General features: G+C 69.0%; 98 protein-coding genes and 1 riboswitch (2 of these 99 running past the window's edge). Of the genes, 46 read left to right on the top strand and 52 right to left on the bottom strand.

The annotated features are described in order from the left end of the window. The 20 genes from QTI51_RS02770 to QTI51_RS02675 form a co-directional block, all read right to left on the bottom strand. Positions 1–521, bottom strand: partial view of a pyridoxine 5'-phosphate synthase gene (locus tag QTI51_RS02770; protein ID WP_116908262.1) — the 5' portion only. 253 nt of this gene lie to the left of the window's left edge; only the first 521 of its 774 coding nucleotides appear in the window; it begins with the start codon at positions 519–521; its stop codon lies beyond the left edge, outside the window. Next, positions 518–1,291: a DNA repair protein RecO gene (recO, locus tag QTI51_RS02765; RefSeq protein WP_116908263.1), complete on the bottom strand. Its 774-nt coding sequence runs from the start codon at positions 1,289–1,291 to the stop codon at positions 518–520. Before recO ends, QTI51_RS02770 begins: the two co-directional genes overlap by 4 nt. Before the next feature lies 1 nt (position 1,292). Continuing rightward, a complete protein-coding gene (era, locus tag QTI51_RS02760; protein ID WP_116908264.1) occupies positions 1,293–2,258 on the bottom strand; it encodes a GTPase Era in 966 nt (321 codons plus the stop codon). Between the two features lie 7 nt (positions 2,259–2,265). Next, a complete protein-coding gene (gene rnc / locus QTI51_RS02755) occupies positions 2,266–2,952 on the bottom strand; it encodes a ribonuclease III (protein WP_116908265.1) in 687 nt (228 codons plus the stop codon). A 17-nt stretch (positions 2,953–2,969) separates the two neighbouring features. After that, complete coding sequence (locus QTI51_RS02750) at positions 2,970–3,338, bottom strand: DUF4845 domain-containing protein (RefSeq protein ID WP_116908266.1); 369 nt, start codon at positions 3,336–3,338, stop codon at positions 2,970–2,972. A 36-nt stretch (positions 3,339–3,374) separates the two neighbouring features. Next, positions 3,375–4,340, bottom strand: a complete 966-nt coding sequence (gene lepB / locus QTI51_RS02745; RefSeq protein WP_116908267.1) for a signal peptidase I — start codon at positions 4,338–4,340, stop codon at positions 3,375–3,377. 8 nt (positions 4,341–4,348) lie between these two features. Next, entirely contained in the window at positions 4,349–6,160 is a 1,812-nt protein-coding gene (gene lepA / locus QTI51_RS02740) for a translation elongation factor 4 (RefSeq protein ID WP_116908268.1), read from the bottom strand. 522 nt (positions 6,161–6,682) lie between these two features. Continuing rightward, positions 6,683–8,173 (bottom strand): DegQ family serine endoprotease, encoded by a 1,491-nt coding sequence (locus tag QTI51_RS02735; protein ID WP_116908269.1) that lies wholly within the window; start codon positions 8,171–8,173, stop codon positions 6,683–6,685. A gap of 115 nt (positions 8,174–8,288) precedes the next feature. Continuing rightward, the gene (locus tag QTI51_RS02730) at positions 8,289–9,389 is read right to left on the bottom strand and encodes a MucB/RseB C-terminal domain-containing protein (RefSeq protein ID WP_116908270.1); all 1,101 of its coding nucleotides are present in this window, start codon (positions 9,387–9,389) and stop codon (positions 8,289–8,291) included. Positions 9,390–9,414: 25 nt separating this feature from the next. After that, the gene (locus QTI51_RS02725; RefSeq protein ID WP_116908271.1) at positions 9,415–10,089 is read right to left on the bottom strand and encodes a sigma-E factor negative regulatory protein; all 675 of its coding nucleotides are present in this window, start codon (positions 10,087–10,089) and stop codon (positions 9,415–9,417) included. A 17-nt stretch (positions 10,090–10,106) separates the two neighbouring features. After that, positions 10,107–10,781: an RNA polymerase sigma factor RpoE gene (rpoE, locus tag QTI51_RS02720; protein WP_286512961.1), complete on the bottom strand. Its 675-nt coding sequence runs from the start codon at positions 10,779–10,781 to the stop codon at positions 10,107–10,109. Between the two features lie 10 nt (positions 10,782–10,791). After that, the gene (locus tag QTI51_RS02715) at positions 10,792–11,274 is read right to left on the bottom strand and encodes a hypothetical protein (RefSeq protein WP_116908272.1); all 483 of its coding nucleotides are present in this window, start codon (positions 11,272–11,274) and stop codon (positions 10,792–10,794) included. A gap of 13 nt (positions 11,275–11,287) precedes the next feature. Next, the gene (gene fabF, locus QTI51_RS02710) at positions 11,288–12,532 is read right to left on the bottom strand and encodes a beta-ketoacyl-ACP synthase II (RefSeq protein ID WP_116908273.1); all 1,245 of its coding nucleotides are present in this window, start codon (positions 12,530–12,532) and stop codon (positions 11,288–11,290) included. A 100-nt stretch (positions 12,533–12,632) separates the two neighbouring features. Continuing rightward, entirely contained in the window at positions 12,633–12,872 is a 240-nt protein-coding gene (acpP, locus tag QTI51_RS02705) for an acyl carrier protein (protein WP_007830471.1), read from the bottom strand. Positions 12,873–12,970: 98 nt separating this feature from the next. Beyond that, complete coding sequence (gene fabG, locus QTI51_RS02700; RefSeq protein WP_116908274.1) at positions 12,971–13,714, bottom strand: 3-oxoacyl-ACP reductase FabG; 744 nt, start codon at positions 13,712–13,714, stop codon at positions 12,971–12,973. 26 nt (positions 13,715–13,740) lie between these two features. Further along, positions 13,741–14,694, bottom strand: coding sequence for an ACP S-malonyltransferase (gene fabD / locus QTI51_RS02695; protein WP_116908275.1), 954 nt, complete (start codon positions 14,692–14,694; stop codon positions 13,741–13,743). Positions 14,695–14,747: 53 nt separating this feature from the next. After that, positions 14,748–15,725: a beta-ketoacyl-ACP synthase III gene (locus QTI51_RS02690; RefSeq protein ID WP_116908276.1), complete on the bottom strand. Its 978-nt coding sequence runs from the start codon at positions 15,723–15,725 to the stop codon at positions 14,748–14,750. Beyond that, positions 15,725–16,822, bottom strand: coding sequence for a phosphate acyltransferase PlsX (gene plsX, locus QTI51_RS02685; protein WP_116908277.1), 1,098 nt, complete (start codon positions 16,820–16,822; stop codon positions 15,725–15,727). The genes QTI51_RS02690 and plsX overlap by 1 nt, the downstream gene beginning before the upstream one ends. A gap of 61 nt (positions 16,823–16,883) precedes the next feature. After that, complete coding sequence (rpmF, locus tag QTI51_RS02680) at positions 16,884–17,066, bottom strand: 50S ribosomal protein L32 (RefSeq protein ID WP_007830466.1); 183 nt, start codon at positions 17,064–17,066, stop codon at positions 16,884–16,886. A gap of 146 nt (positions 17,067–17,212) precedes the next feature. Further along, positions 17,213–17,782 carry a YceD family protein gene (locus tag QTI51_RS02675; protein WP_116908278.1) on the bottom strand — a complete coding sequence of 190 codons (570 nt, stop codon included), beginning with the start codon at positions 17,780–17,782 and terminating at the stop codon, positions 17,213–17,215. 106 nt (positions 17,783–17,888) lie between these two features. Here QTI51_RS02675 and QTI51_RS02670 point away from each other — a divergent pair, with 106 nt between their 5' ends. Genes QTI51_RS02670 through QTI51_RS02660 form a run of 3 tightly spaced genes read left to right on the top strand, consistent with a single transcriptional unit; the run spans position 17,889 to position 20,387 of the window. After that, a complete protein-coding gene (locus QTI51_RS02670; RefSeq protein ID WP_116908279.1) occupies positions 17,889–18,470 on the top strand; it encodes a Maf family protein in 582 nt (193 codons plus the stop codon). Beyond that, the gene (locus QTI51_RS02665; protein ID WP_116908280.1) at positions 18,467–19,234 is read left to right on the top strand and encodes an SAM-dependent methyltransferase; all 768 of its coding nucleotides are present in this window, start codon (positions 18,467–18,469) and stop codon (positions 19,232–19,234) included. The genes QTI51_RS02670 and QTI51_RS02665 overlap by 4 nt, the downstream gene beginning before the upstream one ends. 1 nt (position 19,235) lies before the next feature. Further along, the gene (locus QTI51_RS02660; protein ID WP_116908281.1) at positions 19,236–20,387 is read left to right on the top strand and encodes an MFS transporter; all 1,152 of its coding nucleotides are present in this window, start codon (positions 19,236–19,238) and stop codon (positions 20,385–20,387) included. 4 nt (positions 20,388–20,391) lie between these two features. Here the strand turns inward: QTI51_RS02660 and QTI51_RS02655 are convergent, their stop codons facing one another. The 4 genes from QTI51_RS02655 to QTI51_RS02640 are packed head-to-tail and all read right to left on the bottom strand — an operon-like array spanning position 20,392 to position 23,600. Then, positions 20,392–21,408, bottom strand: coding sequence for a S49 family peptidase (locus QTI51_RS02655; protein ID WP_116908282.1), 1,017 nt, complete (start codon positions 21,406–21,408; stop codon positions 20,392–20,394). A 1-nt stretch (position 21,409) separates the two neighbouring features. Further along, positions 21,410–21,778, bottom strand: coding sequence for a Rieske (2Fe-2S) protein (locus tag QTI51_RS02650; RefSeq protein ID WP_116908283.1), 369 nt, complete (start codon positions 21,776–21,778; stop codon positions 21,410–21,412). Between the two features lie 60 nt (positions 21,779–21,838). Further along, complete coding sequence (locus QTI51_RS02645) at positions 21,839–22,510, bottom strand: HAD family hydrolase (protein WP_116908284.1); 672 nt, start codon at positions 22,508–22,510, stop codon at positions 21,839–21,841. Then, on the bottom strand, positions 22,503–23,600 hold the full coding sequence (locus QTI51_RS02640; RefSeq protein WP_116908563.1) for an RluA family pseudouridine synthase: 1,098 nt from the start codon (positions 23,598–23,600) through the stop codon (positions 22,503–22,505). The genes QTI51_RS02645 and QTI51_RS02640 overlap by 8 nt, the downstream gene beginning before the upstream one ends. A 562-nt stretch (positions 23,601–24,162) precedes the next feature. Between QTI51_RS02640 and QTI51_RS02635 the strand changes: the two genes are divergently transcribed. After that, positions 24,163–27,549: an Rne/Rng family ribonuclease gene (locus QTI51_RS02635; protein WP_286512975.1), complete on the top strand. Its 3,387-nt coding sequence runs from the start codon at positions 24,163–24,165 to the stop codon at positions 27,547–27,549. Positions 27,550–27,926: 377 nt separating this feature from the next. Here QTI51_RS02635 and QTI51_RS02625 read toward each other — a convergent pair whose 3' ends face one another. The 4 genes from QTI51_RS02625 to hemC all read right to left on the bottom strand — a co-directional run bounded on the left by QTI51_RS02625 (position 27,927) and on the right by hemC (position 32,125). Continuing rightward, entirely contained in the window at positions 27,927–29,210 is a 1,284-nt protein-coding gene (locus QTI51_RS02625) for a heme biosynthesis protein HemY (RefSeq protein WP_116908286.1), read from the bottom strand. Positions 29,211–29,314: 104 nt separating this feature from the next. Further along, entirely contained in the window at positions 29,315–30,412 is a 1,098-nt protein-coding gene (locus QTI51_RS02620; RefSeq protein WP_116908287.1) for a uroporphyrinogen-III C-methyltransferase, read from the bottom strand. Continuing rightward, positions 30,409–31,182 (bottom strand): uroporphyrinogen-III synthase, encoded by a 774-nt coding sequence (locus QTI51_RS02615; RefSeq protein WP_116908288.1) that lies wholly within the window; start codon positions 31,180–31,182, stop codon positions 30,409–30,411. The genes QTI51_RS02620 and QTI51_RS02615 overlap by 4 nt, the downstream gene beginning before the upstream one ends. A gap of 16 nt (positions 31,183–31,198) precedes the next feature. Then, positions 31,199–32,125: a hydroxymethylbilane synthase gene (gene hemC / locus QTI51_RS02610; protein WP_116908289.1), complete on the bottom strand. Its 927-nt coding sequence runs from the start codon at positions 32,123–32,125 to the stop codon at positions 31,199–31,201. Positions 32,126–32,210: 85 nt separating this feature from the next. Between hemC and ppc the strand changes: the two genes are divergently transcribed. From ppc to QTI51_RS02585, 5 genes are all read left to right on the top strand, one after another. Next, positions 32,211–35,063: a phosphoenolpyruvate carboxylase gene (ppc, locus tag QTI51_RS02605; RefSeq protein ID WP_116908290.1), complete on the top strand. Its 2,853-nt coding sequence runs from the start codon at positions 32,211–32,213 to the stop codon at positions 35,061–35,063. Between the two features lie 186 nt (positions 35,064–35,249). Next, positions 35,250–35,468 (top strand): hypothetical protein, encoded by a 219-nt coding sequence (locus tag QTI51_RS02600; RefSeq protein WP_116908291.1) that lies wholly within the window; start codon positions 35,250–35,252, stop codon positions 35,466–35,468. Continuing rightward, positions 35,465–43,669, top strand: a complete 8,205-nt coding sequence (locus QTI51_RS02595) for a glycoside hydrolase family 94 protein (protein WP_116908292.1) — start codon at positions 35,465–35,467, stop codon at positions 43,667–43,669. Before QTI51_RS02600 ends, QTI51_RS02595 begins: the two co-directional genes overlap by 4 nt. Positions 43,670–43,810: 141 nt before the next feature. Further along, the gene (locus QTI51_RS02590) at positions 43,811–44,350 is read left to right on the top strand and encodes a hypothetical protein (RefSeq protein WP_116908293.1); all 540 of its coding nucleotides are present in this window, start codon (positions 43,811–43,813) and stop codon (positions 44,348–44,350) included. A gap of 165 nt (positions 44,351–44,515) precedes the next feature. Continuing rightward, positions 44,516–45,778 carry an MFS transporter gene (locus tag QTI51_RS02585; RefSeq protein WP_116908294.1) on the top strand — a complete coding sequence of 421 codons (1,263 nt, stop codon included), beginning with the start codon at positions 44,516–44,518 and terminating at the stop codon, positions 45,776–45,778. Positions 45,779–45,839: 61 nt separating this feature from the next. Here QTI51_RS02585 and QTI51_RS02580 read toward each other — a convergent pair whose 3' ends face one another. Then, on the bottom strand, positions 45,840–46,763 hold the full coding sequence (locus QTI51_RS02580) for a LysR family transcriptional regulator (protein ID WP_116908564.1): 924 nt from the start codon (positions 46,761–46,763) through the stop codon (positions 45,840–45,842). 142 nt (positions 46,764–46,905) lie between these two features. On the opposite strand from QTI51_RS02580, the gene QTI51_RS02575 reads away from it, so the two are divergent. Continuing rightward, positions 46,906–47,370, top strand: a complete 465-nt coding sequence (locus QTI51_RS02575; RefSeq protein ID WP_286513732.1) for a GNAT family N-acetyltransferase — start codon at positions 46,906–46,908, stop codon at positions 47,368–47,370. Positions 47,371–47,373: 3 nt separating this feature from the next. Next, the gene (locus tag QTI51_RS02570; RefSeq protein ID WP_286512978.1) at positions 47,374–48,666 is read left to right on the top strand and encodes an MFS transporter; all 1,293 of its coding nucleotides are present in this window, start codon (positions 47,374–47,376) and stop codon (positions 48,664–48,666) included. A 5-nt stretch (positions 48,667–48,671) separates the two neighbouring features. On the opposite strand, the gene QTI51_RS02565 is transcribed toward QTI51_RS02570, so the two are convergent. Genes QTI51_RS02565 through QTI51_RS02555 form a run of 3 tightly spaced genes read right to left on the bottom strand, consistent with a single transcriptional unit; the run spans position 48,672 to position 51,368 of the window. Continuing rightward, the gene (locus QTI51_RS02565) at positions 48,672–49,064 is read right to left on the bottom strand and encodes a tautomerase (RefSeq protein ID WP_116908297.1); all 393 of its coding nucleotides are present in this window, start codon (positions 49,062–49,064) and stop codon (positions 48,672–48,674) included. Position 49,065: 1 nt separating this feature from the next. Beyond that, entirely contained in the window at positions 49,066–50,421 is a 1,356-nt protein-coding gene (locus tag QTI51_RS02560) for an amidase (protein WP_286512980.1), read from the bottom strand. Beyond that, on the bottom strand, positions 50,418–51,368 hold the full coding sequence (locus QTI51_RS02555; protein WP_116908299.1) for a nitrilase family protein: 951 nt from the start codon (positions 51,366–51,368) through the stop codon (positions 50,418–50,420). The genes QTI51_RS02560 and QTI51_RS02555 overlap by 4 nt, the downstream gene beginning before the upstream one ends. 113 nt (positions 51,369–51,481) lie before the next feature. Between QTI51_RS02555 and QTI51_RS02550 the strand changes: the two genes are divergently transcribed. Continuing rightward, positions 51,482–51,937 carry a winged helix-turn-helix transcriptional regulator gene (locus tag QTI51_RS02550; protein WP_116908300.1) on the top strand — a complete coding sequence of 152 codons (456 nt, stop codon included), beginning with the start codon at positions 51,482–51,484 and terminating at the stop codon, positions 51,935–51,937. Between the two features lie 96 nt (positions 51,938–52,033). Here QTI51_RS02550 and QTI51_RS02545 read toward each other — a convergent pair whose 3' ends face one another. Both QTI51_RS02545 and QTI51_RS02540 read right to left on the bottom strand, forming a co-directional pair. After that, complete coding sequence (locus tag QTI51_RS02545; protein ID WP_132748740.1) at positions 52,034–53,623, bottom strand: phospholipase D family protein; 1,590 nt, start codon at positions 53,621–53,623, stop codon at positions 52,034–52,036. Between the two features lie 62 nt (positions 53,624–53,685). Continuing rightward, positions 53,686–54,135: a tautomerase family protein gene (locus tag QTI51_RS02540; protein WP_116908302.1), complete on the bottom strand. Its 450-nt coding sequence runs from the start codon at positions 54,133–54,135 to the stop codon at positions 53,686–53,688. 181 nt (positions 54,136–54,316) lie between these two features. On the opposite strand from QTI51_RS02540, the gene QTI51_RS02535 reads away from it, so the two are divergent. Beyond that, complete coding sequence (locus QTI51_RS02535; protein ID WP_116908303.1) at positions 54,317–54,898, top strand: TetR/AcrR family transcriptional regulator; 582 nt, start codon at positions 54,317–54,319, stop codon at positions 54,896–54,898. Positions 54,899–54,940: 42 nt separating this feature from the next. Here QTI51_RS02535 and QTI51_RS02530 read toward each other — a convergent pair whose 3' ends face one another. From QTI51_RS02530 to QTI51_RS02520, 3 genes are read right to left on the bottom strand one after another with little or no spacing between them, the layout of a single operon-like run. After that, complete coding sequence (locus QTI51_RS02530) at positions 54,941–56,236, bottom strand: AI-2E family transporter (RefSeq protein WP_116908304.1); 1,296 nt, start codon at positions 56,234–56,236, stop codon at positions 54,941–54,943. Continuing rightward, positions 56,233–57,003 carry a LytR/AlgR family response regulator transcription factor gene (locus QTI51_RS02525; protein ID WP_116908305.1) on the bottom strand — a complete coding sequence of 257 codons (771 nt, stop codon included), beginning with the start codon at positions 57,001–57,003 and terminating at the stop codon, positions 56,233–56,235. The genes QTI51_RS02530 and QTI51_RS02525 overlap by 4 nt, the downstream gene beginning before the upstream one ends. Next, on the bottom strand, positions 57,000–58,091 hold the full coding sequence (locus QTI51_RS02520) for a sensor histidine kinase (protein ID WP_503011480.1): 1,092 nt from the start codon (positions 58,089–58,091) through the stop codon (positions 57,000–57,002). Before QTI51_RS02520 ends, QTI51_RS02525 begins: the two co-directional genes overlap by 4 nt. 56 nt (positions 58,092–58,147) lie before the next feature. On the opposite strand from QTI51_RS02520, the gene argH reads away from it, so the two are divergent. The 5 genes from argH (at position 58,148) to QTI51_RS02495 (ending at position 67,267) form a co-directional block, all read left to right on the top strand. After that, positions 58,148–59,545, top strand: coding sequence for an argininosuccinate lyase (gene argH / locus QTI51_RS02515; protein WP_116908306.1), 1,398 nt, complete (start codon positions 58,148–58,150; stop codon positions 59,543–59,545). Positions 59,546–59,600: 55 nt separating this feature from the next. Next, a complete protein-coding gene (locus QTI51_RS02510) occupies positions 59,601–61,070 on the top strand; it encodes a rhomboid family protein (protein ID WP_116908307.1) in 1,470 nt (489 codons plus the stop codon). A 246-nt stretch (positions 61,071–61,316) separates the two neighbouring features. Beyond that, a complete protein-coding gene (locus QTI51_RS02505) occupies positions 61,317–62,594 on the top strand; it encodes an efflux RND transporter periplasmic adaptor subunit (protein WP_116908308.1) in 1,278 nt (425 codons plus the stop codon). Between the two features lie 12 nt (positions 62,595–62,606). Then, positions 62,607–65,795, top strand: a complete 3,189-nt coding sequence (locus QTI51_RS02500; protein ID WP_116908309.1) for an efflux RND transporter permease subunit — start codon at positions 62,607–62,609, stop codon at positions 65,793–65,795. Beyond that, positions 65,795–67,267, top strand: coding sequence for an efflux transporter outer membrane subunit (locus tag QTI51_RS02495; RefSeq protein WP_286512988.1), 1,473 nt, complete (start codon positions 65,795–65,797; stop codon positions 67,265–67,267). Before QTI51_RS02500 ends, QTI51_RS02495 begins: the two co-directional genes overlap by 1 nt. Here QTI51_RS02495 and QTI51_RS02490 read toward each other — a convergent pair. Further along, the gene (locus QTI51_RS02490) at positions 67,264–68,640 is read right to left on the bottom strand and encodes a tetratricopeptide repeat protein (RefSeq protein WP_116908311.1); all 1,377 of its coding nucleotides are present in this window, start codon (positions 68,638–68,640) and stop codon (positions 67,264–67,266) included. The genes QTI51_RS02495 and QTI51_RS02490 overlap by 4 nt on opposite strands. A gap of 61 nt (positions 68,641–68,701) precedes the next feature. Further along, the gene (locus QTI51_RS02485) at positions 68,702–69,241 is read right to left on the bottom strand and encodes a hypothetical protein (RefSeq protein WP_116908312.1); all 540 of its coding nucleotides are present in this window, start codon (positions 69,239–69,241) and stop codon (positions 68,702–68,704) included. A gap of 161 nt (positions 69,242–69,402) precedes the next feature. Between QTI51_RS02485 and QTI51_RS02480 the strand changes: the two genes are divergently transcribed. From QTI51_RS02480 to QTI51_RS02470, 3 genes are all read left to right on the top strand, one after another. Then, positions 69,403–69,978: an RNA polymerase sigma factor gene (locus QTI51_RS02480; protein WP_286512992.1), complete on the top strand. Its 576-nt coding sequence runs from the start codon at positions 69,403–69,405 to the stop codon at positions 69,976–69,978. Between the two features lie 25 nt (positions 69,979–70,003). Then, positions 70,004–70,765 carry an anti-sigma factor gene (locus tag QTI51_RS02475; RefSeq protein ID WP_116908314.1) on the top strand — a complete coding sequence of 254 codons (762 nt, stop codon included), beginning with the start codon at positions 70,004–70,006 and terminating at the stop codon, positions 70,763–70,765. A 102-nt stretch (positions 70,766–70,867) separates the two neighbouring features. Beyond that, complete coding sequence (locus QTI51_RS02470) at positions 70,868–71,647, top strand: SGNH/GDSL hydrolase family protein (protein ID WP_116908315.1); 780 nt, start codon at positions 70,868–70,870, stop codon at positions 71,645–71,647. A 51-nt stretch (positions 71,648–71,698) separates the two neighbouring features. Here the strand turns inward: QTI51_RS02470 and opgC are convergent, their stop codons facing one another. Continuing rightward, positions 71,699–72,841, bottom strand: coding sequence for an OpgC domain-containing protein (gene opgC, locus QTI51_RS02465; protein ID WP_116908316.1), 1,143 nt, complete (start codon positions 72,839–72,841; stop codon positions 71,699–71,701). Positions 72,842–73,011: 170 nt separating this feature from the next. Here opgC and QTI51_RS02460 point away from each other — a divergent pair, with 170 nt between their 5' ends. From QTI51_RS02460 to QTI51_RS02385, 16 genes are all read left to right on the top strand, one after another. Continuing rightward, positions 73,012–79,044 (top strand): alpha-2-macroglobulin family protein, encoded by a 6,033-nt coding sequence (locus tag QTI51_RS02460; RefSeq protein ID WP_116908317.1) that lies wholly within the window; start codon positions 73,012–73,014, stop codon positions 79,042–79,044. Positions 79,045–79,096: 52 nt separating this feature from the next. Then, on the top strand, positions 79,097–79,747 hold the full coding sequence (locus QTI51_RS02455) for a putative DNA-mimic protein (RefSeq protein ID WP_116908318.1): 651 nt from the start codon (positions 79,097–79,099) through the stop codon (positions 79,745–79,747). A gap of 16 nt (positions 79,748–79,763) precedes the next feature. Next, positions 79,764–80,186, top strand: coding sequence for a VOC family protein (locus QTI51_RS02450; RefSeq protein WP_116908319.1), 423 nt, complete (start codon positions 79,764–79,766; stop codon positions 80,184–80,186). Between the two features lie 4 nt (positions 80,187–80,190). Next, on the top strand, positions 80,191–80,769 hold the full coding sequence (locus tag QTI51_RS02445; RefSeq protein WP_207786645.1) for a hypothetical protein: 579 nt from the start codon (positions 80,191–80,193) through the stop codon (positions 80,767–80,769). Positions 80,770–80,783: 14 nt separating this feature from the next. After that, a complete protein-coding gene (locus tag QTI51_RS02440) occupies positions 80,784–81,182 on the top strand; it encodes a 2OG-Fe(II) oxygenase family protein (RefSeq protein WP_116908565.1) in 399 nt (132 codons plus the stop codon). Between the two features lie 81 nt (positions 81,183–81,263). Then, positions 81,264–81,632 carry a nuclear transport factor 2 family protein gene (locus QTI51_RS02435; RefSeq protein WP_116908320.1) on the top strand — a complete coding sequence of 123 codons (369 nt, stop codon included), beginning with the start codon at positions 81,264–81,266 and terminating at the stop codon, positions 81,630–81,632. 97 nt (positions 81,633–81,729) lie between these two features. Further along, positions 81,730–82,647 carry a LysR family transcriptional regulator gene (locus QTI51_RS02430; RefSeq protein WP_116908321.1) on the top strand — a complete coding sequence of 306 codons (918 nt, stop codon included), beginning with the start codon at positions 81,730–81,732 and terminating at the stop codon, positions 82,645–82,647. A gap of 144 nt (positions 82,648–82,791) precedes the next feature. Beyond that, entirely contained in the window at positions 82,792–83,481 is a 690-nt protein-coding gene (locus tag QTI51_RS02425) for a DUF4286 family protein (RefSeq protein ID WP_116908322.1), read from the top strand. Positions 83,482–83,518: 37 nt separating this feature from the next. Beyond that, positions 83,519–84,868 (top strand): MFS transporter, encoded by a 1,350-nt coding sequence (locus QTI51_RS02420; RefSeq protein WP_207786646.1) that lies wholly within the window; start codon positions 83,519–83,521, stop codon positions 84,866–84,868. Between the two features lie 5 nt (positions 84,869–84,873). Continuing rightward, positions 84,874–85,596: a DUF2848 domain-containing protein gene (locus tag QTI51_RS02415; RefSeq protein ID WP_207786647.1), complete on the top strand. Its 723-nt coding sequence runs from the start codon at positions 84,874–84,876 to the stop codon at positions 85,594–85,596. Further along, a complete protein-coding gene (locus QTI51_RS02410) occupies positions 85,596–86,948 on the top strand; it encodes an amidase (RefSeq protein WP_116908323.1) in 1,353 nt (450 codons plus the stop codon). Before QTI51_RS02415 ends, QTI51_RS02410 begins: the two co-directional genes overlap by 1 nt. A 63-nt stretch (positions 86,949–87,011) precedes the next feature. After that, positions 87,012–87,620, top strand: a complete 609-nt coding sequence (locus tag QTI51_RS02405) for a GNAT family N-acetyltransferase (RefSeq protein ID WP_116908324.1) — start codon at positions 87,012–87,014, stop codon at positions 87,618–87,620. Further along, positions 87,617–88,108 carry a GNAT family N-acetyltransferase gene (locus QTI51_RS02400; RefSeq protein ID WP_116908325.1) on the top strand — a complete coding sequence of 164 codons (492 nt, stop codon included), beginning with the start codon at positions 87,617–87,619 and terminating at the stop codon, positions 88,106–88,108. Before QTI51_RS02405 ends, QTI51_RS02400 begins: the two co-directional genes overlap by 4 nt. A gap of 53 nt (positions 88,109–88,161) precedes the next feature. After that, positions 88,162–88,437 carry a DUF2277 domain-containing protein gene (locus QTI51_RS02395; RefSeq protein ID WP_116908326.1) on the top strand — a complete coding sequence of 92 codons (276 nt, stop codon included), beginning with the start codon at positions 88,162–88,164 and terminating at the stop codon, positions 88,435–88,437. A gap of 131 nt (positions 88,438–88,568) precedes the next feature. Then, positions 88,569–88,973: a GFA family protein gene (locus tag QTI51_RS02390; RefSeq protein ID WP_116908327.1), complete on the top strand. Its 405-nt coding sequence runs from the start codon at positions 88,569–88,571 to the stop codon at positions 88,971–88,973. A 25-nt stretch (positions 88,974–88,998) separates the two neighbouring features. After that, the gene (locus tag QTI51_RS02385) at positions 88,999–89,628 is read left to right on the top strand and encodes a LysE family translocator (protein WP_116908328.1); all 630 of its coding nucleotides are present in this window, start codon (positions 88,999–89,001) and stop codon (positions 89,626–89,628) included. A gap of 174 nt (positions 89,629–89,802) precedes the next feature. On the opposite strand, the gene QTI51_RS02380 is transcribed toward QTI51_RS02385, so the two are convergent. Next, a complete protein-coding gene (locus tag QTI51_RS02380) occupies positions 89,803–90,009 on the bottom strand; it encodes a hypothetical protein (RefSeq protein WP_116908329.1) in 207 nt (68 codons plus the stop codon). A 277-nt stretch (positions 90,010–90,286) separates the two neighbouring features. Here QTI51_RS02380 and pbpC point away from each other — a divergent pair, with 277 nt between their 5' ends. Continuing rightward, on the top strand, positions 90,287–92,626 hold the full coding sequence (gene pbpC, locus QTI51_RS02375; RefSeq protein WP_116908330.1) for a penicillin-binding protein 1C: 2,340 nt from the start codon (positions 90,287–90,289) through the stop codon (positions 92,624–92,626). 44 nt (positions 92,627–92,670) lie between these two features. Beyond that, positions 92,671–94,167, top strand: a complete 1,497-nt coding sequence (locus QTI51_RS02370) for a TPM domain-containing protein (RefSeq protein WP_116908331.1) — start codon at positions 92,671–92,673, stop codon at positions 94,165–94,167. 33 nt (positions 94,168–94,200) lie between these two features. Here QTI51_RS02370 and QTI51_RS02365 read toward each other — a convergent pair whose 3' ends face one another. Then, a complete protein-coding gene (locus QTI51_RS02365; RefSeq protein WP_116908332.1) occupies positions 94,201–95,094 on the bottom strand; it encodes a LysR family transcriptional regulator in 894 nt (297 codons plus the stop codon). 334 nt (positions 95,095–95,428) lie between these two features. On the opposite strand from QTI51_RS02365, the gene QTI51_RS02360 reads away from it, so the two are divergent. Together QTI51_RS02360 and QTI51_RS02355 are read left to right on the top strand one after the other, a co-directional pair. Further along, the gene (locus QTI51_RS02360) at positions 95,429–96,121 is read left to right on the top strand and encodes a FadR/GntR family transcriptional regulator (RefSeq protein WP_116908333.1); all 693 of its coding nucleotides are present in this window, start codon (positions 95,429–95,431) and stop codon (positions 96,119–96,121) included. Continuing rightward, positions 96,118–97,359 (top strand): CynX/NimT family MFS transporter, encoded by a 1,242-nt coding sequence (locus QTI51_RS02355; RefSeq protein WP_116908334.1) that lies wholly within the window; start codon positions 96,118–96,120, stop codon positions 97,357–97,359. Before QTI51_RS02360 ends, QTI51_RS02355 begins: the two co-directional genes overlap by 4 nt. A 50-nt stretch (positions 97,360–97,409) precedes the next feature. Here QTI51_RS02355 and QTI51_RS02350 read toward each other — a convergent pair whose 3' ends face one another. The 7 genes from QTI51_RS02350 to QTI51_RS02320 all read right to left on the bottom strand — a co-directional run bounded on the left by QTI51_RS02350 (position 97,410) and on the right by QTI51_RS02320 (position 106,685). Continuing rightward, complete coding sequence (locus QTI51_RS02350) at positions 97,410–98,561, bottom strand: M20 aminoacylase family protein (protein ID WP_286513002.1); 1,152 nt, start codon at positions 98,559–98,561, stop codon at positions 97,410–97,412. 109 nt (positions 98,562–98,670) lie between these two features. After that, complete coding sequence (locus tag QTI51_RS02345) at positions 98,671–100,173, bottom strand: M81 family metallopeptidase (RefSeq protein ID WP_116908336.1); 1,503 nt, start codon at positions 100,171–100,173, stop codon at positions 98,671–98,673. Positions 100,174–100,226: 53 nt separating this feature from the next. After that, on the bottom strand, positions 100,227–101,846 hold the full coding sequence (locus QTI51_RS02340) for a dipeptide ABC transporter ATP-binding protein (protein WP_116908337.1): 1,620 nt from the start codon (positions 101,844–101,846) through the stop codon (positions 100,227–100,229). Positions 101,847–101,849: 3 nt separating this feature from the next. After that, on the bottom strand, positions 101,850–102,809 hold the full coding sequence (locus QTI51_RS02335; RefSeq protein ID WP_116908338.1) for an ABC transporter permease: 960 nt from the start codon (positions 102,807–102,809) through the stop codon (positions 101,850–101,852). A 44-nt stretch (positions 102,810–102,853) separates the two neighbouring features. Continuing rightward, positions 102,854–103,795, bottom strand: a complete 942-nt coding sequence (locus tag QTI51_RS02330; RefSeq protein WP_116908339.1) for an ABC transporter permease — start codon at positions 103,793–103,795, stop codon at positions 102,854–102,856. A 28-nt stretch (positions 103,796–103,823) separates the two neighbouring features. Further along, the gene (locus tag QTI51_RS02325) at positions 103,824–105,407 is read right to left on the bottom strand and encodes an ABC transporter substrate-binding protein (RefSeq protein WP_286513007.1); all 1,584 of its coding nucleotides are present in this window, start codon (positions 105,405–105,407) and stop codon (positions 103,824–103,826) included. A 166-nt stretch (positions 105,408–105,573) separates the two neighbouring features. Next, positions 105,574–105,698, bottom strand: a riboswitch (glycine riboswitch). A gap of 153 nt (positions 105,699–105,851) precedes the next feature. Then, positions 105,852–106,685, bottom strand: coding sequence for a hypothetical protein (locus QTI51_RS02320; RefSeq protein ID WP_116908568.1), 834 nt, complete (start codon positions 106,683–106,685; stop codon positions 105,852–105,854). A gap of 88 nt (positions 106,686–106,773) precedes the next feature. Between QTI51_RS02320 and QTI51_RS02315 the strand changes: the two genes are divergently transcribed. From QTI51_RS02315 to QTI51_RS02305, 3 genes are all read left to right on the top strand, one after another. Continuing rightward, a complete protein-coding gene (locus QTI51_RS02315) occupies positions 106,774–107,424 on the top strand; it encodes an ABC transporter ATP-binding protein (RefSeq protein ID WP_116908341.1) in 651 nt (216 codons plus the stop codon). 195 nt (positions 107,425–107,619) lie between these two features. Next, a complete protein-coding gene (locus QTI51_RS02310; protein ID WP_116908342.1) occupies positions 107,620–109,851 on the top strand; it encodes an NADP-dependent isocitrate dehydrogenase in 2,232 nt (743 codons plus the stop codon). Positions 109,852–109,987: 136 nt separating this feature from the next. Then, positions 109,988–110,344, top strand: coding sequence for a DUF1161 domain-containing protein (locus tag QTI51_RS02305; protein ID WP_116908343.1), 357 nt, complete (start codon positions 109,988–109,990; stop codon positions 110,342–110,344). Positions 110,345–110,385: 41 nt separating this feature from the next. On the opposite strand, the gene QTI51_RS02300 is transcribed toward QTI51_RS02305, so the two are convergent. Then, positions 110,386–111,270, bottom strand: a complete 885-nt coding sequence (locus tag QTI51_RS02300) for a response regulator transcription factor (RefSeq protein WP_286513009.1) — start codon at positions 111,268–111,270, stop codon at positions 110,386–110,388. Positions 111,271–111,506: 236 nt separating this feature from the next. On the opposite strand from QTI51_RS02300, the gene QTI51_RS02295 reads away from it, so the two are divergent. Beyond that, complete coding sequence (locus QTI51_RS02295) at positions 111,507–112,520, top strand: AraC family transcriptional regulator (RefSeq protein WP_116908344.1); 1,014 nt, start codon at positions 111,507–111,509, stop codon at positions 112,518–112,520. A 43-nt stretch (positions 112,521–112,563) separates the two neighbouring features. On the opposite strand, the gene QTI51_RS02290 is transcribed toward QTI51_RS02295, so the two are convergent. Continuing rightward, the gene (locus tag QTI51_RS02290) at positions 112,564–113,439 is read right to left on the bottom strand and encodes an alpha/beta hydrolase (RefSeq protein ID WP_116908345.1); all 876 of its coding nucleotides are present in this window, start codon (positions 113,437–113,439) and stop codon (positions 112,564–112,566) included. 146 nt (positions 113,440–113,585) lie between these two features. Between QTI51_RS02290 and QTI51_RS02285 the strand changes: the two genes are divergently transcribed. After that, a complete protein-coding gene (locus QTI51_RS02285) occupies positions 113,586–113,996 on the top strand; it encodes an Imm70 family immunity protein (RefSeq protein ID WP_116908346.1) in 411 nt (136 codons plus the stop codon). Here QTI51_RS02285 and QTI51_RS02280 read toward each other — a convergent pair. Beyond that, on the bottom strand, positions 113,986–114,373 hold the 3' portion of the coding sequence (locus tag QTI51_RS02280) for a nucleoside 2-deoxyribosyltransferase (protein WP_116908347.1). It continues 173 nt past the right edge of the window; the window shows 388 of its 561 coding nt (coding positions 174–561); its start codon lies off the right edge, out of view — the gene reads right to left on this strand; the stop codon is at positions 113,986–113,988. The genes QTI51_RS02285 and QTI51_RS02280 overlap by 11 nt on opposite strands.

Raw genomic sequence — 114,373 nt, 5'->3', positions numbered from 1 at the left:
GCATAGCCCTCGGTGTAGAGCTCGACGCGGTCGGCGCCCACGGCCTTCACCGCGGCCATCATCTCGGGAATCGGGTCCATGAACAGGCTGACGCGCACGCCCAGCGCGCGGGCCTCGGCGATCAGCGGGCGCAGGCGCTCGGCGTCGTCGGGAAAGGTCCAGCCGTGGTCGCTGGTCGACTGGGTTTCGCTGTCGGGCACGAAGGTGGCCTGGTGCGGCTTGAGCGCGCGCACGAAGTCCATCAGGTTCTGGAAGGGGTTGCCTTCGATGTTGAATTCGACGGCCGGCCAGCCGCTGGCGAGCAGTTCGGACAGGTCACTCACGTCGTGCGCGCGGATGTGGCGCGCGTCGGGCCGCGGGTGCACGGTGATGCCGTGGGCGCCGGCGGCCAGGCAGGCCTGCGCGGCCTTCACGACGCTCGGAATGCCCAGGTGGCGCGTGTTGCGCACCAGCGCGACCTTGTTGAGGTTGACCGACAGCGCGGTGCCGGTGGACGTGGGGGCGTGGCCTGAAGTGCTCATAGTGCTTGCAGATCTCTCATCATTTGCCGCGTGCGCAGCGTGGACACGCCGCAATGGTAGTTGAGCAAGGCGCGCAGCTGGTTTCGCAGGGCGCTGTTGCTGCCGGTGTTCATGACGGCAATTTCGCGCAGCGTGGCGGAAAAAGGTGCGCGATCGTCCAGCACCTGTTGCAGCGCCCGCCAGTCGATACCGGCCAGCGCGGCCTCGCCAGCGGCGGCTTGGCGCAGGCCGGCCTCGGGCACGAGGCTGTAGCGCACGGCGTCGTCCAGCGGCTCCAGCGTGAGGGTCTGCACCTCGAGCGACGGCAGCAGGCCCACCTCGCGCAGCAGGATCAGCTCGAAGGCCCGCAGCGCCGCCGCCTGCGTGGCGGCCTGGGCGCCGGCGTGCTCGCTCGCCAGCACCTGCACCACGCCCGCGTAGGCGTCGAACAGCGCCTCGTGCGCATCGTCTCGCGCCAGCAGGCGCAACAGCAGTTCGTTGACGTAGTAGCCCGATAGCAGCGCCTCGCCGGTCGGCATGACGTGCCCGCCCATCCATTCGGCGCCCTTGAGCGTGCGGATCTCGGCATCGCCGCCGTAGTTGAGCTGCAGCGGCTGCAGCGGCAGCAGCACCGGGCGAAAGTTGGAGCTCGGCCGCTTCGCCCCCTTGGCCACCAGCGCGATGCGCCCGTGGTGCCTGGTGAAGACCTCGAGGATCAGGCTCGACTCGCTCCAGTCGTAGCGATGGAGCACATAGGCCGGTTCGTGCGAAACGCGGTGGGCGGCGGCCACTTCATTCGTAGCCGAAGGAGCGCACGCGGGCTTCGTCGTCCGCCCAGCCGGAGCGCACCTTCACCCACAGTTCGAGGAACACTTTGGCGTCGGCCAGCTTCTCGAGCTCGACGCGGGTTTCCATGCCGATGCGCTTGATGCGCTCGCCCTTGTCGCCGATCACCATGGCCTTGTGGCCGTCGCGCTCGACCACGATGGTGGCGGCAATGCGCAGCAGGCGCTTCTGGCCCTTTTTCTGCGGCGGCTCTTCCTCGAACTTGTCGATGATCACGGTCGAGGTGTAGGGCAGCTCGTCGCCGGTCAGGCGGAACAGCTTCTCGCGCACCAGCTCGCCGGCCAGGAACTTCTCGCTGCGGTCGGTGAGCTCGTCCTCGGCGTAGAACCAGGGTTGCTCGGGCAGGTATTTTTCGCAGATGCCGAACAGGCGCTCGACGTCCTTGGCGTTCTTGGCCGACATCGGCACGAACTCGGCGAAGGCGTGCTTGGCCTGCATGGTCTGCAGCCAGGGCGCGATGTCGCCGCGGCGGTGCACGTTGTCGAGCTTGTTGGCCAGCAGCACCGTCGGAATGCCCTTGCCCAGCAGCTTGAGCACGCGCTCGTCGGCGGGCGTGAAGCTGCCGGCCTCGACCACGAAAAGAATCAGGTCCACGTCGCCGACCGCGCCCTGCACGGTCTTGTTGAGCGACTTGTTCAGCGCGTTGGCATGCAGGGTCTGGAAACCCGGCGTGTCGACGAACACGTACTGCGTGGCACCCATCGTGCGCATGCCGGTGATGCGGTGGCGCGTGGTCTGCGCCTTGCGCGAGGTGATGCTGATCTTCTGGCCGACCAGCGCGTTCAGCAGCGTCGACTTGCCCACGTTGGGCTTGCCGACGATGGCGATAAGGCCGCAGTGCTGCGGCCCGGTGGCAGGCGCATCGCCTGCGGTGTCTTCGGGTCCCGCTACGGGATTGATAGCATCGTTCATTCTGATTTCACGCGGCGCCGCGTGCCTTGAGCCGGATCAACATGGCGGCGGCCGCCGCCTGCTCGCCAGCGCGGCGCGAGCCGCCGATGCCGCGTTCGCGAAGGCCCAACTCGGGCACCTCGCACTCGACATCGAAAGTCTGCTTGTGCGCGGCGCCCAGTGTGGCGGCCACGCGGTACACCGGCAGCTTCATTTTGTGACCCTGCAGCCATTCCTGCAATTCGGTCTTCGGATCCTTGGCCGCGGCTTCCATGCGCGGGTTGATTTCCACCGCCTCGTACAGCCTGTGCACCAGCGACTGGGCGGCGGCAAAGCCGGCGTCGAGGTAGACCGCACCGATCAGCGCCTCGAGCGCATCGGCCAGGATCGACGGCCGGTTCGGGCCGCCGGAGCGGGCCTCGCCCTCGCCCAGCTTGAGCAGCGGCGAGAGCGCCAGCCCCACCGCCAGGCGGTGCAGGGTGTCTTGCTTGACCAGGTTGGCCCGCACGCGCGACAGGTCGCCCTCGGGCAAGGCCGACAGGCGGATGTACAGCAGGTGAGAAACCGCCAGGTTCAGCACCGAGTCGCCGAGAAACTCCAGGCGCTCGTTGTGGTCGGACGAAAAGCTGCGGTGCGTGAGCGCGAGCTGGAGCAGCCGCGGGTCGGAGAAGGTGTGCTGGAGACGCGCTTGCAGCGCGACGAGGCTGCCGTCCACCTTTTTGAGCGCCGCGTTCAGCGGGACTCGCCCTTGTACTTGAGGGTCAGGTAGGCCGGGCCGAACAACGGGATCTCGCGCTCGTACGCGTACGAGACCACCACCTTGTCGCCGACCTTCTTGATGTCGAGGTCCTTGCCGCTGACCGACTTGAAGTCGTCGATGGCCTGGGCCCGATCGAAGATGGCGCGCACTTCCGGCACCGTGGAGCCTTCCTTGGCCTTGTTGGCGGCCTTGTCGATCGCCTGCCATTCGATCAGCGTCGGAATGACCTGCGCGACGACCACGCCCAGGCAGCCCAGCACCACCGCGACGAACACCAAGCCGACGAACGAAATGCCGCGCTGCTGCGCAGCCCTGCTGCGGACTGACCGATGTGTTCTCATGCCCTCTTACCCCTCGAACGATGCAGATAGCTCTGCTTATTGAAACGGACCGATGCGACCCAGATCGCCGAAGTTCATCCAGACAAAGAACGCCCTGCCCACGATGTTGTTGTCTGGCACGAAGCCCCAGAAACGCGAGTCGGCGGAATTATCGCGGTTGTCGCCCATCATGAAATAGCTGCCGGCAGGCACCTTGCAGACCACGCCTTCGACCGAATAGCGGCAGTTCTCGCGGCCCGGGAAGTCGCTGGCGCCGGGCACGAAGGACGGCGCGGCTTCGTCGTTCAGGATCTTGTGCTGCTTCTCGCCGAGCTTCTCGTCGTACTGCTTGAGCAGGCGCATCGACTCGTTGTCGAGGTAGTCGGCATCGGGCTGCTTGGACACCGGCTGGCCGTTGATCGTGAGCTTCTTGTTCAGGTAGGCCACTTCGTCGCCGGGAATGCCGACCACGCGCTTGATGTAGTCCATGCTCGGCTTGGGCGGGTAGCGGAACACCACCACGTCGCCGCGCGCCAGCGGCGTGCCGCTGGTGACCTTGGTGTTGATCACCGGCAGGCGCAGGCCGTAGGTGAACTTGTTGACCAGGATCAGGTCGCCGGTCAGCAGGGTGGGCATCATCGAGCCCGAAGGAATCTTGAAGGGCTCGTACAGGAACGAGCGCAGCAGGAACACCACCAGGATCACCGGGAACAGCCCGGCGGTCCAGTCCAGCCACCAGGGCTGCATCAGCAGACGCTCGCTCGACTTCGCGTCGGCGGTGTCGACCTGCTTGATGCCCTGCTCGGCCAGGCGCGCATTGCGCTCGGCCAGCGAGGCTTCCAGCTTGGCGGCCGCGCGCTCGCGCTTCGGCAGGAAGTAGAAGCGCTCGCCCAGCCAGTACAGGCCGGTGATCACCGTGGCCAGGAACAGCAGCAATGCGAAGTTGCCTTCGATCGCGCCGAAATACCACGAGCCGACATAGGCAGCGAAAGCCGCGAGGACCAGGGAGGTGATGAGTGCCATTTTTGTGATCAGTCTTCGACTTGCAGAATCGCGAGGAAGGCCTCTTGCGGGACTTCGACGGAGCCGATCTGCTTCATTCTTTTCTTGCCGGCCTTCTGCTTCTCGAGCAGCTTCTTCTTGCGGGAAATGTCGCCGCCGTAGCACTTGGCCAGCACGTTCTTGCGAAGGGCCTTGATTGTCTCACGCGCAATGATGGTGACCCCGATGGCCGCCTGGATCGCCACGTCGTACATCTGGCGAGAAATGATCTCGCGCATCTTCGAAACCACCGCCCGGCCGCGGTACTGCGACTGGCTGCGGTGCACGATGATGGACAGCGCGTCGACCTTGTCGCCGTTGAGCAGGATGTCGACCTTCACCACGTCGGAGGCGCGGTACTCCTTGAACTCGTAGTCCATGGACGCGTAGCCGCGGCTCACCGACTTCAGCTTGTCGAAGAAGTCGAGCACGATCTCGCCGAGCGGCATCTCGTAGGTCAGCATGACCTGGCGGCCGTGGTAGGCCATGTTCAGCTGCACGCCGCGCTTCTGGTTGGCCAGCGTCATGACCGAGCCCACGTATTCCTGCGGCATGTACAGGTGCACGGTGACGATGGGTTCTCGAATTTCGGACATGCGCCCGACGTCGGGCATCTTGGACGGGTTCTCGACCATGATGACTTCGCCGTCGTTCTTGACCACCTGGTACACCACGCTGGGCGCGGTCGTGATCAGGTCCTGGTCGAACTCGCGCTCCAGGCGCTCCTGCACGATCTCCATGTGCAGCAGCCCGAGAAAGCCGCAGCGAAAACCGAAGCCGAGCGCCTGGCTCACCTCGGGCTCGTAGCGAAGCGACGAATCGTTGAGCTTGAGCTTTTCCAGCGCGTCGCGCAGCGAGTCGTACTCGCTCGCCTCGGTGGGGTACAGGCCCGCGAACACCTGCGGCTGGATTTCCTTGAAGCCGGGCAGCGCCTCGGTGGCCGTGGCGGCGGCACCGCCGGTGCCGGGCCTGATGAGCGTGACCGTGTCGCCCACCTTGGCGGCCTGCAGCTCCTTGATGCCCGCGATGATGTAGCCCACCTCGCCCGCTTCGAGCGTGGCGCGCGCTTCGTTGGCCGGCGTGAACACGCCGATGCTGTCGGCGTTGTACATCGCGCCCGAGGCCATCATCTTGATGCGCTCGCCCTTCACCAGGCGACCGTCGACCACGCGCACCAGCATCACCACGCCGACGTAGGCGTCGAACCAGCTGTCGACGATCATCGCGCGCAGCGGACCATCGGGGTTGCCGCGCGGCGCGGGCATGCGCGCGATGATGGCTTCGAGGATCTCGTCGATGCCGACGCCGGTTTTCGCCGAGCACGGAATCGCGTCGGTCGCGTCGATGCCGATCACGTCTTCGATCTCGGTGCGCGCGTTGTCGAGGTCCGCGTTCGGCAGATCGATCTTGTTGAGCACCGGCACCACTTCGACACCGAGGTCGAGCGCGGTGTAGCAGTTGGCCACCGTCTGCGCTTCGACGCCTTGCGATGCGTCGACCACGAGCAGCGCGCCTTCGCATGCGGACAACGAGCGGCTCACTTCATAAGAGAAGTCGACATGGCCCGGTGTGTCGATCAGATTGAGGTTGTAGACCTGTCCATCGCGTGCCTTGTAGTGCAGCGCGGCGGTCTGTGCCTTGATGGTTATCCCACGCTCTTTTTCGATGTCCATCGAATCGAGCACCTGCGCTTCCATCTCGCGTTCCGCGAGGCCGCCGCAGCGTTGGATCAAACGGTCTGCGAGCGTCGACTTGCCGTGGTCGATGTGCGCAATGATCGAGAAATTTCTGATGTGATTCATCAACGGGAACGCTTAAGTACTTGAATTGGCTCGGCCGCAGAGTGCGACGGGCAAGAAAAAAGGGCGCGTCTTCTGGAGACGCGCCCTGAACCAACAAGCAATGGCAACTGCAGTAGTTGGAACTTCATTGTAGGCAAAAAGGGAGGCACGTACATCCGGGAACAGGGTCCAAAGGGGTCGTTGCAGGTCCACAACATCAAAGATATAAACAGGTTATCAACAGGATCGGTGGAGCACTTGCTGAACAACTTGTGGGCGATCTGTGGAGCACCGGTGGACTGCTGTCTAACATCTCGCATCGTGAAGGCCGAGGCACTCCTTATGCGCTGACCGACCACCGAGGGTGCTCTATTCTACCGAAATCCGTCCTTAGCCTTCTTTAAAGTTAGTTTTCACTAACAAAAAACGATGCTTTCGACGCCCAAGATTTTTTTGATGGGCAGCGCCGGAACGTCGTAAACACCTCAAAAAAACGACCCCAAACCCGACTGCCGGGTGGGGCCACTTGACGCCAGCGCCGTATCAGCGTGCGGGCCGGATCAGGGCGTACTGCGCCCAGTCGCCCCGGCGGAACAGCACGCTGAGCGCCTTGCTCTTGTCGGCCTTGCCGACGGCGGACTCGAATTCCTTCGTGTTGGCCACCTCTGCGTTGCCCACGGCCAAGATGATGTCGCCCTCTCGCAGGCCGGCACGGGCAGCGCCCTCGTTGGCGGCATCGACCTTCACGCCGCCCTTGATCTTCAGCTCTTTCTTCTGCGCGTCGGTCAGGTCGCTCACCGCGAGGCCCAGCGACTTCGCGGCGGCGGATGCCGGCGGCTTAGGTGCCGGTTCGTCGCGATCAGCCGCGCGCTTGGCGGGCTTGTCGGGCTCGATCTCGGCAATGGTCACGCTCAGGTCGCGCGACGCGCCGCGGCGGAACACCGTGAGCGTGCTCTTGGTGCCTGGCTTGGTGTTGCCCACGAGGCGCGGCAGGTCGCTCGGCTTCTCGATGGCCTTGCCGTCGAACTTGGTGATGACGTCGCCCGGCTCCACACCGGCCTTCTCGCCCGGCGAACCGGCCTCCACGCCGCGCACCAGCGCGCCCTGCGCCTTGCCCAGGCCGATGGCCTCGGCCACGTCCTTCGTCACCTGGTCGATCTGCACGCCGATGCGCCCGCGAGAAACGCGGCCGGAGGTGCGCAGCTGGTCGCTCACGCGGATCGCCTCGTCGATCGGGATCGAGAACGAGATGCCCATGAAGCCGCCCGAGCGCGAGTAGATCTGGCTGTTGATGCCCACCACTTCACCGCGCATGTTGATCAGCGGGCCGCCCGAGTTGCCAGGGTTGATGGCCACGTCGGTCTGGATGAACGGCAGGTACTCGCCGGTGTCGCGCTGCTTCGCGCTCACGATGCCGGCGGTCACGGTGTTCTCGAGGCCGAACGGCGAGCCGATGGCCATCACCCACTCGCCCACGCGCAGTTTCGAAATGTCGCCCACCTTCACCGCGGGCAGGCCCGAGGCCTCGATCTTCACCACGGCCACATCGGTGCGCTTGTCGGCGCCGACGATCTTGGCCTTGAACTCGCGCTTGTCGGGCAGCGTGACCAGCACCTCGGAGGCGTCTTCCACCACGTGCGCGTTGGTCATCACGTAGCCGTCGGCCGTCAGGATGAAGCCGGAGCCCACGCCGCGCGGACGCTCTTCTTCCTGCGGTTGCTGCGGGCGCTTCGGGGTGGGACCCTGGCGCGGCTGGCCCGGTTGCCCCGGAATGGGCTGGCCGAAGAAGCGGCGGAAGAACTCCTGCATCTCCTCGTCCATCTCGCCATTGCCGGCGCGCGGCGTGACCTTCTCGACGGTGCGGATGTTGACGACGGAGGGGCCGACCTGGTCGACCAGGTCGGTGAAATCGGGCAGCGTGCGCGTCTGCGCATGGGCCGATTGCACCGGCACGAAAGTGGCGCTCGCGGTCAGCGCGAGTGCGAAAGCCAGCAGACCGGAACGAAGCTTGTGTCCCTCGACTTTGAAGATCATCGGTTTTCTTTCAAAAGAACAGAGCGGCTAGAAACGATGGGTATGAGTCTGCGCTGCGTGCTTGGTTCAGCGCAATAGGCGCCGGGCGCGCCCGTGCCACAAATCAGCACGTGCATCAGCGCGTGCGCGCGAGACTCTGGGCGAATGCGTTGAGCGTTTGCTGCGGCACCTCGCCAACGGCCGTCAGCCACCAGTCGCTGTTCGGCTCGGGCAGGCGGCGGCGGATGGCATTGGTGGCGCCGATGGTCAGCACACCGTCTCGCGGCGCGCGCGCGGCGTCGTAGCGTTCGATGAACAGCGACACCGAGGCCAGGCCGTCGGAGAAGGTCCACTGGACCGTGGCGGCGTCCTGCTTAGGCTTACCGCTGCTGTCGCCAGTTGCCGCAGTTGCGGTGGTCGCCGTGGGCCGACGGAAGAAGCTCCGCGGCTTGAACCCGGCCACGGGCGCGTTGAGCGTCCAGCCCTCGTCCTGTGCGTTGCTGCGCTCTAGCTCGAGCTTCTCGACGCGGTAGCCGGCGGTGTTCGACATCATCTGCGACAGCGCCTGCGCCTTCACGGGCGCGTCGAGCTGCAGTTCGGAGAACGCCGACTGCTCCACCACGCGCGAATCGCTGTCGATGGTCTGCAGCTTCACCACCAGGCCCGAGCGGCGCTCGCTCCAGATGCGGTAGCCGAAGCGCAGGGTGTCGTGCGGCACCAGTTGCACCACGTCGGCGTCGAAGCCCGCCACGCGGTCCTTGCCGATGGCGCGTACGTCGTAGAAGTCGCCGATCGATCCGTCGGGCTTGTCCGGCAGGTTCGGAAAGAGGTCGAGGTTCTCGCGCTTCTCGACCTTCACGACCTTCGCCTCCGGCAGGAAGGTCATGACGCTGCGGTTGCGCCGGAAGGTGGAGCGCTGCGGCCCCGACAGCGCCTCGATGCGCTCTATCTGGTGCTCACCGTCGCGCACATGCCAGATGCGCGCGCTCGACAGGTCGCCGCCCGGCGCCGACACCACGAAGGTCCCGATGTAGTTGCGCTGGCGGGCGCCGGCGTGCATGCGCTGCAGCCACTCGGTCACGCTCATCGCTGGCGGTTCGTCGGTCTGGGCCGTCGCGGTGGCGCTCTTCGCGTTCGCGGCACCCGAACGGGTTTGCGCGGTCGCAGCCTGCGCGAGGCAAAAAGCAGCAAACACAAGCACGCAGGCGCGTGCGGAGATCGGCATCTGAACGGTCATCAGGGGCGGCTGCGGGCGCGCGCGGTCAGCGCGTCGGGCCCTCGAAGGTGGCGTTGCGCAGGAAACCGGAAGGCATTTGCGAAGCACCGCCAGCCTGCTGGTGCGCTTCGAGCAACTGGTCGAGGCGCGGATCGCGCAGCATCACCTGCGGATTGCCGTTGCCGACGATCACACGGGTCGGGGTGAGCGTGTTGGTGGCGGGCAGGTCGCTGTTGACGGCGGCCGCAGCCAGCACCGAATTCACCGCCGGCTGCTGTTGCTGCTGCACCGACGCCACCTGGGGACCGGCCTGCTGCACCGCCGCGCCATTGCCGACCAGCGTCCAGCTGATGGCGGCCACGGCCATCAGCGACGCGGCGCCAGCCACCAGCTTCCAGCGGAACACAGGCTCGTTGGCTGCCTCCGCCCGGCGCTGCGCGGGCAGCGCCACCGGAGCGGCGACAGGGATCGCGACCGGCGCGAACACCACGGGCTCGGCCGCCAGCCGCTGCTGGAAGCGCGACAAAAACGCCGAGGTGTCGGTACATTGCGCGTGCGAGCCCGAACGCAGCACGTCGCCGGCCACATGGATTGCCTGCCAAGCCTCGCGCGCCTCGCCGTCGGCGCAGACCGCCTCGATCGCCTGCGCGAACGCCTCGCCGTGCAAATGACCATCCGCAAGTGCGGACACCTGTTCCCGAACCGTCATCGTCTGATTCATTTCATTCACCTGCTTACTTACCAACGCTTGCCGGACTGGTTGTCCAGCAGTGGCTTGACCCTGGCCGAAATGGCCTCGCGCGCCCGGAAAATACGCGAACGCACAGTGCCGATCGGGCAATTCATGACCTCGGCAATCTCTTCGTAACTCATGCCCTCGATCTCGCGCAACGTCACGGCCTGCCGCAGTTCGGCAGGGAGCGCTTCCATGGCCGCTTCGACAGCGCTGGCGATTTCATTCGCCGCCATGACGGATTCGGGGGTTTCGTCGGTGGTTGGTTCGTTTCCAGGACGGTAAGTTTCATCGTCGTCTTCAGAAGACGGCCTCAGTGCCGCTTCGGAGACAGTCGGATCGCGCTTCATGTCCACCAACGCCTTCTTGGCGGTGTTGACGGCGATCCGGTAGAGCCAGGTGTAGAACTGCGCCTCGCCGCGGAACTGGTGCAGCGCGCGGTAGGCGCGAATGAAGGTTTCCTGCGCGATGTCCTCGACCAGGTCGACGTCGCGCACCATGCGCCCGATCAGGCGTTCGATGCGGCGCTGGTACTTGATGACCAGCAGCTCGAAGGCCTTCTGGTCGCCCGCGACGGTGCGCTGGACCAGCTGGAAGTCGACCTCGCCCGGACGCGGCGGCCCTGCGGGCGCCTCGGTCAGGCCGGAATCCGGCGGCACGGGCGGCGGAGAAGTGGTCATCGACGAACGTTCAGGGTGCGTCGGCCGGAGCCGTCGCACGCCAGGTGTCGCCCGCAGGGGCTGCGGACGGGGGGCGCGAATATACCGCACGGCGCACGTCGCGCCAGCGTTCGGGCATGGCCCGCTGCTCGACCCAGACCCAGCGCCGCGCGCGGCCCGGTTCGCTCAGGCGAAGCAGCATCAGCGACTGGAAATCGAGCGCCACCAAGGCCCGCGCGGTGTGCACCGAACGCGATGCGTCGGCGCCACCCAGCGACCAGTGGAGGCCGTCGAAATGAAGAACACCGGCGCCATCGCGCCGCAAGCCGAAGCCCGCGGCGACGCCGGAAAACACGACGCTGAGCACCAGCAGCAGCTGGCGCCATCCCACGCTATCGATCAGATAGCAGGACGCGCCTGCGCAGCAAGCGCCCAGGGCCCAAAGGACAACGAGAATCCGGGTGGCACTGCGCGAGCGCCCCACCGGATAGGTCACCGACGGCGCGCTGTGCATGAAAGAGCAATGCTCAAGCGCGCTTGAACACCAGCGTGCCGTTGGTGCCGCCGAAGCCGAAGTTGTTCTTGACCGCGACATCGATCTTCAGATCGCGCGCCTCGTTGGCGCAGTAGTCGAGATCGCACTCCGGATCCTGGTTGAAGATGTTGATGGTCGGCGGGCTCTTCTGCTCGTGCAGCGCCATGACCGTGAACACGGACTCGATGCCGCCCGCGCCGCCCAGCAAGTGGCCGGTCATGGACTTCGTCGAATTCACGACCAGCTTCTTCGCGTGATCGCCGAACGCCAACTTGACCGCATTGGTCTCGTTGAGGTCGCCGATCTGCGTCGAAGTGCCATGCGCGTTGAGGTACTGGACCTGGTCGGCATTGACGCCGGCATTGGCCAGCGCCATGGCCATCGAGCGGCGGGGGCCGTCGACGTCGGGCGCGGTCATGTGGTACGCGTCGCCCGTCAGGCCAAAGCCCGCGACTTCCGCGTAGATCTTGGCGCCGCGCGCCTTGGCGTGTTCGTACTCCTCGAGTACCAGCACGCCGGCACCCTCACCCAGCACGAAACCGTCGCGGTCCTTGTCCCAGGGACGCGAAGCCGTGGCGGGATCGTCGTTACGGGTGCTCAACGCGCGAGGCGCGGTGAAGCCGCCGATGCCGAGCGGGGAGATGGTCGATTCGGCGCCGCCGGCGATCATGACATCGGCGTCGCCGTACTCGATCATGCGAGCAGACGTGCCGATGGCGTGCAGGCCGGTGGTGCAGGCCGTGACGACCGCGATGTTCGGGCCCTTGAAGCCGTACTTGATCGAGACGTGGCCGGAGATCATGTTGATGATCGACGCCGGTACGAAGAACGGCGACACGCGACGGGGGCCGCGCGCAACCAGTTCACCATGCGTCTGTTCGATCATCGGAAGACCGCCGATGCCGGAGCCGATGTTGCAGCCGATGCGCACGGCCTTTTCATAGGACAGCGCTTCGCCGGTCGGCAGTCCGCTGTCCTGCACCGCCTGGATGGCGGCGGCGAGCCCCAGATGAATGAAGCGGTCCATGTGACGCGCTTCTTTCTCCGAGATGTATTGGGTGATGTCGAAACCCTTGACCTCACCGGCGAACTTGCAGGCGAAGGCGCTTGCATCGAACGCGGTGATGTTCGCAATACCCGACTTCCCGGCCAACAGGTTGGCCCAGGATTCGGTTGCGGTGTTTCCGACAGGAGCGATGCAACCGAGTCCGGTCACGACGACGCGGCGTTTGGTCATGCCGGCAAACCTTTCTGGAAGCGCTGAACAGTTGCCTGTCGGCGCGTGCGGTTCAATTAAAAGCCGCCGGCCGCAGTTGCAGTGTTGTCAGCTGGCCTTTTCAGGCCTTTTGATTCTTGGTGGCGTAGTCGACGGCGTTTTGCACCGTGGTGATCTTCTCGGCATCTTCGTCGGGAATTTCGATGCCGAATTCGTCTTCGAGTGCCATCACGAGTTCGACCGTGTCGAGCGAGTCAGCGCCGAGGTCGGCCACGAAGGCCTTTTCATTCGTCACTTGAGACTCTTCCACGCCGAGTTGCTCGGCGATGATTTTCTTGACACGTGCTTCGATATCGCTCATTTGGTTCCCTCTGAGGGTTGTAGGTAATCGGTGGATTTTAGCCGGGCGCATTGTGGCATTTGCCGTGCACCCGGTACGGGAAAGATTGCGCCTTGCGGCTACATGTGCATGCCGCCGTTGACGTGCAGCTCCTGCCCCGTGACGTAGGACGCCTGGGGCGATGCGAGGTAGGCCACCGCATGCGCAATGTCGGCCGGCTTGCCCAGGTGGCCCAGCGGGATCTGCTGGAGCAGCGCCTGTTGCTGGGCTTCCGGGAGGCTGGCCGTCATGTCGGTCTCGATGAAACCGGGTGCGACGCAGTTGACCGTGATGTTGCGGCTGCCGAGTTCGCGGGCGAGCGCGCGGGTCATGCCCGCGACGCCGGCCTTGGCGGCCGCGTAGTTGGCCTGCCCGGCATTGCCGGAGGCACCAACCACGCTGGTGATGCTGATGATGCGGCCGTAGCGCTGCTTCATCATGGGGCGGATCACGGCGCGCGAGAGCGTGAAGACGGCCTTGAGGTTGGTGTCGAGCACCGCGTCCCAGTCGCTGTCCTTCATGCGCATGGCGAGCGTGTCGCGCGTGATGCCGGCGTTGTTGACCAGCACGTGGATCGCGCCGTAGGCCTTCACGATCTCGTCGATCAGGGCCTCGACGGCGGCGCCGTCGTTCACGTCCAGCGCGCGGCCGCGACCGTCGAAGGCGCTGAGCGCCGAGGTGATCTTGGCCGCACCGTCATCGGTGGTCCCGGTGCCCACGACCTTCAGGCCGCGCTGCGCCAGCTCCAGCGCAATGGCTGCGCCGATGCCGCGCGTCGCGCCGGTGACCAGGGCAACTTGCCCTTCGAATTTGGGAATGCTCATAAGAAAAAGTATCGAGGCCTTGCCGGTCAGCCGGCGAGCAATTGTCGGGTGTCCGCGAGCGTGGCCGGGTCGTACACCGACGCGGCTTCCAGATCGGGGGCGATGCGCTTCACCATGCCGGCCAGCACCTTGCCGGGGCCGCACTCGATGATGGCGGCGACACCGCGCAGTTTCAAGGCCTGCACGCTCTCGACCCAGCGAACCGGGCCGGCTGCCTGGCGCACCAGGGCATCGCGGATGCGGTCGGCATCGGTTTCCACCGCCACATCGATGTTGTTCAGCACCGGAATCTGCGGGGTGCCGAGCGTGATCGACGCCAGCTTTTCGCGCAGCGCTTGTGCAGCGGGCTTCATGAGGCTCGAGTGGAACGGCGCCGACACCGGCAGCAGCAGCGCGCGCTTGGCGCCATTGGCCTTGAGCAGCTCGCAGGCCTTGTCGACGGCAGCCTTGCTGCCGGCAATCACGGTCTGCATCGGGTCGTTGAAATTCACCGCCTCGACGATCTCGGTACTGCCCTCACCAAAACTGGCTGTGGCTTCCGCGCAGCCAGCGACGACCTTGCCCGACTCCATGCCGAGCACCGCGGCCATGGCGCCGACGCCCACGGGCACCGCCTGTTGCATCGCTTGCGCACGGAAACGCACGAGCGGCGCCGCCTGGGCAAGCGTCAGCACGCCGGAAGCAACCAACGCCGAGTACTCGCCGAGCGAATGACCGGCCACCACAGAGGGTGTGGCGCCGCCTTCGGCGAGCCAGGCGCGCCATGCGGCCACGCCCGCCACCAGCATCACGGGCTGGGTGTTGGTGGTCAGGGCCAGTTCTTCCTTGGGGCCGTTCTTGATCAGCGCGCCGACGTCTTCGTCCAGCGCATCCGACGCTTCACGCAAGGTTTCGACCACGGCGGGGTGATCCCCCCAGGCGTCGAGCATGCCGACCGCTTGCGAGCCCTGGCCCGGAAAGACAAAAGCAAAGGATTTCATTTTTTGATGTGTCGTCTCGAATGCGGCCGCCCTCTTCGGGCCGCCGCAACACACTACAGGTTCAGGAGCACCGCGCCCCAGGTAAAGCCGCCGCCCACGCCTTCGAGCATGAGCGTTTCGCCTTTCTTCACCTTGCCGGAGCGCACGGCCTCGTCCAGCGCCAACGGAATCGACGCGGCAGACGTGTTGCCGTGTTCGTTCACCGTGACGATCAGCTTCTCGCGCGGAAGCTTCAGCTTCTTCGCGGTGCCTTCCATGATGCGGATGTTCGCCTGGTGGGGAATGAGCCAGTTGATGTCGGCCTCGGTCTTGCCGGCCTTGGCCAGCGTGGCGCGGGCAGCTTCTTCGAGCACGCGAACCGCGAGCTTGAAGACAGCCTGGCCGTCCATGTGCAGCAGCGGCGTGCCGAGCACATTGCCGCCGGAGACATGACCGGGCACACAAAGAATGCCGACGTGCTTGCCGTCCGCATGCAGATCGCTCGCCAGGATGCCGGGCTCTTCACTGGCCTCGAGCACCACCGCGCCTGCGCCGTCACCGAACAGCACGCAGGTGGTGCGGTCGCTGAAATCGAGGATGCGGGAGAACACTTCGGCGCCGATCACCAGCGCGCAGCGCGCGGTGCCGGTGCGGATCATGGCGTCGGCCACGGTCAGCGCATAGACGAAGCCGCTGCAAACCGCCTGGACGTCGAACGCCGGGCAGCCGGCGATGCCGAGCTTGTGCTGGAGAATGGCTGCGGACGACGGAAACACCATGTCGGGCGTCGAGGTCGCGACGATGATCAGGTCGACGTCGCTGGCCTTGCGGCCGGCGGATTCGAGGGCATGCCTGGCAGCCTCGAGCCCGAGATCGCTGCTGGTGACTTCCGGCGCGGCGAAATGCCGGGCGTGGATGCCGGTGCGCTCGACGATCCATTGATCGGAGGTCTCGATGCCGCGCGTCGCCAATTCCTTGGCGAGGTCGTCGTTGGTCACGCGGCGTGGGGGCAGGTAGCTGCCGGTGCCGGTAATGCGTGAATAAGGAGTCATCAAACGTGAAGGGCCGTCGCGTCGACCGGCGCCGCCGGTTCCTGCCGCGCGAGCAATGGCGCGGCGTGGGCGATGCGGGCCCGCACGCGATCGAGCAGGTTGTTGCGAGCGGCATCATAAGCGCGATCCAACGCATGGCCGAAAGCCACTTCGTCAGCCGAGCCATGGCTCTTGAACACCAGGCCGCGCAAACCCAAAAGCGCCGCGCCGTTGTACCGGCGATGATCCAAGCGGCTTTTGAAAGCTTTTAGCACCGGATAAGCAACAATTGCCGCCGCTTTGGTGAAAATGTTTCTCGAGAATTCGACGCGAATGAATTCGCCAATCATCGAGGCCACACCTTCGCTGGCCTTCAACGCCACATTGCCGACGAAACCGTCACAAACGACGATGTCGGTCGTGCCCTTGAAGATATCGTTGCCTTCCACGTTGCCGTAGAAGTTCAGATCCTTGGAGTTGGCAGCTGTACGCAGCAGTTGACTGGCCTTCTTGATTGTTTCGCTGCCCTTGATGGCCTCTTCGCCAATATTGAGCAGGCCGACCGAAGGCGCTTCGTTGCCGGTGAGCGCGGAAACCAAAGCGGACCCGAGCACGGCGAACTGGAGCAGGTCTTCCGCGTCGCAATCGACATTCGCACCGAGGTCGAGCACGGTCGTGGCACCGCCTTTGGCATTCGGAAGTTGCGGCGCAATCGCAGGACGATCGATGCCGTCGAGCGTCTTGAGCAGGTAGCGCGCGATCGCCATCAGGGCGCCGGTGTTGCCGGCCGAGATAGCGGCTTGCGCAGCACCATCTTTCACCTGCTGTATCGCCACGCGCATCGAAGAATCCTTCTTCTTGCGCAAGGCGATTTCAATCGGATCGTCCATGCCCACCACCTCGCTCGCGGCGACGATGCGGGCACGTGGATGCGCGGCAAACCCCGCCAGCGCGGCCGGCGCACCGACCAACAACAACGAGGCTTCGCTGTGCCGCTCGAGAAACGCGCGGCAGGCCGCGAGCGTAACACGCGGCCCATGGTCACCCCCCATGCAATCCACGGCGAGCGTGATTGCGGAAGGCGCAGCAGTGATTTCGGGGGAAGAAGGCGTAGCCATCAAAACAAAGGCCCGACGCTACAGCAGAAGTAGCTTCGGGCCTTGGCCTTGGGGTGCGAGATCAGGCTTCAGACTTGTTCTTGAGCACCTGACGGCCACGGTAGAAACCGTTGGGGCTGATGTGGTGACGCAGATGCGTTTCGCCGGTGGTCGGTTCCACGGCGATGCCGGGCACGACCAGCGCATTGTGGGAACGGTGCATGCCGCGCTTGGAAGGCGACTTCTTGTTTTGCTGGACGGCCATGATGGCTCCTGGACTGTGAGGTGAGTGAAAGGATGCGGGCTCACGCGGTGGCAATGCAGGGACATGTATGGAATGCCCTTGCCTGCATTGCTGCTCACGGCGGCGCGCGCGAAGCCCATGATTATAGCCCAGACTCGGAGAAAGAGCTACTCGCCCTCTTTCGAGCCATCTCCAGGCTTGCGCCCGCGCAACGCCTGGAGCACTGCAAACGGGTTCGGCTTGGCCTGTTCGGCGGCCTTGAAGTCTTCGTCGCTGGACGACAGCTGCACCGGCGTCGGGCAAACGTCGTGAACGGGCGTGACGGGAATCTCCATCAGCAGCTCGTCTTCTATCAATGTATGCAGGTCGAAATCGCGGCTCAGCACGAGCAGGTCTTCTTCGGACTCGTCGTCCTGCGCCTCGGCGGTGGCCTCGTCGGCCACGAAACGGAACCAGCGGTCCACGAAAAGCTCGGTGTCGACGGGCGACAGGCAGCGCTGGCAGACCAGAGGCACGGTGGTTTCGGCTTCCAGGTGCATCCAGGGCACGGGCTTGCCGTCGGCACCAGGGCGTTCTTCGCCGCTGGCCTCCCAGCTGACGATGGCATCGGTCGCCGGCGTGGCCAGTTCGGCGACCAGGCGGGCGTAATTTGGAACCGGATCGGCGGCTTCCAGGGTGGCGGCAGCGGCGGTAAAGCCGGGCACATTGAGCCGTTCGGGGGCAAATTCTCTCTTCATCCGCGCCAGTCTATCGCGACTGCCCGATCGAGCACCCTGGGACAAGCCCAAGGACACAGCCTGCAACAAGCTTCGGCGCTTGGGCGGCTCACGCACAATCGTCCTCATGCAACGCACCGTGATCCTCGCCTCCACCTCGCGCTACAGGCGCGAACTGCTCACCCGCCTGCGACTGCCCTTCGACGTGCAGTCGCCGGAAGTCGATGAAACCCCGCTTCCCGGCGAAACGCCGCACGACCTGGCCGTGCGCCTCGCGCTGGAAAAGGCCAATGCCGTGGCTGCCCGCTTTCCTGAAGCCGTCGTCATTGGCTCCGACCAGGTGGCCGACCTGGCCGGCGAGGCGCTCGGCAAGCCCGGCGACCATGCGCGCGCCACCGCCCAGCTGCGCCGCATGCGTGGCCAGACGCTGATCTTCCAGACAGCCGTGGCCGTCGTGTGCCGCGCTACGGGCTTCGTGCAGCGCGACATCGCGCCCGTGCGCGTGGTGTTCCGCGACCTGACGGACGAAGCCATCGAGCACTACCTGCAAGCCGAGCAGCCCTACGACTGCGCCGGCAGCGCCAAGAGCGAAGGCCTCGGCATCGCGCTGCTGAGCGCCATCGACAGCGACGACCCGACCGCACTGGTCGGCCTGCCGCTGATCCGCACCTGCCAGATGCTGCGCGCCGCGGGGGTGAACCTGCTGTGACACAAGCCAAAGGCAAGCTCTACCTCGTTCCCGCGCCGCTCGATTTCGGCTGCGACGTGCAAGCCCCGCTGCAAGACGCCCTGCCCCTGGGCACACTGCAGACCGCCGCCGGCATCACGCACTGGATCTGCGAGAACGCGAAATCCGCACGCGCCTACCTGAAGCGCATCGACGCGGTCGCGCCGCTGGCCGCGCCCCTGCAGGCGCAGGCCATCCAGGAACTGCCGCGCGAAGTGCACAAGAAAGGCGACCACGCCGGCCAGTTCGACGCCCGGCCGCTGCTGGCCGCGGCACTGGAAGGCCACGACATCGGGCTGCTGAGCGAAGCCGGCATGCCGGCGGTGGCCGACCCGGGTTCGTCGGTCGCGCGTGCCGCGCACGACCTGGGCATCGAAGTGGTGCCGCTGACGGGCCCGGTTTCGCTGCTGCTGGCGCTGGCCGCCAGCGGCCTGAACGGCCAGAACTTCGCCTTCGTCGGCTATCTGCCGCAGGACGCCGTGGAGCGCCAGACGCGCATTCGCGAACTCGAGGCGCTCGCGCTCAAGTCGGGACAAACGCAGCTGTTCATCGAAACGCCCTACCGCAACGCAGCCCTGCTGCAGGCGCTGGTGCAGACCCTGCAGCACAACACCCGCCTCGCCGTGGCCCGGGGCCTGACGCTTTCCAGCGCCCAGGTCCGCAGCGAAACCGTGAAGTCCTGGCGCGCCAAGCCGCAGGCCGCCACGGACGAACGCCTGCCCGCCGTGTTCGCGATCGGCCGCTGAGATGCTGGCCGTAACCGCAAGCACGCGCTGGGCGTCGCGCGCCCAGTTCTTTTCCGCCGGCTTCATCTTCGCGACCTGGGGCGTGCACGTGCCCACCGTCAAGGCGCACTACGGCATCGATGAAGCCCAGCTCGGGCTGGCCATGCTCGCGGCCGGCGCGGGTGCAATGATCGGCCTGACCAGCGCAGGCCGCTGGATCGGCCGACACGGCCCGCGCCGCGTGGCCGGGTTGTGCGGCTGCATCTACGCCTTGCTGCTGGCAGGCCTGATCGCCATGCCTGGCTATGCGGCGCTGCTCGGTTTGCTGGCCGCCTTCGGCCTGGTGACCAGCGTGTTCGACGTGTCGATCAACACCGAGGCCGCGCAGCTCGAACTGCACGGCGGCACCCCGTTGATGAGCGGCATGCACGGCATGTTCAGCCTGGGCGGCATGGCCGGTGCCGCGAGCGGCAGCGCCGCGCTGGCGGCCGGCCTCGGCGCTCAAACCCATCTGCTGATCGTTGCGGCCGCCATGGTGCTGGTCGTGGCGCTCGCCTCGACACGCATGCTGCCCCGGCCCGCCAGCAGCGGCGCGAGCGGGGCCGACCACGGCTTCCTGCTGCCGCGCGGCACGCTCGCGGTATTGGGCGTGCTGGCCGCGCTAGGCCTGATCGCCGAAGGCGCGATCTACGACTGGAGCGTGCTCTATATGCAGCAGGAAATCGGCAGCCCCCAGCAGCAAGCTGCGCTGGCCTACGCCAGTTTCTCGGCGGCCATGGCGGCCGCGCGCTTCGGCGGCGACGCGATGCGCTCGCGCTTCGCCCCCACTTCGTTGCTGCTCGGCAGCGGCCTGCTGGCGGCGGCCGCCATGACGCTGGTGTTGATCACCGACCTGCCCTGGCTGGCGCTGGTCGGCTTCGCGGGCGTGGGCGTGGGGTTTGCGAACGTGGTGCCGATCCTGTTCTCGGCATCGGCCAAGGTACCGGGCGTGGAGCCGGCACGCGGCATCGCGTCGGTGTCGGCCTTGGCCTATCTGGGGTTCATGGCAGGCCCGGCGGTCATCGGGCTGCTGGCGCGGGCGACCTCGCTGACCGCCGCGCTCTATGTGGTCGTGGTCTTCGCCGCGGCGCTGGCGGCCTCCGCGCGCTACACCGCCAGCGGCGACAACAAATAAGCGATCAGCGCAGGGCCGGCGCGGTGTGCATCAGGCGCACCGTGGTCTCGGCCATGGCGGCGCCGAACTTCTTGGCCAGCTTCTCGGCCACGTTGTCGCGCCGCGTGTAGTCGATGACCTCTTCGGCCTTGATGACCTCGCGGGCCACGTAGTCGACATTGCCCAGCTGGTCTGCCAGGCCGTATTCCACGGCCTGCTCACCGCTCCAGAACAGGCCGCTGAACAGGCCCGGGGTGTCCAGCTTCAGGCGATCGCCGCGGCCGGTTTTCACCACGTTGATGAACTGCGCGTGGATCTGGTTCAGCATGGTTTGCGCATGGGCGCGCTGGGCGTCGCTCATCGGGCTGAACGGGTCGAGAAAACCCTTGTTCTCGCCGGCCGTCAGCAGGCGGCGCTCCACGCCCACCTTTTCCATCACGCCGGTGAAGCCGAAGCCGTCCATCAGCACGCCGATGCTGCCCACGATGCTGGCCTTGTCGACGTAGATCTTGTCCGCGGAAGCGGCGATGTAGTAGGCCGCCGAGGCGCAGGTTTCTTCAACCACCGCGTACACCGGCTTCTTGTACTTGGCCTTCAGGCGCTTGATCTCGTCGTTGATGATGCCGGCCTGCACCGGGCTGCCGCCGGGCGAGTTGATCAGCAAGATGACACCCTTGGCGCCTTCGTCCTCGAAGGCCGTCTTCATGGCGGCCACCACGAACTCGGCGCTGGCGTCGCCGCCGTTGGCGATTTCGCCCTTGATCTCGACCACCGCCGTGTGGGCCGTGGTCTTGGCCGTGCTCGGTGCGCTGCGCGACAGCGCGAACCAGACGAGAAAGACGAAGAACGCGAGCCAGGAAATGCGCACGAAGGTCTTCCAGCGGCGCGTGGCCTTCTGTTCGTTCAGTGCGGCGAAAGCCAGCTTTTCGAGCGTGGCGCGCTCCCATCCGGGGCGTTGCGTGGGGTCTTGGGCCATGTTTTTAGGGGGTACCGGCTCAAAGGGTTCGAACCCTGCGGGTTCGGTTCGGTTCGGGTCGGTCATGTCAGAAGCTCAGGGGGTGAAGGTTCCAGTCAGTATGCCAGTGCACCACGCCGCCATGCTCGCTCAAGGCGATCTTCACGAGCCCGCCGCGGCAGGGGCCGCCCGCGCATTCGCCGGTGTCGGGCCTGTAGACCGCGCCGTGCGTCGCGCACAGCAGCCATTGCCCGGTGTCGTCGAAGAAGCGGTCGGGCTGGAAGTCCATTTCCATCGCGACATGGCTGCAGCGGTTGAGGAACGCATGGGGCAGGCCCTCGAACCGTATCGCGAAGGCGCGGCAGGTTTCACCGCCGTGGACCACGTCGAAGGGCACGGCCAGGCCGCCTTCGACCAGGTCCGCGGCATTGCACAGCGGGATGCGTTCTTCGCTCATGGCAGAGCTCTCTCCGGGGGTTAGGCGTTAAGGCGTCGACGCGTTGTCTTGAAACGCCGTTCAGGCGTTGGCGAGCAGCCAGGCCTCGAGATCGGCAATGGAATGCGCCACGTGCAACGGCTTGAATTCGTCGAAGCTCTCGGGCTCGTGCGCGCCGTAGCTCACGCCCACGCTGGCGGCGCCGGCGTTCTGCGCAAGCTGCAGGTCGTGCGTGGTGTCGCCGATCATCAGCGTGCGTTCCGCCGGCACGTCCAGCTCTTCCATCAGCTCCAGCAGCATGCGCGGATGCGGCTTGCCGAAGGTTTCGTCGGCGGTGCGCGAGCCGTCGAAGCGCTCGCGCAGGGCCACCGACTTCAGCGCTTCGTTGAGCCCGCGGCGCGACTTGCCCGTGGCCACGGCCAGCTTGTGGCCGCGCGCGCGCAAGGCATCGAGCATCTGCAGCACGCCGTCGAACAGCACCAGGTCGTCCTGGTGCTGCAGGTAGTGATACCGGTAGCGCGCGCCGAGCTCGGGGTATTTTTCCTTCGGCACGTCGGGCGCCGCGCGGGCCAGCGCCTCGGCCAGGCCCAGGCCGATGACCCAGGCGGCGTCGTTCTCGCTCGGCTTGGCGCCGCCGACGTCGACCACCGCGGCCTGGATGCAGCGCACGATCAGGCGCGTGGAGTCGTAGAGCGTGCCGTCCCAGTCGAAGGCGATCAGGTCGAAATTGAGGGGTCTGGAAGAGTCAGTCATGGGACGTCGGAGTGGGGTGTTGGGCCATGGCCTCGAGGGCCGCGCTCGGCATCAGCACGTGGAGTTCGGGCGGCAGTTCGGCCTGCAACGCCACGCGCTCGCCGCTGGCCGGATGGTTGAATTGCAGCCGCCACGCGTGCAGGAACATGCGCTTGAGGCCGAGTTTCTGCAGCGCGCGCTGGCGATCGGACTCGCCGTATTTGTCGTCGCCGGCAATCGGATGGCCGGCCGAAGCCAGGTGAACGCGGATCTGGTGCGTGCGGCCGGTCTTGATGGTCACCGCCAGCAAGGACAGCGGCGCGGCATCGCCCGGCAGCGTCAGCTTGGCCAGCACCCGCACCAGCGTGACGGCCCGCATGGCGTCCGGATGGTCCTTGGGGACCACGCGCACGCGGCGCTCGCCGGCGCCGGCCGAGCCGTCGGGCAGCAGGAACTTGGCGAGCGGCGCGTCGAGCACCTTCTTGTTGGCGGGCCAGGCGCCCTCGACCAGCGCCAGGTAGGTCTTGCCGGTCTCGCGCTCGCGGAACTGGTCTTGCAGCGCAACCAGCGCGCCGCGTTTCTTGGCGACCAGCAGGATGCCGGAGGTTTCGCGGTCCAGCCGGTGCACCAGCTCCAGAAACTTGGCGCCCGGGCGCGCCGTGCGCAGCTGCTCGATCACGCCGAAGCTCACGCCGCTGCCGCCGTGGACGGCCACGCCGGCCGGCTTGTCGATGGCCAGCACGGCGTCGTCTTCGAGCAGCACAGGAAATTCACGCGCGGGCGCGGGTGGGGTGGCGCCCTCTTCCGCGCGCGCCGAGATGCGAATCGGCGGCAGCCGCAGCACGTCGCCGGCCTCGATGCGGGTTTCGGCCTGCACGCGCCCCTTGTTGATGCGCACCTCGCCCGACCGGATGATCCGGTAGACGTGCGTCTTCGGCACGCCCTTCAGGTGGCGGAACAGGAAGTTGTCGAGCCGCTGTCCGGCGGATTCGGCGTCGACCGTCAGGAATTTGATGGTCGAAGGCGGCGCCCCGGTGTCGTCCGCGGCTTTTGGGCCTGAGGGATTTGGAGCAGCCGCGGGGGCTTGCTTCGCACCTATAATGTTTTTCACCAGCGCGGTCATGTAAGTGCTTGATTAGACAGAAGTTTAGTCCACTGCCATCAAATACCCAGGACCACGCTGTGAGGTCGATGCCGCTTTGGCGCCCAGCTGCAAACCCCGCGCAATTGCGCAAAGTGGCAGAGCAGGCGCCCAAGTCAAGCCGACACCCACGAAACACCGATACGGAATACCCAGCCTGCAGCTGATCAAGCTGCAGGCGGATCGAAGCGAGTCCCTTGTTGTGTTGATGCTGCTGATTCAACTTTGCCTGCGCTGGCCCACCTGGTTTCGACCAGCGGCCTCAGGCATTGAACTATCGGTAGCGCGCGCCACCCTTGCGCAACCGGTTATCAAAAAGATAGCCACTCAACACCGAATCTGGCTCGCGCCCATCCACGCGCCCCCACCCCGGCTGTCTTCTTGAGTTAATTCTCAGGAGGCCTGCTCGCGCCTGGCGCGGCAGTGACAGCATCCGGGGCCCAAGCGGCAATTCCCTGGTTTCGCGGGCGTCGTCCGTGCATCGTTGGCCCTTCAAGGGCCGGTAGAACGATACATATAAGGACAACGCATCATGAAGCGGATGCTGATCAATGCCACGCAAGCCGAAGAACGGCGCCTGGCCATCGTCGACGGGCAGAAACTGCTCGACTACGAAATCGAAATCGAAGGGCGCGAACAGCGCAAGGGCAACATCTACAAAGCGGTCGTGACGCGCGTCGAGCCTTCGCTCGAAGCCTGCTTCGTCGACTACGGCGAAGACCGCCACGGCTTCCTGCCGTTCAAGGAAATCTCCAAGCAGTACTTCGCCGAAGGCGTGTCGGCCAGCCAGGCCCGCATCCAGGACGCGATCCGCGAAGGCCAGGAACTCACCGTCCAGGTCGAAAAGGAAGAGCGCGGCAACAAGGGCGCGGCCCTGACCACCTTCATCTCCCTGGCCGGCCGCTATGTCGTGCTGATGCCCAACAACCCGCGCGGCGGTGGCGTTTCGCGCCGCATCGAGGGCGAAGACCGGGCCGACCTCAAGGAGGCGATGGACCAGCTCGAATACCCCAAGGGCATGAGCATCATCGCGCGCACCGCCGGCATCGGCCGCTCGGCGCCCGAACTCCAGTGGGACCTGAACTACCTGCTCAAGCTCTGGAGCGCCATCGACGGCGCGGCCAAGGGCGGCAAGGGCGCCTTCCTGATCTACCAGGAATCGTCGCTCGTCATCCGCGCCATTCGTGACTATTTCAATCACGACATCGGCGACATCCTGATCGACACCGACGACATCTACGACCAGGCGCAGCAGTTCATGGCGCACGTCATGCCCGAGCATGCCGCCCGCGTGAAGCGCTACCGCGACGACGCCGCGCTGTTCAGCCGTTTCCAGATCGAACACCAGATCGAGTCGGCCTACGCCCGCACCGTGCAACTGCCCTCGGGCGGCGCCATCGTCATCGACCACACCGAAGCACTGGTGTCGGTCGACGTGAACTCGGCCCGCGCCATCAAGGGCGGCGACATCGAAGAAACCGCCACCCGCACCAACCTCGAAGCCGCCGACGAAGTAGCCCGCCAGATGCGCCTGCGCGACCTGGGCGGCCTGATCGTCATCGACTTCATCGACATGGACGAGTCGAAGAACCGCCGCGAAGTTGAAAGCCGCCTGCGCGACGCGCTGCGCCAGGACCGCGCCCGCGTGCAGTTCGGCTCGATCAGCAAGTTCGGCCTGATGGAAATGAGCCGCCAGCGCCTGAAGCCGGCGCTGAGCGAAGGCTCGTCGATCCCCTGCCCCCGCTGCGGCGGCTCGGGCCACATCCGCGACACCGAATCGAGCGCGCTGCAGATCCTGCGCATCATTCAGGAAGAGTGCCTGAAGGACAACACGGCCGCCGTGCACGTCCAGGTGCCGGTCGAAGTGGCGTCGTTCCTGCTGAACGAAAAGCGCCCCGAAATCGCCAAGATCGAGCTCAAGCAGCGCGTCACCGTGCTGATGGTGCCCAACAAGACGCTCGAAACGCCGAACTACAAGCTCGAGCGCCTGAAGCACGACGATCCGCGTCTCGACCACATCGAAGCCAGCTACAAGATGGCCGACGAAATCGAGGACCCGACGGCGGTCACCCGCCGCTCGCAGGAGCCCACCAACAAGCAGACGCCGGTCATCAAGGGCGTGCTGCCCGACGCGCCCGCGCCGGTGGTGCCGCCCAAGCCCGAAGCCGTGCGCGCGCCTGTCGCCGCTGCACCGGCACCCGTGGTCGCACCGCCCGTGGTGGCCGCGCCCGTGCCGGCCCAGACCGGCTTCTTCGGCTGGATCAAGAGCCTGTTCGGCGCCACGCCGGAACCCGTGGCAGCGCCTGCGCCGGCCGTGATTCCGGTCGAGCCGCCGAAGCCCCGCCGCGACGGCCGCCCTGGCCGCGACGGCGAAGCGCGTGGCGATGCACGCGGTGGACGCGACGGCGAACAACGCCGTGGCGGACGCGGCGGTGAAGGCCGTGAGGGCCGTGAGGGCCGTGATGGCCAAGGTCGCGGCGAAGGCCGTGGCGAGAACGGCGCCCGCTCGGGCCGTGACGGCGAACGCCGTGGCGGCCGCGGCGGCGAACGCCGCGAAGGCCGTGAAGGGCGCGAGGGCCGTGAAGGCCGCGAACCCCGCACGGGCGAACTGCGCGCCGACGGCACCAACGCACCGCGTGAACAGCGCGAACCCCGCGAGCCGCGTGAAGCGCGCGCACCGCGCGAAGGCGAACCCCGCCGCAACGGACGTGGCGAACGCCGCGAAGGCGAAGGCCGCGACGGCCGCAACCAGCCGGCGGAAGCACTCGACGGCAACGTGAACCTCGAAGCCCAGCAACTCGCGCCCGGCGCGGTTGCAGGCGAAGAAGGCAACACGGCCGAGCGCGCACCGCGTGCACGCCGTGAACGTGGCGAGCGCGGCGAGCGTTCGGAACGTGGCGGTGACCGCGCAGAGCGCGGCGGCGAGCGCGGTGGTGAACGCAATGGCGACAACGTCGCCCCGCGCGAACGCAATGCCGAAGCCGGCGAAGGCGCGCCCCAGGGCGAACGCCAGCCGCGCAACGGCCGCGACGAGCAGCGCGCACCGCGCGGCGAGCGCAACGATGGCCGCGGCGAACGCACCGACGGCCGCCGCGAGCGCCGCAACGATGCGCCCGAACAGCTGAACGGCGAAGCCGAAGTGGCAGCCGCCACCGAAGCCGGCCAGGACGGCCAGGGCGGCGACCTCAACGGCAACAACGAGCAGGCACCGCGCCGCGAGGGCGAAGGCGAAGCGCGCCGCGGCCGTTCGCGTGACCGTTACGGCCGCGACCGCCGCGAACGCGGCCCGCGCGACGAGAACGAAGCCGGCACGGCCAATGCACCGGCCACCGAAGGTGTGCTCGGCGTCATCGCCGCGGAAGCGGTCGAAGCGCAGGAAGCCCCGGTCGCCCGTCAAGAGCGCCAGGAACGGCAAGAGCGCCAGGAGCCGTCGCAGCAAGTGTCGGAACGCGCCGAAGCGGTTGCCGCCGCGGCACCCGAGGCCCGTGAGGTGCGCGAAGCTGCACCCCAGCAGGCCCGTGCCGAGCGTCCCGCGCCGGTGCAAGCCCCGGCACCGGCGGCAGCGCCCATCGTGGTCGAAGCCGCCAAGGCACCTGTCGCCGCACCCGCCGCAGCCCCCGCTGCCAACGGCCGCGCACTGCCCAAGGTCCAGGCCTTCGAACTGCCGCTGAACGAACTCGCGCAGATCGCCGAGAGCTCAGGCCTGCAATGGGTCAACTCCGACGCCGAACGCATTGCGCAAGTTCGCGCCGCGATCGCCGCCGAGCCCAAGCCCGTGCACGTGCCGCGCGAACGTCCGCCGGTGGTGGTGGTCGACGAAGGCCCGCTGGTGCTGGTGGAAACCCGCCGCGACCTCGGTGCGATGTCGCTGCCCTTCGAGCAAGCCGCCAGCGGTACGGAGCAGCAACGCGCGCCCTGAACCGCGCACGCTTGCAGCAAATGAAAAACGGCGCCACTCGGCGCCGTTTTTTTATGCCCGGTCGTGCGCCGGAAGCTTTGGCATTTCCAGGATCAGCTGGCCGAGAAGATCGCGGCAGGCAACTTCGGTTTGCTCGCCGAGAGCTTTCCGGCGCTGTCGCAGGCTGCCCCTTCGGGCGCCATCGTGCATGCGGCGCTGGTGCACGGCTTCGGCGGGGTGATGCTCTACTGCGGCGTGGGGGTCTGGGTGCTGGCCGGCATCCGCAGGCTGATCGTCGGCAGGGACAAGCCGTCGGTGCAGCAGGAACAGGGATCGCGCCTACGGGCGCAAGAGCGCAAAGGCCGGCCTGCCTCTGAACGCCGCAGGAGCCGGCCGGCTCAGGAGTGCTCAACCTGCGCCGCGCGCTTCCACGCCTCGGCCGCTTGCGCGGCGTCGTCGCGGTCTTCGGCCAGCTGCGCCAGGGCGAGCCAGGCGCGGCGGTACAGCTCGGTGTCCTGCAGGCCCAGGCCGGCCTGCGTCAGCAGTTGCTGCGCCTTGCCCCACAGCTGCCGCTTCATGCACGCCATGCCCGCGAGGTACTGCAGGTTGGCGTCGCGCGGGTTGTTGCGTTGCGCGCTTTCGATGCGGGCCAGCCAGTCGGCATCGACCGAATCGAGCCCCGCCTCGAGCGCGCGCGCCAGCTTCACCCGCAGGGCATCGCCCAGGCCGCGCGGGTTGGCGACCATGCGCTCCCAGGCCGGCAGCAGCCAGCCGCGTGCCAGCGCGAGGTCGCCACGCAGCGCGACCATGCGTTGCGCCGCGTGAATGGCCACCTCGGGCATGCCGCGCTCGTTGGCGTCGAGTTCGGTCCAGGCCCGCAGCAGTTGCGCCGGGTCGTGCGCGCCCGACAGCAGCTCGGTCGCCAGACCGCGCACGATGCTTTGCGCGGCAGCTTCAGAGAACGCGCGGTGCTTGGCCAGCAGCCGCGCGGTTTCCAGCGCTTCGAGCGTGCGGCGGTCTTGCCGCGCCGCCTTCAGTCGCAGGCGCAGGGCCAGCGTGCGGCGTTGCGCACCTTGCGGCAGTTCTTCGAGCCGCGCCAGCGCCGCGGCCGCATCGCGGTCTTCCAGCGCCCAGCGGGCCGCGCGCAGCTGCACGCCTTCGCGCGTCTCCGGGCTCGCAAGCACGGCGCGGTCGGCGCTTTCGTTCAGGGCCTGCTGCAGGTGGGCATCGCGGGCCGGCTTGTCTTGCAGGGCCTGAGCGCTTTCGGCGGCCAGCAGGTGCGACAGCACGCGCACCTGCTGCGCCTGCGGCAGGCTGGCGCCGAGCGCGGACAGCGTCTTTTCTTGTGTGAGCGCCGCCTGGGCGGCCTTGCGCGCGCGCGAGAAGCGGCCCGAAATGAGCTGCACCATGGCATCGAGCAAGGCCGCGTGCAGCGTGCGCTCCTTTTGCTGCAGCCGCCATTGGCGCGCCTGCTTGGGCAGCGAGAACAATGCCGACAGCGCGCGCAGCGCCGCGTGCAGCAGCACGAAGGCCACCAGCAGGATCACCAGCACGAGGTTGAGCGACAGGTCGACACGCCAGGGCGGCCAGAACACGGTGATCGTGCCCTGGTTGTTGCCTGCGAACAGCGCGACCGCCGCGGCGACGGCGAACAGCGCGAGGAGCCAGATTGCCGCGCGCATTCAGCGACCGCCGCCGGGCCGCCCCAGGGCGGGTCGCGCCGCCCGCTCGGGGGGTGGCGAATTGCACGGAGCGCAGCGAGTGAAAAGCCGGGGGGTCATCGGTTCTAGCGTCCTGCGGCCGCGGTGGTCAAGGCGGTGAGCGTGTCGTCGATGCGCACCGGCTCGGTGGTCTTCACCTGCGTCTGCAGTTGCTGCAGCAGCGTGGCGGCGGCCTGCGTGCGGCGCGACGCGGGATCGAAATAGCGGTTGAGCGACGCGGTCACCTGCGCCAGTTCGCTGCGCGTGGCCTCCATCTGCCGCGACAGCAGCGACAGCCGCGCATTGAGCAGCTTGAGCTTCAGGTTCTCACGCAAGAAATATGACTGCTCGGGCGCCAGCAGGATGGCCTCGGGGCTCTGGATGCGGCCGACGCGCACCAGCGAGCGCATCTCGCCGCGAATGGTCAGCAGCACGCGGCTCCACCACGGCGCATCGGCGGGAATGGGCTCGGCCTGCCAGGCGTTGGTGCCGGTGCCGCGCACCGCCACCGCGTTGAGCGTGGGCAGGTCGTCCACGCCGCGCATGAGTTCGTCGAGCTTCTGCAGCGCCTCGGCGTTGTCGGTGCTGGCACTGCTGCGCAGGCGGTCGGCGTCGCGCTGCATGGCGCGCTGCAGCGGTGCCAGCCGGGGCTGGGCCGCGCGCGCGATGCGCACGTCGCCGGCCTTCAGCGCCGCCAGCAACGGCTCAACGCTGCCCGTGACCTGCGCCTGCTGCAAGGCCAGGCGCAAAGCCGACTCGATGTCGACCACCAGGTTCTCGTCGCGCGAACGCGAGAGGCTTTGAATGAGTTCCTCGAGCTGCGAGCGCTGCAGCGCCACCTCGGCCACCCGCGTCTCGACCAGCGCCACGCGGGCCGACGCATCGCGCACCGTGTCGCTGGCCTGGCGGGCCAGCGTGCGCGCTTCCATCGACTGCGCGATGGCATCGGCGCTTTGCCGCGCGAGCTGCTCCTTCATGCCGCTGACCTTCTGCCACAGCGCAATGGCCATCAGCAGCGCCACCACGGCCACCAGCGCGATCAGGCCGAGCCCGAGGCGCGACAGCAGCAAGGCACCGGCGGCCTTGGCGGCGGGGGTCTGGTGCGGTGCCACGGTGACCGGTACCGGCGTGGTGGCGACGGCGGGGGAAGAAGGAAGATCGTCTGACGGGGACGCGGCGCTCATGCGAGGGATTCTATCGACGCGACCAGTGCTTCCCGCAGCGGTGTGCATACACGCAACGCCCCGAAACCCGCGGCCCGCGCGGCTTCGCCGATGCGTGCGTGGGTGGCGACGGCGCTGGCCGCATGCCACTGCGTGCCGGGCATCGCGCGTTGCAGGTTGCCGATGGCTTCGGAGCTGCTGAAGAGCCAGATCGCGCGGCCTTCGGCACCGTCGAGCGCGAGCTGGCGTTGTACGACATCGAACGACGGCGGCAAGCGGCGGTACGCGACCACGGTGTCGCGCAGGCCGCGCGCGGCGTCGATCTCGTTGGCGAGCCAGTCGCGGCCCGTGGGGTGGCCGGCTTCGTCGCCGCCGCGCACGATCAGCACGCGCACCCCCGGCGTCACCTGTGCATGCGCGCGCTCCCACAATGCTTCGGAGTCGAAGCGCGTGGCCTCGGGCGGCGGTGCGTCGATGGCCTCGGGCGGCACACCGGCACGCAGCAAGGCGCGCGTGGTGCCCGGCCCTGTCGCCCAGAAACGGCGGCCCGCCAATGACACAGCGTTGTCCCTGTGCGCGAAGAAATGCTCGACGGCCGTGGCGCTCACGAACATCAGCGCCGCATAGCCGGCAAGGCGGGACCAGGCCTTGCGCAATGGCTCGGCGTCGGCGACCGGTTCGATCGCGATCAGCGGCAACGCCACCGCGTCCAGGCCCGCGGCGCGCAGGTCGTCCACCCATTGCCGCGCTTCGCGCGCCGGCCGCGTGACGATGACGGGGCGGGTGGTCATGCGATGACCCCGGCCGTCAACGCGCCCCGGCGTCGCGCAGCAGCGTGGCGGCGTGCTCGCCGAGCGCGTCGGCCTGTGCGAAGTCGCCGGCCGGTGCCAGCGCGTGCACCTTCACGAGCGGCGCGTTGCCTTCGGGGTCTCCCCAGGCCGCGTCGATGCGCAATGCGCCATCGGCCTGCCAGCGCGCGTGCGCGGCCAGCGGCATGGAGCAGCTGCCGCCCATGGCCCGGCTCACCGCGCGTTCGGCCGAGGTGGACAGCCAGTCGCCCTGGTGGGCCAGCGACTTGAGCAGCGCGATGAGTTCGGTGCGGTCGGCGCGCACCTCGATGCCCAGCGCGCCCTGCCCCGCGGCGGGCAGCATGGTGTCGGGCTCGAAGGCCACGCGAATGCGGCTTTCCAGGCCCAGCCGCTTCAGCCCGGCCGCGGCCAGCACGATGGCGTCGTACTGACCTTCGTCGAGCTTGCGCAGTCGGGTGTCGAGGTTGCCGCGCAGCGGTTCGATGCGCACGTCGGGCCGCAGCGCGCGCAGCAGCACCACGCGGCGCAGGCTCGAGGTGCCGACCACCGCGCCCAGCGGCAGTTCGTCGATGCTCGCGTAGAGGTTGGAGACCAGCGCGTCGCGCGGGTCTTCGCGTTCCAGCACGCAGGCCAGCGCGAAGCCTTCGGGCAGGTCCATCGGTACGTCCTTCAGCGAATGGACCGCGATGTCGGCGCGCCCTTCTTCCAGCGCGAGCTCGAGTTCCTTCACGAACAGGCCCTTGCCGCCCACCTTGCTGAGCGAGCGGTCCAGGATCTGGTCGCCCGTGGTCGTGAGGCCCAGCAGGCTGACCGTGTGGCCTCGTTCTTGCAGAAGCGCCTGCACGTGTTCAGCCTGCCAAAGTGCCAGCCGGCTTTCGCGCGTGGCGATCACGATATTGCTCAAGACCGTTCCCGAAAAGTACATGTTTCCAAACCGCGGGAATGCTAGCATGTTGCGCCGCAGCAACGCAGTCGGCGCATCCATTCAAGAAGTCCAGGACACACACCGAATGAAAGCCAGCAAGACCCCTGCTCCCCTTGCCCCCTCCAGGCGCCGACAGGCCGAAGACCAGCCACTCATCGAAGACATCCGGCTGTTGGGCCGGATCCTCGGCGACGTGATCCGGGAGCAGGAAGGAGACGAGACCTATGCGCTGGTGGAGAAGATCCGCACGCTGTCGGTGGCCTTCCGCCGCGATGCCGACCAGGCCGCCGACCGCGCGCTGAAAAACCTGCTCAAGGGCCTGAGCGCCGCGGAAACGGTGCGCGTGATTCGCGCCTTCACCTATTTCAGCCACCTGGCCAACCTGGCCGAGGACCGCCACCAGATCCGCCGCCGCACCGAGGCCGAACGCGCCGGCGACAGCGCCGACGGCGACCTGCAGACCGCGCTCGCGCGCATCCGCAAGGCCGGCGTGAAGCCCGACGACATCGTTGCCTCGCTGGCCCACAGCTACGTGTCGCCCGTGCTCACCGCGCACCCGACCGAAGTGCAGCGCAAGAGCATCCTCGACGCCGAGCGCGCCATTGCGCAACTGCTCACCGTGCGCGACGAGATCCGCCTGCGCCAGGGCGCCTATGCCGGCGGAAAAGACGCGCTCACGCCGCTCGAATTCGCCGACAACGAAACGCAGATGCGCACGCGCGTCACGCAGATCTGGCAGACGCGGCTGCTGCGCTTTTCCAAGCTCACCGTGGCCGACGAGATCGAGAACGCGCTGAGCTACTACGAGGCCACCTTCCTGCGCGAGATTCCGCGCGTGTACGCCGACCTGGAAAAGGCCCTGGCCCAGGGCGGCCACACGCCGTCGGTGGCGCCCTTCCTGCGCATGGGCCAGTGGATTGGCGGCGACCGCGACGGCAACCCCAACGTCACGGCCGAAACGCTGGAGTACGCGCTGCGCCGCCAGTGCGAACTGGCGCTGCGCCACTACCTCACCGAGGTGCACTACCTGGGCGGCGAGCTGTCGCTGTCGGCCACGCTGGTCGACGTGTCGGTCGAGATGCAGGCGCTGGCCGAGCGCTCGCCCGACACCAGCGAGCACCGCAAGGACGAGCCCTACCGCCGCGCGCTCACCGGCGTGTACGCGCGCCTGGCCGCCACGCTGCGCGAGCTCACCGGCGGCGAGGCCGCGCGCCACGCCGTCGCGCCGCAGAACCCGTACGCCACCGCCGAGGAGTTCCTGGCCGACCTGCGCACCGTGGCCGAGTCGCTCGAGGAAAAGCACGGCACCGTGCTGGCCGCGCCGCGCCTGCTGCCGCTGATTCGCGCGGTGGAAGTGTTCGGCTTTCACCTGGCCACGGTCGACCTGCGCCAGAGCTCCGACAAGCACGAGGCCGTGATTGCCGAGCTGCTGGCCACCGCGCGCATCGAGCCCTCGTACGCGTCGCTGGCCGAGGACGCCAAGCAGACGCTGCTGCTGCGCCTGCTGGACGACGCCCGCCCGCTGCGCGTGCCCGACGCCGACTACTCGCCGCTCGCGCGCAGCGAGCTGGCCATCTTCGCGGCCGCGCGCGCCTCGCGTGCGCGCTACGGCGCGGCGGCCATCCGCCACTACATCATCAGCCACACCGAGACCGTGAGCGACCTGCTCGAGGCGCTGCTGCTGCAGAAGGAAGTGGGCCTGCTGCGCGGCGCCATGGACGGCAACGCCACCTGCGACCTGATCGTGGTGCCGCTGTTCGAGACCATCGAAGACCTGCGCAACGCGGCGCCCATCGTGCGCGCCTTCTATGCGCTGCCGAACATCCAGGCGCTCATCGAACGCTCGGGCGCCGAGCAGGACGTGATGCTGGGCTACAGCGACAGCAACAAGGACGGCGGCATCTTCACTAGCAACTGGGAGCTGTACCGCGCGGGCATCGCGCTGGTGGCGCTGTTCGACGAGCTCAACAAGAAAAAGGCCAACCCGATTCGCCTGCGCATGTTCCACGGCCGCGGCGGCACCGTGGGGCGCGGCGGCGGCCCGAGCTACCAGGCCATCCTGGCGCAGCCGCCGGGCACGGTGCGCGGGCAGATCCGCCTCACCGAGCAGGGCGAGGTCATCGGCTCCAAGTACGCCAACCGCGAGATCGGCCGGCGCAACCTCGAGACGCTGGTGGCCGCCACGCTCGAAGCCACGCTGCTGCCGCAAGGCAAGTCGGCGCCCGCCACCTTCCTGTCGGCCGCCGGCGAGCTGTCGACCGCGAGCATGGGCGCGTACCGCAAGCTGGTGTACGAGACCCCGGGCTTCGGCGACTACTTCTTCGGCTCCACGCCGATCCGCGAGATCGCCGAGCTCAACATCGGCTCGCGCCCCGCGTCGCGCAACCCCAGCCACAAGATCGACGACCTGCGCGCGGTGCCGTGGAGCTTCAGCTGGGGCCAGTGCCGCCTGACCATTCCGGGCTGGTTCGGCTTCGGCTCGGGCGTGGAGCAGTTCCTGGCCGCCGCAGGCACCGCCGCGGGCAAGAAGGAGCGCGTGGCGCTGCTGCAGCGCATGTACGAGCAGTGGCCCTTCTTTCGCACGCTGCTGTCGAACATGGACATGGTGCTGGCCAAGAGCGACCTGGCGCTGGCCTCGCGCTACGCCGAACTGGTCACCGACCGCAAGCTGCGCCAGAAGGTGTTCTCGATGATCGACGCCGAATGGCATCGCACGTCGGACGCGCTCACACTCATCACGGGCGCCAAGCAGCGGCTCGAAGGCAACGCCGAAATGCAGCGCTCGGTGCGCCACCGCTTCCCGTACATCGATCCGCTGCACCACCTGCAGGTGGAGCTGATGCGGCGCTACCGCGCGGGCGACGGCGGCGAGCGGCTGCAGCGCGGCATCCACATCTCCATCAACGGGGTGGCGGCGGGGCTGCGCAACACGGGTTGATTCATATCAACCGCGGCTGATTCGCGGGGAACGGAGGGCGCCTTGTGCGCCCTCTCCTACGTCGTCTGTCCGCAATGAGGAACCCGTAAGGTCATTTAAAAGGGTACGGTCGGACTCGTTCACAGTTCTCGCCACAGTTCTCGCAATTGCGCGGCAGCTCGAAGTCGTTACAAGGAGCCCGTAGCCATGCCAGTCCCGCAGTCTTTGACCCATTCGCCCATCGATTTCGTCGGTAACGACGTCGAGGCGCTCGCTTCCCACATGCGCCATTGCGCGCGCGCCCACGGGCGCTGGTTCTCGCTGCGAAGCCACATGCAACGCGTGCGCGCGCTCGCTGCGGGCCGCATCGTCACGATGGCCTGCGTGGCCGTGGTGTTGGGCATCGGCCTTTTCGCCGTCGCTTGAGCGCCGCAGCCGCCGTCGACCGCCTCCAGGGGCTCAGTCACTACGCCCGGGCGCTGCTTCTGGGTCCGCATGACCCGGTAGCCCTTCCGATTCGCGCCGAACTCTTCGGCGTCCAGCGCTTCGAACAGCACGGGCGCAGCCTCGCGCGCGCACAGGTGGTCGAAGAAGACCACGCCTCGCGCGAAGCCGCCCCGTTCTTTCCGCGCGTGGACGAGAACCTCGCCTCGCTGCGCAACGCCTTCGACTACATCGCGCTCATTTCGCTCAGCGGGCGCTACGTGTCGCCTGCGGCCGAATGGCTGCTCGACAACTTTCACCTGGTCGAGGCGCAGCTCCAGCAGATTCACGACGGCGTGCCGCGCAGCTACTACGCGCGCCTGCCCAAGCTGGCGGCACCGCCGCTGGCCGGCCTGCCGCGCGTGTACGGCATTGCGTGGGCCTATGTGGCCCACACCGACAGCGTGCTCAACCAGGCGCTGTTCACGGCTTTTCTGAACGCCTACCAGGAGGTGGACGAACTCACGCTCGGCGAGCTGTGGGCGCTGCCCACCACCTTGCGCGTGGTGCTGCTCGAGAACCTGCGCCGCGTGGCCGAGACCATCGCCGAGAACAAGGTCGCGCGCGAAATCGCGCACGCCGCCTGGGACGCCGCGCCGCACCTCTCGGCGCAGGACCTCGACGTGCTGTACCGCGCGCTGCAAAGCCACGGCCTGCAGGACAACTACCTCACGCAGCTGTGGCAGCGCCTGCCCGTGGAGCGCGGCGAAGACATGCCCGCGCTGGTGCGCTGGACCGAGCAGCACTGCCCCAACGGCCCGGCGCTGATCGGCGAGGCGCAGAACGCGCAGGCCGCGGCCAACCTCACGGTCGGCAACATCATCACCACGCTGCGCATGATCGGCCAGGTCGAGTGGAGCGACCTGATCGAGCCCGTGAGCCGCTCGCTGCGCGTGCTTCGCGAGCTGCCCAGCTTCGCCAACGAAAGCGAGCTCACGCGCCAGCAGATCACCCACGCCATGGAGCAGGTGGCGCGCACCAGCGAGCAGCCCGAGCGCGTGGTGGCGCAGGCCGTGGTGCAGCTGGCCGCGTCCGCGCCGGCCGACGACGCCGGCGCCGAGACCGACCGTGCCGACGGCACCGCCGGCTTCTATCTTTTCGGCCAGGGCCGGCCGGCGCTGGTCGCGGCGTTGCAGGCCGACGTCGACGCCAGGCAAGCGGGTCGCGCCGTCGTCGCCCCTGCTGCACAGCCGCCGCGCGACCATCGCGCCTGGCGCCTGCCGGTGTACATCGGCTCGGTGGCGCTGGGCACGGCGCTGCTGCTGGCCGCCGTGGTGCACGGCCTGCCGCACCGCGAAGACTGGACCACCGTGCTGGCGCTGGTGCTGCTTGCGTGGCCGTTGTCCGAGGCGCTGCTGGCGCTGGCGCAGCGCATCATGGCCGAGTCGGTGCGCGTGCAGTCCCTGCCGCGGCTGGACTTTGCCAACGGCATTCCCGAGCGGCACCGCGCGCTGGTCGTCATGCCCACGCTGCTGTCGTCGGCAGCGAACAACGCGCAGCTGGCGCACCGGCTGGAGCTGCACTGGCTGGCCAACCGCGAAGACCACGCGCAGTTCGCGCTGCTGACCGACTGGGCCGACGCGCCCCAGGCCTCGCTGCCCGAAGACGGCGCGCTGCTCGACGACGCGCTGCAGCGCATCGCCGCGCTCAACGCGAAATACCCCGTGGCACCCGACGCCGCGCCGCGCTTCCTGCTGCTGCACCGCCCGCGCAGCTGGAGCGACACCGAGCGGCGCTGGATGGGCTGGGAGCGCAAGCGCGGCAAGCTCGAGATGCTGGTGCGCCTGCTGGCCACCGGCGACGCCAGCGGCTTCCTGCCGCTCGCGCCCGGCCTGCGCCTGGCCGCCGGCCGCACGCCCTACGTGCTCACGCTCGACAGCGACACCGGCCTGCCGCCCGGCGCGCTGCGCGACCTGGTGTCGATTGCCGCGCACCCGCTGAACGCGCCCGAAATCGACGTGCAGAGCCGGCGCGTGGTGGCCGGCTTCGGCATCCTGCAGCCGCGCATCGTCACGCCTTTTCCGATGCAGAACGAGCGCTCGTTCTTCCACTGGGTGTTTGCCGGCCAGTGCGGGCTGGACCCCTACGGCAGCGGCGCCTCCGACATCTACCAGGACGTGTTCGGCAGCGGCTCCTTCACCGGCAAGGGCCTGCTGAACGTGCGCGCGCTGCACGCCACGCTCGACCGGCGCCTGCCCGACGGCGCGGTGCTCAGCCACGATCTGCTCGAAGGCACGGTCGCGCGCTGCGCGATGGTGAGCGACGTGGTGCTGGTGGAAGACCATCCGCACCACGCCGGCGTGGCCGCCTCGCGCGTGCACCGCTGGGTGCGCGGCGACTGGCAGCTGCTGCCGCTGATGTGGCGCGCGCGCCGCTTCGGCCTCGACGCGCTGGGCCTGTGGAAGATGGGCGACAACCTGCGCCGCTCGCTGGTGGTGCCGGCGTCTTTCGCGCTGCTGGTGCTGGTGGTGTTCACGCAGGCCATGCCGCTGGGCTGGGCGCTGGCGGCCGTGGCCTCGGCGCTGGTGCTGGGGCCGCTGCTGGGCGCGCTCGCCGGGCTGGTGCCCACGCGCCGCGCCATCGAGCTGCGCCACTTCTTCGACGTGGGCGCGGTCGAGCTGCTGCGCGCCATGGCCGGCGCGGCGTGGCAGTTCGTGCAGCTCGCGGCGCAGACGCGGCTGCTGCTGGACGCGTGGTTTCGCGCCACCTGGCGCCTGGTGGTCAGCCGCCGGCACCTGCTCGAATGGACCACGGCGGCGCAAACCCAGGCCCAGGCGAGCGAACGGCTGGGCCCCTTCCTGCGCAACGCCGCGGCCAGCAGCGTGCTGTGCCTTGCACTCGCCGTGGCGGCGCACTGGAGCGCCTACCCGGTCATCGGCCCGCTGCTGTTCGTGCTGTGGGCGCTGGCGCCGGTGGCGGCGTGGTGGGGCAGCCGCGCCGATGCCGAAGTGCAAGACCCGCTCAGCACCGAACAGCGCAGCTACCTGCGCAAGGTGGCGCACGACACCTGGCGCTTCTTCGAGCACGTGGTGGGCCCCGACGACAACCATCTGCCGCCCGACAACCTGCAGCTGGAGCCGCAACCCACCATTGCGCACCGCACCTCGCCGACCAACATCGGCATGTACCTGCTGGCCGCCTGCTGCGCGCGCGAGTTCCGCTGGATCGACACCGCCGCGCTGCTCGCACGCATCACGGCCACGCTCGACAGCGTGGACCGCATGCAGAAGCACCACGGCCACCTGTTCAACTGGTACGACACGCAAACGCTGAAACCGCTGCCGCCCGACTACGTGTCCAGCGTGGACAGTGGCAACTTCGCGGGCCACCTGGTGGCCGTGGCGCAGGCCTGCCGCGCCTTCGCGGCCGAAGGATGCGAAGCGCACGAGGCGCCCGCGCTCGAAGCCCTGGCACGGCGCTGCGACGCGCTGCACGCCGACATGGACTTCAGCGGCCTCTACGACGCCAAGCGCCACCTGTTCCACATCGGCCTGCGCGTGGAAGAAAACGTGCTCGACGCCAGCTACTACGACCTGCTGGCCTCCGAGTCGCGCCTGCTGAGCTTCCTGGCCATCGCCAAGGGGGACGTGCCGCGCCGCCACTGGATGGCGCTCGGCCGCCCCTTCCTGCTGGTGGGCTTCCAGCCCAGCCTGAAGTCGTGGTCGGGCTCGATGTTCGAGTACGTGATGCCCGCGCTGGTGATGTCCGAGCCCACCGACGGCCTGCTGCAGGTGGCCAACACCGCCGCCATTGCCGAGCAGCAGGCCTTCGGCCGCGCGCAGAACCTGCCATGGGGCGTGTCCGAGTCGGCGTACTTCGCGCAGGACCACTCGCTGGCCTACCAGTACTCGCCCTTCGGCGTGCCGCGGCTGGCGCTGCGGCGCACGCCGCCCACCGACCGCGTGGTGGCGCCCTACGCCAGCGCCATGGCCGCGCCCTTCGCCCCGGTGGCGGCGGTGCAGAACCTGGAGCTGCTCGAATCGCTGGGCGCGCGCGGCGAGTTCGGCTTTCATGACGCGGTCGACTTCACCGCTTCGCGCCAGAGCGAGGGGCAAGATTTCACAGTGGTGCGCAACTTCATGGCGCACCACCAGGGCATGTCGCTGGTGGCGCTGTGCAACCTGCTGTGCGCCGACGCGCCGCGCCGCTGGTTCAGCAGCGCCGCGCTGGTGCAGGCGCACGAAACGCTGCTGCACGAACGCACGCCGCGCCAGATCATCGGCAGCGCCGATCCGCGCACGCCGCCCGAGCCCAGCCAGGCCGAGCTGGCGCCGCTGTTCCAGCCGCGCCTGGTCGACCCGATGGCGCCGGGCTTCCAGCCCACGCACCTGCTGTCGAACGGCCGCTACACCGTGGCCCTGCGCGCCAACGGCGCGGGCGTGAGCCGCTGGCATTCGTTCAACGTGACGCGCTGGCGCGACGACCCGCTGCGCGACAGCTACGGCACCTTCTTCTTCATTCGCGACGACGGCGCCGAAGCGCTCACCTCGCTCACCGCCCTGCCTGCGCCCGGCGCCGACTGGCGCTACCGCACCCGCTTCCTGGCCGACCAGGTGCAGTTCGACGCCACCGGCCCCGGCCTGCAGGTGCGCACCACCGTGCTCATCAGCCCCGAGGACGACACCGAGCTGCGCAACATCACCCTGCACAACTCGGGCGAGCACACGCGCACGCTGGAGCTGGTGTCGTACTTCGAGCCGGTGCTGTCGAATCCCAAGGCGGACGAGGCGCACCCGGCCTTCGCCAACCTGTTCGTGGAGTCGCGCTGGGAGCCCTCGTGGCGCGCGCTGCTGCTGTCGCGCAAGCCGCGCCTGCACGGCGACGCGGTGGTGGCCGCCGCCCACTTCCTGGCCTCGGCGGACGCCAACGTGCTGTCCATCGACTGCATGACCGACCGGCGTGCCTTCATCGGGCGCAACCGCACGCTGGCCAACCCCGCGCTCGACGCGCAACCGCTCACCGCCAAGGGCAAGCAGGTGAACGGGCTGGACCCCATCGCCTGCCTGCGCGTGCGGCTGTCGATCGCGCCGGGCGCCACCGCGCGCCTGAGCTTTGCCACGGCGGCCGACGAGACCATCGAGGCGCTGATGCCCGGCATCGACCGCTACATGCAGCCCATGCACGTGGAGCGCGCCACCCGCATGGCCGCCACGCTGGCGCAGGTGCGCCTGCGCGACCTGAGCATCGCGCCCGCGCAGAACCTGGCGCTGCAAGACCTGACGACCATCCTCACGTACACCACGCCGCGCGTCATGAGCGACCGCGGGCTGATCGACCTGCGGCAGATCTGGCGCTTCGGCATCTCGGGGGACAAGCCCATCGTGCTGGTGTACATCCACTCGATGAACGGCATGGGCCTCATCAACACGCTGCTGCGCGCGCAGCCGTGGTGGGGCTTCGGCGGCGTGGCCTGCGACCTGGTGGTGCTCAACAGCGAACCCAACTCGTACCTGATGCCATTGCAGCGCGAGATAGAAATGCTGCGCTCACGCGTCACCCAGCAAACGCAGAACAGCTTTCCGCGCAACGACACGGCCGGCTTCTACCTGCTGCGCGACCAGGACGTGGTGCCTTCGGAAAAGGCCGCGCTCTCCAGCCTGGCGCGCGCGGTGTTCACGGCCGACGGGCGCCCGCTCGAGGTGCAGGTGGCGGCCTTGCACGAGGCGCGCGGCGACGCGCCATCGGCCACCGAAGCCGTCGCCACGCCCCCGGCCGTGCCGCTGGTGCCACGCCTCGAAGCGCTGCCCACGGCAACGCCGCCCACTGGCGAGTTCGACGCCGACAGCGGCGAGTTCCGCTTCGAGGTCGGTGCCGACCGGCGCACGCCGCGCCCATGGATCAACGTGATCGCCAACGAGGCCTTCGGCTTCCAGGTGTCCGAGTGGGGCACCGGCTTCACCTGGGCCGTGAACAGCCGCATGCACCAGGTCACGCCGTGGTCGAACGACCCGGTGCAGGACCCGGCCTTCGAGCACTACCTGCTGCAGGACCTGGCCTCGCGCGACATGCTGCCGCTGACCCCCGCCGGCGGCCACGCAGGCAAGGCGCGCCACCGCGTGCGCCACGGCCAGGGCTACACCGTGTTCGAGCACGACGCGGGCGGCCTCGCGCTGCAAACCACCTTCTTCGCCGACCGCGACGAGGCCGTGAAGCTGGTGCACGTGCGCGTGCACAACCAGGGCAGCGGCGCGCGGCGCCTGCGCGCCCTGGCCATGGCCGAGTGGCAGCTCGGCGACGCGCGCGGCACGCGGCGCACCGTGCATGGCTGGAAGCCCGAAGACCAGCCGGCCGTGTTCGGCGAGCAGCGCGAATCGGGCGCGGGCTTCGGCGGCAGCACGGCCTTCCTGATGCTCGCGGGGCTGCAGGGCAGCGGCACCAGTTCGGCCATGGGCGCCACGCAATGGACCTGCGACCGCAACGAGTTCTTCGGCGGCCACGGCGTGGTCGAGGTGCCCGACACGCTCGCGCGGCGCGCCGGCAGCGGGCTCGACGCCTGCGCGGCCATCGGCGGCGAGTTCGTGGTGGCGGCCGGCGAAACGGCCAGCTTCAGCTTCGTGCTGGGCCACGCCGCCAGCGCCGATGCCGCGCTCGACCTGGCGCACCGCTGGCGCCAGCGCGACGTGCCGGCCGCGCTGGCCCAGGTGCAGGGCTTCTGGAACGAGCTGCTGGGCCGGCTGCAGGTGCGCACGCCCGACCCGCTGTTCGACGCGCTGGTCAACCGCTGGCTGGTCTACCAGACCCTGGCCTGCAGGCTGTGGTCGAAGGCCGGCTTCTACCAGGCGGGCGGCGCCTTCGGCTTTAGGGACCAGCTGCAGGACGCCATGGCCTTCGCACTGACCGACCCCGCGCGGCTGCGCGAGCAGATATTGCTCAACGCGGCGCGCCAGTTCTCCGAGGGCGACGTGCAGCACTGGTGGCACATGCCCGGCGGTGCCGGCGTGCGCACGCATTTCTCGGACGACCTGCTGTGGCTGCCGTACGCGGCGGCGCACTACGTGGAGGTGACGGGCGATGCATCGCTGCTCGACGCCATGGCCGGCTTCATCGAAGGCCCGGCCATTCCCGAGGGCGCCGAAGACGCCTACTACGCGCCGCAGCGCAGCGGCCAGATGGCCAGCGTGTTCGAGCACGGCGCGCGCGCCATCGACCGCAGCCTGAAGACCGGCGCGCACGGCCTGCCGCTGATGGGCACCGGCGACTGGAACGACGGCATGAACCGCGTGGGCAACGAAGGCCGCGGCGAATCGGTGTGGCTCGCGTGGTTCCTGTGCAGCGTGGTCGCGCAGTTCGCGCCGCTGGCGCAGGCACGCGGCGAGCACGAGCGCGCCGCCCGCTGGAACGCCGCGCGCACCGGCTGGATCGCCGCGCTGCACGGCGCCGGCTGGGACGGCGCGTGGTTCCGCCGTGCCTTCTTCGACAACGGCGCGCCGCTGGGCTCGTCGACCAACGACGAATGCCGCATCGACCTGATCGCGCAGGCGTGGTCGGTGCTGTCGGGCGCCTCGGACGACGCCCACACCGGCCCGGCCATGGCCTCGGTGAAGAAGCTGCTGCACGACGAGCCGGCCGGCCTGCTGCGCCTGCTGACGCCGCCCTTCGCCAACTCGACCAACAACCCCGGCTACATCCAGGCCTACCCGCCCGGCGTGCGCGAGAACGGCGGCCAGTATTCGCACGGCGCCGTGTGGGCGCTGATGGCGCAGGCGCTGCAGGGCGACCACGAGGCGGCGTGGCAGAGCTTCGAGGGCCTGAGCCCGGCGCACCGCGCGCGGCACCCCGAGCGCGGGCCGGTGTACGAGCTGGAGCCCTACGTGATGGCGGGCGACGTGTACGGCGCGGCGCCCTACGTGGGCCGCGGCGGCTGGAGCTGGTACACCGGCTCGGCCGCATGGCTGCACCGCGCGGCCGTGGAGACGCTGCTGGGCCTGAGCGTGAAGGGCCGCCAGCTCGCGCTGACGCCGCACGTGCCGGCGCACTGGCCGGGCTTCGAGATCGCGCTGCGGCTCGGGGGGCGGCAGCTCACGCTCCAATGGGGCGAGGTGCACGGCGTGGATGGCGCGGCCGCGCCGACGCACCACGTGGCGGCGGGCGAATGGATCGACTGGCAGGCGCTGCCGGCCGACGCGGTGCTGCGTGTGACCTGAAGGGGCCGGGGCCGCTCGGGTCGGGTCCGCACGGCTCGGGTCCGCACGGCTCGGGTCCGCTCAGGCCGGGGCGGCCCCGGCGATGGCCCTAGACTCGCAACCCCATCCACATCGCGCGACCGAAGCGGCACTGCCGAAGACATGAGCACCAAGATCCAGTTCCGCCGCAAGGTCATCGTCATCGTGCTGCTGTGCGTGGCCGTCGGCGGCGCCGTCGTGCGCCACTACGCCACGCCCGGCACCACCACGCGCGACATCGCGACGCTGCTGATGGTGCTGTGGGTGCCCATCATCGGCAACGTGATCGCCTGGCTGGTCAGCAAGCGGCCGCGCCGCGCGCCTCGGGCTGCGGTGACGGCGCCGCCGAGCTTCGACACCGCGGGTGCGTTCACGCCGCACGCGCGCGTGGAGCTGGTCTTTCGCAAGCCCGGGCTGCCCTCGCAGGACGTGCCCATCGCGCCCGGCGAGTACCGCTGCGCGCTGGTGGTCGACAAGGAAGGCTTCTCGGCGCGCTGGGTGGTGCCGGCGGGCTTGCCGCTGGAGCGCGGCAAGCCGGCGGTGCTCGACGTCGAGTTCCTCTCCCCGGCCGTCGCCCGGCCCAGGCTGGCGCCGGGCGCGAGCTTCCGCGTGCTGGTCGGCGAGGCCTTCATCGCCGACGGGCGGGTGCTGCCGGCGGCATAGCGGCCATCGCCACCCGAGATAACAAAAAGGGGCGATTGTTCGCCCCAGGGAAACTGACTACTGCTTGGCGACCCCTTTGTCGCGAAGGCGACCGCTCGCACACTCCAATGCCCTTTCACCGGCATCGGCGTGCGTGCACCGCCGATGCGCTTCAGGACCAGTCCCATGATGAATTCACCCAGCAGCAACCCCTGCGCCGACGACCTGGCGGTGGCCCCGGCCACCTCGTCCGCCGCGCCGGTGCCGGCCACGCGCTCCGCCTGGCTCGCCGTCGGCTCCATCGCCGTCGGCACCTTCGCGATGGTCTCCACCGAGTTCATGCCCATCGGCCTGCTGACCGACATCGCGCGCGGGCTCAACGTGTCCGACGGCACGGCCGGGCTGATGGTCACCATGCCCGGCGTGCTGGCCGCCTTCGCGGGCCCCGCGCTCATCGTGGCCTCGGGCCGGCTCGACCGGCGCACGGTGCTGATCGCGCTCACCACCTTGCTCATCGCCTCGAACGTGCTCGCCGCGTTCGCGCCCAACTTCGCCACCATGCTGGTCGCGCGCCTGCTGCTGGGCCTGTGCGTGGGCGGCTTCTGGACCTTCGCGCCGGCCGCGGCCACGCAACTGGTGCCGCATGCCGCGCAGGCGCGCGCCATGTCCTATGTGCTGGCCGGCGTGTCCGCCGCCACCGTGCTCGGGGTGCCGGCCGGCTCCTTCCTGGGCACGATGTTCGGCTGGCGCGCCTCGTTCGCCGTGACCGGCGCGCTGGCCGCGGTGGTGCTGCTGGTGCAGCTGTGGCTGCTGCCCGCCATGCCGCCGGCACGCGCCATCGGCGCGCGCGACCTGCTCACGCCGCTCACGCGCCGCATGGCGCAGGTCGGGCTGCTGGCGGTGCTGTTCTTCATTGCCGGCCACTTCGCGGCGTACACCTACCTGAAGCCGCTGCTGCAACAGGTGTTCGGCCTGGCGCCGAACGCGGTGTCGACGCTGCTGCTGGTGTACGGCGCGGTGGGTTTCGTGGGCACCTTCCTGGGCGGCAGCCTGGTGGCGCGCAGCGTGCGCGGCACCACCCTGCTGGCGGCGCTGATGCTGGCGACGGCGCTGCTGCTGTCCACGCTCATCGGCACCGGCTTCGTGCCGGGCGCGGTGGTGGTCGTGATCTGGGGCGTGGCCTTCGGCCTGATTCCGGTGGCGCTCACCGGCTGGATGATGGAAGCCGTGCCCGACGCCCCCGAAGCCGGCCAGGCCCTGCTGGTCAGCGGCTTCCAGGTGGCCATTGCCTCGGGCGCGCTGATCGGCGGCGTCACGGTCGACGGCTTCGGCATCTCCAGCACCATGGTGCTCAGCGGCGTGCTGGTGCTGATCGCCGCGCTCATCGTCGGCACGCTGGGCCGCGCACGCGGCGGCATGCCGGCGGCGGCGGGCGTGATTCCCGAGTGACACCCGGCAGAGCCCCAGCCTTCAAAGCCAAGCCCCTGGCCGGCGGCTGGCGGCCCGCCAGCTAGCGGCGGCCGGGCTTGCCGGCCGCCAGGATCGCGTCGAGCACCACGCGCAGCGCCTTGTTCACGGGCTTGTCGCGCCGCATCACCACCGCCAGCGTGCGGTGCATGCGCGGGTTCAGGCGGCTGGCCTTCAGCCCCGGGTGGGCGCCGCGCCCCGTCATCGACATGCCGGGCACGATGGCGCACCCCAGCCCCGCGGCCACCATCTCCTTCATTGCCTCCACGCTGCCCAGCTCCATCACGGGCTGCGGCTGAAGGCCCTCGGCGGCGAACCAGCGGTCGACCAGCTTGCGCGTGTTGGCCGCGGGCTCGAACAGCACCAGCGGCAGGCCGGCCAGGTCGCCCGGCGCCACCCTCGCCTTCAACGGTGCGCGCTCCACCGGGCTGATGGCGACGAACTCGTCGTCGAGCACCGGCATCGCCGCCAGCGAGCGCCCCGCCGCCGGCAGCGTGACCAGCGCGAGGTCGAGGCTGTTTTCTTCCACCTTGCGCGCCTGGTCTTCGGTGTTGCCGGTGCTGACCACCACGCCCAGCCCCGGGAACTGCTCGCGCAGCGTGCGCAGCACCGCCGGCAGAAAGTGCAGGCAGGCCGTGGCGCCCGTGCCCAGCCGCACGCGGCCGGTGACGCCGCTCGCGTGGTCGGCCAGCGCGTCGATGGCGTTTTCCACCGCGCTGTCGATGTGGGGCACATGCCGCAGCAGTTCCAAGCCCGCCGGCGTGGCCCTGGCGCGCTTGCCGACCCGCTCGATGAGCCGCACCGCGAGCCGCCGCTCCAGTTGGCGCACCTGCAGGCTCACGGCCGGCTGCGACAGGCCGAGCCGGTCGGCCGCCGCCGAGAAGCTGCCGGTTTCGATGACCAGGCCGAAGGAGCGGAGCTGGTCGAGGTTGAGCGTCTTGTCCAAAGTATTTCTTATGCAGCGAATAGCAGGGCGAAGCTTCACTTATGGCAGGGGCCTCGTCAAGATCGGCGCCATGCCATCGCAAAGCCCTCACCCCGACACCCGCATCGCCGTCGACACCGCTGTCGACACGAACCTCAACATCACCGATGCCGAGCCCCGCCACATGACCGCCGTGCACGCCATCTACAGCCACTACGTGCTGCACGACCTGTGCTCCTTCGAGGAGCAGGTGCCCGGCGTCGAGCAGATGCAGGCGCGCCGCGACGACGCCGTGGCGCGCGGCCTGCCCTACCTGGTGGCGACGATGAACGGCGCGGTGGTCGGCTACGCCTACGCCACGGCCTACCGCGCGCGCTCCGCCTACCGGCACACGGTGGAAGACTCGATCTACGTCGCGCACGGCATGCACGGCCACGGCATCGGCCGGGCGCTGCTGCAGGGCGTGATCCAGCGCTGTACCGACAGCGGCTTCACGCAGATGGTCGCGTGCATCGGCAACAGCGCCAACGCGGGCTCGCTGGGCCTGCACCAGAAGCTGGGCTTCGAGCGCGTCGGCGTGCTGCGCAACGTGGGCTTCAAGTTCGGCCAGTGGGTGGACACGGTGCTCATGCAGCGCACGCTGCGCTGAGCCATGGTCACGCCCGCCATCGGTGTCGACATTGACATCGCGGTCGCGAAACTGCCCGTGCGCGGCTGGCTCGCGCTGCTGTGCATGAGCCGCCTGCTGCAGGCCATGATCGTCACGGCCTATTCCGGCGTGCTGCCCTTCGTGATGGCCGACTGGCAACTGGGCGCCGCGCAGGCCGGCGCCATCCAGAGCGCCTGGCACGTGGGCTACATGAGCTCGCTGTTCGCGGTGGGCCTGCTGGCCGACCGTTATGGGCCGCACCGCATCGTTCTCTTCGGCAGCGCCTTGAGCGCGGTGGCGGCGATGGCCTTCGCGCTCTTCGCTCGCGGCCCGCTTTCCGCCATGCTGCTGTACGGCCTGACCGGCCTGTGCGCGGGCGCCTCGTACACGCCGGGCCTGCAGCTGCTGGCGCGCAACACCGAACCGGCGGTGCGCGGGCGGGCGATGGGGCTGTTCATCGGCTCGGCGTCGATGGGCTATGCGCTCTCGCTGGCGGTGGTGGCGGCGTGCAGCCACCTGCAGCATTGGCGGCTGGGGCTGCTGCTGGCCGCCGCGGGCACGGCGGCGGGCGCGTTGCTCACGGTGCTGGCGCTGCGCCGCATGCGAGCGCCCGAGCCACCGGTGCCAGGCGCGGTGCGCGAAGGCACGTGGCACGCGTTGGCGGCCACGGTGCGCGACAAGCCCGCCATGGCCGGCAACTGGGCCTATGCCTTCCACTGCTGGGAACTGATGGCGCTGTGGGCGTGGCTGCCGGCGTACCTGGTGGCATCGATGGGTGGCAAGGCAGAGTGGCAATGCGCAGGCGTCGCGCTGGCCGCGCTGGCGCACCTCGTGAGCGTGTTCGGCAGCGTGGCGGGCGGCGCGGCCTCCGACCGGCTGGGCCGCGCGCGGGTGATGATGATGTCGAGCGTCGCCAGCCTGTGCATGTCTTTCGCGTTCGGCTGGCTGTGGAGCTGGCCGCTGTGGCTGCTGGCGGCCGCGGCCGCCGTGTACAACCTGTGCGCCATCGCCGACTCGTCGGTCTACTCGACCGCGCTGGCCGACGTGGTGGCGCCGCACCGGCTCGGCGTGGCGTACTCGGTGCGCTCGGTGATGGGCTTCGGCGCGGGCGCGCTCAGCCCCTGGGTGTTCGGCCTGGCGCTGGACTGGGGGCAAAGGCGCTTCGGCTTCGGCAGCACGCACGGCTGGGTGGCCGCGTGGAGCTCGGTCGGCCTGGGCGCGCTGATGGGGCCGTGGATGATCGCGCGCTTCTCAAGGCTGCAGCGCACCACGGTCGCTCACCGAGCCGCTCACTGAGTCGCTCACTGATCCTCGCCCTCGGTCCACTCGGGGCTGTAGCCGCCCAGCGTCGGGTGGTACATCTCGTCGCCCGAGTGCTGCGTGAACTCGACGTTGAGCCGGTCTTCACGCAGGCCGAGGATGTCGATGCAGTCGCGGCACAACGCCTTGGCCACCTCGAGCCGCAGCTCGGCCGAGCGGCCGCGGCGGATGTCGCACATCAGCACCGACACCTGCTCGGGCTCGCCGTCGACCATGCGCCATACGGCCCCCTCGCCTGCTTCGCGGATCGCGATGCTGATGCGGCGGATGTCCACGCTCATCATGCGTGCGTAGGTTTCGCTGAGCTGCCTCGCGAGGCGCTTCTTGTCGGCCACCGGGTGCTGGCCGTTCACGTCGAGTTGAAGGTAGGGCATGTCAGTCGAGGCCTTCCAGGGTGTGGGCAAGCTTGAACAGCGCGGCTTCGCGGCCTGCGGCCGTCACCAGCTGCAGGGCGACGGGCAGGCCGTCGATGGTACCGACGGGCACGCTGAGCGCGGGCAGGCCGAAGAGGTTCCATGGGCTCGTCAGGGACAAGAGCGCGGCGCGCACTTCCACCGGCGCGCCGTCGATGTGCGGCGCGCGCTCGCCGATGCGCGGCGCCGTCAGGGGCACGGTGGGCAATGCGAGCACGTCGTACTCGTCGAGCAACGCGCCGATGGCGGGCGCCCACGCCGCGCGCCGCGCCTGCGCGCGCAGGTAGCGCCATGCGGGAATGGCCTCGCCGCGGCGCAGGCGCGCAAGCACCTCGGGGTCGATCGACGCGGCGCCGGGCGCCACGTCGTCGGCGTGGGCCTCGAAGGCCTCGCTGCCTTGCAGCGTGGAGAAGACATCGAACAGGTCGTGTGCGTGCGGCAAGTGCGCGGCCAGGTCCACCTCTTCGACCGGCAGGCCCGATGCACCGAGGCGGGCGCGTACCGACTCGGTGAGGCGGCGGTCGGTCGCCCCCAGCACGGACGGCAGCAGCCAGCCGATGCGGCGCGCCCCAGGCGCGTTCGCCAGCGGGGCCAGGCAGCCGTACGCGAGCGCGGCGTCTTCGCTCATGCGCGTGAACAGGCCCACATGGTCCAGCGAGGCCGCCAGCGGGAACACGCCTTCGGCAGAGATGGCGCCGTACGCCGGCTTGAAGCCCACCACCCCGCACAGCGCGGCCGGCACGCGCACCGAGCCGGCGGTGTCGGTGCCCAGCGCGAGCGGCACCATGCCCGCGGCCACCGCCACGGCGCTGCCGCCGCTGCTGCCGCCGGACATGCGCGCCGGATCCCACGGGTTGCGCGCGGCGCCGTGCACCGAGCGGTCGCCGGTCGCGCCGTAGGCGAACTCGTGCAGCGTGGTCTTGCCGACGACGACCGCGCCGGCCTCGCGCAGTTGCGCGACGCAGGCCGCGTCTTTTCGCGCGACATGCCCCAGGTACAGCGAAGAGCCCCGCGTGGTGGGCCAGCCCGCGACATCGACGATGTCTTTCACGGCCACCGGCATGCCGTGCAGCGGCCCGCGGTCGATGCCCTGGCGCAGCGCGGCATCGGCGCGCGCGGCGGCGGCGCGTGCACCCTCGGCATCGACGTGCGTGAAGGCGTTGAGCGGCGCGCCGAGCCGCTCGATGGCGGCGAGCGAGGCGTCGACCAGCTGCGCCGACGTTCGCCGGCCTGAGCGCAGGTCGCGCGCGAGGCCGGCGATCGACTGCGTGGCGAAGAAACCGTCGCGCAAGCTGCCTTGCGAGTTGGTTTGTGTCATCGCGGCAGCGCCGGCGCGCCCTTGTAGCCCAGCAGCGGGTCGTACAGATCGGTGCGCCGGTCGCGGTGCAGGTCGTTGAACTGGTTCCAGATGGGCGCGCTGCGCGCGGCGCCGAGGTCCACGTCGGCGTAGAGGATGGTCTCTTCGTCGGGCCCGGCGATGCGGCCCACGGGCCAGCCGTTGGTGCCCGCGATCAGCGAGTTGCCCATGAAGCCCGCGCCGCGCTCCTGCCCCACGCGGTCGGCCGTGGCGATGAACACGTTGTTCTGGTGCGCGGCCGCGATGGTCAGGTATGCCGCCATGCAGGTGCCGCTGGCGTCGTACAGCGGCGGCGGCGTCCACACCCAGTTGGTCGGTATGCAGATGATGTCCGCGCCCAGCTGCGCGAGGATGCGCGGCGCCTCGGGAAACCAGATGTCCCAGCACACGAGCAGGCCGATGCGGCCGATCCGGGTCTCGAACACCGGGTAGCCCTCGTTGCCCGGCGTGAACCACAGCTTCTCGTTGTTCCACAGGTGCGTTTTGCGGTAGCGGCCGATGTAGCCCTCGGGGCCGACGAGCACGGCCGTGTCGAAGAGCTGCAGGCCGTCCTGCTCGACCAGGCACCCGACGATGTACACGCCGTGCTGCGCGGCGAAATCGGCCCAGCCCTGCACGCTCTCGCCGCCGGGCACGGGCTGCGCATGCGCATAGGCCTCCTCGCGGCTGCTGAAGCAGTAGCCGGTGGTCGCGAGCTCGGGCAGCACGATGAGCGTGGCCCCGTGCTGCACGGCGGCCGTCAAGCGCTCGTGCACGGCCTGCGCGTTGCGCGCCAGGTTGTCCACGCCGACCTGCGGATCGAACTGCACCACGGCCACGCGCACGGGGCTGGCGCGCAGGCCCGGGGTGGCGTCGGCACTGGCGTCGATGGCGGCGACGGCGGCTTGTGAAGGAACGGATGGTGTCATGAGATTGCTCTTTCAGGTTTCAAATTAAAACCAGATGGATGCTAGCCATTCCAGTTTTACTTTGCAACCTGAATGGCAATGCGATCTACACTCGCCCACCGAAGGAAAAAGCCATGGCCCAGAGAAAAAGCCTGAAGAACGACGCGTGCCCGATGGCCCGCGCGCTCGAAATCGTCGGCGACCAGTGGTCGCTGCTCATCATTCGCGATGCGTTCGACGGCATGAAGCGCTTCGGCGAGTTCCAGCAAAGCCTGGGCGTGGCGAAGAACATCCTGGCCGACCGGCTGAAGTACCTGGTGCAGGAAGGCGTGCTCGACCTGGTGCCCGCCTCCGACGGCTCGCTCTACCACGAGTACGTGCTGTCGGCCAAGGGCAAGGGCCTGTTCCCGGTGGTGGTCGGCCTGCGCCACTGGGGCGAGGCGCACCTGTACGCCAAGGGCGAGCCGCATTCGGTGCTGGTGGAGCGCGACAGCGGCAAGCCGGTGCCGAAGATCGAGCTGCGCACGCGCGACGGCAAGCCGCTGCACCCGGACCTCACGTATGTGAAGAAGCTGCCTGTGAAAGCCTGAGCCCCGACGCCCGGATCACCAGGTCACCCGGACGCCTCCCAACCGGCCACAGTCGGCCACAGTCGGCCACAGTCGGCCACAGTCGGCCACATTCAACTAGAGCAGGCTCTCGCTGATGAACGGAAACAGCAGCCACAGCTGCAGCCGCGTGCCGAAGTCCACGCCCGGGTCGCTCTCGTACACCGTCTCGGCGCCGTTCACGCTGCCCACCCATTGCAGCCGGTCGCCGGGTTGCGCGAGCCGCAGCCTGAAGCTGCCCACGGCGCGTACCCGCTCGGCCAGGCTCAGCACGTTGCGCGCGAGCTCGGGCGAATCGACCAGCATGCCCAGCTCGGTGTTCACGCGCGACGAGCGGAAGTCCATGTTCATGGAGCCGACGAAGGTGGTGCGCCGGTCGATGACGATCAGCTTCGAATGCGAGCGCCCGATGGACGCGTGCAGCGCGGCGGCAATGAGCGAGTCGTTCTTCAGCTGGCTCGAATCGGTCTCGTACAGCTCGGCGCCCAGCTTGAGCATCTCGACGCGGTAGCGACCGTAGGCGGCGCTGGCGAAGGGCTCGTCGTTGGAGGCCAGCGAGTTGGTGACCACCTCGACGCGCACGCCGTTCGCGCGCGCCTGGCGCAGCCCCGCCATGCCGGGCTGGCCCGGAATGAAGTACGGCGAACCGACCACCACTTCGGACGTGGCGTTGGCCATGGCCCTGCCCGCGCGGGCGGTGACGGTGGTGTCGTCCACGCCGCTCTCGGCGCGGCCGCTGACCTTTTCGGGGTCGTCGGAAAACACGTCGATGGCGCCGTGCAGCAGCTTGAGCGGCGGGTGCTGCAGGTCGGCGCTCAACGGCAGGTAGCCCAGGATGTCGGTCTTGTCGGCCGCGGGCGAGGGGTAGGCGTCGATGGCGTCGACCGTGAGCGCCTCGAACTCGGCCTGCAGTTCGGCGGGGGCCTTGCGGCTGGTTTCCAGCGCGTGCAGCGGGTAGATGCGCGGGCTGTTCCAGTAGATGTCGAAGATGGCGGCCATGCGTGGCACGGCATCGCCCGCCACGAGCAGGTCGAAGTCGACGAAGTTGCCGCCCTTGCTGCCGAAGAAATACTCGTCGGCGATGTTGCGCCCGCCGGCCACGGCGAAGGCGCCGTCGGCCACCAGCATCTTGTTGTGCATGCGGTGGTTCACGCGCGAGAAGTCGCCCAGCGCCATGACCCAGCGCGTGAGCGCGAACGAGCGCCCCGAGGGAAAGGGGTTGAAGAGCCGCACCTCCACGTTCGGGTGGGCGGCAAAGGCCAGCAGCATGCGGTCGCTGTCGGCGGTGTAGAGGTCGTCCACCAGCAGGCGCACGCGCACGCCGCGCCCGGCGGCGTCGCGCACGGCCCGCAGCAGCGTGTGGCCGGTGACATCGTTCTGCAGCAGGTAGTACTGCAGGTCGAGCGTCTTCTGCGCATGGCGCACCAGCGTGAGCCGCGCGTCCATCGACCAGGCGCTCAGCGGCAGCGGGCGAAAGCCCGACTGCGTGCCGGGCGGCGCGCTTTGCGCGGCGATGCGGCTGAGCAGCTCGTCGGCCGACGCCGGCACCGCCGCGCTGGGCGTGCGCTGCACCGAGGGCGGCAGCGACGCGCAGGCCTGCAGCAGCGCCAGCGCGCCCGCCGCCGCGAGCAGCGCCAACCAGCGCGTGAACATCCGGGCGGCCGGCATCGGTTCGCTTGCTTCGCTTGCTTTGCTTGCTTTGCTTGCTTTGCTTGCTTTGCCTGCTTCGCTTACTTTGCTGCCGCAGCAGCAGCCGCCTTGGCCTTGGCGGCCAGCCCGGCGAACTCCTCCTTGCCGAAGGCGGTGCCGAACAGGCCCCAGCCGCCTTCCGCCGCCTCGGTGAGGATCACCCAGGTGCGCGCCGCCTGGCCCGGATCGCCCGAGAGCTTGGCGACGATCTCGGTCGCCTCCTTGGTGATCTGCTTCTGCCCTTCGCGGTTCAGCGAGCCGGGCGGCGTGACGATCTGCACGCGCACCGTGCGCGCCTGCGCCGTGGTGGCGGTCTGCACCGCCGAGGCGGGCATGCGGTGGATGTAGGCGGCGGTGTTGTCCAGGTGGAACGGGCCGGGGTTGGCCACGCCCTCGGCACGCAGCACGGCCAGGGTGAGGGCCTCGCCGAGCTGGCGGTCGGCATCGGCGGGGAACATGTCTGCGGCGGCGTAGACGTCGATCATGGGCATGGGAGGCTCCTCGGAGAACAAAAGTGAAAGCGAAAAAGAAAAGGCAGGACGGGTCAGGAACGGAACGGCCTGGATGGTCCTTTCTGAATGATGGTCATCATCCAAACGCAGGATGATGATGAACATAATCCTCAGCGTCAAGCATTTGCATTCACGCCGCACCGAGGACGTTTCAAGCCACATGGGCCATTCCAAAGCCAACAAGGAACAAAGCCACGAGCGCATCGTGCAGACCGCCGCCGCGCGTTTCAGGGAAGAAGGCGTGGACGGCCTCGGCGTGGCCGACCTCATGAAGGAAGCCGGGCTCACGCACGGCGGCTTCTACCGGCACTTCGCGTCGCGCGACGAGCTGGTGGCCGAGGCGGTCGAGTGCGCGCTGAGCGACGGCGGCCGGGCCGTGGAAGCGGTGGCGGCATCGAAGGAAAGCCGCGAGGTGGTGGCGGGCCGGCTGGTCGACGCGTACCTGAGCACCGCGCACCGCGACGGCCTGGCCACCAGCTGCGCCGTGACCACGCTGGCCGGCGACGTGGCGCGCAGCAACGAGCGCACGCGCGCGGCATACACGCGCCAGGTGAACACCTACCTCGAACTGCTGGCCAGGCTGGCGGCGGCGGAAAAGTCGACCGTCAAGCGGGCCAAGGCCATTGCAGCGCTGTCGTCGCTGGTGGGCGCGGTGTCGCTGGCCCGTGCGGTGAACGACGAGGCGCTGTCGCGCGAGATCCTGAAGGGCGCGGGGGACGAGCTGAAGGCGTTGCTGGGCTGAAGCCGCTGGTGGGGTGAACCCGTTGCCGGGTTGGCGCCCGCCCTACTCCCCCAGCAGCTCCCCGATCGGCTGCAGGTCTTCCACCCGGTCGCAGATCGCCTTGATCACCATCGTGATCGGAATGCCCAGCAGCAGGCCCCAGATGCCCCACAGCCAGCCCCAGAAGATCACGCCCACGAACACCGCCACCGGGTTCATGCGGCTGGTGCGGCTGGTGAGCCAGGGCATCAGCAGGTTGCCGATGAGCGTGTGGATGGCCAGCGACACGCCGCCCACCACGATGCCCATCTGCAGGCTGTTGAACTGCAGGAATGCCACCAGTCCCGCGGCCACCAGCACGATGACCGAGCCGATGTACGGAATGAGGTTGGTCACCGCCGCGATGATTCCCCACACGGCCGCGTTCTCCACCCCGATGACCCAGAACGCCAGCCCGGTCGCCACGCCGACGATGACGCTCACCAGGATCTGCACCAGCAGGTAGCGCTCGATGTTGCGCGTGATGTCGTCCAGCACATGCACCGTGACCTTCTTCTTCTGCAGGCTGGAGCCGGTGATCTTGATGAGCTTGCGCCTGAAGGTGTCGCCCGAGCACAGCGCGAAGTACGTGAGAAAGGCCACCAGCGTGAGCTGCCCCATGGCGCTGAGCAGGCCGACGGTGCCGCTGAGCAGGTAGTCGCGCACGTTGAAGCCGGGCCGCTCGATGATCACGCGCGCCACGCCGCGGCGCGAGGCCACGCGCGCGGAGTTTTCTTCGGCCGCCTTCTCGAGCTGCGCGGCGGCCTGCTGCACGCTTTCCAGCGGCGTGGCGCTGGCGCCCTTGTCGCGGCGCATGGCCTGCCCCAGCTTCTGCGCGGCCACGGGCAGCGAATCCAGCAGCTGCGAGGCGCTGCCCGACAGCGAATAGCCGGTCCAGCCCAGCCCGCCGAACAGGCCCATCAGGATGAGCGCCGCGCCGACCCAGCGCGGCAGCCGCCAGCGGTGCAGCATGTCGACCAGCGGCGACAGCGCGTAGGTGAGCAGCAGGCTCAGCATCAGCGGAATGAACACGGCCTGGCCCCACTGCAGCGCGAACACGCTGGCCAGCACGGCGAGCACCACGAGCGAGGCGCTGCGCACGTCGACGGGCATGTGCAGCAGCAGGCGTTTGCGCTCACGCTCGCGCGCGGGCTCTGCCTGCAATTCGCGGGACACACCATCTTGCGACGGCGCTTCGGGCGCGGGCTGCGCGGCAGCCGCCTGCGGAGGCTCGGCCGCCGGCGCATCCGGCGCAGGAGACTGGGGCACCGGAGCGTCAGGCGCGCGTGCGGGCGCGGGCTGGGGAATGACGTCGTTCATCGCGCTTCCTTCAACACTTCGCGCACCGCGGCAAGCTGCCGGCGCGACACGGCCACGGGTTCGGGAATGGCGTCCAGGCGCAGCGCCCAGCCCTCGGCGTCTTCGCCGTCGTCGTACTTCTCGAGCGCGCGAATGGCCGAGCGCGCCACCAGCGCGTTGCGGTGCACGCGCAGGAAGCGGTGGGGGTAGCGCTCCTCGAACTCGTTGAGCGAGCCGTCGAGGATGTGGCTGCGCGTGGCGGTTCGCACGGTGAGGTACTTGAATTCGGACTTGAGGTAGAGCACCTCGGACAGCGGCACGCGCTCGGCGCGGCCGCGGTCCTGGATCAACACGGTTTCGGGGGCGGTGGGCGCGACGGGCGCGGCCGGTGCGCCGGCCTGCAGCGCGCGGCGCTCCTTCAGGAAGCGCTCGGCCTTCTGCAGCGCCTGCTGCAGCCGCTCGGCGCGCACGGGCTTGGTGAGGTAGTCGACCGCGTCGAGCTCGAAGGCCGTGACCGCATGCGTCGCGTGCGCGGTCACGAACACCACCGCCGGCGCGTCGGCGCGGCTGCGCAGCGCGCGCGCCACCTCGATGCCGTCGACGCCGGGCATGTGCACGTCGAGCAGCACCAGGTCGATGGCCATGGTGGCCAGGTGCTGCTGCGCCTCGGCGCCCTGCGAGGCCTCGGCCACCACCTCGGCGGCGGGCGAGGCGCAGTCGCGCAGCAGCGTGCGCAGGCGGGAGCGCGCCAGGGCTTCGTCGTCAACGATCAATGTCTTGAGGGTCATGATTCAGCGGGGATGGCGATGCGCACCCGGTAGTTTTTCTGGTCCATGCCGGCGCTGAACTGCATCTGCATGTCGTGCAGCAGCCGCAGGCGGTCTCGCACGTTGGCCAGCGCGATGCCGTGGCCGCGCGGCAGCGGCTGGTCGGCCCAGCGCAGCGGCGGCAGGCTGTTGACCACCTCGATCACCACCATGGCGCCGCGCCGCTCGGTGCGGATGCGCAGCTTGGCGCCCTCGGGGCTGGGCTCCACGCCGTGCTTGATGGCATTCTCGACCAGCGGCTGCAGCAGCAGCGGCGGCAGGCGGGCGCTGCTGGCGGCGGCGTCCAGGTCCCAGCGGATGCGCAGGCGGTCGCCGAAGCGCACCTGCTCGATGGCCAGGTAGCGCTCGGCCAGCGCAATTTCGTCGGCCAGCGTGCCCGATTCGCCCGGGTCGGCCAGCGCCTGGCGAAACAGCTCGGCCAGGTCTTCCAGCATGGTCTCGGCCTTGGCCGGCTCCTCGCGCACCAGCGCGATGGCGCTGTTGAGCGTGTTGAACAGGAAGTGCGGGCGGATGCGCGACTGCAGTTCCTCGAGCCGCGCCGTGGTGGCCGCGGGCGTCTGGCCGCGCGCGCGCAGCACCATCGCCGCCATCACCAGCCCGGCGAACAGCGCGCCGGTGAGGCCGCTGGCCAGCCAGGGCGCATGGGCCAGCACGCCGGTCAGCCGCAGCAGGCCGCAGCCATACAGGGCGGCCAGCGCACCGAGCACGGCGCCGGCCGCGTACTGCCATTGCTTGGGCAGGCGCCGCAGGGGCTTCTTCAAGCCGCAGGCGGCCACCAGCCACATCAGCGTGGCAGGAAGCGCACCGCCCGTGACGGTGGCGGCCTGCACCAGCCATTCGCCGGGCGTGGACACCACGAACAGCGTGGCAATGGCGACCACCGCCTCGACGAACACCACCGTGCGCAGCACCACGCCGATCTGGCACGCATCGAAGATCGAGGGTTCGGCGCGCAGGGGGGCGCGCGTCTTTTCCTGAACCGGCGTGGACGACGACACGGACGTGGGGTTGGGGGTGGCGTTGGCCGATAAAATCGGCGGGTTGCGCATCGCAGACATCTGATCCATCGGGTGACCAACCCATTATTGCCTCCTGGACGGCTCCCATGACCCAAAACCAACTCGACAAGAAATCCGAAGCCTGGTCGGCCCTGTTCTCCGAACCCATGAGCGACCTCGTGAAGCGCTACACGTCCAGCGTGTTCTTCGACAAGCGCCTGTGGCAGGCCGACATCCAGGGCTCGCTGGCCCATGCCGGCATGCTCGCCGCGCAGGGAATCATCGGCGTGCAGGACCACGCCGCGATCGAACGCGGGATGGCGCAGATTCGCGCCGAAATCGACTCCGGCGCCTTCGAGTGGAAGCTCGACCTCGAAGACGTGCACCTGAACATCGAGGCCCGCCTGACCCAGCTGGTCGGCGACGCCGGAAAGCGCCTGCACACCGGGCGCAGCCGCAACGACCAGGTGGCCACCGACGTGCGCCTGTGGCTGCGCGGCGAAATCGACCTCATCGGCGACCTGCTGGTCGAGCTGCAGAAGGCGCTGGTGGACATCGCCGAGAAGAACGTCGACGTGATCCTGCCCGGCTTCACCCACCTGCAGGTGGCGCAGCCGGTGAGCTTCGGCCACCACATGCTGGCCTACGTGGAAATGTTCAGCCGTGACGCCGAGCGCATGGGCGAAGTGCGCCGCCGCGTCAACCGCCTGCCGCTGGGCGCCGCCGCGCTGGCCGGCACCAGCTACCCGCTCGACCGCGAGCTGGTCGCCAGGACCCTGGGCATGGACGGCGTGTGCCAGAACAGCCTGGACGCCGTGAGCGACCGCGACTTCGCCATCGAGTTCACCGCCGCGGCCAGCCTGTGCATGGTGCACATCAGCCGCATGAGCGAAGAGCTCATCCTGTGGATGAGCCAGAACTTCAGCTTCATCCAGATTGCCGACCGCTTCACCACGGGCTCGTCGATCATGCCGCAGAAGAAGAACCCCGACGTGCCCGAGCTGGCGCGCGGCAAGACCGGCCGCGTGGTCGGCCACCTGATGGCGCTCATCACGCTCATGAAGGGCCAGCCGCTGGCCTACAACAAGGACAACCAGGAAGACAAGGAGCCGCTGTTCGACACCGTCGACACGCTCAAGGACACCCTGCGCATCTTTGCCGAGATGATCGGCGGCATCACCGTGAAGCCCGAGGCCATGGAGGCCGCCGCGCTGCGCGGCTACGCCACCGCCACCGACCTGGCCGACTACCTGGTGAAGAAGGGCCTGCCCTTCCGCGACGCGCACGAAACCGTGGCCCACGCCGTGAAGGCCGCCACCTCGCACAAGGTCGACCTGGCCGAGCTGCCGCTGGCCGTGCTGCAGCAGTTCAACCCCAGCATCGAGAAGGACGTGTACGACGTGCTGAGCCTGCGCGGCTCGCTGAACGCGCGCAACATCCTGGGCGGCACCGCGCCGGCGCAGGTGAAGGCGCAAGTGGCGCGCCACCGCGCCCGCCTCGGCTGATCAGCTGCGCAGCTGAACCCCTGACTGACCGACCGACAGCGACCGAAGCCGCGCCGTGTTCTACGCCATCCCGCTCGAGAACAGGCCGAGCTGGCGCAACCCGCCGTGGATGACGGTGCTGCTCATCCTGCTGAACATGGTCGTGTTCTGGGGGCCGCAGCGCAGCGAGGACAACGCGCGCGAGCGCGCCGCCCAGTACTACGTGACCAGCGTGCTGCCCCAGCTGGAACTGCCGCCCTTCGTGGAATGGCTCGAAAAGAGCGACCCGAAGCGCGGCAAGATCGCGCGGCGCATGCTGCCGCACGACGAGGCCTACCCGCAACTGCTCGAAGGGCTGCAGAACGACAAGAAGTTCCTGGCGCGGCTGCAGGCCGAGCAGGTCGTTACGCCCGCGAATCCGCAGTACGGCGAGTGGAAGCGCGACCGCCAGCAGTACGAGGCGATGCTGCCCGCGCCGTTCACCGCGCGCTGGTCGCAGGACTACACGAAGGACGCCGAGTTCAAGCCCTGGACCTGGATCACCAACGCCTTCCTGCACGGCAGCACCGGCCACCTGCTGGGCAACATGCTGTTCCTGTTCCTGTTCGGCTTTTCGGTGGAACTGGCACTGGGCCGCGGCACCTACCTGGCGTTCTACCTGCTGGGCGCGGTGGGTGCCTCGATGCTGGCGGGCTGGGCCTATGCCGGCAAGGACGGCTACGGCCTGGGCGCCTCGGGCGCCATCTCGGCGCTGATGGGCATGTACGCAGTGATGTACCGGCTCAAGCGCATCCGCTTCTTCTACCAGCTGTTCTTCTATTTCAACTACGTCACCGCGCCGGCCCTTCTGCTGCTGCCGGCGTGGATCGTCAACGAGCTGATGCAGCACTGGCTGGGCGGCCAGGGCATCGCCTACATGGCCCACCTGGGCGGCCTGCTGACCGGCGCGGCGCTGATGACCGCCGCCCTGCTGCTGCGCCGCGTGCAGGCGCCCGAGGCGGTGGCGGGCCCCGAGCCCGACCGCTTCGACGAGCATGTGGCCGCGGCGCAGAAGCACGGCGCGGCCATGCGCTTCGACAAGGCCTGCGCCGAGTGGCGCGCCGCCGCCGCGCTGCGCCCCGGCGACACCGACACCCTGCGCGCCTGGTTCAACACCGCGCGCCTGCAGCCCGCGAGCGACGACTTCCACCACGCCGCGCGCCGCATCTTCCGCCTGCCCGCCACCGAGCCGAACACGCTGGCGCTGCAGCACGCCAGCTACAAGACCTACCTCGACCAGGCCAAGCCCGGCGCGCGGCTGAAGCCCGACGACATGGCCCGGCTGGCGCGCCGCTTCGCGCGCATTCGCCAGTTCGACGACGCCGACCGGCTCTGCGCCATCCTGCTGAAGACCGCGCCCGAGCACCCCGAGCTGGCCGACACGCTTTCGGTGTGCGCCAACGGCCTGCTGCATGCGGGCCAGCGCGAGAAAGCCATCGGGCTGCTGCCGCACCTGCTGCGGCTCGCGCCCAACGACATGGTCACGCGCGCGCTGCAGCGCGCCTGACGACGGCACGGCGGCACGGCGGCGGCCGTCGACCCGCACCCTGTCACGGGGCTGTCACGCCAACCCGGTGCCAACCTTCGCGCTGCCTCGTGCCACCTTCACGCCACCTTTTCGTCGTGGCACCGCAATTGCAGTAAACCGCGTGTAAAGCCGCCCCCAGCCCCCGCCGCCTCGTTGAACTTGAGGCCGCTCACCTGCTCCATCCGGGGGCCTCGCCCCCATTTCCCTACTTCCATAACCTGTCTGATGCCTGACCACACCCCCTCCCGCTTCGCCCTGCTGTTCACGGCCCTGGCCATCGCCGCGCTCGCAGGTTGCTCGCGCACCAGCGTGGAGACGCCCGGCACGTCGAAAGCAGCCGCCGCACCAGAAAAGGAAGTCGGCACCGTCACCCTGAAGCACGAGACGCTGGCGCTCAGCACCGAGCTGCCCGGGCGCACCATGGCGCCAGTCATCGCCGAGATCCGCCCGCAGGTCGGCGGCATCCTGAAGGAGCGCCTGTTCACCGAGGGCTCGCAGGTCAAGGCCGGCCAGGTGCTCTACCAGCTCGACCCGGCGCCGCTGCAGGCCGCGCATGCCAGCGCGCAGGCCAGCGTGCGCAAGGCCGAGTCGGCCCTGGCCACCTCGCGCACCGTGGCCCGGCGCAACGCCGAGCTGGTGAAGATCGACGCCATCAGCCGCCAGGTGTTCGACGAGTCGCAGGCCAGCGAGCAGCAGGCCGAGGCCGACCTCGCCGTGGCGCGCGCGGCCGAGCAGACCGCGCGCATCCAGCTGGGCTACACGCGCATCACCTCGCCGATCACGGGCTGGGCGGAGCTGTCGAACGTCACGCCCGGCGCATTGGTTACAGCCAATCAGGCGGCGGTGATGACCACCGTGCAGCAGCTCGACCCGATTCATGTGCACGTCACGCAGTCGAGCAGCGAGCTGCTGCGCCTGAAGCGCGAGCTCGCCAGCGGCCGGCTGCAGCGCGCCAGCGACGCCGAGGCCCGCATCCAGCTGGTGCTGGAAGACGGCAGCAAGTACCCGCACGCCGGGCGCCTCACCTTCAGCGGCGTCACGGTCGATGCCGGCACCGGCAGCGTCACGCTGCGCGCCGTGGTTCCCAACCCCGACAGGCTGCTCATGCCCGGCATGTACGTGCGCGCCGTGCTGCAGGAAGGCGTGAACGCCACCGCGCTGCTGGTGCCGCAGCAGGCCGTGACGCGCGCGCCCGACGGCAGCGCCTCGGCGCTGGTGATCGACGGCGAGAGCAAGGTCGCCAAGCGCGCCATCCATGTGGGCCGCGCGGTCGGCACGCGCTGGCAGGTGCTCGACGGCCTGGCCGCGGGCGACCGCGTGATGACCGAGGGCTCGCAGCGCGCGAAGGTGGGCGACAAGGTGAAGGTGGTCGACCTGGGCGCCAAGGCTGACAACGCCGACAAGGCTGCCACTGGTCCCGTGGCCAGCGCAAAGCTCGATACGGCCGATCCAGCCGATCCGGCCGATGCGGCCGGCGCCGCCCCCGCCCCCGTGGCGCGCTGAGGACCGAGCGACATGGCGCAGTTCTTCATCGACCGACCCATCTTCGCGTGGGTGCTCTCCATCGTCGTCATGCTGGCGGGGCTCATGGCCATCCGCACGCTGCCGCTGGAGCAATACCCCGACATCGCGCCGCCGCGCGTGTCCATCAACGCCACCTACACGGGCGCTTCCGCCAAGACGGTGGAAGACTCGGTCACCCAGGTCATCGAACAGCAGCTCAAGGGCCTGGACAACCTGCTGTACATGCAGTCGACCAGCAACTCGTCGGGCGTGGCGCGGCTGTCGCTCACCTTCAACGCGGGCACCAGCATCGACGTGGCGCAGATGCAGGTGCAGAACAAGCTGCAGCAGGCCATGTCGCGCCTGCCGCAGCAGGTGCAAAGCCGCGGCGTCACCGTGACCAAGGGCGGCAACGACTTCCTGATGATCGTGTCGATGTACTCCGGCGACGGCAGCGCCTCGGCGGTGGACGTGGGCGACTACATCTCCAGCAACCTGGTGGACATCATCAGCCGCATCGACGGCGTGGGCGAGGTGCAGACGCTGGGCACCGGCTACGCCATGCGCCTGTGGCTGGACCCCGACAAGCTGCGCAAGTACGCGCTGATGCCTTCGGACGTGAACAGCGCCATCACCGCGCAGAACGCGCAGGTGTCGGCCGGCCAGCTGGGCGCGCTGCCGGCCAGCGCGCAGCAGCAGCTCACCGCCACCATCACCGCGCGCAGCAAGCTGAAGACGGTGGAGCAGTTCGAGAACGTGGTGCTGCGCGTGACGCCCGACGGTGCCGTGGTGCGCCTGAAGGACGTGGCGCGCGTGGAGCTGGGCGCCGAGAACCTCACGGTGCGCTCGCAGCTCGACGGCCGCCCCGGCGCGGGCCTGGGCGTGGTGCTGGCCGACGGCGCCAACGCGGTGCAGGTGGCCGAGGCCGTGAAGGCCAAGGTCGAGGAACTGAAGCCGCTGTTCCCTAACCAGCTGCAGACCTTCGTGAGCTACGACACCACGCCCTTCGTGAGCGCCTCCATCGACGAGGTGGTCAAGGCGCTGGTGGAAGCCATGCTGCTGGTGGTGCTGGTGATGTACGTGTTTCTGCAGAACCTGCGCGCCACGCTCATCCCGGCCATCGCGGTGCCGGTGGTGCTGCTGGGCACCTTCGGCGTGCTGTCGATGGCGGGCTACTCCATCAACACGTTGACCATGTTCGGCATGGTGCTGGCCATCGGCCTGCTGGTGGACGACGCCATCGTGGTGGTGGAGAACGTCGAGCGCGTGATGCACGAGGAGGGCCTGTCGCCCAAGGAGGCCACGCGCAAGTCGATGGCCGAGATCACGCCCGCGCTGGTCGGCATTGCGCTGGTGCTGTCGGCGGTGTTCATTCCCATGGCCTTCTTCGGCGGCTCCACGGGCGTGATCTACCGGCAGTTTTCGATCACCATCGTCTCGGCGATGGCGCTGTCGGTGTTCGTGGCGCTCACGCTCACGCCGGCGCTGTGCGCCACGCTGCTCAAGCCGGTGCGCGAGGGCGCGCATGGCGAAAACGCCGCGCCGCGCCGCGGCCTGCTGGGGCGGGTCGACCGCTTCTTCGCGGCCTTCAACCGCGGCTTCGACCGAAGCGCCGACCGCTACGAAGGCATCGTCGGCGGCATCGTGCGGCGCGGCAAGCGCAGCATGGTGGTGTACCTGCTGATCGCGGGCGTGATGGCGCTGCTGTTCATGCGGCTGCCCACCTCCTTCCTGCCCGACGAAGACCAGGCCTTCCTGCAGGTGCAGGTAACGCTGCCGCCGGGCGCGTCGAACGCGCGGCTGCAGCCCGTGGTCGAGCAGGTGCAGCAGTACTTCGGCAAGCAGGACGAGGTGCTGAGCGTGAACGTCATCACCGGGCAGAACGGCGACCAGAGCTCGGCGCGCGCCTTCGTCAAGCTGAAGGACTGGGCCGAGCGCACGGGCAAGGGCCAGTCGGCCGCCGAGCTGACGCGGCGCGCAAACAAGGACCTGTCGACCATCCGCGACGCGCGCATCTTCGTGCTGCTGCCGCCGGCGGTGCGCGGGCTGGGCGCCAACGCGGGCTTCAACTTTCACTTGAAGGACATCAACGGCCTGGGCCACGACGCGCTGGTGAAGGCGCGCGACCAGGCCATCGAGCTGCTGGGCAAGCGGCCCGAAGTGGTCAATGTGCGCAGCAACAACCTGGACGACACGCCCGAGTTCGCGGTGGACATCGACGACGCGCGCGCCGGGGCGCTGAGCCTGGCCACGTCGGACATCGACAGCACGCTGTCGAGCGCCATGGGCGGCACCTACATCAACGACTTCCTGGACAAGGGCCGCGTGAAGCGCGTGTACATGCAGGGCGACACCGACTTCCGCATGCTGCCGGCGGACATCGACCGCTGGAGCGTGCGCAACAGCCTGGGGCAGATGGTGCCCTTCCCCGCGTTCTCCAGCTCGCGCTGGAGCTACGGCTCGCCGCAGCTGCAGCGCTACAACGGCAGCCCGAGCTACGAGTTCGTGGGCGACGCGGCGCCGGGCGTGAGCTCGGGCGACGCCATGGCCGCGGTGGACGAGGTAATGAAGCAGATGCCGCCGGGCATCGGCTACGAATGGACCGGTGCCTCCTACCAGGAGCGGCTGTCGGGTGCGCAGGCGCCGATGCTGTACGCCATTTCGATCCTGTTCGTGTTCCTGTGCCTGGCCGCGCTGTACGAGAGCTGGTCGGTGCCGTTCTCTGTGATCCTGGTGGTGCCGCTGGGCATCGTGGGGGCGCTGCTGTTCACGAGCTTCCGGGGGTTGAGCAACGACGTGTATTTCCAGGTCGGGCTGCTGACCACAGTGGGGCTGTCGTCGAAGAACGCGATTCTCATCGTCGAGTTCGCCAAGCAGCTGCAGGAGCAGGGCAAGGGCGTGGTCGAGGCCACGCTGCAGGCGGTGCGCCTGCGGCTGCGGCCCATCTTGATGACCTCGCTGGCCTTCGGCTTCGGCGTGCTGCCGCTGGCCATCGGCACCGGCGCGGGCGCGGGCGGACGCCAGTCGATCGGCACCGCGGTGCTGGGCGGCATGGTGGTGGGCACGGCGCTGGGCATCTTCTTCGTGCCGCTGTTCTTCGCGTTGATTCGCGGATGGCTGGCCGGGCGGCAAAAGCCCGCGAAAACGGAGGCCGTCACCGAACACGCGGCAGACCGCGCGGCGGAACAGGGAGGCCATTGATGAAGCGCGCACTTCCCTCGTCCCTGCTTCCCCGCCTGCCGCTTCGCTCGGTCGCGCTCGCGGCCTTTGCATCGGCCGTGCTCGCGGGCTGCGTGAACCTCGCGCCCGACTACGTGGCGCCGGCTTCGCCCGTGCCGCAGGCGCTGCCCGCTTCGGGCGTGCAGGCAAGTACTCCAGCCGCGCCGGTCGATGTCGGCTGGCGCAGCTTCTTCGTCGACACCAGGCTGCAGGGCACCATCGAACTCGCGCTCGCCAACAACCGCGACCTGCGCGTGGCGGCGTTGAACATCGAGCGTGCGCGCGCCCAGTACGGCATTGCGCGCGCCGGCCTGTTCCCCACGGTGGACGCCAGCGCGGGCGGCAGCCGCTCGCGCACGCCGGGCAGCCTGTCGAACAGCGGCGAGCCCCGCATCGCCTCGCAGTACAGCGCCGACCTGGGCCTGACGAGCTACGAGCTCGACCTGTTCGGCCGCGTGCGCAACCTGAACGAAGCGGCGCTGCAAAGCTACTTCCAGACCGAAGCCACGCAGCGCAGCACGCAGATCAGCCTGGTCGCGGCCGTGGCCACCGCCTGGCTGCAGCTGGCCGCCGACGAGCAGCGCCTGCAGCTCGCGCGCGGCACGCTCGACAGCCAGCGCAAGTCCTTCGAACTCATCGAGCGCAGCCACAGGCTCGGCGCGCAGTCGGGCCTGGCGCTGGCGCAGGCGCAGAGCACGGTCGATGCGGCACGCGCCGACGCCGCGGCCTTCGACAGCCAGGTCGAGCAGGACCGCAACGCGCTGGCGCTGCTGGTCGGCGCCACGCCGCCGGCGGAGCTGCTGCCGGTGGTGCCTGCGGCCGGCGCAGCAAGCACCGACGAACCGGCCATCACTGCACAGTTGCTGGTGCCCCCGCCCGACCTGCCCTCCAGCGTGCTGCAGCAGCGCCCCGACGTGCTGGCCGCCGAGCACGCGCTGCGCGCGAGCAATGCCGACATCGGCGCGGCGCGCGCGGCGTTCTTTCCGCGCATTGCGCTGACGGCCTCGGCGGGCACGGCGAGCAGCACGCTGTCGGGCCTGTTCACCAGCGGCAGCAAGGCGTGGAGCTTCGCGCCTTCGGTCAGCGTGCCGATCTTCGACGGCGGCGCCAACCGCGCGAACCTCGGCGTGGCGCAGGCGCAGCAGAAGATCCAGGTCGCCACCTATGAAAAGGCGGTGCAGACGGCCTTCCGCGAAGTGGCCGACGCACTGGCCGAGCGGCGCACGCTGGCCGAGCGGCTGGCCGCGCAGCGCTCGCTGCTGGGCGCCACCTCGCGCAGCTTCGAGCTGTCGCAGTCGCTGTTTCGCAGCGGCGCCAGCAACTACCTCGACGTGCTCGACGCGCAGCGCGCGTACTACGCGGCGCAGCAGAGCCTCATCAGCCTGCAGCTCACCGAGCAGACCAACCGGCTGGCGATCTACAAGGCGCTGGGCGGCGGCTGGAAGGAAAGCTAGGGGGCTGTGGACGAGGTAGGCGCGGCAGGCGCAGGGGGCGCGCTGGCAGCGGCGTCGGCCGCCGGGCTCGCGGGCATGGGCCGCAGCAGCCAGCGCACTTCCTGCGTCTGCTCGCTGTTCGGGTAGCGCGCTTCCATCGTGCTCAGGATGGGCTGCGCCATGTCGGCGCGGCCCAGGCCCTGCACCAGCGCGCGGGCGGCCAGCTCGTAGGCCTGCGGAATCGTCTCGTGGCCGCGAAAGCGCTTGTCGAAGCCCGACAGCAGCGCCAGCGTGGCGTGGGCGTCGCCGCCGCGCCACTCGGCGCGCGCCATGGCGATGACCATGGCCGCGTCGTCGAGCGAGAAGGCCTTGTCCTTTTCCTTGCAGGCCTTGAAGACCTTCAGCGCCTCGGAAGTCAGGTCGCGCCGCATCAGCAGCGGAACGAAGCGCCGCGCGTGGTCGAGCAGCGTGTCCTTCTTGTCGGGCATGAGCGCCAGCACGCGGTGGTAGCGGCGCTGCGCGGCCAGGTCGTCCGAGGCGGCGGTGCGCTGCGCCTCGTAGGCGATGCCCAGCGCGGCGGGCAGGTCGCCCTCGGTCACCAGCTGCGCCACCTCGGCGTCGGTGCGCTGCGCCGCGATCTGCTCGGGCGTGCGGCGCTCCACCGGGCCTGCGCCGTCGATCTCGCTGCCCGCCACCGCGTCGAAGCCGAAGGCCTCGTGGTGCTGGAACATCACATAGCCCAGCAGGCTGGCCATGACCCAGCCGAAGTAGATGAAGGCGAAGTTGACGATGGGCAGCACGATGCGACCGTCGAACATCGGCAGCACCAGCGACAGCGCCACCTGCGCGCCCGTGCTCAGCAGGAACAGGAAGAAGCACAGCAGCGCGTACGGCCAGCCGATGGTGCGCATCGTCTCCATCACGTAGCCCGGGTTCATCGCCTGGAAGAAGCTGCCCGACTGCACCAGCACGATCACCGCCGCCGGGAAAGTGAACGACATGACGAACAGGCCCACCGTGCCCAGGATGGGCGCGTAGTACGCCAGCCACCCGATGAGGAAGGCCTGCGCCAGCGAAATGGCGAACAGCTTCCACGGCAGGTAGGTCCACTCGTCGCTGGACTCGCGCCCGAAGTCGGCCGAGTCGCGGATGCCGCGCGCGCCCAGCGCGATGACCTTGAAGCCGTAGCGGCTGGCCGCCAGCATGATGCCGATCTCGATCAGCACCAGCGCCAGCGCGTCGGGCAGGAAGAAGATGCCCTCGAACAGCAGGCTGCAGAACGACAGGATGAGCCCGTACGCCAGCGGCCGCAGCTGGAACGGAAAGGCGAAGAAGCTGTTCAGGCGGTGCCAGAACGGCGGTGGGGGCGGCAACGAATCCCGGATGGCGAGCATGGCGGCGCCTGCTTTCTCTTTGGAGTGCGAAGGGGTGTGGAGGGAGGCGGGATCGGCGGGACTACTTGCGGAAGAAGTCGCTCTGGCTCATCGCGCCGCGCCCGCCCAGGCGCACCACGGTGCTGTCCTCGGCGTGCACCAGGCGCATCTGGCCGAGCTCGCGCTCCAGGCGCTGGTGAAAGCTGGTCTTCAGCTGCAGCGCCGACTCGCCCATCTTCAGCACGTTGGTGCCCTTGACGACGGCGCTCCTGCGGTCGGGAGCGACCTCGACGGAATCGATGTGGTAGTCGTACTCCACTGCCAGGATGCTGCCGGTGCGCTCGGTCACCTGCTGCAGGTTCTCGAAGGTCTTGTGCACGCCGCGGCAGGCGCTGTCGCGGTCGTGGGTGGTCGACTCGGTGCGGCCCATGACGGTGGTGCTGCTCTCTATCACCACCTTGCGGCTGAGCTGCTTGCACAGCCGGTCGGCGTCGCGCGCGGCAATGGCGCGGGCCTCGTTCTGGTAGTAGTCGCGCACCATGGGCTCGTCGAGCTTGCGGCCGCCCACGAAGAAATACCAGGCGCCCACGCAGAGCGCCAAGACGATCGCAATTTGCTTCATTCCTTCTCACCCGCGCTGGTGCGCCCCTCGTTTTGCGGCGCAGTATACGTTTACAACTTGTGTTTGCGAATGTTTCTGAAGGTGAGCTTCCGGCGGCTTGAATCCGGGCGGCGGGACAGCCCGTATATCTGGCATGCGCACCGATGCCCGACAATCCGCGGATGACTGCACCCAGCCCCGACGCCGAACTGATGGCGCTGATCGACCGGATCGGCCATCGCGACGAAGCCGCCCTGCGCCAGCTCTACGACCGCACCTCACCCAAGCTCATGGGCCTGGCGATGCGTGTCGTGCGGCAGCGCGAGTGGGCCGAGGACGTACTCCAGGAAGCCTTTTTGACGGTCTGGCGAGTCGCCGGCGACTATCGCTCCTCGCTCAGCCCGCCACTGGCGTGGCTGGGGCTGATCGTGCGCAGCCGGGCGCTCGACCTGTTGCGCCGGCGCACCGCCGACCGGGCGCAGCTGACCCAGGAATTCGACGAGCTCATGGCCGACCAGATGGAGTCGGACGCCCCCAACCCGATCGACACGGCCGATGCCAGCGAGCAGGCCTGGGCGCTGCACCAGTGCCTGGCCCAGCTCGAGGGCCGGCAACGCGAAGTGGTGAGCCTGGCCTACCTGCGCGAGATGAGCCACGGCGAACTGGCCGAGCAGCTGAAGCTGCCGCTGGGCACCGTCAAGACATGGATCCGGCGCGGGCTGGAAAAACTTCGCGTCTGCATGGGACGCTTCGCTTGAGGGTGACGAAGAAGACAGGCCTGCCATGAAACTCACTGCCCACCCCGAACTGCTAGAAATACTTGCCGCCAGCCACGCGCTCGGCACCCTGCGCGGCGGCGCCCGCCGCCGCTTCGAATCCATGGCGCGCGAACAGGCGCCGGTGCGCGCCGCGGCGCTGGTCTGGCAAGGCCGGCTCGCGAGCATGACCGAGCTGCAACCCTCGGTGGTGCCCGACCCCGCCGTGTGGACGCGCATCCGCAACATGATCGACGCCGAGCAGGCGAAGGTCGCCATCGAGCGCCAGCGCGACGCCGCCAACGCCCGCGATGCCGCCAAGCCGCAACCCGGCGGCTGGCTGCGCAGCCTGGCGTTGTGGCGCGGCGCCACGGCCGCCGGCGCGCTGGCCACCGTGCTGGCCGTGGTGGTCGGCCTCAACCTGCGCGACCAGCTGCAGAACGCACCGGTGGTGCAGTACGTGGCCGTGCTGTCCGACGATCAGTCGGCCGCCTCGATGCTGGTGACCTTCGACCCGAAGAAGAAGCAGCTGTCGCTGCAGCGCGTGGGCAGCTACAGCGAAGGCGACGACAAGTCGCTGCAGCTGTGGGCCCTGGCGCCCGGCGCCGCGCCGCGCTCGCTCGGCGTGATGGACAAGGCCCCGGCGCTGCGCCTGGCCGCCTCGCAATCCGACGTGCAGGCCGTGCCGACCCTGGCCGTCACGCTCGAAGCCAAGGGCGGCGTGCCGCCGGGCAGCGGGCCCAAAGGCCCGGTCGTGTTCAAGGGCGCCCTCATCGAGAAGACAATCTAGGCTTTCATGCCGCCACGGCGCCGCGAGGCGCCGTGAGAGAAACCCGCCTTGTCCTTCGCCTTTTCGCCACTTTCGATCCGGTCGATCCGCTCGATGCCTTCGATGAAAACCGCGTTCGCCGCGCTCTCCAAGGTCGCTGCCCTCGCGCTGCTCACCGCAGCGCTCGGCGCGCACGCGCAGTCTTCCTCCTTTTTTCCGCAGGAAGCCGAGACGGCCGCCGCCGAGGCCGCCCTCGCCCGCGACTACCTCGCCGCCAAGGAGCGCTGGCACAACGAGCTGGCCGCCTTCGCGCGCGCCGACCAGGAGCGCTTTCCATCGCCCGGCGGCGTGGTGTTCGTCGGCAGCTCCACGGTGCGCATGTGGACGCGCCTGCAGCAAGACTTTCCACGCGTGCCCGGCGGCGTGGTCAACCGCGGCTTCGGCGGCTCCACGCTGAACGACTGCAGCCTGTTCGCGCGCGACCTCGTGGTGCGCTACAAGCCGCGCCAAGTGGTGGTGTACGCGGGCGACAACGACCTGGCCGAAGGCCGCACGCCGCTGCAGGTGCTCGACAGCTTCGCGCGCTTTGCCAACGCGGTGCGCGCCGAGCTGCCCGACACGCGCATCAGCTTCGTGTCGGTCAAGCCGAGCCCCTCGCGCGAGCAGCTGCTGCCGCAGATCCGCGAGACCAACCACGTGGTGTCGGCCTACCTCAACCTGCTGCCCAACAGCGAGTACATCGACATCTACACGCCCATGCTCGGTGCCGACGGCCGCCCGCGCATGGAGCTGTTCCGTGGCGACAAGCTGCACATGACCGACGAAGGCTACCGGCTGTGGCACGCGGTGATCGCGCCGCACCTGCCGAGCATCGCGCCGGCACCGACGGCCTCGCTGCCCTGACGGGGCCGGGCCGGGCCGAGCTCGAGCCTGCGTTCAGGCTCAAGCTCAAGCTCAAGCTCTTGCAGGTTCCGTCGGCACGTCGTCCGCCGGCGGCGGCACATCGGCCCCGCGCGTGAACCGCGCCACGAAGTACATCCCCGCGAACACCGCCACCAGCAGCAGCGCGTCGCCCCACCAGGGCCGCGCCGTCTGGCTGTCGCCATAGAAGGCCAGTACCAGCAGCACCGCCACCAGGTGCGCGCAGAACACCGGCAACGAGGCCGAGCCCATCGCCTCCAGCCAGCGCAGCCGCGGAATGCGGCGCATCAGCCACGGGCCGAAGCGCACCGCCACGATGCCCAGCGCCACCAGGTTCACCAGCCGCAACGGGCCGAGCTGCCACTTGTCGAAAAGCAGGTTCAGTTCCACGTCGCCACCGAAAGGCGCCTGCCCGTTGATGCCGTGGTGGCGCCAGTACAGGCCGTACAGCGCAATGCCCGCGGCCAGCGCCAGCAGCCATGGCGGAAAGCGCAGCGGCTTCGCGTCGGGCCCGCTGCGCGTCGCGCCGATGCACAGCCCCGAGAACCATAAAAACTGCCAGGCGTAGGTGTTGAACGCGCCCATCTCGTGGAACGGCACCGGCACGCCCAGGTAGTGCACGGCCAGCCCGTAGACCCACTCGCTCAGGCCGAACTGCGCCGCTCCCCACACGACGGCGCTCGCCACCATCACCCAGGTCCAGCCGTGGCGCATGGCAAAGGCCAGCACCCAGGGGCTCAACAGCATGAAAAAGATGTACATCGGCAAGATGTCCAGCAGCGCGGGCTCGTAGACCAGCAGCAGCCCGAACAGGAAGCCGTCGCGCGGCTCGGCCAGGTAGTAGGACACCAGGTTCTTCACCGCCGGCTGGTCGATGTGCAGGCCCACCGCCGCGATCACCGTGAACAGGAACAGCAGGATGGCCGCCTGGCAGAGGTACACCTTCACCACGCGCCGCCAGAAGGCCTGGCGCATCGAGTCGACCCCGCGCGCGAAGCCGATGCGGCTGTACACCAGCCCCGCCACGAAGGCCGACAGCAGCACGAAGCCTTCGGCGGCGGAGACAAAACCGAAGGGCTGGCCCAGCGGGTCGGTCAGCCGCGTGGGCAGGTGGGTGACGGTCATCAGCACGAGCATCAGCCCGCGCAAGGCGTCTATTTCCCAGTAGCGTTTCATCGGTGGCGGCGAGGTCTTGGTGGCGGTCCGCGCGGCACACGCAAGACAGCCCCCGATTGTAAGAAGAGTGGCGTACGCCCGGCTCGCCGCACGGCGACATATGACCCTTGGCACTGTCGAATTGACGTGCAAATCGGCTACGCTGCGCGCTGCCCCAAGGAGGAGTTCCCGTGACCCGTTTCGTTCCCACATGGCTCTTTGCCGCCGGCGTGCTGCTGGCCGGCCCGAGCTTTGCCCTTCAGATCACCAGTTTGAGCCCGCAGGGCGAGGTGGCGCGGGTGCGCCAGATCGTCGCCAAGTTCGACCAGGCCGCCGTCAACTTCGGCGACCCCAAGGCGCCCGCCCCGCTCACGGTGAGCTGCTCCGACGCGCAGGCCGGCAAGGGCACCGGCCGCTGGACCGACGCCAAGGCCTGGGTCTACGACTTCGAGAACGACCTGCCGCCCGGCGTGCGCTGCACGGTCACGCGCGTTCCCACCTTCAAGCCCAGCGCCGGCGGCGAGCTGACCGGGCCCGAGCGCTACCAGTTCAACACCGGCGGCCCCTTCGTGCGCAACTACATGCCGGGCAGCTACAGCCGCATCGACGAGCAGCAGATGTTCATGCTCGAGCTCAACGGCGCGGCCACGCTCGACAGCGTGCGCCAGAACGTGTGGTGCGCGGCCGACGGCGTGGGCGAACGCATTCCGGTGAAGCTGCTCGACGGCGACCAGCGCGCGGGGCTGCTCAAGGCCTTCGGCCGCGACAAGGCCGCCGAGAAAGACCCGCTGCGCTTCGTCACGCTGCAGTGCAACCGCACGCTCACGCCGGGCGCCAAGGTGCAGGTGGTGTACGGCAAGGGCGTCGCAACACCCTCGGGCGTGGCCAACAACGTGGAACGCCGTCTCGAATTCCAGGTGCGCGAACCGTTTGCCGTGTCGTTCACCTGCGAGCGCGAGAACGCTCAGGCCGCCTGCCTGCCGCTGCGCCCGATGCAGCTGAACTTCAACGCGCCGGTCACGCGCAAGCTGGCCGCGCAGATCGAGCTCAAGGGCGGGGACAAGACCGTCAAGGCCCAGCTGTCCGACGGCGGCGGCACGCAGAGCGACGACGACGTGGTCAACGACGTGTACTTCGGCCCGCCGCTGGCCGAGAGCACGCAGTTCAGCATCGAGCTGCCCTCCAAATTCGAAGACGCCTCGGGCCGCCCGCTGGCCTCGCCCGGCAGCTTTCCGCTGAAGGTGGCCACGGGCATGATGCCGCCGCTGGCCAAGTTCGCCGCCTCGCCCTTCGGCGTGGTCGAGCGCCTGGCCGAGCCCGACACCCCGGCCATGATGCCGGTCACCGTGCGACGCGTGGAGCCGCAGCTGATGGTGAACGCGCTCACGCCCGGCAAGGTGAGCGACATGAACCCGAAGACCGACGCGGAAATCATCGCGTGGTTCCGCAAGGTGCGCCGCTACGACAGCTACACCATCTTGCGCGAGCAGGCGCGCAAGGACGTGAAGGGCCCGCTGCCCCCGGTCATCGACAAGGACGACCGCAACAACGTGCAGACCCGCATGCTGTCGCTGCTGGCCGGCCAGCCGGGCGTGAAGGCGCTGGACATGCCCAAGTCGGACGCGGGCGATCCGCGCCCCTTCGAAGTCATCGGCATCCCGCTGACGCCGGGCTTCCATGTGCTCGAAATCGCCTCGCAGAAGCTGGGCGAGGCGCTGCTCGACGAGCGCTACAACGCCGGCCGCACGATGTACGTGCGCACCACCGCGCTGGCCACCAACCTGGCCGTGCACTTCAAGCTGGGCCGCGAGAACTCGATGGCCTGGGTCACCTCGCTCGACAAGGGCAAGGTCGTGGCCGGCGCCGAAGTGCGCGTGTCCGGCTGCGACGGCAAGGCCGTGGCCACCGGCACCACCGACGCCAACGGCATCGTGATGCTCAACGGCATTTCGCCGCAGGCGCCCACGTGCAACGGCCCGAACGAATACGAGCAGGGCGCCTGGTTCGTCAGCGCCCGCGCCAAGGACGAAAAGGGCGTGGAAGACCTCGCCTTCACCTGGAGCGACTGGCAGCGCGGCATCGAGCCCTGGCGCTTCAACGTGCCCACCAACCTGCAGCCCGAGCCCGACCGCATCGCCCACACCATCTTCGACCGCACGCTGCTGCGCGCCGGTGAAACGGTGTCGATGAAGAGCCTGATCCGCACGCAGACCAGCAAGGGTTTCGGCCTGCCCGAGAAGCGCCCCGACACGCTCGTCATCACCCACACCGGCAGCGGCCAGCGCTTCACGCAGCCGCTCACCTGGCGCAAGACCGCCACCGGCGGCCTGAGCGCGGAGAACAGCTTTGCCATTCCGCCGGCCGCCAAGCTCGGCGTGTACGAGGTGATGCTGCGCACCGGCGCCGGCAAGGACGCCAACGGCGACGGCGACAACGACAGCGACGGTGAAGAAGGCGGCTACAGCCGCAGCTTCAGCACCGGCATGTTCCGCGTCGAGGAATTCCGCCTGCCCGTGCTCGAAGGCCGCATCGCGCCCACCGACAAGAAGCCGCTGGTCGCCGCCACGAGCGTGCCGACCGACGTGCAGATCAACTACGTGGCCGGCGGCGGCGCCGCCAACCTGCCGGTGCGCGTGTCGGCCATGGTGCGTGGCAAGGCGCTGAGCTTTTCCGACTACGACGCCTTCAGCTTCAACCCGCCGCGCGCCACGCAGGGCGACGGCAGCGAAGCCGCCTCCCCCGCGTCCGACTCCAACGCCGGCGAGGAAGACCTCAACAGCGTGAACGACACCCGCGTGATCGCCGACAAGCTGCCCGTCACGCTGAACAAGGACGGCGCCGGCAAGCTCACCATCGACAAGGTGCCCAAGGTCAAGTCGGCGCGCGAGCTGCTGCTGGAGGCCACCTACGCCGACCCGAACGGCGAGGTGCAGACCATTCGCAGCACGCAGACGCTGTGGCCGGCATCGGTCATCGCGGGCATCAAGACCGAAGGCTGGGTCTCCACCAGCCAGAAGCTCAAGTTCCAGGCGCTGGCGCTCGACCTCTCGGGCAAGCCCCAGGCCAACGTGACGCTCAACGTGCGCGCCGTGGCGCGCATCACCACCAGCAGCCGCAAGCGCATGGTGGGCGGCTTCTACACCTACGACAACAAGACCGAGACCAAGGACATCGGCACCGTGTGCAGCGGCAAGAGCGACGCGCGCGGGCTGCTGCTGTGCGAGTCGGAGCTGAAGGAGGCCGGCGAGGTCGAACTCATCGCCAGCGCCACCGACAGCGACGGGCGCGACGCCAAGGCCGTGAGCTCGGTGTACGTCACCAAGCAGGGCGAGCTGTGGTTCGGCGGCGAGGACAACGACCGCATCGACGTGCTGCCCGAGAAAAAGAGCTACCAGCCCGGCGAGGTCGCCAAGTTCCAGGTGCGCAGCCCCTTCCGCTTCGCCACCGCGCTGGTGGCGGTGGAACGCGAAGGCATCATCGAGACGCACGTGGTGCAGCTCGACGGCAAGGACCCGACCGTCACCCTGCAGGTCAAGCCCGAGTGGGGCCCCAACGCCTACGTGAGCGTGCTCGCGCTGCGCGGCCGGCTGCGCGAGGTGCCGTGGTACAGCTTCTTCACCTGGGGCTTCAAGTCGCCGCGCGAGTGGTGGACGGCCTTCTGGTACGAAGGCAAGGAATACGTGGCGCCGACCGCCATGGTCGACCTGAGCAAGCCCGCCTATCGCCTCGGCATGGCCGAGATCCGCGTCGGCACGCAGGCGCACCAGCTCGACGTGAGCGTCACCAGCGACAAGCCCAGCTACCCGATCCGCAGCAAGGCGCAGGTGACCATCACCGCCAAGCTGCCCGACGGCAAGCCCGCCGCCGGCGCCGAAGTGGCGCTGGCCGCGGTCGACCAGGCCCTGCTGGAGCTGATGCCCAACGACAGCTGGGCGCTGCTGAACGCCATGCTGCAACGCCGCAGCTGGGGCGTGAGCACCTCGACCGCGCAGATGGAAATCGTCGGCCGGCGCCACTACGGGCGCAAGGCCGTGCCCGCGGGCGGCGGCGGCGGCAAGGGCCAGACGCGCGAGCTGCTCGACACCTTGCTGCTGTGGAACCCGAAGGTGGTGCTCGACGCCAACGGCCAGGCCGTGGTGACGGTGCCGCTGAACGACGCGCTCACCACCTTCAAGATCGTGGCCGTGGCCGATTCGGGCGCCAACCTGTTCGGCACCGGGCAGACCAGCATCCAGGCCACGCAAGATCTGCAGATCATCAGCGGCCTGCCGCCGCTGGTGCGCGAGGACGACCAGTTCCGCGCCCAGATCACGCTGCGCAACACCACGCAGAAGCCGATGAAGGTCGAGGCCACGCCGCGCGCCACCCTGCTCACGCTGGAGCCGCAGACGGTGGACATCCCCGCCGGCGAGGCGCGTGAAGTGGCATGGACCGTGACCGCGCCCGCGCAGCTCGCGCAGACGCGCGCCGAGGCCATCCTGTGGGAAATCGAGGCCAAGGACACCGTGGGCGGCGCACGCGACGCGCTCAAGGTGCGCCAGCGCATCGTGCCGTCGGTGCCGCTCACGGTGCAGCAGGCCACGCTGGTGCAGGTCGACGGGCCGTTCACGCTCGACGTGGCACCTCCGGCCGACGCCCTCCCCGGCCGCGGCGGCCTGAAGATGTCGCTGCAACCCAAGCTGGGCGAAGGCCTGCCGGGCGTGCGCGACTGGTTCGCCAACTACCCGTTCATCTGCCTCGAGCAGAAGACCAGCAAGTCGGTCGGCCTGCGCGACGCCAAGATGTGGCAAGGCGTGCTGGCCACGCTGCCCACCTACCTGGACAGCGACGGCCTGGCCAACTACTTCCCGCCGCGCGACGGCGAGGCCAACCGCGGCAGCGACATCCTCACCTCGTACCTGCTCGCGGCCACCAGCGAAGCCAGCGCCCTCGACCCCGCCTTCGCGCTGGCCGACGACGTGCGCGCGCCCATGGAGTCGGGCCTGATCGCCTTCGTCGAAGGGCGCATCACGCGCGAGTTCTGGAGCCCGCGCAAGGACCTGGACGTGCGCAAGCTCGCCGCGCTGGAAGCGCTGTCGCGCTACGGCAAGGCCAGGGGCAGCATGCTGGGCAGCATCACCATCGCGCCCAACCAGTGGCCCACCAGCGCGGTGATCGACTGGCTGAACATTTTGAAGCGCGTGAACGACGTGCCGCAGCGCCAGCAGCGCCTGGACGAGGCCAACAACGTGCTCAAGGCGCGCCTGTCGTACCAGGGCACCAAGCTCATCTTCAGCACCGAGCAAAACGACTACTGGTGGTGGCTGATGACCAACGGCGACGTCAACACCGCCCGCCTGCTGCTCAGCGTGATGGACGACCCTGCCTGGAAGGACGACATCGGCAAGCTCGCCAACGGCTTCATCGGCCGCCAGCAGAACGGCGCCTGGCACACCACCACCGCCAACCTGTGGGGCGGGCTGGCGCTGGAGAAATTCAGCAAGGTGTTCGAGAGCACGCCGGTCACCGGCATCACCGCCGCCACGCTGGGCGCGGTGAAGGCGCAGGTCGACTGGAGCAAGGTGGAGCGCGTGAAGACCAGCGACGCCGCCGGCGCGCCCAACCAGACCACCTTCTTCGGCGCGCCCGCCTCGCCGGGCAACCTGAAGAACAACACGATGTTCCTGCCGTGGGCGGCGTCTTCGTCGGGCGCCCCGGTGCGCGACACGCTGCTGGTCACGCAGCAAGGCACCGGCAAGCCGTGGCTCACGTTGCAGTCCATTGCCGCGGTGCAGCTGAAGGCGCCTTTCGCGGCGGGCTACGCCATCAAGAAGACCATCACCCCGGTCGAGCAGGCCACCGCCGGCAAGTACACGCGCGGCGACGTGCTGCGCGTGACGCTGGAGGTGAACGCCAGCGCCGACATGACCTGGGTGGTCATCAGCGACCCGGTGCCGGGCGGCGCCACCATCCTGGGCAGCGGCCTGGGCCGCGACTCGCAGATCGCCACGCAGGGCGAGAAGAAGAGCGGCGCCGGCTGGCCGGCTTTCGAGGAACGCAGCTTCGAGGCCTTCCGCAGCTACTACGAGTACCTGCCCAAGGGCGTGGTGAAGATGGAATACACCGTGCGCCTGAACAACGTCGGCGACTTCGCGCTGCCGCCGAGCCGCGTCGAGGCGATGTACGCGCCGGAGATGTTCGGCGAGGCGCCCAATGCGCGCGTGAAGGTGGAGGCGGCGAAGTAAGCCGCCGTCCACGAACGACAGACACGACAGACACGACACAAGGACGACCCCCATGGGACTGGCCATCAGCGTCGGCACGCTTGCCGACTTTTTGCAGAACGACCCCGAAGGCGCCGAATGGTTCGAGGGCGACTTCGAGATCGTGAACGGCGTGCTCGCGTCGGCGGGCCTGCCGCCACACGACGAGCCGCGCGAGCTGCCCGCACTGGATTCGCGCGCGTCGCTCGACGGGTTTCCGTACTCGTTCATCCACTACCTGCGCCGCGCCTACGCGCACAGCGTGGTGTCGCCGGGCTGGACGGCAACGCCGGTGGAAGAAGGCGCCGACCCGTCGGAAGACCCGGCGGTGCAGGCCGCGCTCGACATCGCCGAGAGCCACCTCATCTGCCACTCGGACGCGGAAGGCTTCTACGTGCCGGTCGAGTTCGACGAGGTGCTGTTCTCCGACGCCGAATCGGAAGACGAGGCGCTGACCGGCGGCATGCTAGGTTCGTCGTACCGGCTGCGCGACGAACTGGTGCAGGTCGCGCCCGCGCTCGGCATCACCTTGGTCGACGGGCAGCTGTCGGACGAGGAAGCCGCGCGCATCGACGCACTGGGCGAGACGGACGAAGGGCTGTACCGCGAGTACGCGTCGTGGTTGCTGCTGTATGAAATGGCGCGGCTGAGCATTGCGCACAAGACGGCCATCGTCTTTGCCTGAACGCGGGCGGCGCCCCATGAGCCCTGCCCCCGCTGCACATCCGCTCCCACGCCGCCTGGCGACCGTCACCCTGCTGGTGCGCGACTACGACGAAGCCATTCGCTTCTTCACCCAGGCCCTGCGCTTCGAGCTGCTCGAAGACACGCCGCGCGGCCCCGGCAAGCGCTGGGTGGTGGTGGCGCCCGCACGCGACGGCGGTGCCGCGCTGCTGCTGGCCAAGGCCGTGACCGACGAGCAGGAGGCCAGCGTCGGCAAGCAGGCCGGCGGCCGGGTCTTCCTGTTTCTTCACACCCCCGACTTCGCGGCCGACCATGCCCACATGGTGTCGCACGGCGTGCGCTTTCTCGAAGCGCCGCGCCACGAGCCGCACGGCACCGTGGCGGTCTTCCAGGACCTGTGCGGCAACCGCTGGGACCTGATCCAGCCGAACGACGCATGACCCGATGACCCAGGACCGCATCTTCTTCCCCGGCAACCCCTGGCCCGAAGGCCACCCGGTGGAAAGCTTCCAGTGGACGGCCAGCGTGCGCGACGGCAGCGTGTGGTTCGACCTGCACCTGCAGACGGCGGCCTACGACGCGGAGCGTGAGATCGAGCAGGCCGATGAAGAAGACGATGACGAAGAGGATGGCGAGGATGGCGAGGATTTCGCCTCCGACTGGGAAGCCCCCGGCGTCTGGACCAATTACCACCGCTGCACCCTCTCGTCCACGAAGTGGCCAGGGTTTCCCGGCTTCAAGGTGGGGCCGGTGGCGGGCTACAGCTTGCAGGGCCTCGACGGCTTCGAAGCCACCGTGGACGACCCGCCGCCCGCCGACCAGGCTGCGAACGCCTTCCACATCTACCTCTTCAGCCATGGCGCAGTCGCCCGCCACCGCATCCGGTTCGAGCGCGTCGCGGGCACCGACCGGTTCGACATCACCTGGCGCGGCCACATCGCGCTGAGCTTCGGCGGCGACCCCGACTACGACCGCGCCTTCACCGCCACGCTGTTCGGCGTTGCCGCGCCCACCGTGGGCTGACCCCGGCCATGGCCATGTTCTTCCCCGCATCGCTGCGCAGCTACCTCTCGCTGGCCTTCCGCTGGCAGCGCGGGCGCCAGGGCACGGGCTACGACAAGATGCTGCTGGCCACCGCGCGCTGGCCGCTGCCCTTCGACAGCTACCTCATCCGCTACCCCGAAGGCGCCGAGATCCCGCCGCACACCGACCCGGTGCAGCTCGGGCGGCACTACCGGCTCAACATCGTGCTGAAGTCGCCGCGCGCGGGCGGCGACTTCGTGTGCGCGGCGCCGATCTTCGCCACGCGCCGCATCAAGCTCTTCAGGCCCGACGCCTGCGAGCACAGCGTGACGCGCGTGGTGGGCGGCAGCCGCTATGTGTTCTCGCTGGGCTGGGTGCGCAAGGACAAGGCACCGGCATCGCCGAACGGCTGACCGCGACACGGGCAGTGTTGAAAGCCCGGCGTCACATCCATCGGCCTAAACTGCCTTCCCCTCTTTTTTCAGGAGAACGCCATGACCACGATGGAAATCGCGACCCGGCTCGTCGCGCTGTGCCGGGAAGGAAAGTTCGACGAAGCGAGGGCGCTCTACGCCGACGACGCCGTGAGCGTCGAGGCGGGCGCGCCACCCGGTGGGCAGCGCGAGGCCGTCGGCCTGGCCGCCATCGAGGCCAAGGGCAAGTGGTGGAGCGACAACCACGAGGTGCATTCGGCCAAGATCACCGGGCCCTGGCCGCACGACGACCGCTTCATCGTCGGCTTCGAGTTCGACGTGACCATGAAGGCCACGGGCCAGCGCTTCACCATGGAAGAAGCCGGGCTCTACACGGTGAAGGACGGCGCCATCGTGCGCGAGGAGTTCTTCTATTCGATGGGCGGCTGAGGCAGCGGGGCACGCAAGGCACTGCACCGCACCGCACCGCACCCGCACCTGCACGACGCCGGCCCGAATCCCGGCAAAATGCCCCGCAGGTGCCCTCATGAATACAAGATTTGTCGAAGCCTTTCTCTGGGCCGCAAGGCTAGGCAGCTTCCGCGCGGCCAGCGACCGGCTGCACATCACGCAGGCGGCGGTGTCCAACCGCGTGGCCTCGCTCGAAGAAGACATCGGCGCGCGCCTGTTCGAGCGCGACGCGCGCGAGCTGCGGCTCACGCCGGTGGGCGTGCGGCTCATGGACTACGGCGAGCGGCTGCTGGAGCTGCGCCGCGAAATCGTCTCGCTCGGCCGCCCGCGCGAAGACCTGCTGGGGCTGGTGCGCATCGGCGCCATCGAGACGGTCGTGCACACCTGGCTGCTGGGCTTCCTGACCAACCTGCGCTCCACCTACCCCGGCATCGAGGTGCAGCTGACCTCCGAGACCACGCTGGCGCTGCACCGCGGCCTGCGCGAGGGCGCGCTGGACATCGCGCTGCAGACCGACCACATCGCGGGCGCGGGCATCGTGAGCACGCCCTGCCTGCCGATGCCGATGGGCTGGGTCGGCCAGATGAGCGCCGAGGGCACGCAGACCGTCGAGCAGCTGCTGCGCCAGCCGGTGCTCACCATGAGCCCGGGCTCGCAGCCGCACGAGGCGCTGAAGAACCTGTACCGCGCGGTGGGCATCCCGCTGGGCAAGGTGCACTGCGTGAGCTCGATTTCCGCGCTCGCGCGGCTGGTGAAGGCGGGCTTCGGCAACGCGCTGGTGCCGCTGCCGCCGGTGTACGAGTACGTGGCCATCGGCGACGTGCGCATCATCGAATGCGATGCGCTCATCTCGCCGCAGCGGCTGGTGGTGAGCCACCTGGAGGCCGCCGACTCCGACGCCATCCGCCTGGTGGCCGAGCTGGCGTGCCGCGCGTCGGACCAGTTCACGGCCTCTGCAATCGCACCAACCTGGAGCGGGGCTTCAGAGGGTTAACCCTCGAAAACGAGCATTTCCGCCCCAGGAAGGGGCCAGTAATTCTTGTGGCTGTCGCCCAGAAAAACTCGTTTGTGACAGCGGCACCCTGCGACGGAAGATCGCGCCTTCAAATTTCGAAGGCCCGCCCGCCCCTCCGCCGCCATGACCACTCCCGCTTCTTCCGCCCTTCCTGACACCGACGCCGCGGCCGTGAACGGCCTGCTGTTCGTCGCCTCCGACGTCGACGCCGCCGACGATGCCGACTTCAACCGCTGGTACGACCGCGAGCACGTGGAAGAGCGCGTGCGCATTCCCGGCTTCCTGTCGGGCGCACGGTATTCGTCGCTCGAAGGCGGTCGCAAATACCTCGGGCTGTACCGCACCGAATCGCTGGCCGTGTTCGGCTCGCCGGGCTACCGCGCCGCGTTCGAGAAGCAGACGCCGTGGTCCGTCGCCAACCTCGATCGCATGCGCCAGCCGATTCGCCGCGTGTGCGCCGTGCGCGCCGTGACCGGCTTCGGCAGCGGCAGCCATGCGGTCGTGCTGCCCCTGGCCGCCGCGGCGGACACCGAGGCGCTGGCCGCCCACGCCACGCGCGTGGGCCGCGCGCTGGCCGAGCAGGCAGGCTTCGTGCAGTCGTACCTGCTCGTGCCCGACACCGCGCTGAGCACGCCGCTGCCGCGCGAATCCACCGAAGGCCGCGTGCTGCAGCCGATGCTGGTCGTCGAAACCAGCCACGTCGCCGCGGCGCGCACCGCGCGTGCCTCGGCCGCCGCCGCCTTCGACACCGACCCCGCCACCGGCTGGCTGCTCGCGCTCGGCTGGAAGCTGAGCGCGGCCGAGCTGCGCTGACCCGACCCCCATGTCTTCACCGAACCAAGGTACTCCGATGACCGAACATGTTCTTCCCGCCACGCCGGCCGCCGCGACCGGTGCCGCCGGTGCCGCCGGTGCGCCTGGTGCAGCCGCCGCGCCCAGGATGGGCCGCTTGGCCATGGCCAGCTCCATCGGCACCACGCTCGAGTGGTACGACTTCACCGTCTACAACATCATGGCCGCGCTGGTCTTCAACGCGGTGTTCTTCCCCTCGTTCGACCCGCTGACCGGCACCATCCTGGCCTTCTCGACCTACGCGGTCGGCTACATCTCGCGCCCGCTGGGCGGCGTGGTGTTCGGCCACCTGGGCGACCGGCTGGGCCGGCGCTTCGTGCTGGTGGCCACGCTGGTCATCATGGGCATCTCCACCGGCCTGATGGGCCTGCTGCCCACCTATGCCACCTGGGGCATCTGGGCGCCGGTGGCGCTGGTGGCGCTGCGCTTCGTGCAGGGCGTGGCGCTCGGCGGCGAATGGGCCGGCGCGGTGCTGCTGTCGATGGAACACGGCAAGCCCGACGAGCGCGGGCGCAACGCCTCGTTCACGCAGGTGGGACCGTCGTGCGGCACGCTGATTGGCACCGGCTTCATCGCCATCGTGTCGGCCTGGCTGAGTCCGGAGGAATTCCAGGCCTGGGGCTGGCGGCTGCCGCTGATCTCCAGCGTCGCGCTGGTGCTGTTCGGCCTGTGGCTGCGCCGCGGCGTGGACGAGACGCCCGTGTTCCTCGAGATGGAACAGAAGAAGGCCACCGCCAAGACGCCGATCAAGGAAGTGTTCACCCAGCACTGGCGCAGCCTGCTGGTGGCCGGCGGCTCGCGCATCGGCTCCGACGTGCTGTACGCGCTGGTGGTGGTGTTCACGCTGACCTACGTGACCACGGTGCTGCACCTGTCGCGTCCGCTGGCGCTCACCGCCACGATGATCGGCGCGGCCTGCAACGCGATTGCGGTGCCGTGGTTCGGCGGGCTGTCGGACCGCATCGGCCGCCGCCCGGTCTACATGGCCGGCGCGCTGCTGGGCATGGTGTGGGCCTTCGTGTTCTTCGTGCTGATGGACAGCGCGCACCCGGTCGCCATCTGCGCGGCGGTGGTGGTCGGCCTGCTGATCCACGCCATGATGTACGGCCCCCAGGCCGCCTTCGTGACCGAGCAGTTCCCCGGACGCGTGCGCTACGCGGGCGCCTCGCTGGCCTACACGCTGGCCGGCATCCTGGGCGGCGGCTTTGCGCCGCTGATCATCGCGAGCCTGTTCAAGTCGTGGGGCAGCACCACCGCCGTGTCGCTGTACGTGGTGGGTGCGCTGGGCCTGACGCTGGTTGCCCTGGCCGTGGCACGCGAGACCGCCAAGCGTCCGCTGGAGATCTGAAAAAAATGAGCACCCAACGACTGAGCTTCGCCTGCGAGAGCGTTTCCGCCAGCGGCACGCGCTCCACCGCCGTGCACAGCTTCGCGCCGCGCGCGCTGGTGGTGGCGGGCTGGACCGGCCGCGACACCGCGGCCATCGAGCACCACATCGAGGAGCTGGCGGCCATCGGCGTGCCGCGCCCTTCGAGCGTGCCGCTGTACTACCGCGTGGCCGCGCAGCTGCTCACGCAGTCGCCCGACATCGAGGCGCTGGGCGAGCAGAGCTCCGGCGAGGCCGAGCCGGTGTTCTTCTTCTCGCAGGGCGAGTGGTGGCTGAGCGTGGCCTCGGACCACACCGACCGGCAGGTCGAGAGCTACTCGGTGGCCGTCTCCAAGCAGATGTGCGCCAAGCCCGTGGCCGAGACCGCCTGGCGCTGGGCCGACGTGCAGGCGCACCAGGACGGCATCGAGCTGCACTCGCGCATCCTGGAGGATGGCCGCTGGGTCGACTACCAGCGCGGCACGCTCGCCTCGATCCGCCCGCTGGCCGCCTTGCGCGACGGCATGCCCGGCGTGGACGCCGTCCCCGAGGGCCTGTTCATGACCTGCGGCACGCTGGGCGCACTGCCCAATGCCAAGGGCGAAGGCATTCGCCCGGCGGCGCAGATGGAAATCGAACTGCACGACCCCCGGCTGCAGCGGCGCATCGTGCATCGCTACGCGGTGCAGGCACTGCCGGTGGTGGCGTGATGAGGACCGACTTCACCATCGCCACCATCGCCGCCCTGCGCGCGCGCATCGCCCGCGGCGAGCTGTCGCACGAAGCCCTGGTCGACCAGGTGCTCGAGGCCGCGGCGCAGCCCGCGGCGGCGCACGTGTTCACGCGCCTGTACGCCGACGGCGCCCGCGCCGCGGCGCGCCATGCCGACGCGGCCCGCAAGGCCGGCATCGAGCTCGGGCCGCTCGCCGGCCTGCCCGTGACGGTCAAGGACCTGTACGACGTGGCCGGCGAGACCACCATGGCGGGCTCCGCCGTGTGCGCCGGCGAGCCGCCGGCCGCACACGACGCGGTGGCCGTGGCGCGGCTGCGCACGCAGGGCGCGGCCATCGTCGGCAAGACCAACATGACCGAGTTCGCGTTCTCGGGCGTGGGCATCAACCCGCACTACGGCACGCCGGCCAACCCGGCGGACGCCGTCACGCCGCGCATTCCGGGCGGCTCGTCGTCCGGCGCGGCGGTGTCGGTGGCGCTGGGCCTCGCGGTGGCGGGGCTGGGCTCGGACACGGGCGGCTCCATCCGCATTCCGGCCGCGCTGTGCGGGCTGGTCGGCTTCAAGAGCACGCAGTCGCGCGTGCCGCGCACCGGCGCCTTCGAGCTGGCCCGCTCGCTGGACACGGTGTGCGCCATGGCGCGCATCGTGGAAGACTGCCTGGCCGCCGACGCCGCCATTGCCGACACGCCGCTTGCCGTGCGCCGCCGCCCGCTGCAGGGCATGCGGCTGGCCGTGCCGCGCACGCTGATGTTCGACGACATCGAGCCCGCGGTGGCGCAGGCCTTCGAGCGCGCGCTGCAGGCGCTGTCGGCCGCGGGCGCGAACATCGTGGACATCGCGCTGGCCGAGCTCGCCGAGATCGCGACCGTCAACGCACCGGGCGGCTTCTCGCCGGTCGAGGCCTCGGGCGTGCACCGCGAGCGCTTCGCCACGAAGCGCGACGGTTTTGACTCGCGCGTGGCCGCGCGCATCGCGCTGGGCACCGAGGTGCGCGCCGCCGACTACATCGCCATGCAGGACCGCCGGCGCGACTGGATCGGGCGCATGGAGCGCGCCATCGAAGGCTTCGACGCGCTCGTGTGCCCGACCGTGCCCATCGTCGCGCCGCCCATCGCGGCGCTGGCGGAGGACGCCGCCTTTTTCAAGACCAACGGCCTGCTGCTGCGCAACACCTTCGCCATCAACCTGCTCGACGGCTGCGCCTTCAGCCTGCCGTGCCATGCGCCGGGCGAACTGCCGGTGGGGCTGATGCTGTCTTCGGTGCGCGGCGACGACGCGCGCCTGGCCGCGGTGGCGCTGGCCGCGGAACGGGTGGTGCGGCCCGCCTGAAGCGAGATGGAGCCGGGGGTATCCGGTGACGGCGCCATGCCGTCATCGGCTATCTTCCGGTTCATGTCTCTCACCGAACCGCAACCTTCACTCTCCAGCGCCAGGCTGCTCCTGCGCCCGCTGCTGGCGTCCGACGCGGCGGCTCTGGTCGAAGCCGCCGCCGACGGCGCGCTCTGGAACCTGCCGTTCACCGTCGTGCCCTCGGCCGACACCGTCGACGCCTGGATCGGCAACGCCCTCGCGGGCCAGGCGGCGGGCACCGTGATGCCCTTTGCCACGGTGCTGCCCGACACGGGCCGGGTCATCGGTTCCACGCGCTTCTGGAAAATCGACCGCATCAACCGCAAGCTGGAAATCGGCAGCACCTGGATCGCGGCCTGGTGGCAGAAGACCTTCGTGAACACCGAAGCCAAGTACCTGATGCTGCGCCACGCCTTCGAAGCGATGCAGTGCGTGCGCGTGCAGCTCACCACCGACGAGATCAACGCGAAGTCGCGCGCCGCCATCCTGCGGCTGGGCGCGAAGCAGGAGGGCATCGTGCGGCACGAGCGGATCATGCCGGACGGGCGCAAGCGCAACTCGGTGCGCTTCAGCATCATCGACGACGAGTGGCCGCAGGTGAAGGCACAACTCGAGGCGCGGCTGCTCGCCGCGACGGAGCGCAGCGCATGAGCTGCGCGGTCGTCGCCACCACCGAGGCCCATTTCGAAAGCCTGCACCGCGCGCTCGACGTGGTGGCGCGCGAGCACCGGTTCCTGGCGCTGATGCAGGCGCCGCCGCTGGAAAAATCGCTGGCGTTCTACCGCGGCGTGATCGACAGCGGTTTTCCGCACTTCGTCGCGCTCGATGGCGAGAAGGTGGTCGGCTGGTGCGACGTGTCGCCGGTGTTCGGCCATTCGCGCGCGCACATCGGCCTGCTGGGCATCGCGCTGCTGCCCGAGGCGCGGCACCGCGGGCTGGGCGCGCAGCTGCTGCAGGCGGCCATCGACAAGTCATGGGCGCGCGGGCTGACGCGCATCGAGCTCAGCGTGCGTGCCGACAACCTGAACGCCAAGGCGCTGTACGAGCGCTTCGGTTTCGTGCACGAGGGCCTGCAGCGCCGGGCGTCGCTGGTCGGCGGCATCTACCACGATGCCCACGCCATGGCCCTGCTTCGCTAGACTGGGCGGCGCAGCCTTCGCGTGCTGCGCCCCTTGTCGAACGGAGAGCGCCCATGTGCCGCAGCATCAAGACCCTCTACAACTTCGAGCCCCCGGCCACCGAGCAGGAAATTCGCGCGGCGGCCCTGCAGTTCGTTCGAAAGCTCAGCGGCTTCAGCGTGCCGTCGCGCGCCAACGAAGAAGCATTCGAACGCGCGATCGACGAGGTGAGCGCCACGGCGGCGCGACTTCTCGAATCGCTGGTGACGACGGCTGAGCCGCGCGACCGGGAGATCGAAGCGGAGCGCGCGAAGGCTCGCAGTGCGGTGCGGTTCGGTTCTGCGGGTTGAGGTTTTTCAGGTTGCTGTTCGGGGAGCGGTCACGACGGGCCCCCAAAGACCCAGCGCAAGCGCCCGACCCAAGCCTTTGCTATGGTGCTTCGCAGCGCCACATCGCGCACATTGCCGAGCACGCAAGCGTTATGAAAAAGACCTATACCGGCGGCTGCCACTGCGGCGCCGTTCGTTTCGAAGCCGACATCGACCTGAGCCTGGGCACGCTGCGCTGCAACTGCTCCATCTGCACCAAGACCCGCTTCTGGCCCGCGGCCGTGGAGCCCGATGCGTTCCGGCTGCTGGCCGGACAGCAAGAGCTGACCGAATACCTCTTTCACACGCGTCAGAACAAGCACTTCTTCTGCAAGCACTGCGGCGTGCGGTCGTTCGGGCTGGGCAACAAGCCCGAGGACGGCGGCGCGATCTACGGGGTGAACGTCACCTGCCTGGACGACGCCGAGCCCGAGGAGCTCATCAACTCCCCCATCACCTATGTTGACGGGCGCAACAACAGCTGGCACCTTCCACCGGCCGAGACCCGGCATCTTTGAACGACAAACCAGGAGCACAACCGCCATGCCCTTCGAACTCTGGCTCGCCTTCGTCGCAGCCTCCGCCGTGATGCTGGTCATTCCCGGACCGACCATCCTCACGGTCATCAGCTATTCGATGTCGCACGGCCGCCGCGCCAACGTGCCGCTGGTGGCCGCGGTGGCGCTGGGCGACTCGACCGCGCTGGTGGTCTCGCTGCTGGGGCTGGGCGCGCTGCTGGCCACCTCGGCCTTCTGGTTCACGGTGGTGAAGTGGGTGGGCGGGCTGTACCTGATCTACCTGGGCATCAAGCTGCTGCGCGCGGGCGTGTCGCCGACCGACGAGGTCGCCAAGCCCGCCGCGCCGGTGTCGCGGCTGCGCCTGTTCGCCAACACCTACCTGGTGACGGCGCTGAACCCGAAGGGCATCGTGTTCTTCGTCGCCTTCCTGCCGCAGTTCATCAGCCCCGCGGCCGACGTCACGCGCCAGCTGTGGGTGCTGGCAGTGACCTTCGTGGTGCTGGCTGCCACCAACGCCACGCTGTACGCGGTGTTCGCGGGCTCGGCGCGCAGGCTGCTGGCATCGCCGCGCGCGCAGAAGCGTTTCAACCTGGCGGGCGGCTCGCTGCTGACCGCGGCCGGGGTGTGGGCGCTGATGGCGCGCCGGCCGGGCTGAGTTCGCGCCGCCGGTATCCGCAATTACCGGCAACAAAAGCAAAAGGCCGCGAAGCACATGGCTTCGCGGCCTTTTGCATTCGCGCGCCGGTTCGGCGCGCCTGACTGCATTCGCACGCCGGCGCGGCGTGCCTGACTGCATTCGCACGCCGGCGCGGCGTGCTCAACCGTTCACTCAGTTGCGGTTCGGGTTGTTGGGGCTGCGGTCGTAGCGGTTGGGCACGCCGTCGTTGTCGCGGTCGCGGTCATAGCGGTTCGGCACGCCGTCGCGGTCCCGGTCGCCGTAGCCGGCGCGCGGCGGTGGCGGGCGGTCGTAGGGGGCCACCACGCAGCCTGCAAGGATGGCCGAGGCGGCCAGCAAGAGTGCCAATGTCTTCGTCATGTGAGTTCTCCTTGGAGTGGTTGTCTAACCGGTGAATCGCCTCCTGCGAACCGGTACTGCATTGAAGGCCACGCCGGTACGCAACGGGTTTCCGAATGGAAGCGCTTGCGTGAAGTTGGTTACCGGATGTGGAGCACGTTGTGAACTTTGGCGTGCTGTTTTCGCTCGCAGGGGCGGTCCCCGGCCCGTCTGCGAGTAGGCGCGCTTCCCGTGGTGCATCGCGGAGAATGTCACCGCCTCACACTTCCGGATACGAAGCCTCTTGCCGATCCTCTCGATGCAGTTCGCGCTCTTCATTTCCTTTCCCCGCAAGACCCTGGCCACGGCGCTGCTGGCCGCGGCCTGCGCGCATCCGGCCTGGGCCTTCACGAGCTTCGAGGACGTGAAGCGCGACTTTCGCTCCTCCGACACCGCCGTGCTCGACCGCAACGGCGAACTGCTGCAGCGCGTGCGCACCGACCCCACGGTGCGACGCGGCCAGTGGACGGCGCTGGCCGACGTGTCGCCCGCGCTGCGCACGGCGATGGTGCTGAGCGAGGACCGGCGCTTCTTCGAACACAGCGGCATCGACTGGCGCGCCGTGTCGGCCGCGGCGTGGGGCAACCTGTGGAACACGCGCACGCGCGGCGCCTCGACCATCACCATGCAGCTGGCCGGCCTGGTCGACGAAGACCTGCGGCGCAATTCAGGCGGACGCAGCTTCACGCAGAAGATCGGCCAGACGGTGGCCGCGGCGCAGCTGGAGCGCAACTGGCGCAAGGACCAGATCCTCGAGGCCTACCTGAACACGGTGCCCTTTCGCGGCGAGATCGTGGGCATCGACGCGCTCTCGCGCACGCTGTTCGGCAAGGCGCCCAGCGGGCTCGACGCACGCGAGGCGGCGGTGGCCTCGGCGCTGGTGCGCGCGCCCAACGCCAAGCCGGCGGTGGTGGCGCAACGCGCCTGCGAGGTGCTGCGCGCCATGGAGCCGCAGCAGAAGGTCGACTGCGAGGCGCTGGACATGTTCACCAGCGCGGCCGTGCAGCGGCGCGCCTTCGATGCGAACGAAGGCATCGCGCCGCATGCGGCGCGGCGGGTGCTGCGGGAGATCAGGGATGCGAATGCAAGTGCCAGTGCGACTGGCGATGCGGGTGCGGGGGCAGCCCCCACCCCTGCCCTCCCCCAGGGGGGGAGGGAGAAAGACAACGGGAAGGACGCGGGCGTGCGCACCACGCTGCGCGCGCCGCTGCAGCGCTTCGCGCTCGACACGCTGCACCGCCACCTGCGCGAACTGCGCGAGCGCCACGTGGAAGACGGCGCGCTGGTGGTGCTCGACAACGCCACCGGCGAGGTGCTCGCCTGGGTCGGCTCCTCGGGCCCGCTGAGCCAGGCGGCGGAAGTCGACGGCGTCACCGCGCTGCGCCAGCCCGGCTCCACGCTCAAGCCGCTGCTCTACGGCCAGGCGATTGCCGAGCGGCGCATCACCGCGGCCTCGCTCATCGAGGACTCGTCGGCGCAGATCAGCACCGCCAGCGGCCTCTACATTCCGCAGAACTACGACCGGCGCTTCAAGGGGCCGGTGTCGGCGCGCACGGCGCTGGCGGCCTCGCTCAACGTGCCGGCGGTGCGCACGCTGGTGATGGTGTCGCCCGAGTCGTTCGCGCGCGAGCTGCGCGCCGCGGGCCTGCCGCTGCGCGAAAGCGGCGACTACTACGGCTACAGCCTGGCCCTGGGCAGCGCCGAGGTGTCGCTGCTGTCGCTCACCAACGCCTACCGCATGCTGGCCAACGGCGGGCGCTACGGCACCACGACGATGACGGCGCGGCCGGCCACGACGGCCGACAAGGCGAAGGCGGCCCCAGCCGCGAAAACGGCGAAGGCCACCGCCACCGCCACCCCCGGCGCCGCGCCCCTCATGGACCCGCGCGCCGCCTTCATCGTCGGCGACATCCTCTCCGACCCGAACGCGCGCACGCGCACCTTCGGGCTCGACAGCATCCTCTCGACCCGCTTCTGGACGGCCGTGAAGACCGGCACCAGCAAGGACATGCGCGACAACTGGGCCGTCGGCTGGTCGCAGCGCTACACGGTGGGCGTGTGGGTGGGCAACGCCAGCGGCGAGTCGATGTGGGACGTGAGCGGCACCAGCGGCGCCGCGCCGGTCTGGGCCGAGGTGATGCGCTTCCTGCACGCGCGCGAACCCAGCCGCGCGCCCGCGCCGCCGCCGGGGCTGGTGGAGGCGCGCGTCGAGTTCGGCGCCGGCCCCGACGGCAGCCCGCTGGAGGCCGCGCGCAGCGAATGGTTTCTGCAGGGCACCGAGCAGCCGCTGTTCGCGCTGGACACCGGCATGGCGAACGACGCCAACTTCGCGCGCATCACCTCGCCGTCGGACGGCACCATCATCGCGGTCGACCCCGACATTCCGCCGCTGCGCCAGCGCGTGCGCTTCGAGTCCGAAGGGCGCGGCGTGCAGTGGCGCATCGACGGCAAGTTCTTCGCGCGCGGCAACAGGGCGCAGTGGCTGCCGTGGCCGGGCCGGCACGTGATCGAACTGGTGGACGGCGCCGGCAAGGTGGTCGACCAGCGGCGCATCGAGGTGCGCGGCGCGGGCGTGGTGACGAAGAGCGCGAAACGCTGAAAACAAGACAGACAGCTGGACAACCCAGCGGGAGGGAGACCCGAATGAATGCTCGTCGATGGCCGGCCAAGGCGCTGGCACTGGCGCTGGTGTGGCTGTGCCTTGCAATGCTCACGTGGAGCGCACTCCCCGCGCTTGCGGCGCAGGCGAAACAGGTGGCCGTGCCCGCCATGAAGTCGCGCGTGGTCGACCTCACCGGCACCTTGAAGGCGGACGAGGCCGAGGCGCTGCGCGGCGACATCGCCACGCTGCAGGAGGCCACGCGCGCCCAGCTCGCGGTGCTCATCGTTCCCACCACCGGCAGCGACAGCATCGAGCAGTACGCCACGCGCGTGTTCGCGCAATGGAAGCTCGGGCGGGCGGACGCGGACGACGGCCTGCTGCTGCTGGTGGCGCTGAAGGACCGCAAGATGCGCATCGAGGTGGGCACGGGGCTGGAGGGCACGGTCACCGACATCCAGGCGGCCCGCATCATCGACCGCGAGATGACGCCACGCTTTCGTGGCGGCGACTTCGCGGGCGGCATCCAGGCGGCGGTGCAGGCGCTGTCGCAGCTGATCGACCCGCCCGCCCTGCTCGTGCCGCCCATCGACCCGGGCAACCAGCCCTCCGACGCCGTGGTCGAGACCACGCCCGAACCGGTCTCGCTGGGCAGCCATGTCACGCCCGAGGGCTGGGCGCTGTTCGGCGTGCTGTCGTGGAGCCTGGCCGTGGGCGCCTGGTATGGGCGCGGCGTGTCCGCCAATGCACGCGGCCGCGCGGCGGCGCAGCAGAAGCCGCGCAAGAACAAGGGCGTCGGCAAGCTCGCGGGCAAGGGCAAGGTCCGCCGCGGGCCCGAACCCTGGAGCGACGCGGTCGCGGCCATCACGCCCCCGCCCGGTCAGTCCGGCCAGTCCGCTCAGTCACCCGGCGCGCCCCCGCGCAAGCCCGACTGGCGCGTGGCGCTCGGCCTGGCGGGCGCCGGCCTGGTCGGCGGCGCGGTGGCGCTGGCGAACCCGGTCATGGTGCTGGGCCTGGCCATGCCGGGCGCGTTCTTCTACGGCCTGGGCTACGGCTGCGGCCGGTCGCCCACGATGCGCTACATCCTGGGCGGCATCGTGCTGGTTGTCGCGGGGCTGGTCGCGCTGGCGTTCACGCTCGGCGCGGAGCGCTTCTGGTGGGGCTTTCTGTGGGCGCTGGGCATCGGCGGCGTCGCGCTGTTCGCGACGGTCATCGTGCTGTGCATGCGCCGGGCGTGGCATCGGGGCCTGCCGGGTTTCACGGTGCGCCTGCTGATCGTGCTGGGCGTGGTCGGCTACGTGTTCCACGTCAGCGAGCCCGGCCCGGTGCCCGGCCTCGACTGGCTGCCGGTGGTGATCGCCGCCTTCGTGTCGCTGCTGTTCGCCTTTATTCCCTGGGACAGCATGGAAAGCGGCGGCGGCGACAGCGACGACAGCGGGTGGAGCAGCTCGTCGAGCAGCAGCAGTTCGTCTTCGTCGTCTTCATCCTCCGACAGCGGCGGGGGCTCCAGCAGCGGCGGCGGCGCGTCCGGAAGCTGGTAGGGCCGAAGCCGGCGCCGCGATTTCAGGACGCCCTCAGGACGCCCTGAACACGCCCAGCATGTAGTCGACGAAGGTCTTGATCTTGGGCGAATTGCGCCGCGCGGGCAGGTAGACCAGGTTGATCTCCTGCGGCTTGAGCGCAAGCGCCGGCAGCACCGGTACCAGCAGGCCGGCCTCGACCTGCGGCATGGCCAGCGACGCGGGCAGCAGCGCGATGCCGCGGCCCGACAGCGTGAGCTGAAGGATGAGCTCCAGGTCGTCCGACTGGCACACGCTGTCCACGCGCACGCGGTGCGTCTTCTCGGTGGTGGCCAGGTGGATCTCGCGCTTGCGGCCCTCGGCATCCGCCGTGAGGAAGGTGTGCGGCGCCAGGTCGGCCAGGCTGTCGAGCGGCGCGTGCGGCGCCAGGTAGGCCGGCGCGGCGCACAGCATCAGCGGCTCGTTCTTCAGGTGGCGCGCCACCAGGTCGTCGCAGCCTTCGCGGCCGCGGCGGATGGCCACGTCGGTCTCGTCGCGGAACAGGTCGACGCGGTCCTTGCCGGTCTCGACCACCACGTCGAGCTGCGGGCAGGCGCTCATGAAGCCCGACAGGTGGCTCGTGAGCAGCGCCCGCCCGTAGTAGTGCGGCACGGCGATGCGCAGCCGGCCGCTGACGGCGTTGCCGCCGGAAGACAGGTTGAGCATCACGTCGTCCAGGATCGTGAGCACATGCTGGGCCGCCACCAGAAACTCGCGCCCCTCGTCGGTGAGCGCGAAGCGGGCCGCGCCGCGGTGCAGCAGCTGGTGGCCCACCGTGGCTTCCAGCCGCTGCAGCTGGCGCGACGCGGAGGCCTTGGGCACGTTCAACACATCGGCCGCCGGCGTCAGTCCGCCAAGCTGGGCGGCCTTGGTGAACAGCCGCACGTCCGACAAAGAAAAGTCCTTCATTTCAAGTTCTGCGGGGCTCCGTTTTTTGCGCGATGGGGGTTGACGGACGGGCAAATTGCACGTCGATCAGTGACCTTTGGTTTCATTTTCATTGAATGAGGCAATAATTAGTAACAATTAGTGAACGTTTTTCGTATTTCGGAAGAAGTTCACTTTTTCATCACTTATCTTTGAAACCGACTTGCGCAATCGTGCGAACAAGGCTCTTCACTTCTGTCGCGCCTTCTGTATCACCGATGCGCAGCCAAACCACGGGCAGCCAACCGCACCCCTGGTCCGGGCTTCTGAATGGCGGCAGAATTCGTCCAATCATTGAATGACCAGGCCCTCCCAGATGCTTGCCCAAGCTCCTCGTACCTCCTTGGCGGACACCGCCGCCGACAGCATCCGGGCCGAGATCTCCGCCGGACGCTGGGCCGTGGGCTCGCGCATTCCCATCGAGCCGCAGCTCGCGCAGTTGCTGGGCGTGAGCCGCGGCACGGTGCGCGAGGCGGTGAAAACGCTGGTGTCGCGCGGCCTGCTCGAAGTGCGCCAGGGCTCGGGCACCTATGTGCGCTCGGGCTTCGACCCCTCTTCCAGTCTGCAGAAGATGCGCCTGGCCAGCCTGCGCGACCAGTTCGAGGTGCGCCGCGCGCTCGAGGTCGAGGCCGCCCGGCTGGCCGCCGTGCGCCACACCGCGCGCGACCTGCGCCGGCTGCACACCCTGCTCGACAAGCGCGGCGTGCCCGATGCCGGTGAAGGCGGCGATGGCGGCGCGGCGTTCATCGAGCGCGACCTGGCCTTTCACCTGGCCATCGTCGACGTGTCGGGCAACCTCGCGCTGGCCGAAACCTGCCGCTTCATCACCGGCTACATCAAGGAAACCATCGCCAGCACCATGGGCACGGTGCTGCCCGAGCCCGACGAGGCCGCGCACCGCGCCATCGTCGAAGGCATTGCCAGCCGCGACCCCGACGTGGCCGCCGCGGCGGTGCGCGACTTCATGGCGCCGATGATCAACGCGTTGTCGCTGGGCACGCCGTCATGAATTCGGCCACCCTTGCATCCGGCACTTCCAGCGCCGCCGCACACGCTGGCCCACAAAGCCTTGCGCGCCGCATCCTGCTGGGGGCCAGCGTGGTGCTCATCGCCTTCAACCTGCGTCCGGTGTTCGCCAGCCTCTCGGTGGTGCTGCCCGAGATCATCCAGGCCACCGGCCTCTCGGCCACCGCGGCCAGCCTGCTGACCACGCTGCCCATCGTGTGCCTGGGCGTGTTCGCGCCGCTGGCGCCGGGCCTGGGCCGGCGCTTCGGCACCGAGCGCACGCTGCTGGGCTGCATGGTGCTGATATTGCTGGGCACGCTGCTGCGTGGCACCGGCAACATTCCGCTGTTGTTCCTGGCCTCCGCCATCGCGGGCAGCGGCATCGCGGTGTCGAACGTGCTGCTGTCGGGCCTGGTGAAGCGCGACTTCGCGAAGCAGGCCGCGCTGATGATGGGCCTGTACACCATGGCCGTGTGCGGCGGCGCCGCCAGCGCCGCCGGGCTCACGGTGCCCATCGAGCACGCGCTCGCCGGCGGCTGGACCACGGCGCTGGCCATGTGGGCGCTGCCCGCCGCGCTGGTCACGCTCGTCTGGGCGCCGCAGGCGCTGCCGCGCAAGCCGGTGGCCAGCGAATCGGGCTTCACCGTGCGCGGGCTGTGGCGCGACAGGCTGGCCTGGCAGGTCACCTTCTTCATGGGGCTGCAGTCCGCCCTCGCCTACATCGTGATGGGCTGGCTCGCGCCCATCCTGCGAGAGCGCGGGCTGGGCAGCGAGACCGCGGGCTACGTGGTGTCGCTGTCGGTCATGACGCAGGTGGTCACCTGCCTGGTGGTGCCGGCGGTGGCCGTCAAGCTGCGCAACCAGCGCGGGCTGGCGGTGGTGCTGGCCGCGATGACGGTGGCCGCCATGCTGGCGATGCTGTTCGCGCCGCTGGGCGGTGTGTGGGCCTGGGCCGTGCTGCTGGGCATTGCACAGGGCGGCACCTTCGCGCTGGCGCTGACGATGATCGTGCTGCGCTCGCCCGACTCGCACGTGGCCGCCCACCTCTCGGGCATGGCGCAAGGCGTGGGCTACATGGTGGCGGCCTTCGGCCCGCTGCTGGCCGGGCTGCTGCACGGCTGGACGGGGAGCTTCAAAGCTTCGTCGTGGCTGTTCATCGGGCTGGGCATCGCGCTGGTCGTCGCCGGGCTGGGCGCGGGCCGCACGATGCATGTGGGCACGACGACCGTGCCCCGGCGGTGAGCCGGGGCCTGGTTTTTTTCCGGCGGTGAGCCGGGGTACGGTTTTTCTCTCTACTGCAGGTACGTCTCCGCCAGCAGCGCCCAGTAGGCCGCGCCGATCGGCAGGTTGCTGTCGTTGAAGTCGTAGCCCGGGTTGTGCACCATGCAGCCGCCATGCTGGCCCGCGGCGCCGTTGCCGATGAACAGGTAGCAGCCGGGCTTCTTCTCGAGCATGAAGGCGAAGTCTTCGCTGCCCGTGACGGCGGCGGCCTGCGCCTCCACATGCGCCTCGCCCACCAGTTCGTAGCCGATGCGGCGCGCGAACTCGGTTTCTTCCGGCGTGTTCACCAGCACCGCGTAGCCCCGGCGATAGTCCACCTGCGCCTTCACGCCGAAGCTCTCGGCCTGCGCGTTGACGATGGCCTTCAGCCGCTTTTCCAGCAGCACGCGCACTTCGCGGTCGAGCGAGCGCACGCTGATCTCCAGCGTGCAGGTCTCGGGGATCACGTTGTTGGCCTTGCCCGCGTGGATGGCGCCCACGGTGACGATGGCCATCTGCTGCGGATCGGCGTTGCGCGACACGATGGTCTGCAGCGCCATCACGATGCTGGACGCCGCCACGATCGGGTCGGCCGTGCGGTGCGGCATGGCGCCGTGGCCGCCCACGCCGGTGAGCGTGACGGTGGCGTAGTCCGAGCTGGCCATGGCCGCGCCTTCGCGGAACGCGAGGCTGCCCTGCGGGCGGCCCGGCATGTTGTGCATGGCGTAGACGGCGTCGCAGGGGTACTTGTCGAACAGGCCGTCTTCCATCATCTTCGCGGCGCCGCCCATGCCCTCTTCGGCCGGCTGGAAGATCAGGTTGAGCGTGCCCGAGAACTCGCCGTGCTGCGCCAGGTACTTGGCCGCGCCCAGCAGCATGGCCGTGTGGCCGTCGTGCCCGCAGGCATGCATGATGCCGGGCCGTCCGCTGCGGTAGGCCAGGCCGGTCTTCTCCTCGATGGGCAGCGCGTCCATGTCGGCGCGCAGGCCGACGGCGCGCGTGCCGCCGCCGCGCTTCAGGCGCCCGACGAGGCCGGTCACGCCCAGGCCGCGCTCCACCTCGTAGCCCCAGGCCGTGAGGCGCTCGGCGACCAGGTCGCTGGTGCCGAACTCCTCGAAGCCGAGCTCGGGGTTCTGGTGGATCTGCTGGCGCACCGTCATGAATTCGGCGGCGTGCTTTCTCATGTACTCAAGGTAATGCTGTGCGTTCTGCGGCATCGTCGGCCCTGTGTGAAGTGAGTGAAGTGAGTGATGTGGATGAAGTGAATGATCCGAGGAATGAACGAAGCGGTGTTCAGGGCTGCAGCGCCATCGTGGCGGGCAGCCGGGTCCACGGCAGGTCGGCCGGGTCGGCGGCCATCGGCCCCGGCGCCTTGGCCACGAGGATGGTGCTGGCTATGGGCGCGAAGTCGGCGCGAAAGTGCACCGAGCTCTTGTTCACCAGCACCTTCATCGCCTCGGGCTCGATGCCCACGTAGCGGAAGAACTCGCGGTCGAGCATCTGGCTCTTGCCGCTGGCCACGGCGATGCGCACGCCGTCGATCTCCAGGCAGGCACTGGCACCCAGCGACACCGTGCCGCCGCGCGACATCGGCCCCTTGCCCTGCACCTGCCCGTCGCTGAGCGCGGTGACGGTGTACACGCCTTCCACCGGCGCGTCGCTGAACTGCCCGCCCCAGGTGGGCACCGAGGTGCCCAGCGCGATGCGGATCTGCGCGCCCACGCCCGCCGCGTGGGCCGCTGCGGCGGCCGCCGGGTCGAACATGAGCCCCAGCGCGACCTGGCCCGGGTAGCGCTTGCCCGCGCCCTCGGCCAGCAGCGCGTGCAGCATGCCGGTGGTGTTGCTGTCGGCGCCCGCGCCGGGGTTGTCCTGCGTGTCGGCGATGACCACAGGCTGGCTTGCGCCCTCGGCCAGTTCGAGCGCGCGCGCCACCGCCACGCGGGGTTCCAGCACGTCGAGCCGCCACTGCGAGCGCGGCTGGTCGATGCGCTCGTACAGCGTGGCCACGGCCGCACCAGCGTCGTCGCCGTAGCCCCACACCACCGGGCCGCACTCGGCAATGTCGGCCGCCGGAAAGCCGGTGGCAAAGCTCAGCACCGCATCGTGCTGCGCGTCGAGTTCCTTCAGCAGCCCGTACACCGAGGCGGCGGGCTCGATCATGGTCGACTGCACGTTCAGCGGCAGCAGAAAGCTGAAACGCCGCGCATGCAGCGGCTCGCGCGTGCCGCGCGCCATGCGGCGCTCCAGCAGCGTGGCGGCCAGCCGGCCGGTGTCGGCCATGTCGATGTGCGGGTAGGTGCGGTAGGTGGCCAGCGCGTCGGCTTCGGCCAGCATCTGCGCGGTGATGTTGCCGTGCAGGTCCAGGCTCGCGACGATGGGCACGTCGGGCCCCACCAGCGTGCGGATGCGCGCGATGAGCTCGCCCTCGGGGTCTTCCAGGTGCTCGGTCACGGCCGCGCCGTGCAGGTCGAGGTACACCGCGTCGATGCCGCCATCGGCCAGCGCGGTGGCCAGGTCTTCGGTGATCGCGCCGGCGATGCGCTCGAAGGCGTCTTCGGTCACGTGCGCGGACGGCGTGGCGCCGGCCCAGGCCGAGGGCACCAGCGACCAGCCCTTCTCGCGCGCCGCGTCGATGAAGCCGCCCACCGGAATGTTGCGCCCCGCATAGGCCTCGACGATGGCCGCGCCGCGCCGGTACGGCGGAAAGCTGGAGCCCGCGTTGAACGCAGCCCAGTCGGCCTTGCTGGGCGCGAAGGTGTTGGTTTCGTGCTGGAAACCGGCGATGAAGACTTTCATGGATTCCTTTTTTTCCTGGACGTGGGAACGAAGATATTTCTGGCTGCGTATTTCTAGCTGCGTGCAAAGGCGAAGTCGCGCCCCGGCGCGGCAGCCAGCAGTTTGCGCGTGTAGGCGTGCTGCGGTGCGAAGAACACGTCCTTCACCGCGCCACGCTCCACGATTTCACCCTGGCTCATGACGAGCACGCTGTCGCAGATCTGGCTGGCCACGCGCAGGTCGTGGGTGATGAAGAGAATGCCGATCTTCAGCCGCTGCTGGATCTCGTCGAGCAGCCGCAGTATCTGGGCCTGCACCGACACGTCCAGCGCCGACACCGCCTCGTCGGCGATCAGCACCTTGGGGTCGCAGGCCAGCGCGCGCGCAATCGAGATGCGCTGGCGCTGCCCGCCCGAGAACTCGCTGGGGTAGCGGCGCAGCGCGTCGGGCGACAGGCGCACCAGGTGCATCAGCTCCTCGGCGCGCGCCCAGGCCTGGTCGTGCGGCGTGCCGAAATTCACCGGCCCTTCGACGATGGAGGCGCCCACGGTCTGGCGTGGGTTCAGCGAGCGGTACGGGTCCTGGAAAATCACCTGCACCGTGCGGCGAAACGGCGACAGCGCGCGCCCCGTGGCATGCGCCACCGAGCGGCCGTCGGCAAAGATGTCGCCCGAGCTCGGGTCGATCAGCCGCGCGATGCAGCGCGCCACCGTCGACTTGCCCGAACCCGACTCACCGACGATGCCCACGGTTTCGCCTGGCCGCACCGCCAGCGTCACGTCGCGCGCCGCGTTCACCGTGCGGCGCTTGCCGGGCCAGCTGCCGGTGACGTAGGTCTTGCAGATCTTCACCGCGTTCAGCAGCGGGTAGGCGTCGGCCACGGGCGGGCGCCTGGGCGCGGAGAGTTCGGGCACCGCGTCGAGCAGCATGCGCGTGTAGGGCTCGCGCGGCGCGGTGAGCACCGCGGTCTTGTCGCCCTTCTCGATCATGGCGCCCAGCTGCAGCACCACCACCTCGTCGGCAATCTCGGCCACCACGCCGAAGTCGTGCGTGATGAAAAGCACGGCGGTGCCGTTCTCGGTCTGCAGCTTGAGGATGAGCTTGAGGATCTCGGCCTGCGTGGTCACGTCGAGCGCGGTGGTGGGCTCGTCGCAGATCAGCAGCGCGGGCTTCAGGATGAGCGCCATCGCGATCACGATGCGCTGGCGCTGCCCGCCCGAGAGCTGGTGCGGGTACGAGGCGTAGATGCGCTCGGGCTCGGGCAGCCGCACGCGCGCCATGATGGCCAGGATCTTCTGCCGCCGCTCGGCCGCGCCCATGTGCACATGCTGGGCGAGCATTTCGTCGACCTGCGCGCCGCAGGTCATCACGGGGTTGAGCGCGGTCATGGGCTCCTGGAACACCATGGCCATCGACGGGCCGCGCAGCGCGCGCAACCGCGCTTGCGGCGCGGCCAGCAGGTTCTCGCCCTGCAGTTCGATGGTGCCGCGCACCGGCGTGAGCCCCGGGGGCAGCAGGCCCATCACCGCGTTGGCGATCACCGACTTGCCCGAGCCCGACTCGCCGAGCAGGCAGACGATCTTGCCGGGCGGCACGTCGAAGGAAATGTGCTCGACCGCGTGCGTGCGGTCGGCGCCCGGGGGCAAGGCGATGGCGAGATCGCGCACGGAAAGAACTGCGGCGTTGTTCGTCATGCCTCAGCCTCCGCGCTTGTTGAACTTGGGGTCGAGCGTGTCGCGCAGCCCGTCGCCCAGGATGTTGACCGCCAGCACCGTGAGCGCCAGGAAGATGCCCGGGAACAGCACGTTGTGCGGGAACTGGTTGAACTGCGCGCGGCCCTCGGCCATGATGTTTCCCCAGGTCGCCATGTCCGCCGGCAGGCCCACGCCCAGAAACGACAGAATGGCCTCGACCAATATCGCCGAGGCGCACACATAGGTCGCCTGGATGATGAGCGGCGCAATCGCGTTCGGCAGAATGTGGCGCACCAAGATTTTCCAGGCGGGCGTGTCCAGCGCAATGGCCGCCTCCACGTACGGCTCCTCGCGCACCGTGAGCACCACCGAGCGCACCAGCCGCGCCACGCGCGGAATCTCGGGCACCGCAATGGCCACCACCACCGTGAGCAGCTTGCCGCCGAACAGCGCCACCAGGCTGATCGCGAACAGGATGCCGGGAATGGCCATGACGCCGTCCATCAGCCGCATGAGCACGCTGTCGATGCGCCTGAAGTAGCCGCCCAGCAGCCCCACGAGCATGCCGAACACCATGGCCAGCGCGGCCACCGCGATGCCCACGGTGAGCGACACGCGCGCGCCGTACAGCGTGCGGCTCCAGATGTCGCGCCCCAGGCTGTCGGTGCCCATGACGAACAGATGCTCGAAGGTGTCGCCGGCCAGGCTGTTGAACTCGCCGCGCGTGCCCGGCAGGATGTTCGAGCTGCCGGGGTCGATGGCCGTGGGGTCGATGGTGCCCAGCCAGGGCGCGGCCAGCGACATGAGCACCAGCAGCACCAGCACGCTGCCGCCCGCGCGCACCGACCAGTTGGCCAGGATGCGCTTGGGCAGCGAGCGGCGCCGGGGCGGCGGCAATGTTTCCGCGGCGGCATCGGGTGCATCGGGTGCATCGGGTGAAAGGGAAAGAGATGAATCTGTCATGGCGTTTGTTCGGGGCGGTTCCGTGGTTCCATGGTTCGGTGACTTCAGTACCGGATGCGTGGGTCGAACACCAGGTAGCTCACATCGATCAGCAGATTGATGAGCACGTAGATGACCGAGAAGAACAGCGTGATGCCCTGGATGAGCGGAAAGTCGCGCGACAGCACCGCATCGACCGTGAGCTGCCCGAGCCCCGGGATGGCGAACACCGTTTCGGTGACCACCACGCCGCCGATGAGCAGCGCGATGCCGATGCCGATCACCGTGACGATGGGAATCGCCGCGTTGGCCAGCGCATGGCGCATGAGCAGGCGCTTTTCCGAAATGCCCTTGGCGCGCGCGGTGCGGATGTAGTCCTCGGTCATGGCCTCGGCCACCGCGGCGCGGGTGACGCGCGCGATCAGCGCCACGTAGATGACCGACAGCGTGATCGACGGCAATACCAGGTGCTTGAGCCACAGCAGCGGCCCCTGGCTCAGGCGCGCGTAGCCCTGCACCGGCAGCCACTGAAGATGCAGCGCGAAGATCCAGATGAGCACGTAGCCGATGACGAAGGCCGGAATGGAAAAACCCATCACCGAGAAACCCATCAGCATGCGGTCCAGCCAGCCGCCATGCCGCCACGCAGCGATCACCCCCAGCGGCACCGCGATGAGGATGGTGACCACCAGCGTCACCGCCGCCAGCGACACCGTGGCCTCGATGCGCTGGCCGATCAGCTCGGCCACCGTCTTCTTCATGAAGTACGACTCGCCCAGGTTGCCCTGCAGCAGCTGCGCGCTCCAGTGGAAGAACTGCACCGGCAGCGACTGGTTGAGCCCCAGCTGCTCGCGCACCTTGGCGATGTTCTCGCTGGTGCCGCTGTCGCCCACGATGGCGGCCGCGGGGTCGCCGGGCGCGAGCCGCAGCATCAGGAACACGATGAGCGCGACGATGACGAGCACCGGCACGGTCGACAGAATGCGGCGTGCGAGAAAAAGCAGCATGGGGCGGTTCCGTGAGTGGCGTGCGCGATCAGTTCTTCTTCAGGTTCCAGAACACACCCACCGGCGAGCGCACCAGCCCGCTCACCACGCCCTTGCGGTAGGCCGTGAGCGGCTTGTATTCACCAATGGGCGCGTAGATGCCGGTGTCGTACACGCGCTGCTGGATGGCCGTGGCCAGTTCCTTCCTCTTGGGCTCGTCGGCCGTGGCGAGAAGCTCCGACTTCAGCTGCTCCAGCTTGTCGTCGGTGGCCCAGCCGAACCAGCCCTTCTCGCCGTTGCCGGTCAGCGGTGCGAAGAACATCGGGTTCATGTTGTCGGCGATGCCCCAGCCGGTGATGAACAGGTTCCAGCCGCCGTTGGCCACCGGGTCTTTCTTGGCGCGCCGCGTGACCAGCGTGGGCCAGTCCATCGACTGCATGTCGACGTTGAAGCCGGCCTGCTTGAGCAGCTGCGCCATCACCGGTGGAAACTTGTTGAGCACCGCGAAGTCGGCCGGGTACATGAGCACCACGGGCTTGCCGTCGTAGCCAGCCTCCTTCAGCAGCGCCTTGGCCTTTTCGAACTGCGGCTTGCCGGTGAAGTAGCTCGCCTTGTCGGAGGCATAGGCCGAGCCGCACGGGTAGATGGAAGCGCAGCTGTTGTAGAGCTCCTTGTGCACCAGTTGCGCGCGCATCAGCGCTTCCTGGTTGATGGCCATGAACGCGGCCTGCGCGATCTTCGGGTTGTCGAAGGGCGGAATGAAGTGGTTCAGGTGCAGCGCGAACGAGCCCTTGGGGACCGGGCTGTCGATGGTGATGGCGGGGTTGTTCTTCAGCGCCGTGTACTGCTCGGAGGGCACCCACTCGATCATGTCGACCTCGCCGTTGGCCAGCGCGTTGGCCTGGGTTTGCGCGTCTTTCAGCACGATCCATTCCATGCGGTCGACGTACACGTTCTTGCCGCCGGCGGTGCCCGAGGGGGCCTCGGTGCGCGGCACGTACTTGGTGTTCTTCAGGTAGACGATCTTCTCGCCGGGGCGGTACTCGTCCTTCTTGAAGATGTAGGGGCCGGAGCCGGTGGCGTCGTCGATCTGCTTGTCGGCGGGCGTGGCGGCCACGCGCGCGGGCATGATGAAAGGCGGGTTCGAAGAGGGCTTGCTCAGCGCGTCGAGCACCATGCCGAAGCTGTCCTTGAACACCAGCCTGAAGGTGTTGGCGTCCACCGCCTCGGCCTTGTCCAGCGCGGTGAACATCTTCTGGCCCAGGCCGTCGCGCTGGCCCCAGCGCTTCAGCGAGGCGATGACGTCCTCGGACGTGACGGGCTTGCCGTCATGAAAGACCAGGCTCTTGCGCAGCGTGAAGGTCCAGGTTTTTCCGTCGGGGCTGGTGGTGTACTTGTCGACCATCTGCGGATGCACCTTGCCCTGCTCGTCCACGCCGAACAGCGTGTCGTACACCATGTAGCCGTGGTTGCGCGTGACGAAGGCGGTGGTCCAGATCGGGTCGAGGATCTTCAGGTCGGACTGCGGCACCAGGCGCAGCACCTTGCCTGCGTCCTGCGCGAAGGCGGCGGCGGCGGCCGTGGCCAGCAACGCGCCCGCGAACATGGCTTTCAGTTGTCGTTTCGTCAGCATGGATCAGTTCTCCGGTTGAAAAAGAAAGGCGCGAACACGCGCAACGCCGCGGCACACGTACTGCATGCGGCGTGGCAGCGTGGCTGCCTGGCGGCGTTGCGGAAAACAGGTCATGGAAAAAAGCGGCTCCGGAAGCGAACAAGGACACGCCGCACGCAATGCGCGGTGTGCCCCTGCTGTCCTTTTGCCTGAGAGATTCACCCTGCGCGCACATCGCACAGGGCTTGCCCCTTCGGCGGCTGCCCTCGGCCCGTGCAACGGGGCCGGTCAGCGCTCTCCAGCGTCAGTAAAAATCCAGTCTTGGGACCTGAGCGTTATGGGCTGTCGCCTTCGGTAATGCACTAACTCGACGCATCGGGCCGGCATTTCTCCTGGATCAACTTCTCAAAGCAGATTGCGTGCCAAAAGCAGCAATCCGCGAGAAAGCTGCGCCGCAGTCAACGTCTACTGCGGGCCGCCGCAGAAGTCCGCGCGTTCGGTCGTCTTCGCGGTGAAGCGGATGCGCGAGGTGGTGGTGGCGCGCTGCGGCTCGCCCTGCGGCCACTCGCTCTGCAGCCACGTGTACTGCCAGTCGTACGGCGCGCCGGGCTTGGCCGCCTGGCCGTACGCGATGCGCAGGCTGCCGTTGCTTTCGTCGTGGCAATGCTTGGAGGTCTTGTAGTCCTTCTCGCTGAAGCAGGCGCGGATCATCTTGAAGCACGAGAAGGGAATGCCGCGCTGCACGGCACTCCCCGCCTTGCCTTCGCCCTCGCCTTCACGTTCGCGTTCGAGCGGCACGAAGTCCGCCGTGTCGAACGACGCGCCGCCGCCCGAGTACATCTCCGACACGGTCTGCAGCACGGCCACCGCCCACTTGCCCTCGGCCGTCGGGTAGAGCGCGGGCGCGAGCGACAGGCGCATGTCGCGCGGGCCGGAGCCTTCGGCGCCGTCTTTCTTCAGCGCGTCGGCATAGGCGGAAAAATCGTTCAGCGTGGTGAGCTGCCATCCCTTGGCGTCGGTGCTTCGCTTCACGCGCGCCATGACCAGCGGCTCGGCGGAGAGCACCACGTAGTCGCCGGGCGTGGCGCCGCGCGGGAGGTACAGGCCGATCTGCTGCACGTCGCAGGGCTGCGGCAGCAAGGCGCACAACCGGACGCGCCATTGCGGGTCGAGCGCCTCGGGCTTGTTCACGGCATCGAACACCTGCGCGGTGGGCGCGGCCGGTGCGGCGAGCGCGGGGCCCGCCATGAGCGCCAAGGTGAGCGACGCGAGGAAACCGGCGGTGAGCAGTTTTTTCATGGAGCCGAATGGTAGCCACGCATCGCAATTCGCGTCGGAGGTTTGCATGCCCACGCCGCGCGAGCGCTTGATAAAGTCGCCCGCGACCATGAACCCATCCAGCTCCGCTCCCTCTTCCCCCGTCCTGCAGATCGACGCGCTCGGCTTCGCCTACCCCGACCAGCCGGCCATCGCCTCGAACTGGAGCGCCCGCGTCGGCCCCGGCGTCACGCTGCTGTACGGCGACACGGGGGCCGGCAAGACGGCGCTGCTCCAGGTCATCGCGGGCGCGCTCCCGGCCAGGGGCGGCCTGACGGTGGCCGGCGCCAGCCTCGCCGCCGCGCCCGAGGCATACCGGCGCAACGTGTTCTTCGTCGACCCGTCCACCGACCGCTTCGACCAGGGCACGGTGCACGCCTGCACCGCCGCGCTGCGCGAGGGCGACGCGGGCTTCGAGGAGGCACGGTGGCAGGCGCTGGTCGAGGGCTTTTCGCTCACGCCGCACCTGGAAAAGTCGATGTTCATGCTGTCGACCGGCTCCAAGCGCAAGGTGTGGCTGGCCGCGGCGCTGGCCTCGAGCCGCCCGCTGGTGCTGTTGGACGAGCCCACCGCGGCGCTGGATGCGGGCTCGGTGCGCTGCCTGTGGCGTTCGCTGGGCGAACTCGCGGGGCCGGCCACCGGGCGGGCCTTCGTGGTGGCCAGCGCCGAGCACATCGACGCCGTGCCGCTGGCAGCCACCATCAGCCTGCCGCTGCGCTGAAGCGCCAGACCCCGCACCCCTGCGGCCCTGCGCAATCCCTTCGCAACCCCCATTGACAAGCCCCCTCGTGGGGGTGATCGCACCCATGGCGGGCCGAACCGGGCCCCGACGGGTGACAATCACGGATTCCGGCGGTTTGATCCCGCCTGAAGATTTCCAGCCAACCCGACAACCAGCATCTACGGAAGCAAGCGCATGAGCTCGAAGCAACCCACCATCGTCTACACCCTCACCGACGAGGCGCCCCTGCTGGCGACCTACGCGTTTTTGCCCATCATCCGCGCCTTCACCAACCCGGCCGGCATCAACGTCACCACGAGCGACATCTCCGTGGCCGCCCGCATCCTGGGCGAATTCCCCGAATTCCTGAGCGACGCGCAGAAAGTGCCCGACAACCTCACCGAACTCGGCAAGCTCACGCTGCAGGCCGACGCCAACATCATCAAGCTGCCGAACATCAGCGCCTCGGTGTCGCAGCTGAAGTCGGCCATCAAGGAACTGCAGGGCAAGGGCTACAAGATTCCCGACTACCCCGAGAACCCGACCAGCGACGAAGACAAGGACATTCGCGTGCGCTACAACAAGTGCACCGGCAGCGCGGTGAACCCGGTGCTGCGCGAAGGCAACTCCGACCGCCGCGCGCCCAAGGCCGTCAAGGAATACGCCCGCAAGAACCCGCACAGCATGGCCGACTGGAGCCAGGCCTCGCGCTCGCACGTCTCGCACATGCACGGCGGCGACTTCTACCACGGCGAAAAGTCCATGACGCTGGACCGCGCGCGCAACGTGAAGATGGAGCTGATCACCAAGAGCGGCAAGACCATCGTGCTCAAGCCCAAGGTCGCGCTGCTCGACCGCGAGGTCATCGACTCCATGTTCATGAGCAAGAAGGCGCTGCTGGCCTTCTATGAAAAGGAGATCGAGGACGCGCACAAGACCGGCGTGATGTTCTCGCTGCACGTCAAGGCGACCATGATGAAGGTGTCGCACCCCATCGTGTTCGGCCACTGCGTGAAGATCTTCTACAAGGAAGCCTTCGAGAAGCACGGCAAGCTGTTCGACGAGCTGGGCATCAACGTCAACAACGGCATGGTCGACCTGTACACCAAGATCGCCGCGCTGCCGCAGAGCACGCAGGACGAGATCAAGCGCGACCTGCACGCCTGCCACGAGAACCGCCCCGAGCTGGCCATGGTCGACTCGGCCAAGGGCATCACTAACTTCCATTCGCCCAACGACGTGATCGTGGACGCCTCGATGCCCGCCATGATCCGCAACGGCGGCAAGATGTGGGGCGCCGACGGCCGCCTGAAGGACGTGAAGGCCGTGATGCCCGAATCGACCTTCGCCCGCATCTACCAGGAGATCATCAACTTCTGCAAGTGGCACGGCGCCTTCGATCCCAAGACCATGGGCACGGTGCCCAACGTCGGCCTCATGGCCCAGAAGGCCGAGGAATACGGTTCGCACGACAAGACCTTCGAGATTGCCGAAGACGGCGTCGCCAACATCACCGACCTGGACACCGGCGAAGTGCTGATGAGCGAGAACGTGGAGCAAGGCGACATCTGGCGCATGTGCCAGGTGAAGGACGCCGCCATTCGCGACTGGGTCAAGCTGGCCGTCACGCGTGCGCGCAACTCGGGCATGCCGGTGGTGTTCTGGCTGGACGCCTACCGCCCGCACGAAGCGCAGCTGATCACCAAGGTCAAGATGTACCTGCACGAGCACAACACCTCGGGCCTGGACATCCAGATCATGAGCCAGGTGCGCGCCATGCGCTACACGCTGGAACGCGTGGTCCGCGGGCTGGACACCATCAGCGCCACCGGCAACATCCTGCGCGACTACCTGACCGACCTGTTCCCCATCATGGAACTGGGCACCTCGGCCAAGATGCTGTCGATCGTGCCGCTGATGGCCGGCGGCGGCCTGTACGAGACCGGCGCGGGCGGCTCGGCCCCCAAGCACGTGCAGCAGCTGGTGGAAGAAAACCACCTGCGCTGGGACTCGCTGGGCGAATTCCTGGCGCTGGCCGTGAGCCTGGAAGACCTGGGCCTGAAGACCGGCAACAAGCAGGCCGCCATCCTGGCCAAGACGCTGGACACCGCCACCGGCAAGCTGCTGGACAACAACAAGAACCCGTCCCCCAAGACGGGTCAGCTGGACAACCGCGGCAGCCAGTTCTACCTGGCCATGTACTGGGCCCAGGAACTGGCCGCGCAGACCGACGACACCGAGCTGCAGGCCAAGTTCAAGAAGCTGGCCGAGACGCTCACGGCCAACGAGAAGAAGATCGTCGACGAGCTCGCGGCCGTGCAAGGCAAGGCCGTGGACATCGGCGGCTACTACCTGGCCGACCCGGAGAAGTTCGCGGCCGTGATGCGTCCGAGCGCAACGCTCAACGCGACGCTGGCATCGGCCTGATACAGGGTCGATACCACCCGGAGGCGCGGGGCTTGCCCCCTCGCCTCCCCGTGCACCCCTTGCGCAAGGGGTGCACGGCGGGCCGGAGCGGGACTAGACTGTTTCCCCCTCCAACGCCATGCAAGGCAGGCCCTCCATGAAACACCGCTTGCTTCCCCTCGCGCTGGCCCTGGCCGGCATTGCGGCGACCGTGGCCGCGCCGGCCCATGGCGCCGAAAGCTGCGACGCGCTGCGCACCCAGATCGAATCGAAGATCGCCGCCGCTGGCGTGGCGCGCTTCACCGTCACCGTGATCGATGCCAGCGCATCGGCCAACGGACAGGTGGTGGGCAGCTGCGAGCTCGGCAGCAAGAAGATCGTCTACGAGAAAGACGCCGGGCCCGACCGGGGCACGGCCACCGTGCCGCCGTCACCGTCGCCTTCATCCGACGGCGCCATGCTCACCGAATGCAAGGACGGCACCGTCTCCCGCGGCGGCAACTGCAAGAAGTAGCCCGGGCCCAAGCCCGAGCCCGAGTTCAAGCCCGCAGTGCGCTAGCCGCAGGCTTCCAGGTTGATCAGCCCCTTCTGCATGGCCTCGCGCACCGCCTGCGCGCGCGAGTTCACGGCCAGCTTGCGGTAGATGTTCTTCACCTGCGCGTCCACCGTGTGCAGCGAGCGGTAGCTCGACTCGGCAATCTCGCGGTTGCTGAGCCCCTGTGAAATCAGCCGCAGCACGTTGAGCTCGCGCGGCGACAGCGCGCCCCGTGCATGGTCCGACCCCGCGGGCGAAGGCGTGCGCCGTGGCTTGGCGGGGACGGCCGGCGTCTTCTTCTGCGTCGGCTCGGCCCAGCGCATCTTCGGCGGTGCGGCGTCGGTGCCAGCCTCGGCATGCACCGCTTGCATGCCGCCAGGCAGGTCGTGCCCATCCCTCTTGGCCTCCACGATGCGGTGCGCGATGCGCGACGCGGTGGCCGTGTCGCCCTCGGCGATCAGTCGCATCAGGAAGGCGAGCTCCACCTCGTTCGAATCGGAAAAAAGCGCGCCCACCGCCGCGGCGGCGACGGCCGAGTTGACAGGCTGCACGTCGTCGCCGATCGAGCGCACCAGCGCCTCGCCGCTGTCGCGCATGGCGCTGCCGCACAGGGGCGCGGCCTCCTGCACCGAAGGGTTCGGCAGCGCCTGCACAGGCGAGGCCAGCACGCACAACTGGTCGATCCGCCGCGACCGCTCCCGCAGCGCGGCGACACGCGCCTGCGCGCCCCGGCGCTTCACGACCAGGCTGCGCCGGGAAATGGTGCCGCGGGCCGCCGTGTAACTCGCCGGCCGGCGCGCGGGCGTGAACAAGGGCTTTGCCTCCAGCACGAGGCGAACGGTCGAAACGGTGCGATTGCTGCTTCCCAGCTGCGTGGCAACCCGCTGGATTCTTGCTCTGGACATGGACGCCTTCATTCGCTCGAAAACGGTCAGTGACTGCATTGCGCCCTTCGGGGCGCAGATCCCTTGGTCGTGGCCTTGCAACCACCTCAGCCGCAAGCGTGCTTTCGGGCGCCGGGCGGGCTTGACCGTGCGTCTCAGTTCTTGAGAGAATCCGGTCGTTTTGCGGGATTTATTGGCACTTTTGTCTTATTTGTCCGTTCAATGACAGGCCCAAAGCCGTTTCCACGCACTTTTTGATGGGCCAACTCGACCTCGGAACCGGCCTGCGAACCCCGTTCGCCAACGGCCTCCCCTGCAGCCATTTCGACGTGTCGGCCCAGCCGCCGGCCCAGCGGCTGCAGGCCTGGCGCGAGCGCGTGGGGCATGTCATGGACGTGCAGCCGGCCGGCGACGACACCGGCCAGCCCTTTCAAGCGGCTATCGACCGCTACCAGGTCGGCGACATCGTCTTCACCGACTGCCGCTCCGACGCCATGCGGCTGGAGCGCTCGCTGGCGCGCATTTCCACCGACAGCGTGCGCAACTTCGCCTTCCATGTGTTCCTGGAAGGAGATGTGCAGGACGTGAGCGTGCGTTCATCGCCGCGCGGCAAAGATGAACCGTCGTCGGCGAAAGTGCTGGCGCTCGACATGGGCCAGCCTGTGCGCATGCAGCGCAACGACTGCCGCGTGCTGACCTTCTTCGTGCCCGGCTCGCTGGTGGAAGAAGTCTTTCCGGACCCGATGGCCATCCACGCGCGCGCGATGCAGCCCGACACGCCGCTGGCGCGCCTGGCCCTGGCCCAGGTCGAGGCGCTGGGCCGCGACATTGCGCACCTGAGCGCCCCCGCGGCGCAGAGCGCCGTGCGCGCCAGCGCCGAGCTGCTGCTGGCCGGCTTCGGCAAGGAAGCGCGCCTGAGCGGCGGTGCCCGCGCCGCGGCGCGCGCGGCCATGTTCGGCCAGGTGCGCCGCTACGTGCAGGCCAACCTGCACCGCGCCGAACTCACGCCCGAGCTGGTGCTGGCGGCGCTGCACCTGCCGCGGCCCACGCTGTACCGGATGTTCCAGCACGAAGGCGGGCTGGGCGCGTACATCCGCCACCTGCGGCTGCAGCACGCGGCCGACGACCTGGCGCGCTACCCGCACCTGATGGTGACCGACGTGGCCTATGGCGTCGGCTTCAAGAGCCCGTCGGATTTCACGCGGGCCTTTCGCCGCGCGTACGACATGTCGCCGCAGGAGTTCAGGGCGAGTTCGGCCAGGGCTACATAGAGGGTAGAAGAACAGCGGCGGCGAGAGAGCGGCGCCTTGCGCGTCAGCCGCGTTGCCCCACCACCCGCGCGATCCAGGCCAGCAGCACCGCCTCGACCTCGTCGCGGTTGGTCTCGTTCAGCGTCTCGTGACGCGCGCCGCCGAACACGTGGCACGACACGTCGCGCAGCCCCGCCGCCCGGTAGCGCTGCACCAGCGGATAGAACCACTCGGCCTTGTTGCTCACCGGGTCCTCGTCGCCCACGAACAGGTACAGCGGCAGTTCGGGCCGGATGCGCGCGCGCATCGCCTCGGGCGTCAGCTCGGCCAGGTTCGCGAACATCGAGCCCATGCCTTCGGCCGACACCGTGAAGCCGCACAGCGGATCGGCGATGTAGGCGTCGACCTGGGCCGGGTCGCGGCTGAGCCAGTCGAAGGGCGTGCGCACCTCGGGCAAGGCGGCGTTCATGTCCTCGAGCCTGAAGCCCGACTGCAAGGCGGCGCCCAGCAGGTCGAGCGCCGAGGTGCCCGAGAGCACCGCGCCGGAGAGCAGCTCGCTGTGCTTCACCAGGTAGTACTGCGTGGCGAAGGAGCCCATGCTGTGGCCCAGCAGGATCAGCGGCAGCCCCGGGTGCACGCCGCGCACGTGGCGGCTCAGCAGCGCCATGTCGTCCACCAGCCCGGCGAAACCGCGCGGGCCGAACTCGCCCAGCTCGCCGCGTTCGGACGCGCCCTTGCCGTGGCCGCGGTGCTCGTTCGAATACACAACGTAGCCGGCCTGCACCAGCGATTCGGCCAGGTGCCGGTAGCGCAGCGAATGCTCGCCCATGCCGTGCGCCAGCTGCACCACGGCGCGCTGCGTGGCGCCTTGCCAGCGGTGGGCCTCCACCGTGACGCCGTCGTTGGCGCGCAGGTCGAAGTGGGTCTCGGTGATCGGCATTCGGTGCTCCGGTGGTCGGGTTGAAAGAGGGGTTGCCATCGTAGGCCGCGGTGGCGGGCGCGGGCATCAGGGGTTTCCAGCTTGGGGGCGCGCTCGTCGCTACAGTCGCCCCAACAGACAGCCACTCCACGAAGGACGACAAGCCCATGGCCATCGGCATCACCGCAGGTTCAACCACCGCCGAGCTGGGCGCGCCCAGCTTCGTGCACGCCTTCTTCTCGACCCTGAGCGCCCATTGCGAGCCCGAGGGCTGGGGCACGCGGCTTCTGCACCTGATGAACGGGCTCTACGGCGGTCGACTCGCCTTCGCGGATGCACCCGCGGCCCTGGCGGAATTGCGCGACGCGAAAGCCACGCTGGCGCCCATCGCGCCCTCGCAGGTGGTGTGGGACATCGAAGACCGCGCGGCCCGCCCGCCATGGGGCACGAACATCGCGCCGAGCATCACCAGCCTGGCAAACTACTTCGTGTCGAGCAGCGGACGCGATGTGTTCTCGGTGCTCGACGAAGCGCTGGCCGCATCGGCGCGCGAACAGCGCGACGCCGTCATCGCCTGACCTGCGGTTCGGCCCGCAATTCCGTGAGTAGCGCGACCATCTTGCGCAGCGCCGCCTCCGGCGTCGGCTCGATGTGGATCGAGCAGGCCAGCATCAGGTTCAGCTGCTGGCCGAAGTCTTCGACGGCGATGCCGGTCGCGCTTTCGCGCAGCACGCCGCCCGCGTCCTTGCCGCACGGCAGCGCGGCCTGCGCGCGGTCCGCGTAGCTGCCTTCGGGCACGCCGTAGGCCGCGACGGGAATGCCCAGGGCCACGGCGGCCCCCACCTCGAACACCGTGCCCGAATCGGGCTCCAGGCCCCTGAACGACGCCAGGTTGGCCACCACGCCGTCGGCCCCACGCAGGCGCTGCATGTTGGCTTCGTAGATCTGCTTTTCG

Source organism: Variovorax sp. J22G73, from assembly GCF_030317035.1.
Lineage (GTDB): Bacteria > Pseudomonadota > Gammaproteobacteria > Burkholderiales > Burkholderiaceae_C > Variovorax.
This window is presented reverse-complemented; position numbering and strand designations above follow the sequence as displayed.

Coding starts and splice junctions, on each gene's coding strand:
- QTI51_RS02490 (WP_116908311.1), bottom strand. CDS start 68,640: ATGCTCGCCATCCGGGATTCGTTGCCGCCCCCACCGCCGTTCTGGCAC.
- QTI51_RS02530 (WP_116908304.1), bottom strand. CDS start 56,236: ATGAACGACGTCATTCCCCAGCCCGCGCCCGCACGCGCGCCTGACGCT.
- QTI51_RS02670 (WP_116908279.1), top strand. CDS start 17,889: ATGCAACGCACCGTGATCCTCGCCTCCACCTCGCGCTACAGGCGCGAA.
- QTI51_RS02600 (WP_116908291.1), top strand. CDS start 35,250: ATGCCAGTCCCGCAGTCTTTGACCCATTCGCCCATCGATTTCGTCGGT.
- QTI51_RS02295 (WP_116908344.1), top strand. CDS start 111,507: ATGGGCCAACTCGACCTCGGAACCGGCCTGCGAACCCCGTTCGCCAAC.
- acpP (WP_007830471.1), bottom strand. CDS start 12,872: ATGAGCGATATCGAAGCACGTGTCAAGAAAATCATCGCCGAGCAACTC.
- QTI51_RS02520 (WP_503011480.1), bottom strand. CDS start 58,091: ATGCGCAACCCGCCGATTTTATCGGCCAACGCCACCCCCAACCCCACG.
- QTI51_RS02455 (WP_116908318.1), top strand. CDS start 79,097: ATGGGACTGGCCATCAGCGTCGGCACGCTTGCCGACTTTTTGCAGAAC.
- QTI51_RS02500 (WP_116908309.1), top strand. CDS start 62,607: ATGGCGCAGTTCTTCATCGACCGACCCATCTTCGCGTGGGTGCTCTCC.
- QTI51_RS02340 (WP_116908337.1), bottom strand. CDS start 101,846: ATGACGAACAACGCCGCAGTTCTTTCCGTGCGCGATCTCGCCATCGCC.
- opgC (WP_116908316.1), bottom strand. CDS start 72,841: ATGAAACGCTACTGGGAAATAGACGCCTTGCGCGGGCTGATGCTCGTG.
- QTI51_RS02365 (WP_116908332.1), bottom strand. CDS start 95,094: ATGAAGGACTTTTCTTTGTCGGACGTGCGGCTGTTCACCAAGGCCGCC.
- QTI51_RS02675 (WP_116908278.1), bottom strand. CDS start 17,782: ATGAAGAGAGAATTTGCCCCCGAACGGCTCAATGTGCCCGGCTTTACC.
- fabD (WP_116908275.1), bottom strand. CDS start 14,694: ATGAAATCCTTTGCTTTTGTCTTTCCGGGCCAGGGCTCGCAAGCGGTC.
- QTI51_RS02475 (WP_116908314.1), top strand. CDS start 70,004: ATGAAACTCACTGCCCACCCCGAACTGCTAGAAATACTTGCCGCCAGC.
- QTI51_RS02355 (WP_116908334.1), top strand. CDS start 96,118: ATGAATTCGGCCACCCTTGCATCCGGCACTTCCAGCGCCGCCGCACAC.
- QTI51_RS02590 (WP_116908293.1), top strand. CDS start 43,811: ATGAGCACCAAGATCCAGTTCCGCCGCAAGGTCATCGTCATCGTGCTG.
- QTI51_RS02575 (WP_286513732.1), top strand. CDS start 46,906: ATGACCGCCGTGCACGCCATCTACAGCCACTACGTGCTGCACGACCTG.
- QTI51_RS02385 (WP_116908328.1), top strand. CDS start 88,999: ATGCCCTTCGAACTCTGGCTCGCCTTCGTCGCAGCCTCCGCCGTGATG.
- QTI51_RS02565 (WP_116908297.1), bottom strand. CDS start 49,064: ATGCCCTACCTTCAACTCGACGTGAACGGCCAGCACCCGGTGGCCGAC.
- QTI51_RS02290 (WP_116908345.1), bottom strand. CDS start 113,439: ATGCCGATCACCGAGACCCACTTCGACCTGCGCGCCAACGACGGCGTC.
- QTI51_RS02570 (WP_286512978.1), top strand. CDS start 47,374: ATGGTCACGCCCGCCATCGGTGTCGACATTGACATCGCGGTCGCGAAA.
- QTI51_RS02380 (WP_116908329.1), bottom strand. CDS start 90,009: ATGACGAAGACATTGGCACTCTTGCTGGCCGCCTCGGCCATCCTTGCA.
- QTI51_RS02400 (WP_116908325.1), top strand. CDS start 87,617: ATGAGCTGCGCGGTCGTCGCCACCACCGAGGCCCATTTCGAAAGCCTG.
- pbpC (WP_116908330.1), top strand. CDS start 90,287: ATGCAGTTCGCGCTCTTCATTTCCTTTCCCCGCAAGACCCTGGCCACG.
- QTI51_RS02655 (WP_116908282.1), bottom strand. CDS start 21,408: ATGACCGACCCGAACCGAACCGAACCCGCAGGGTTCGAACCCTTTGAG.
- QTI51_RS02285 (WP_116908346.1), top strand. CDS start 113,586: ATGGCCATCGGCATCACCGCAGGTTCAACCACCGCCGAGCTGGGCGCG.
- era (WP_116908264.1), bottom strand. CDS start 2,258: ATGAACGATGCTATCAATCCCGTAGCGGGACCCGAAGACACCGCAGGC.
- QTI51_RS02550 (WP_116908300.1), top strand. CDS start 51,482: ATGGCCCAGAGAAAAAGCCTGAAGAACGACGCGTGCCCGATGGCCCGC.
- QTI51_RS02420 (WP_207786646.1), top strand. CDS start 83,519: ATGACCGAACATGTTCTTCCCGCCACGCCGGCCGCCGCGACCGGTGCC.
- QTI51_RS02620 (WP_116908287.1), bottom strand. CDS start 30,412: ATGAGCGCCGCGTCCCCGTCAGACGATCTTCCTTCTTCCCCCGCCGTC.
- ppc (WP_116908290.1), top strand. CDS start 32,211: ATGAAAGCCAGCAAGACCCCTGCTCCCCTTGCCCCCTCCAGGCGCCGA.
- QTI51_RS02545 (WP_132748740.1), bottom strand. CDS start 53,623: ATGCCGGCCGCCCGGATGTTCACGCGCTGGTTGGCGCTGCTCGCGGCG.
- QTI51_RS02495 (WP_286512988.1), top strand. CDS start 65,795: ATGAAGCGCGCACTTCCCTCGTCCCTGCTTCCCCGCCTGCCGCTTCGC.
- QTI51_RS02335 (WP_116908338.1), bottom strand. CDS start 102,809: ATGACAGATTCATCTCTTTCCCTTTCACCCGATGCACCCGATGCACCC.
- QTI51_RS02315 (WP_116908341.1), top strand. CDS start 106,774: ATGAACCCATCCAGCTCCGCTCCCTCTTCCCCCGTCCTGCAGATCGAC.
- QTI51_RS02690 (WP_116908276.1), bottom strand. CDS start 15,725: ATGACTCCTTATTCACGCATTACCGGCACCGGCAGCTACCTGCCCCCA.
- QTI51_RS02505 (WP_116908308.1), top strand. CDS start 61,317: ATGCCTGACCACACCCCCTCCCGCTTCGCCCTGCTGTTCACGGCCCTG.
- QTI51_RS02430 (WP_116908321.1), top strand. CDS start 81,730: ATGAATACAAGATTTGTCGAAGCCTTTCTCTGGGCCGCAAGGCTAGGC.
- QTI51_RS02660 (WP_116908281.1), top strand. CDS start 19,236: ATGCTGGCCGTAACCGCAAGCACGCGCTGGGCGTCGCGCGCCCAGTTC.
- QTI51_RS02535 (WP_116908303.1), top strand. CDS start 54,317: ATGGGCCATTCCAAAGCCAACAAGGAACAAAGCCACGAGCGCATCGTG.
- QTI51_RS02525 (WP_116908305.1), bottom strand. CDS start 57,003: ATGACCCTCAAGACATTGATCGTTGACGACGAAGCCCTGGCGCGCTCC.
- QTI51_RS02555 (WP_116908299.1), bottom strand. CDS start 51,368: ATGACACCATCCGTTCCTTCACAAGCCGCCGTCGCCGCCATCGACGCC.
- QTI51_RS02390 (WP_116908327.1), top strand. CDS start 88,569: ATGAAAAAGACCTATACCGGCGGCTGCCACTGCGGCGCCGTTCGTTTC.
- QTI51_RS02645 (WP_116908284.1), bottom strand. CDS start 22,510: ATGACTGACTCTTCCAGACCCCTCAATTTCGACCTGATCGCCTTCGAC.
- QTI51_RS02560 (WP_286512980.1), bottom strand. CDS start 50,421: ATGACACAAACCAACTCGCAAGGCAGCTTGCGCGACGGTTTCTTCGCC.
- QTI51_RS02725 (WP_116908271.1), bottom strand. CDS start 10,089: ATGAATCAGACGATGACGGTTCGGGAACAGGTGTCCGCACTTGCGGAT.
- QTI51_RS02450 (WP_116908319.1), top strand. CDS start 79,764: ATGAGCCCTGCCCCCGCTGCACATCCGCTCCCACGCCGCCTGGCGACC.
- QTI51_RS02470 (WP_116908315.1), top strand. CDS start 70,868: ATGAAAACCGCGTTCGCCGCGCTCTCCAAGGTCGCTGCCCTCGCGCTG.
- fabF (WP_116908273.1), bottom strand. CDS start 12,532: ATGACCAAACGCCGCGTCGTCGTGACCGGACTCGGTTGCATCGCTCCT.
- QTI51_RS02300 (WP_286513009.1), bottom strand. CDS start 111,270: ATGTCCAGAGCAAGAATCCAGCGGGTTGCCACGCAGCTGGGAAGCAGC.
- QTI51_RS02615 (WP_116908288.1), bottom strand. CDS start 31,182: ATGACCACCCGCCCCGTCATCGTCACGCGGCCGGCGCGCGAAGCGCGG.
- rpmF (WP_007830466.1), bottom strand. CDS start 17,066: ATGGCCGTCCAGCAAAACAAGAAGTCGCCTTCCAAGCGCGGCATGCAC.
- QTI51_RS02395 (WP_116908326.1), top strand. CDS start 88,162: ATGTGCCGCAGCATCAAGACCCTCTACAACTTCGAGCCCCCGGCCACC.
- QTI51_RS02310 (WP_116908342.1), top strand. CDS start 107,620: ATGAGCTCGAAGCAACCCACCATCGTCTACACCCTCACCGACGAGGCG.
- QTI51_RS02435 (WP_116908320.1), top strand. CDS start 81,264: ATGACCACGATGGAAATCGCGACCCGGCTCGTCGCGCTGTGCCGGGAA.
- QTI51_RS02625 (WP_116908286.1), bottom strand. CDS start 29,210: ATGCGCGCGGCAATCTGGCTCCTCGCGCTGTTCGCCGTCGCCGCGGCG.
- fabG (WP_116908274.1), bottom strand. CDS start 13,714: ATGAGCATTCCCAAATTCGAAGGGCAAGTTGCCCTGGTCACCGGCGCG.
- QTI51_RS02405 (WP_116908324.1), top strand. CDS start 87,012: ATGTCTCTCACCGAACCGCAACCTTCACTCTCCAGCGCCAGGCTGCTC.
- QTI51_RS02305 (WP_116908343.1), top strand. CDS start 109,988: ATGAAACACCGCTTGCTTCCCCTCGCGCTGGCCCTGGCCGGCATTGCG.
- QTI51_RS02480 (WP_286512992.1), top strand. CDS start 69,403: ATGACTGCACCCAGCCCCGACGCCGAACTGATGGCGCTGATCGACCGG.
- rpoE (WP_286512961.1), bottom strand. CDS start 10,781: ATGACCACTTCTCCGCCGCCCGTGCCGCCGGATTCCGGCCTGACCGAG.
- argH (WP_116908306.1), top strand. CDS start 58,148: ATGACCCAAAACCAACTCGACAAGAAATCCGAAGCCTGGTCGGCCCTG.
- QTI51_RS02650 (WP_116908283.1), bottom strand. CDS start 21,778: ATGAGCGAAGAACGCATCCCGCTGTGCAATGCCGCGGACCTGGTCGAA.
- QTI51_RS02585 (WP_116908294.1), top strand. CDS start 44,516: ATGATGAATTCACCCAGCAGCAACCCCTGCGCCGACGACCTGGCGGTG.
- QTI51_RS02370 (WP_116908331.1), top strand. CDS start 92,671: ATGAATGCTCGTCGATGGCCGGCCAAGGCGCTGGCACTGGCGCTGGTG.
- QTI51_RS02440 (WP_116908565.1), top strand. CDS start 80,784: ATGTTCTTCCCCGCATCGCTGCGCAGCTACCTCTCGCTGGCCTTCCGC.
- lepA (WP_116908268.1), bottom strand. CDS start 6,160: ATGAATCACATCAGAAATTTCTCGATCATTGCGCACATCGACCACGGC.
- QTI51_RS02410 (WP_116908323.1), top strand. CDS start 85,596: ATGAGGACCGACTTCACCATCGCCACCATCGCCGCCCTGCGCGCGCGC.
- QTI51_RS02330 (WP_116908339.1), bottom strand. CDS start 103,795: ATGCTGCTTTTTCTCGCACGCCGCATTCTGTCGACCGTGCCGGTGCTC.
- lepB (WP_116908267.1), bottom strand. CDS start 4,340: ATGGCACTCATCACCTCCCTGGTCCTCGCGGCTTTCGCTGCCTATGTC.
- QTI51_RS02750 (WP_116908266.1), bottom strand. CDS start 3,338: ATGAGAACACATCGGTCAGTCCGCAGCAGGGCTGCGCAGCAGCGCGGC.
- QTI51_RS02415 (WP_207786647.1), top strand. CDS start 84,874: ATGAGCACCCAACGACTGAGCTTCGCCTGCGAGAGCGTTTCCGCCAGC.
- QTI51_RS02540 (WP_116908302.1), bottom strand. CDS start 54,135: ATGCCCATGATCGACGTCTACGCCGCCGCAGACATGTTCCCCGCCGAT.
- QTI51_RS02360 (WP_116908333.1), top strand. CDS start 95,429: ATGCTTGCCCAAGCTCCTCGTACCTCCTTGGCGGACACCGCCGCCGAC.
- QTI51_RS02730 (WP_116908270.1), bottom strand. CDS start 9,389: ATGACCGTTCAGATGCCGATCTCCGCACGCGCCTGCGTGCTTGTGTTT.
- QTI51_RS02485 (WP_116908312.1), bottom strand. CDS start 69,241: ATGAAGCAAATTGCGATCGTCTTGGCGCTCTGCGTGGGCGCCTGGTAT.
- QTI51_RS02345 (WP_116908336.1), bottom strand. CDS start 100,173: ATGAAAGTCTTCATCGCCGGTTTCCAGCACGAAACCAACACCTTCGCG.
- QTI51_RS02635 (WP_286512975.1), top strand. CDS start 24,163: ATGAAGCGGATGCTGATCAATGCCACGCAAGCCGAAGAACGGCGCCTG.
- QTI51_RS02735 (WP_116908269.1), bottom strand. CDS start 8,173: ATGATCTTCAAAGTCGAGGGACACAAGCTTCGTTCCGGTCTGCTGGCT.
- QTI51_RS02325 (WP_286513007.1), bottom strand. CDS start 105,407: ATGCTGACGAAACGACAACTGAAAGCCATGTTCGCGGGCGCGTTGCTG.
- QTI51_RS02350 (WP_286513002.1), bottom strand. CDS start 98,561: ATGAGAAAGCACGCCGCCGAATTCATGACGGTGCGCCAGCAGATCCAC.
- QTI51_RS02320 (WP_116908568.1), bottom strand. CDS start 106,685: ATGAAAAAACTGCTCACCGCCGGTTTCCTCGCGTCGCTCACCTTGGCG.
- QTI51_RS02445 (WP_207786645.1), top strand. CDS start 80,191: ATGACCCAGGACCGCATCTTCTTCCCCGGCAACCCCTGGCCCGAAGGC.
- QTI51_RS02425 (WP_116908322.1), top strand. CDS start 82,792: ATGACCACTCCCGCTTCTTCCGCCCTTCCTGACACCGACGCCGCGGCC.
- QTI51_RS02715 (WP_116908272.1), bottom strand. CDS start 11,274: ATGCACAGCGCGCCGTCGGTGACCTATCCGGTGGGGCGCTCGCGCAGT.
- plsX (WP_116908277.1), bottom strand. CDS start 16,822: ATGGCTACGCCTTCTTCCCCCGAAATCACTGCTGCGCCTTCCGCAATC.
- hemC (WP_116908289.1), bottom strand. CDS start 32,125: ATGTACTTTTCGGGAACGGTCTTGAGCAATATCGTGATCGCCACGCGC.